General features: G+C 74.0%; 76 protein-coding genes and 1 pseudogene. 41 read left to right on the forward strand and 36 right to left on the reverse strand.

Translation table 11 applies throughout. The features are described 5' to 3' along the window. Nucleotides 1–177: 177 nt before the first annotated feature. Together ACFYUZ_RS28620 and ACFYUZ_RS28625 are read right to left on the reverse strand one after the other, a co-directional pair. Entirely contained in the window at nucleotides 178–1746 is a 1569-nt protein-coding gene (locus tag ACFYUZ_RS28620; protein ID WP_389313969.1) for an acyl-CoA synthetase, read from the reverse strand. Next, nucleotides 1743–2855 carry an NAD(P)H-dependent flavin oxidoreductase gene (locus ACFYUZ_RS28625; protein WP_389313970.1) on the reverse strand — a complete coding sequence of 371 codons (1113 nt, stop codon included), beginning with the start codon at nucleotides 2853–2855 and terminating at the stop codon, nucleotides 1743–1745. Before ACFYUZ_RS28625 ends, ACFYUZ_RS28620 begins: the two co-directional genes overlap by 4 nt. Nucleotides 2856–2972: 117 nt before the next feature. Between ACFYUZ_RS28625 and ACFYUZ_RS28630 the strand changes: the two genes are divergently transcribed. Then, nucleotides 2973–4763, forward strand: coding sequence for a serine hydrolase (locus ACFYUZ_RS28630; RefSeq protein WP_389313972.1), 1791 nt, complete (start codon nucleotides 2973–2975; stop codon nucleotides 4761–4763). Nucleotides 4764–5026: 263 nt separating this feature from the next. Beyond that, complete coding sequence (locus ACFYUZ_RS28635; protein WP_389313974.1) at nucleotides 5027–7018, forward strand: exo-alpha-sialidase; 1992 nt, start codon at nucleotides 5027–5029, stop codon at nucleotides 7016–7018. A gap of 134 nt (nucleotides 7019–7152) precedes the next feature. On the opposite strand, the gene ACFYUZ_RS28640 is transcribed toward ACFYUZ_RS28635, so the two are convergent. The 6 genes from ACFYUZ_RS28640 to ACFYUZ_RS28665 form a co-directional block, all read right to left on the reverse strand. Beyond that, complete coding sequence (locus ACFYUZ_RS28640) at nucleotides 7153–8061, reverse strand: LysR family transcriptional regulator (protein WP_389313976.1); 909 nt, start codon at nucleotides 8059–8061, stop codon at nucleotides 7153–7155. A 26-nt stretch (nucleotides 8062–8087) separates the two neighbouring features. Continuing rightward, on the reverse strand, nucleotides 8088–9287 hold the full coding sequence (locus tag ACFYUZ_RS28645) for a glycine C-acetyltransferase (RefSeq protein ID WP_389313978.1): 1200 nt from the start codon (nucleotides 9285–9287) through the stop codon (nucleotides 8088–8090). A 3-nt stretch (nucleotides 9288–9290) separates the two neighbouring features. Beyond that, complete coding sequence (gene tdh, locus ACFYUZ_RS28650; RefSeq protein WP_389313980.1) at nucleotides 9291–10325, reverse strand: L-threonine 3-dehydrogenase; 1035 nt, start codon at nucleotides 10323–10325, stop codon at nucleotides 9291–9293. 210 nt (nucleotides 10326–10535) lie between these two features. Next, on the reverse strand, nucleotides 10536–12131 hold the full coding sequence (locus ACFYUZ_RS28655; protein WP_389313982.1) for a phytoene desaturase family protein: 1596 nt from the start codon (nucleotides 12129–12131) through the stop codon (nucleotides 10536–10538). A 111-nt stretch (nucleotides 12132–12242) separates the two neighbouring features. Next, complete coding sequence (locus tag ACFYUZ_RS28660; RefSeq protein ID WP_389313984.1) at nucleotides 12243–14474, reverse strand: tetratricopeptide repeat protein; 2232 nt, start codon at nucleotides 14472–14474, stop codon at nucleotides 12243–12245. Continuing rightward, nucleotides 14456–15370, reverse strand: coding sequence for an oxygenase MpaB family protein (locus tag ACFYUZ_RS28665; RefSeq protein ID WP_389313986.1), 915 nt, complete (start codon nucleotides 15368–15370; stop codon nucleotides 14456–14458). Before ACFYUZ_RS28665 ends, ACFYUZ_RS28660 begins: the two co-directional genes overlap by 19 nt. A gap of 192 nt (nucleotides 15371–15562) precedes the next feature. On the opposite strand from ACFYUZ_RS28665, the gene ACFYUZ_RS28670 reads away from it, so the two are divergent. From ACFYUZ_RS28670 to ACFYUZ_RS28680, 3 genes are all read left to right on the forward strand, one after another. Further along, nucleotides 15563–16453, forward strand: a complete 891-nt coding sequence (locus tag ACFYUZ_RS28670) for a potassium channel family protein (RefSeq protein WP_389313988.1) — start codon at nucleotides 15563–15565, stop codon at nucleotides 16451–16453. A 53-nt stretch (nucleotides 16454–16506) separates the two neighbouring features. Then, on the forward strand, nucleotides 16507–17073 hold the full coding sequence (locus ACFYUZ_RS28675) for a YciI family protein (RefSeq protein WP_389313990.1): 567 nt from the start codon (nucleotides 16507–16509) through the stop codon (nucleotides 17071–17073). A 120-nt stretch (nucleotides 17074–17193) separates the two neighbouring features. Further along, entirely contained in the window at nucleotides 17194–17475 is a 282-nt protein-coding gene (locus ACFYUZ_RS28680) for a pyrimidine/purine nucleoside phosphorylase (protein WP_389313992.1), read from the forward strand. A 21-nt stretch (nucleotides 17476–17496) separates the two neighbouring features. Here ACFYUZ_RS28680 and ACFYUZ_RS28685 read toward each other — a convergent pair whose 3' ends face one another. From ACFYUZ_RS28685 to ACFYUZ_RS28700, 4 genes are all read right to left on the reverse strand, one after another. Then, complete coding sequence (locus tag ACFYUZ_RS28685) at nucleotides 17497–18465, reverse strand: hypothetical protein (RefSeq protein WP_389313994.1); 969 nt, start codon at nucleotides 18463–18465, stop codon at nucleotides 17497–17499. 122 nt (nucleotides 18466–18587) lie between these two features. Then, complete coding sequence (locus tag ACFYUZ_RS28690; protein ID WP_389314124.1) at nucleotides 18588–26240, reverse strand: DNRLRE domain-containing protein; 7653 nt, start codon at nucleotides 26238–26240, stop codon at nucleotides 18588–18590. Between the two features lie 1397 nt (nucleotides 26241–27637). After that, complete coding sequence (locus tag ACFYUZ_RS28695) at nucleotides 27638–28816, reverse strand: acyl-CoA dehydrogenase family protein (RefSeq protein ID WP_389313995.1); 1179 nt, start codon at nucleotides 28814–28816, stop codon at nucleotides 27638–27640. 164 nt (nucleotides 28817–28980) lie between these two features. Beyond that, nucleotides 28981–29181 (reverse strand): hypothetical protein, encoded by a 201-nt coding sequence (locus tag ACFYUZ_RS28700; protein WP_389313997.1) that lies wholly within the window; start codon nucleotides 29179–29181, stop codon nucleotides 28981–28983. A 159-nt stretch (nucleotides 29182–29340) separates the two neighbouring features. Here ACFYUZ_RS28700 and ACFYUZ_RS28705 point away from each other — a divergent pair, with 159 nt between their 5' ends. Both ACFYUZ_RS28705 and ACFYUZ_RS28710 read left to right on the forward strand, forming a co-directional pair. Beyond that, nucleotides 29341–30192 (forward strand): siderophore-interacting protein, encoded by an 852-nt coding sequence (locus ACFYUZ_RS28705; protein ID WP_389313999.1) that lies wholly within the window; start codon nucleotides 29341–29343, stop codon nucleotides 30190–30192. 27 nt (nucleotides 30193–30219) lie between these two features. After that, nucleotides 30220–30654, forward strand: coding sequence for a hypothetical protein (locus ACFYUZ_RS28710; protein ID WP_389314001.1), 435 nt, complete (start codon nucleotides 30220–30222; stop codon nucleotides 30652–30654). 24 nt (nucleotides 30655–30678) lie between these two features. Here ACFYUZ_RS28710 and ACFYUZ_RS28715 read toward each other — a convergent pair whose 3' ends face one another. Continuing rightward, complete coding sequence (locus ACFYUZ_RS28715; protein ID WP_389314003.1) at nucleotides 30679–33993, reverse strand: ATP-binding protein; 3315 nt, start codon at nucleotides 33991–33993, stop codon at nucleotides 30679–30681. Between the two features lie 234 nt (nucleotides 33994–34227). Here ACFYUZ_RS28715 and ACFYUZ_RS28720 point away from each other — a divergent pair, with 234 nt between their 5' ends. Further along, nucleotides 34228–36312: a SpoIIE family protein phosphatase gene (locus tag ACFYUZ_RS28720; RefSeq protein ID WP_389314005.1), complete on the forward strand. Its 2085-nt coding sequence runs from the start codon at nucleotides 34228–34230 to the stop codon at nucleotides 36310–36312. Between the two features lie 10 nt (nucleotides 36313–36322). Next, on the forward strand, nucleotides 36323–37351 hold the full coding sequence (locus tag ACFYUZ_RS28725) for a PHP domain-containing protein (RefSeq protein WP_389314007.1): 1029 nt from the start codon (nucleotides 36323–36325) through the stop codon (nucleotides 37349–37351). A 38-nt stretch (nucleotides 37352–37389) separates the two neighbouring features. Here ACFYUZ_RS28725 and ACFYUZ_RS28730 read toward each other — a convergent pair whose 3' ends face one another. Further along, nucleotides 37390–38787 (reverse strand): NADP-dependent succinic semialdehyde dehydrogenase, encoded by a 1398-nt coding sequence (locus tag ACFYUZ_RS28730; RefSeq protein ID WP_389314009.1) that lies wholly within the window; start codon nucleotides 38785–38787, stop codon nucleotides 37390–37392. Nucleotides 38788–38986: 199 nt separating this feature from the next. Between ACFYUZ_RS28730 and ACFYUZ_RS28735 the strand changes: the two genes are divergently transcribed. Beyond that, entirely contained in the window at nucleotides 38987–39475 is a 489-nt protein-coding gene (locus ACFYUZ_RS28735; protein ID WP_389314011.1) for a VOC family protein, read from the forward strand. A 203-nt stretch (nucleotides 39476–39678) separates the two neighbouring features. After that, the gene (locus ACFYUZ_RS28740; protein WP_389314013.1) at nucleotides 39679–40413 is read left to right on the forward strand and encodes an alpha/beta hydrolase; all 735 of its coding nucleotides are present in this window, start codon (nucleotides 39679–39681) and stop codon (nucleotides 40411–40413) included. Between the two features lie 66 nt (nucleotides 40414–40479). Here ACFYUZ_RS28740 and ACFYUZ_RS28745 read toward each other — a convergent pair whose 3' ends face one another. From ACFYUZ_RS28745 to ACFYUZ_RS28755, 3 genes are all read right to left on the reverse strand, one after another. Next, the gene (locus ACFYUZ_RS28745; RefSeq protein WP_389314015.1) at nucleotides 40480–40899 is read right to left on the reverse strand and encodes an SRPBCC family protein; all 420 of its coding nucleotides are present in this window, start codon (nucleotides 40897–40899) and stop codon (nucleotides 40480–40482) included. A 41-nt stretch (nucleotides 40900–40940) separates the two neighbouring features. After that, nucleotides 40941–41951: an aldo/keto reductase gene (locus ACFYUZ_RS28750; protein ID WP_389314017.1), complete on the reverse strand. Its 1011-nt coding sequence runs from the start codon at nucleotides 41949–41951 to the stop codon at nucleotides 40941–40943. Between the two features lie 212 nt (nucleotides 41952–42163). After that, on the reverse strand, nucleotides 42164–42850 hold the full coding sequence (locus ACFYUZ_RS28755; RefSeq protein WP_389314019.1) for a ThuA domain-containing protein: 687 nt from the start codon (nucleotides 42848–42850) through the stop codon (nucleotides 42164–42166). Nucleotides 42851–42962: 112 nt separating this feature from the next. Between ACFYUZ_RS28755 and ACFYUZ_RS28760 the strand changes: the two are divergent. Continuing rightward, nucleotides 42963–43217, forward strand: a pseudogene (locus ACFYUZ_RS28760) (DUF3626 domain-containing protein); the annotation flags it as partial. Nucleotides 43218–43498: 281 nt separating this feature from the next. Continuing rightward, a complete protein-coding gene (locus tag ACFYUZ_RS28765; RefSeq protein WP_389314021.1) occupies nucleotides 43499–44305 on the forward strand; it encodes a class II aldolase/adducin family protein in 807 nt (268 codons plus the stop codon). Here ACFYUZ_RS28765 and ACFYUZ_RS28770 read toward each other — a convergent pair. Beyond that, nucleotides 44269–44937: a TetR/AcrR family transcriptional regulator gene (locus ACFYUZ_RS28770; protein WP_389314023.1), complete on the reverse strand. Its 669-nt coding sequence runs from the start codon at nucleotides 44935–44937 to the stop codon at nucleotides 44269–44271. The two genes, ACFYUZ_RS28765 and ACFYUZ_RS28770, sit on opposite strands and share 37 nt — an antisense overlap. Nucleotides 44938–45037: 100 nt before the next feature. On the opposite strand from ACFYUZ_RS28770, the gene ACFYUZ_RS28775 reads away from it, so the two are divergent. Genes ACFYUZ_RS28775 through ACFYUZ_RS28785 form a run of 3 tightly spaced genes read left to right on the forward strand, consistent with a single transcriptional unit; the run spans nucleotide 45038 to nucleotide 49395 of the window. Then, nucleotides 45038–47680 carry an FHA domain-containing protein gene (locus ACFYUZ_RS28775; protein WP_389314025.1) on the forward strand — a complete coding sequence of 881 codons (2643 nt, stop codon included), beginning with the start codon at nucleotides 45038–45040 and terminating at the stop codon, nucleotides 47678–47680. Between the two features lie 33 nt (nucleotides 47681–47713). Beyond that, nucleotides 47714–48379, forward strand: a complete 666-nt coding sequence (locus ACFYUZ_RS28780; protein WP_389314027.1) for a hypothetical protein — start codon at nucleotides 47714–47716, stop codon at nucleotides 48377–48379. Further along, nucleotides 48379–49395: a serine/threonine-protein kinase gene (locus ACFYUZ_RS28785; protein ID WP_389314029.1), complete on the forward strand. Its 1017-nt coding sequence runs from the start codon at nucleotides 48379–48381 to the stop codon at nucleotides 49393–49395. The genes ACFYUZ_RS28780 and ACFYUZ_RS28785 overlap by 1 nt, the downstream gene beginning before the upstream one ends. A 78-nt stretch (nucleotides 49396–49473) precedes the next feature. Here ACFYUZ_RS28785 and ACFYUZ_RS28790 read toward each other — a convergent pair whose 3' ends face one another. Then, complete coding sequence (locus tag ACFYUZ_RS28790; RefSeq protein WP_389314031.1) at nucleotides 49474–50793, reverse strand: streptophobe family protein; 1320 nt, start codon at nucleotides 50791–50793, stop codon at nucleotides 49474–49476. 85 nt (nucleotides 50794–50878) lie between these two features. Here ACFYUZ_RS28790 and ACFYUZ_RS28795 point away from each other — a divergent pair, with 85 nt between their 5' ends. The 3 genes from ACFYUZ_RS28795 to ACFYUZ_RS28805 all read left to right on the forward strand — a co-directional run bounded on the left by ACFYUZ_RS28795 (nucleotide 50879) and on the right by ACFYUZ_RS28805 (nucleotide 54618). Continuing rightward, nucleotides 50879–52258 (forward strand): DUF6777 domain-containing protein, encoded by a 1380-nt coding sequence (locus ACFYUZ_RS28795; protein WP_389314033.1) that lies wholly within the window; start codon nucleotides 50879–50881, stop codon nucleotides 52256–52258. 313 nt (nucleotides 52259–52571) lie between these two features. Then, a complete protein-coding gene (locus tag ACFYUZ_RS28800) occupies nucleotides 52572–54041 on the forward strand; it encodes a PLP-dependent aminotransferase family protein (protein WP_389314035.1) in 1470 nt (489 codons plus the stop codon). A gap of 73 nt (nucleotides 54042–54114) precedes the next feature. After that, nucleotides 54115–54618, forward strand: coding sequence for an FBP domain-containing protein (locus tag ACFYUZ_RS28805; protein ID WP_389314037.1), 504 nt, complete (start codon nucleotides 54115–54117; stop codon nucleotides 54616–54618). Nucleotides 54619–54642: 24 nt separating this feature from the next. Here the strand turns inward: ACFYUZ_RS28805 and ACFYUZ_RS28810 are convergent, their stop codons facing one another. Beyond that, a complete protein-coding gene (locus tag ACFYUZ_RS28810; RefSeq protein WP_389314039.1) occupies nucleotides 54643–55824 on the reverse strand; it encodes an acyl-CoA dehydrogenase family protein in 1182 nt (393 codons plus the stop codon). Between the two features lie 161 nt (nucleotides 55825–55985). On the opposite strand from ACFYUZ_RS28810, the gene ACFYUZ_RS28815 reads away from it, so the two are divergent. Beyond that, nucleotides 55986–57194, forward strand: coding sequence for a CaiB/BaiF CoA transferase family protein (locus ACFYUZ_RS28815; protein WP_389314041.1), 1209 nt, complete (start codon nucleotides 55986–55988; stop codon nucleotides 57192–57194). Between the two features lie 65 nt (nucleotides 57195–57259). Next, on the forward strand, nucleotides 57260–57940 hold the full coding sequence (locus tag ACFYUZ_RS28820; protein ID WP_389314043.1) for a GntR family transcriptional regulator: 681 nt from the start codon (nucleotides 57260–57262) through the stop codon (nucleotides 57938–57940). A gap of 2 nt (nucleotides 57941–57942) precedes the next feature. On the opposite strand, the gene ACFYUZ_RS28825 is transcribed toward ACFYUZ_RS28820, so the two are convergent. Further along, nucleotides 57943–59334, reverse strand: a complete 1392-nt coding sequence (locus tag ACFYUZ_RS28825) for a hypothetical protein (protein ID WP_389314045.1) — start codon at nucleotides 59332–59334, stop codon at nucleotides 57943–57945. Nucleotides 59335–59505: 171 nt separating this feature from the next. Between ACFYUZ_RS28825 and ACFYUZ_RS28830 the strand changes: the two genes are divergently transcribed. From ACFYUZ_RS28830 to ACFYUZ_RS28860, 7 genes are all read left to right on the forward strand, one after another. Continuing rightward, entirely contained in the window at nucleotides 59506–59604 is a 99-nt protein-coding gene (locus ACFYUZ_RS28830) for a putative leader peptide (protein WP_389314047.1), read from the forward strand. A 177-nt stretch (nucleotides 59605–59781) separates the two neighbouring features. Continuing rightward, nucleotides 59782–60906, forward strand: a complete 1125-nt coding sequence (locus tag ACFYUZ_RS28835; protein ID WP_389314049.1) for an LLM class flavin-dependent oxidoreductase — start codon at nucleotides 59782–59784, stop codon at nucleotides 60904–60906. A 26-nt stretch (nucleotides 60907–60932) separates the two neighbouring features. Then, nucleotides 60933–61805 carry an ABC transporter permease gene (locus ACFYUZ_RS28840; protein ID WP_389314126.1) on the forward strand — a complete coding sequence of 291 codons (873 nt, stop codon included), beginning with the start codon at nucleotides 60933–60935 and terminating at the stop codon, nucleotides 61803–61805. A 44-nt stretch (nucleotides 61806–61849) separates the two neighbouring features. Continuing rightward, nucleotides 61850–62893, forward strand: a complete 1044-nt coding sequence (locus ACFYUZ_RS28845; RefSeq protein WP_389314051.1) for a glycine betaine ABC transporter substrate-binding protein — start codon at nucleotides 61850–61852, stop codon at nucleotides 62891–62893. After that, on the forward strand, nucleotides 62880–63656 hold the full coding sequence (locus ACFYUZ_RS28850) for an ABC transporter ATP-binding protein (protein WP_389314053.1): 777 nt from the start codon (nucleotides 62880–62882) through the stop codon (nucleotides 63654–63656). Before ACFYUZ_RS28845 ends, ACFYUZ_RS28850 begins: the two co-directional genes overlap by 14 nt. Before the next feature lie 67 nt (nucleotides 63657–63723). Then, entirely contained in the window at nucleotides 63724–64317 is a 594-nt protein-coding gene (locus ACFYUZ_RS28855; protein ID WP_389314055.1) for a TetR/AcrR family transcriptional regulator, read from the forward strand. A 124-nt stretch (nucleotides 64318–64441) separates the two neighbouring features. Next, nucleotides 64442–66511 carry a discoidin domain-containing protein gene (locus ACFYUZ_RS28860; protein ID WP_389314057.1) on the forward strand — a complete coding sequence of 690 codons (2070 nt, stop codon included), beginning with the start codon at nucleotides 64442–64444 and terminating at the stop codon, nucleotides 66509–66511. Between the two features lie 63 nt (nucleotides 66512–66574). Here ACFYUZ_RS28860 and ACFYUZ_RS28865 read toward each other — a convergent pair whose 3' ends face one another. Continuing rightward, a complete protein-coding gene (locus tag ACFYUZ_RS28865) occupies nucleotides 66575–68461 on the reverse strand; it encodes a glycoside hydrolase family 5 protein (protein ID WP_389314059.1) in 1887 nt (628 codons plus the stop codon). Nucleotides 68462–68505: 44 nt separating this feature from the next. Then, nucleotides 68506–69777 (reverse strand): YncE family protein, encoded by a 1272-nt coding sequence (locus ACFYUZ_RS28870; protein WP_389314061.1) that lies wholly within the window; start codon nucleotides 69775–69777, stop codon nucleotides 68506–68508. A gap of 187 nt (nucleotides 69778–69964) precedes the next feature. Here ACFYUZ_RS28870 and ACFYUZ_RS28875 point away from each other — a divergent pair, with 187 nt between their 5' ends. Continuing rightward, nucleotides 69965–70567 (forward strand): CBS domain-containing protein, encoded by a 603-nt coding sequence (locus ACFYUZ_RS28875; protein WP_389314063.1) that lies wholly within the window; start codon nucleotides 69965–69967, stop codon nucleotides 70565–70567. 145 nt (nucleotides 70568–70712) lie between these two features. On the opposite strand, the gene ACFYUZ_RS28880 is transcribed toward ACFYUZ_RS28875, so the two are convergent. The 3 genes from ACFYUZ_RS28880 to ACFYUZ_RS28890 form a co-directional block, all read right to left on the reverse strand. Then, nucleotides 70713–71012, reverse strand: a complete 300-nt coding sequence (locus ACFYUZ_RS28880; protein ID WP_389314065.1) for a dsRBD fold-containing protein — start codon at nucleotides 71010–71012, stop codon at nucleotides 70713–70715. A gap of 100 nt (nucleotides 71013–71112) precedes the next feature. Continuing rightward, a complete protein-coding gene (locus ACFYUZ_RS28885) occupies nucleotides 71113–71940 on the reverse strand; it encodes a maleylpyruvate isomerase family mycothiol-dependent enzyme (RefSeq protein WP_389314067.1) in 828 nt (275 codons plus the stop codon). A 337-nt stretch (nucleotides 71941–72277) separates the two neighbouring features. After that, complete coding sequence (locus tag ACFYUZ_RS28890) at nucleotides 72278–73228, reverse strand: NADP-dependent oxidoreductase (RefSeq protein WP_389314128.1); 951 nt, start codon at nucleotides 73226–73228, stop codon at nucleotides 72278–72280. A gap of 85 nt (nucleotides 73229–73313) precedes the next feature. On the opposite strand from ACFYUZ_RS28890, the gene ACFYUZ_RS28895 reads away from it, so the two are divergent. From ACFYUZ_RS28895 to ACFYUZ_RS28910, 4 genes are all read left to right on the forward strand, one after another. Next, on the forward strand, nucleotides 73314–74270 hold the full coding sequence (locus tag ACFYUZ_RS28895; RefSeq protein WP_389314069.1) for a GlxA family transcriptional regulator: 957 nt from the start codon (nucleotides 73314–73316) through the stop codon (nucleotides 74268–74270). A gap of 22 nt (nucleotides 74271–74292) precedes the next feature. Continuing rightward, nucleotides 74293–75222 (forward strand): LysR family transcriptional regulator, encoded by a 930-nt coding sequence (locus tag ACFYUZ_RS28900; protein WP_389314071.1) that lies wholly within the window; start codon nucleotides 74293–74295, stop codon nucleotides 75220–75222. Between the two features lie 55 nt (nucleotides 75223–75277). Then, nucleotides 75278–75640: a DUF952 domain-containing protein gene (locus ACFYUZ_RS28905; protein ID WP_389314073.1), complete on the forward strand. Its 363-nt coding sequence runs from the start codon at nucleotides 75278–75280 to the stop codon at nucleotides 75638–75640. Nucleotides 75641–76182: 542 nt separating this feature from the next. Next, a complete protein-coding gene (locus ACFYUZ_RS28910) occupies nucleotides 76183–77652 on the forward strand; it encodes a multicopper oxidase family protein (protein ID WP_389314075.1) in 1470 nt (489 codons plus the stop codon). 22 nt (nucleotides 77653–77674) lie between these two features. On the opposite strand, the gene ACFYUZ_RS28915 is transcribed toward ACFYUZ_RS28910, so the two are convergent. Beyond that, entirely contained in the window at nucleotides 77675–78160 is a 486-nt protein-coding gene (locus ACFYUZ_RS28915) for a VOC family protein (protein WP_389314077.1), read from the reverse strand. A gap of 279 nt (nucleotides 78161–78439) precedes the next feature. Between ACFYUZ_RS28915 and ACFYUZ_RS28920 the strand changes: the two genes are divergently transcribed. Next, on the forward strand, nucleotides 78440–79012 hold the full coding sequence (locus tag ACFYUZ_RS28920) for an antibiotic biosynthesis monooxygenase (protein ID WP_389314079.1): 573 nt from the start codon (nucleotides 78440–78442) through the stop codon (nucleotides 79010–79012). A gap of 3 nt (nucleotides 79013–79015) precedes the next feature. On the opposite strand, the gene ACFYUZ_RS28925 is transcribed toward ACFYUZ_RS28920, so the two are convergent. After that, entirely contained in the window at nucleotides 79016–79801 is a 786-nt protein-coding gene (locus ACFYUZ_RS28925; RefSeq protein ID WP_389314081.1) for an SAM-dependent methyltransferase, read from the reverse strand. Between the two features lie 64 nt (nucleotides 79802–79865). Then, nucleotides 79866–80846: a GlxA family transcriptional regulator gene (locus ACFYUZ_RS28930; RefSeq protein ID WP_389314083.1), complete on the reverse strand. Its 981-nt coding sequence runs from the start codon at nucleotides 80844–80846 to the stop codon at nucleotides 79866–79868. A 74-nt stretch (nucleotides 80847–80920) separates the two neighbouring features. On the opposite strand from ACFYUZ_RS28930, the gene ACFYUZ_RS28935 reads away from it, so the two are divergent. Then, a complete protein-coding gene (locus tag ACFYUZ_RS28935; protein ID WP_389314085.1) occupies nucleotides 80921–81730 on the forward strand; it encodes a dienelactone hydrolase family protein in 810 nt (269 codons plus the stop codon). Nucleotides 81731–81739: 9 nt separating this feature from the next. Here the strand turns inward: ACFYUZ_RS28935 and ACFYUZ_RS28940 are convergent, their stop codons facing one another. Beyond that, nucleotides 81740–82306, reverse strand: a complete 567-nt coding sequence (locus ACFYUZ_RS28940; protein ID WP_389314087.1) for a GNAT family N-acetyltransferase — start codon at nucleotides 82304–82306, stop codon at nucleotides 81740–81742. Nucleotides 82307–82502: 196 nt separating this feature from the next. Between ACFYUZ_RS28940 and htpX the strand changes: the two genes are divergently transcribed. Then, nucleotides 82503–83420 carry a zinc metalloprotease HtpX gene (htpX, locus tag ACFYUZ_RS28945; RefSeq protein ID WP_389314089.1) on the forward strand — a complete coding sequence of 306 codons (918 nt, stop codon included), beginning with the start codon at nucleotides 82503–82505 and terminating at the stop codon, nucleotides 83418–83420. A gap of 5 nt (nucleotides 83421–83425) precedes the next feature. Next, nucleotides 83426–84097, forward strand: a complete 672-nt coding sequence (locus tag ACFYUZ_RS28950; protein ID WP_389314091.1) for a hypothetical protein — start codon at nucleotides 83426–83428, stop codon at nucleotides 84095–84097. Between the two features lie 59 nt (nucleotides 84098–84156). Here the strand turns inward: ACFYUZ_RS28950 and ACFYUZ_RS28955 are convergent, their stop codons facing one another. From ACFYUZ_RS28955 to ACFYUZ_RS28980, 6 genes are all read right to left on the reverse strand, one after another. Then, the gene (locus ACFYUZ_RS28955; protein WP_389314093.1) at nucleotides 84157–85980 is read right to left on the reverse strand and encodes a PP2C family protein-serine/threonine phosphatase; all 1824 of its coding nucleotides are present in this window, start codon (nucleotides 85978–85980) and stop codon (nucleotides 84157–84159) included. A gap of 216 nt (nucleotides 85981–86196) precedes the next feature. Beyond that, entirely contained in the window at nucleotides 86197–86880 is a 684-nt protein-coding gene (locus tag ACFYUZ_RS28960) for a 4'-phosphopantetheinyl transferase (RefSeq protein WP_389314095.1), read from the reverse strand. Further along, nucleotides 86877–87731 (reverse strand): metallophosphoesterase family protein, encoded by an 855-nt coding sequence (locus ACFYUZ_RS28965; protein WP_389314097.1) that lies wholly within the window; start codon nucleotides 87729–87731, stop codon nucleotides 86877–86879. The genes ACFYUZ_RS28960 and ACFYUZ_RS28965 overlap by 4 nt, the downstream gene beginning before the upstream one ends. A gap of 74 nt (nucleotides 87732–87805) precedes the next feature. After that, entirely contained in the window at nucleotides 87806–89281 is a 1476-nt protein-coding gene (locus ACFYUZ_RS28970; RefSeq protein WP_389314099.1) for a lanthionine synthetase C family protein, read from the reverse strand. Then, nucleotides 89278–92541: a lantibiotic dehydratase gene (locus ACFYUZ_RS28975; RefSeq protein WP_389314101.1), complete on the reverse strand. Its 3264-nt coding sequence runs from the start codon at nucleotides 92539–92541 to the stop codon at nucleotides 89278–89280. Before ACFYUZ_RS28975 ends, ACFYUZ_RS28970 begins: the two co-directional genes overlap by 4 nt. Before the next feature lie 115 nt (nucleotides 92542–92656). Beyond that, nucleotides 92657–92803: a hypothetical protein gene (locus tag ACFYUZ_RS28980; RefSeq protein ID WP_389314103.1), complete on the reverse strand. Its 147-nt coding sequence runs from the start codon at nucleotides 92801–92803 to the stop codon at nucleotides 92657–92659. A gap of 286 nt (nucleotides 92804–93089) precedes the next feature. On the opposite strand from ACFYUZ_RS28980, the gene ACFYUZ_RS28985 reads away from it, so the two are divergent. From ACFYUZ_RS28985 to ACFYUZ_RS29000, 4 genes are all read left to right on the forward strand, one after another. Next, nucleotides 93090–94982, forward strand: a complete 1893-nt coding sequence (locus tag ACFYUZ_RS28985) for an HAD-IIIC family phosphatase (RefSeq protein ID WP_389314105.1) — start codon at nucleotides 93090–93092, stop codon at nucleotides 94980–94982. Further along, nucleotides 94979–95221: an acyl carrier protein gene (locus tag ACFYUZ_RS28990; RefSeq protein ID WP_389314107.1), complete on the forward strand. Its 243-nt coding sequence runs from the start codon at nucleotides 94979–94981 to the stop codon at nucleotides 95219–95221. The genes ACFYUZ_RS28985 and ACFYUZ_RS28990 overlap by 4 nt, the downstream gene beginning before the upstream one ends. Next, a complete protein-coding gene (locus ACFYUZ_RS28995) occupies nucleotides 95218–96081 on the forward strand; it encodes a thioesterase II family protein (RefSeq protein WP_389314109.1) in 864 nt (287 codons plus the stop codon). Before ACFYUZ_RS28990 ends, ACFYUZ_RS28995 begins: the two co-directional genes overlap by 4 nt. Before the next feature lie 83 nt (nucleotides 96082–96164). Continuing rightward, nucleotides 96165–98734: beta-ketoacyl synthase N-terminal-like domain-containing protein (locus ACFYUZ_RS29000; protein WP_389314111.1), on the forward strand; the 2570-nt coding region annotated here is incomplete at its 3' end.

Below are 98734 nucleotides of genomic sequence, written 5' to 3' on the forward strand. Positions count from 1 at the left end.
GGGGCCCGGGCGGCGTCGGCCCCGGGGGCGGGCGGGGCCGGGGGGGGGGGGGCCGGGGGGGGGGGCGGGGGGGGGGCGGGGGGGGGGGGGCCGGCCCCCGCGCGCCGGCCCCGACCGGCAGGACACTTCCTGGACAGGACACTTCCTGGACAGGGCACTCCCTAGAACGGGCACCCCCTAGAGCGGGCGCTCCCGGCCCTCCCAGTACGGGTCGCGGAGGCGCCGCTTGTACAGCTTGCCGTTCGGGTCGCGGGGCATGGCCGCGACGAAGTCGACCGACTTCGGGCGCTTGAAGCCGGCGAGGCGGTCACCGCAGTGGGCCAGGATCTCGGCGGCGAGGGCGGGTCCCGGCTCGTATCCCTCGGCCGCCTCGACGACCGCCTTGACCTCCTCGCCCCAGTCGGCGTGCGGGATCCCGAAGGCGGCGGCGTCCGCGACGGCGGGGTGGGCGAGCAGCGCCGCCTCGATCTCGGCGGGGTAGATGTTGACCCCGCCGGAGATGATCATGTCGATCTTGCGGTCGCGGAGGAAGAGGTAGCCGTCCTCGTCGAGGACGCCGAGGTCGCCGACGGTGAAGAAGTCGCCGATGCGGTTCTTCGCGGTCTTCTCCTCGTCCTTGTGGTACCGGAAGCCACCGGTGTTCATCTTGAGGTAGACGGTGCCGAGTTCGCCGGGCGGCAGCCGCTTGCCGTCGTCGTCGAAGACGGCGAGTTCGCTGATGGGCCAGGCCCGGCCGACGGTCCCCGGCTTCTTGAGCCACTCCTCGGCGGTGGCGAAGGCGCCGCCGCCCTCGCTGGCCGCGTAGTACTCCTCGACGCACCGGCCCCACCACTCGATCATCGCCCGCTTGACGTGCTCGGGGCAGGGCGCGGCACCGTGGATGGCGTGGCGCATGGAGGAGACGTCGTACCGCTCCCGCACCTCGGAGGGGAGGGCGAGCAGGCGGTGGAACTGGGTGGGGACCATGTGGGTGTGGGTGCACGCGTACCGGTCGACGAGCCGGAGCATCTCCTCCGGTGCCCACCGGTCCATGAGGACGAGCGGGTGGCCGATGTGCAGGGCGGCGGCCGCGAACTGGAGCACGGCGGTGTGGTAGAGCGGCGAGCAGACGAGGTGGACGTTGCCGTCGGCGGGCCGGATGCCGAAGATGCCGAGGAAGCCGCCGAGGTGGGTCTCCTCGGGGAGCTTGCCGGGGAGCGGGCGGCGGATGCCCCGGGGCCGGCCGGTGGTGCCGGAGGTGTAGTTCATGACCCAGCCGAGCGTGCGGTCGGCGGGCGCGGATCCGTCCTGCCCTTCGAGCAGTTCGGCGTACGGGCGGAAGCCGGGGACGGTGCCGACGGCGTACCGGTGGGTGGGCGGGAGCCCGGCCTCGTCGGCGGCGAGGGTGACCGCTTCGGCGAAGCGCTCGTGCGCCACCAGGACCTTGGCGCCGGAGTCGGCGACGATCCAGGCGATCTCGGGGCCGACGAAGTGGTGGTTGACGGGGACGAGGTAGAAGCCGGCCTGGGTGGCGGCGAGGTGGGCGGTGAAGAACTCGGGGCCGTTGGGCAGGACGACGGCGAACGCGTCGCCGCGTTCGAGCCCGGCGGCGCGCAGGCCGTGGACCAGCCGGTTGGCCTCGGCGTGCAGCCGGCCGGCGCTCCACTCCTCGCCGTCCGGTGCGACGAGGACGGTGCGGCCGGGGTCGGCGGCGGCCTGGGCCCAGAATCCGGTGGGGGGCTGGGTTCCGGTGGGACCGTTGCTCATCGGGCGCTCCGTCCGGCGATGCGGTTGATGCGGTCGACGGCCTTCTCGAAGCCGCGGGTGAGGTCGTCGACGACCTGCTGGACGCTGCGCTCGGAGTTCATCCGGCCGACGACCTGTCCGACGGGGGTGCCGAGGAGCGGCTCGACCTCGTACTTCTGGATGCGGGAGACGGCCTCGGCGACCAGGAGTCCCTGGAGGGGCATGGGCAGCGGGCCGGGCCCCGCCGGGTCGTCCCAGGCGTCGGTCCACTCGGTGCGGAGCTGGCGGGCGGGCTTGCCGGTCAGGGCGCGGGAGCGGACCGTGTCGCCGGAGCCGGCGGCGAGCAGTTTGTCGGTGAGGGCGCGGGAGTGCAGCTCGGCCTCGGTGGTGGTGAGCCAGATCGAGCCGAGCCAGACGCCCTGGGCGCCGAGGGCGAGCCCTGCGGCGATCTGCTCGCCGCTGCCGATGCCGCCGGCGGCGAGCACGGGCAGCGGGGAGACGGCGTCGACGACCTCGGGGGTGAGGACCATGGAGGCGATCTCGCCGGTGTGGCCGCCCGCCTCGTATCCCTGGGCGACGACGACGTCGATGCCGGCGTCGGCGTGGTGGCGGGCGTGGCGGGCGCTGCCGGCGAGGGCGGCGACGAGGACGCCGTGGTCGTGGGCGCGGGCGACGACGTCGGGCGGCGGTGAGCCGAGGGCGTTGGCGAGGAGCTTGATCGGGTAGTCGAAGGCCACGTCGAGCTGGTTGCGGGCGACCTGCTCCATCCAGCCGGTGATCCGCCAGCCGGAGGCCTCGCCCTCGGCCAGTTCGGGGACGCCGTGCTTGGCGAGGGTGGCGCGGACGAAGGCCCGGTGCTCCTCGGGGATCATGGCCTCGATCTCGGCCTCGGTGACGCCTTCGACCGCCTTCTTCGCGGGCATCACGACGTCGAGGCCGTAGGGCAGGCCGTCGGTGTGCTCCTGCATCCAGTCGAGGTCGCGGGCGAGGTCGTCGGGCGCGGTGTAGCGGACCGCGCCGAGGACGCCGAACCCGCCGGCTCTGGTGAGTGCGGCGGCCACCGCGGGGAAGGGCGTGAAGCCGAAGATGGCGTGCTCGATCCCCAGTGTGCGACTCAGCTCCGTCTTCATGGGCGGCAGGATGCCGCAGCGGCGCGGCGGAGGGAAGACATTTTCTGATGCAGCGTCAGATTCTTTGCGGGCGGCACGTCGGCGTTTCGCCGCCGCCCCGTGTGGGAGAGGGTGGGCATGACGGACGGTGTGAAGCGAGACGGAGGGCCGAGCCGCCGCGCGTTCGGCGGCGGGGTGCTGGCCCTCGGAGGTGCGCTGGTGATCGGTGCGGTGCCGGGGGCGGCGGCCTCTCCGGAGCGGGGGGCGGGGGTCCCGTACGGGGCCGTGCGCGGGTCCGCGCGGCGGACCACGCTGCGGCGCGGCTCCGCGGAGCGCGCCGGGCTGCTCGCGCCGCACCTGGACGGGCTGGTCGCGGACGCCGAGCGCTTCCTCGCGCCCTCCCCCACGCACCCCTGGTACGCGGGCGCCGTCCTGCTCGCCGGGCGGGGCGGGACCGTCGCCCTGCACCGGGCGATCGGCTCGGCCGTGCGGTACGCGGCGTACGACGAGAAGACCGACACGGGGATCGAGCTGCCGCCGGAGCGGCGCGTCCCCATGACCGAGGACACCGTCTTCGACCTGGCGTCGGTCTCCAAGCTGTTCACCTCGATCCTGGCGGTGCAGCAGATCGAGCGCGGGACGCTGGCACTGGAGGAGGAGGTCGCCGCCTACCTGCCGGAGTTCGGCGGCGGCGGGAAGCAGGACGTCACCGTGCGGCAGCTGCTCACCCACACCTCCGGGTTCCGGTCCTGGATCCCGCTCTACCGGGAGCCGACGCGGGAGGGGAAGCTGCGTCTGCTGTGGGCCGAGTCGCCGGTGAACCCGCCGGGCTCCACGTACCTCTACTCGGATCTGAACCTGGTCTCGCTCCAGCTGATCCTGGAGGAGATCACCGGCCGCGGTCTGGACGCCCTGCTCCACGACGAGATCACCGCTCCACTGGGGATGCACCGCACTCGTTTCAATCCGCCGCTCTCCTGGCGGCCGGGGATCGCCGCCACCGAGGACGCCCGCCCGCCCTGGTCCGGCCTCGACCGGGGCATGGTGTGGGGCGAGGTCCACGACGAGAACGCCCACTCCCTCGGCGGCGTCGCGGGCCACGCCGGCGTCTTCTCCCGCGCCTGGGACCTCGCGATCCTCGCCCGCACCCTGCTCAACGGCGGCGCGTACGGCCGGGCCCGCATCCTCTCCCCCGCGTCGGTGGAACTGATGTTCACCGACTTCAACACCGCCTTCCCCGGCCACGAGCACGGGCTCGGCTTCGAGCTCCACCAGCACTGGTACATGGGCGCCATGGCCACCCCGCGCACGGCCGGGCACACCGGCTTCACCGGCACCAGCCTCGTCCTCGACCCGACGACCGACGCGTTCCTGATCGTGCTCGGGAACTCCGTGCACCCGGTGCGCTCCTGGCGCTCCGGCTCCGCGCCGCGCGTCGCCGCGGCGGACCGGCTGGCCCGCGCCGTCCCCGTCCGCCCTGCCCGGGGCCGCGCCTCGTGGTTCTCCGGCATGGAGAGCGCCACGACGGCCACCCTGACGCTGCCTCGGGTGACCGGCGCCGCGCGCCTGGAGTGCGCGCTGTGGTGGGACACCGAACCGGGCGCCGACCCGGTCGCCCTGGAGGCCTCGGCCGACGGCGGCGCGACCTGGCGGCCGGTGCCCTTCACCACCGACGGACGCGACGAGCACCCGACGGGCACGGCCGGCGGCTGGTCCGGCCGCGTCTGGCACACCGTGTCCGCGCCGCTGCCCGGGGCGAACGCCCTGCTGCGCTGGCGGTACACCACCGACCAGCGGTACGTGGGACGGGGAGCGTACGTGGACGGGCTGCGGCTGCTCGACGAGGCGGGACTGCCGCTGTTCGACGAGGCGCGGCCGGCCGACGGGGCACGGATCGAGGCGAACGGCTGGACCCGGTCCGCCGATTGAGGCCGAGTTGACGAACCGTCGGGACGGACCGGGGAGCGGGCTGCGCACACGTGATCACATGAGGTAGCGTCACCGCCGGGAGATCTCACCGGGGGGGATGGGACGAACGCAGAGGCGGGCGTCTGTCGCGTCGCCCGTTCGCGGTGCTTCCACTGCGCGGGGGGCGCCGCAACCGGCCCGCTGACGGACGCGGCACAACCGCTTCCCGGCCCAGCCGCCCCATCGTCCGTCGCCTCCGCCTTCGCCTGAAGAGGTACTCCTTCATGCTGCCCCTGTCCGAGCGCCGTCCACCGGGCGCTCGCCGCTTCGCGCTGTCCGCATGGTTCTGCGCGCTCTCCCTCGCCGTCCTGGCCGCGGTCGTGCTCGCGGTCACGCCGCAGGCGCCCGCCGCCGCGTCGACGACGGCCGCGTCCGCCGCGCCGGAGGTCGCGACGCAGGTGTCCACCACGCCGTTCAAGGCGCGGGAGGACTACTACTGCACCCGCATCCCCGCCGTCGTCACCGGCAGGACGGGTGTCCTCCTCGCCTTCGCCGAGGGCCGCACCCGGCTGACGACGACCGGCTGCCACGACGTCGGAGACAACGACATCGTGCTCAAGAGGTCCCTCGACGGAGGCGCGACCTGGCAGCCCCTCCAGATCGTCGTCGGCGGCTCCGACGAGCTCGCCCACGGCAACCCGGCGCCGGTCGTGGACGCGGTCACCGGCCGGATCACGCTCCTGTACTCCAGCAGCGACTGGAACCACGACGCGGCCAAGCCCAGCCGCACGGGGTACCCGCGCTCGGTCCACGCCGTCCACAGCATGGACGGCGGCGCGACCTGGTCGGCGAGCGTGCCGCAGCCGCAGCTCAAGGCCGCCGGCTGGGGCTGGGTCTCCACCGGCCCCGGCCACGGCATCCAGCTGAGCCGCGGACAGCACCACGGCCGGCTGGTCGTCCCCGGCGACCACACGGCCGGCGGCGACACGACCGCCGGCGGCCAGCTGTACGTCAGCGACGACGGCGGCCTCACCTGGTCCCTCGGCGCCACCTCCGAGGCGAGCAAGACGGGTGCGTACCCGGGGGAGCCGACGGTCGCCGAGACCGTCGACGGCAGCCTCTACGTCAACGCCCGCAACTCCGCGCCCACGCACTGCCTGACCAACGAGCACCGGCTCGAGACCGTCAGCACCGACGGCGGCGCCTCCTTCGCGGCCCCCTTCACCCAGGTGGCCGACCTGGACACCTCGCCGGTGTTCGGCTCGCTGCTGCGGCTGCACGCCGTGGACCAGGACGGGAAGCCCGACCGGCTGCTGTACTCGGGTGCCTCGCGCCTCGGCGCGAGCGCGCTGGAGGACCGGCGCGAGCTGGCCGTCCGCTCCTCGTACGACGAGGGGAAGACCTGGCAGACCGTCGGCACCCTGGTCTCGGCGGCCCGCACCGGCTACTCCGACCTGACGTCGCTGCCGAACGGCTCCGTCGGCATCCTGTACGAGACGGCCGGCAACATCCCGCACGGCAACGTCGTCTTCGCCGCCTTCACCGAGAACGCCATGAAGGCCTCCGAGACCGAGCTGCGCCGTCCGCGCACCTCCGACACGCGCGTCAAGGCCCCCGGCGAGGCCGGCAACCACGCCGTCGTCCACGGCGGGGCGCAGCTCGGAACGCGTCTCGACGGCGTCGCCATGGAGTTCGACGGCGTGGACGACCACCTGCGCCTCGTCTGCTCGCCGTCCCTGCGGGTCGAGGACAAGGACTTCACCGTCACGGCCTGGTTCAGGCACAACGCCACGACCGGCACGCTGCCGATCGTCTGGGCGTACGGCATGACGGGCCGGCACTTCTCGGTCCGGGCCGAACCCGGCGGCGGTGTGCTGCGCGGCACCGTCGGCACGGACATCGGCACCACCGAGGTGACGCTCCCGTCCTCGTACAACGACAACCAGTGGCACCACGTCGTGTTCACGCGCCAGGGCCTCACCCTCCGCCTCGCGGTGGACGGGGGCACCGCGGCCACCGCGACCGTGCCGGCGGGGACCTCGGCGAGCGACCGGAACCTCACCCCGGCCGGGGAGTTCAACATCCACATCGGCGCCCGGCCCGACTTCCCCAACCAGCCGCCCGGTGTGGCGCAGCTCTTCCGCGGCACCCTGGACGACGTGCGGCTCTTCAACACCGCACTGACCGACGCCGAAGCGGCCGACGTGAAGAACGGCTCCCTCGCCGTGAGGAACGGCGAGGAGAAGCTGCGGCTCGGCTTCTCCACCGTCTGGTAGCCGGACGACGGCCTCCGTGTCGCCGGCCCGGACTTCGCCGTCCCTGACGGAGACCGTGGTTTCCACGGCCCCCGTCTGGTGGGGCCAGCGGGCGCTCCGCCGGTACGCCTCCGGCCTTCGGCGGACGGGGCCCGTCAGGCGCCGTTCTCGGACGCCGTGCGCAGGGCGGTCAGGACGGGGCTGATCAGGGGGTGGTCCTCCGCGCCGCGCCGGACGGCGGCGAAGACCCTGCGGGTCGGGGCGACGCCCTCGATCGGGCGGACCGCCACACCCGTGAGTTCCATCCCGCGCAGGGCCGACCGCGGCACGAGCGCCACGCCGGCGGACGCCGACGCGAGGGCGACGACGGCGCGGAAGTCGTCGGAAGAGTGCTCCGGGTTCAGCGTGAACCCGGCGTACTCGCAGGCCAGGACGGTCACGTCATGGCAGGGGTTCCCCTCGGACTGGCCTATCCAGGTGTCCTTGGCGAGGTCGGCGAGCGCGACCCGTTCGCCGGCCGCCAGGGGGTGGCCGGGCGGCAGGACCGCGTCGAACGGCTCGGCGTAGAGCGGGACGCGGGTGAGCCGGTCGTCGTCCTCTCCCGGCGCGCCCCGGTACTCGACCGCGACGGCCACGTCCACCTGCCGGTCCAGGACCATGAGCAGGCTCTCGTCGCCCTCCGCGTCCCGGACCCGGACCCGGATGCCGGGCGCGGTGCGGGCGAGGGAGGTGATGGCCGGGGCCACCACGAGCCCGATGCCGGTGGCGAACGCCGCGACCGTGACCGTACCGGCGTCGCCGGAGCCGTAGGCGGCGAGCTCGGCCTCGGCGCGCTCCAACTGGGCGAGCACGGCGTTGGCGTGGCCGAGCAGGATCTCGCCGGCCGGGGTGAGACGGGCGCCGCGCGCGCTGCGGTCCACCAGACGGTGGCCGGTCTCCTGCTCCAGCGCGGCGAGCTGCTGGGAGACGGCGGAGGGGGTGAGATAGAGCGCGGCGGCCGCCGCCGTGACCGTGCGGTGGTCGGCCACCGCACGGAGGATGTGCAACCGCCGCGCTTCGATCATGCCCCTAGTGTCTCAGCCCGCGGACACTAGTCGCGCAGGGCTGCGCGGGCGTCGACGAAGGCGTCGACGGCCCGGTTCACGTCCTCCGTCGAGTGGGCGGCGGAGAGCTGGACGCGGATGCGGGCCTGGCCCTGCGGCACGACGGGGTACGAGAAGCCGATCACGTACACGCCGCGCTCCAGGAGCAGCTCGGCCATCCGGCCGGCCTCGGCCGCGTCGCCGATCATGACGGGGGCGATGGCGTGGTCGCCGGGGAGGATGTCGAAGCCCTCCTCGGTCATGCGGGAGCGGAACAGCGCCGTGTTGGCGGCGAGGCGCTCGCGCAGGTCGCCGGCGGACTCCAGGAGGTCGATGACCTTCAGGGAGGCGGCGGCGATGACCGGGGCGAGGGTGTTCGAGAAGAGGTACGGGCGGGAGCGCTGGCGCAGCAGGGCGACGATCTCGGCGCGGGCGGCGACGTAACCGCCGGAGGCGCCGCCGAGGGCCTTGCCGAGGGTGCCGGTGATGATGTCGACGCGGTCCATGACGCCGTGCAGCTCGGGGGTGCCGCGGCCGCCGGGGCCGACGAAGCCGACCGCGTGCGAGTCGTCGACCATCACCATGGCGTCGTAGCGCTCGGCCAGGTCGCAGATCTCGTCGAGCGGGGCGACGTAGCCGTCCATGGAGAAGACGCCGTCGGTGACGATCAGCTTGCGCCGGGCGCCGCCCTCCGTGGCCTCCTTGAGCTGCTGCTCCAGGTCGGCCATGTCGCGGTTGGCGTAGCGGAAGCGGCGGGCCTTGGAGAGGCGGATGCCGTCGATGATCGAGGCGTGGTTGAGGGCGTCGGAGATGACCGCGTCCTCGGCGCCGAGGAGGGTCTCGAAGACGCCGCCGTTGGCGTCGAAGCAGGAGGAGTAGAGGATCGTGTCCTCCTGGCCGAGGAAGGAGGACAGGCGCGCCTCCAGCTCCTTGTGGACCTCCTGCGTGCCGCAGATGAAGCGGACGGACGCCATGCCGTAGCCCCAGCGGTCCAGGGCCTCGTGGGCGGCGGCGATGATCTCGGGGTTGTCGGCGAGGCCCAGGTAGTTGTTGGCGCAGAAGTTGAGCACCTCGCCGGGGCGGCCGCCCGCGGTGACCTCGACGGTCGCGGACTGGGGGGTGCCGATGACCCGCTCGGGCTTGTGCAGTCCGGCCTGCTCGATCTCTTCGAGGGTGGCGCGGACGGAGTCGCGTACGGAATCGAACATGGGTCAGGCTCCCGTGGTCCAGTCGAGGATGATCTTGCCGCTCTTGCCGGAGGCCGCGTCGTCGAAGGCGGCCTCGAAGTCGGTGTGGTCGTAGCGGCCGGTGATGACCGGGCTCAGGTCCAGGCCGCCCTCCAGGAGCACCGACATCGCGTACCAGGTCTCGAACATCTCGCGGCCGTAGATGCCCTTGATCGTGATCATGGAGGTGACGATCTTCGCCCAGTCGACGGCGAAGTCCTCGGCGGGCAGGCCGAGCATGGCGATCTTGCCGCCGTGGGTCATGTTGGCGATCATGTCGCGCATCGCGTGCGGGTTGCCGGACATCTCCAGGCCGACGTCGAAGCCCTCCTTGAGCCCGAGGGTGCGCTGGCCGTCGGCGATGGTCTGCTCGGCGACGTTGAGGGCGAGCGAGACGCCCGTCTTGCGCGCCAGGGCGAGGCGCTCCTCGCTGACGTCGGTGATGACGACGTTGCGGGCGCCGGCGTGCTTGGCGACGGCCGCGGCCATGATGCCGATGGGGCCCGCGCCGGTGACGAGGACGTCCTCGCCGACGAGCGGGAAGGACAGGGCGGTGTGCACGGCGTTGCCGAAGGGGTCGAAGATCGCCGCGACGTCGAGGTCGACGGGGGTCCGGTGCACCCACACGTTGGAGGCGGGCAGCGCCACGTACTCGGCGAAGGCGCCGTCCCGGCCGACGCCGAGGCCGACGGTGGCGCGGCAGAGGTGGCGGCGGCCGGCCAGACAGTTGCGGCACTTGCCGCAGACGAGGTGGCCCTCGCCGCTGACCAGGTCGCCGACGTTGATGTCGGCGACGTCACGGCCGACGGAGACGACCTCGCCGACGAACTCGTGGCCGATCGTCAGCGGCGTGTCGATCGTCTTCTGCGCCCAGCCGTCCCAGGAGCGGATGTGCAGGTCGGTCCCGCAGATACCGGTCCGCTTGACCTTGATGAGGACGTCCCCCGGGCCCGTCTCCGGCTCGGGCACGTCCGTGAGCCAGAGTCCCGGCTCCGCCTTCAGCTTGACCAGCGCCTTCAATGCAACGGCTCCCGACGTGCGTGTCCTGTGATGTGGGGGTGCGGGCACGACTGTGCGCCCAAGATCCCTGGAAGAGAATCTTCCGTACGCGAGGCCCGCGGTCCATCGAGGATTTCTTAAGCGCGCTCGCAGATCAGCTTCACACCCCGGACGGGGAGAGGGCGACGTCAGCGGGGCCGAACGGAGACGCGCCCCGCTGACGTCGGAGCGCTACCGGCCCAGGGCCGCCATCGCCGCGTTGTGGCCGGGGATGCCGCTGACTCCCCCGCCGCGGATCGCTCCCGCCCCGCACAGCAGGAGGTTGGCGTGGTGGGTCTCGACGCCCCAGCGGCCGGTGCCCTCCTCCCCGTACGGGAAGGAGAGGTCGCGGTGGAAGATGTGGCCGCCGGGCAGCCGCAGTTCGCGTTCGAGGTCCAGCGGCGTCTTCGCCTCGATGCAGGGGCGGCCCTCGGCGTCGAGGGCGAGGCAGTCGGCGATCGGCTCGTCCAGGTGGGCGTCGAGCTGGGCGAGGGTCGCCGCCAGGAGCTTCGCGCGCGTGCCCTCGTTGTCGGCGGCGAACAGCCGGGCGGGGGCGTGCAGGCCGAACAGGGTGAGCGTCTGGTGGCCCGTGGCGGCCAGCTCCGGGCCGAGGATCGTCGGGTCGGTGAGGGAGTGGCAGTAGATCTCGGACGGCGGGGCGGAGGGCAGGCGCCCGGCGGCGGCCTCGGCGTGGGCGGTCGCCAGCTGCCCGTACCCCTCGGCGATGTGGAAGGTGCCGGCGAAGGCCTCGCGCGGGTCGACGGAGCGGTCGCGGAGCCTCGGCAGCCGGGTCAGCAGCATGTTGACCTTGAGCTGGGCGCCCTCCGGGGCGGGCGGGGGCGCCTCGCCGAGCAGGACGGCCAGCTCCTGCGGGGAGGCGTTGACGAGGACCCGGCCGGCCTCGACGGTGCCCTCGCCGTCGGCGGTGCGGTAGGTGACCGCGGCGCGGTGGCCGTCGGTCTCGATCCGGGTGGCCTCGTGGCCGGTGAGGATGCGGGCCCCGGCGGCGCGGGCGGCGTCGACGAGGGCGTCGGTGAGGGCGCCCATGCCGCCGACGGGCACGTCCCAGTCGCCGGTTCCGCCGCCGATGACGTGGTACAGGAAGCAGCGGTTCTGCAGCAGGGTGGGGTCGTGCGCGTCGGCGAAGGTGCCGATGAGGGCGTCGGTGAGCACCACGCCCCGGACGAGGTCGTCGGCGAAGGTCTTCTCGACGGTGACGCCGAGGGGTTCCTCGAAGAGCATCCGCCAGGTGTCGGCGTCGTCCACGCGGGCGCGCAGCTCGGCGCGGGTGGGGAGGGGCTCGGTGAGGCTGGGGAAGATCCGGCGGGCGGCCTCGCCGGTGCGGGCGTAGAAGGCCTCCCAGGCCTCGTACGCGTGGTCGGATCCGGTGAGCGCGGCGAAGGAGGCGCGGGTGCGGTCGGGTCCGCCGCCGACGAGGAGGCCGCCGTCGCCCTTGGGGGTGTACGAGGAGACGGACCGCTTCCGCACCGCGAACCGCAGCCCGAGCTCCCGCACGATCTTCTCCGGGAGGAGCGAGACGAGGTACGAGTAGCGGGAGAGCCGGGCGTCGACCCCGGCGAAGGGCCGCGTCGACACGGCCGCCCCGCCGGTGGAGCCGAGCCGCTCCAGGACGAGGACGGAGCGCCCGGCACGGGCCAGATAGGCGGCGGCGACGAGCCCGTTGTGCCCGCCTCCGACGACGACGGCGTCGTACTGGGGGTCCCCCCCTGCTCGCGCGGAGCCGAGGGCTCGGGGGAGGGCGGGGGCCGGGGCGTCGCGGTCGGTCATGGCTCATGCTCACACGGGCCCGCGCGCCGGGGGAAGACCGTCGTCGTGCGCCGTGATCACGGCCCGGGGGAGCCCGCGCCGGCCGGGCGGGCGTGCGGCGTCCGAGGGTCGTCACGCCTCCGGCGGGGTGGCCGCCCTCAGGAGGAGGGCGGCCGCTTCGGCGTCGCGCCCGAGGCGCTCCAGGCAGAGGGCCTCGCCGTCGAGGGCGGCGAGGGTGTCGGGGTGGGCGGGCCCCAGGAGCCGGGTGCGGGCGGCGGCGATCGCCCGGTGGCACTCCAGCGCCTCCTCCCAGCGGTCGAGCCGCCCGAGGGCGACGGCCGTCTCCCAGCGGCTGGTGAGCGTGTCCGGATGGTCGGCGCCGAGGACCCGCACGCGATCGGCGTGCACGGCCTCGGATGCGGCGAGCGCCTCCGTCCAGCGTCCGAGCCGGCCGAGGTTGACGGCGAGGGCCTGGCGGGCGCGCAGCGTCTCCGGACCGTCGGGGCCCTGGGCGCGGGTGCGGGCGGCGACGAGGTCGCGGCAGAGGTCGAGGGCGTCCGCGGCCTGCCCGAGGCGTCCGAGGCAGACGCCGGTCTCGTAGCGGGCCGCGAGGGTGTCCGGGTGGTCGGGGCCGAGGGCGGCGGCGCGCGCGGCGGCGACCGCGCGGTACTGGACGAGCGCCTCCTGCCCGCGGCCGAGCCGGGTGAGGGTGTACGCCACCTCGTGGCGGGTCACGAGGGTGTCGGGGTGCGTCTCGCCGAGCAGCCGGGCCCGGGCCTCGGCGACCTCGTGGGCCGTGCGGTACGACTCCTCCAGGCGGCCGAGGCGCCCCAGGGTGAACGCCATGTTGTGGCGACAGCGCAGGGTGTCGGGGTGGTCGGGGCCGACGGTGCGCTCGCGGGCGGCGAGCACCTCGGCGTACGCCTCGTACGCCTCGGGGTGCCGTCCGAGGCGGCCCAGGGCGTAGGCCCGCTCCTGCCGCGCCGCCAGGGTGTCGGGGTGGTCGTCGCCGAGGACGCGGGCGCGGGCCTCGGCGACCTCGCCGAAGACCCGCAGGGCGTCGGCGGGGCGGTCGAGCCGGGCGAGGGCGAAGCCGACCTCGTAGCGGCTGGTCAGGGTGTCGGGGTGGTCCTCGCCGAGGGCCCGCGCGCGGTCCCGGGCGACGGACCGGTGCACGGACTCGGCCTCGTCCCAGCGGCCGAGCCTGCCGAGGCCCATCCCGGCCCGGAAGCGGCCGGCGAGCACCGCGACCAGCTCGGCGGAGGGCGCGGGGGCGGGCCTCGGCGTGCCGCCGGGCGCCGCCGTGGTCCACTCGGTGGTGAGGACGGCCGCCGCGGGGTCGTGGGCGGCGGGGCGCGCCCCGGCGACGGCCGCCGGGCGGTGGCCGCCGGTCATCGCCCGGGCCCACGCGGGCGCGGGAGCCGCCTCCTCGGCCGGCGGTACGGGCATGGGCACGGTCACCGGCAGGGCGGGGAGCGCGGGCGCCTCGGCCGGCGACGGGAACGGGGCCGGGGTGAAGCGGCCCGAGACGATCCGGCGGCGCAGGTCGCCCGCGTCGGCCGGCCTCTCCTCGGGGACCTTGGCGAGCAGGTCGACGACGATCCGGTCGAAGTAGTCGGGCAGCTCGGCGCGGCGGGCGCGCGGCGGGCTCGGCACCGTGTCCCGGTGGCCGATGAGGATGGCCCAGGAGTCGCCGAGGTCGAAGGGCGGGGCGCCGGTGGCCAGCTCGTACAGCACGCACCCCAGCGAGTAGAGGTCGCTGCGGTGGTCGATCTCGCCTCCGCCGATCTGCTCCGGGGACATGTAGTGCGGTGTCCCCATCGCGATGCCGGTCCCGGTGAGCTTGGAGGTGAAGCCCATGTCGGCGCCGAGCCGCGCTATCCCGAAGTCGCAGATCTTCACCGTGCCGTCCCGCAGCCGCATGATGTTCGCGGGCTTCAGGTCGCGGTGCACGATCCCCATCCGGTGCGTGTACGCGAGGGCGTCGGCGACCTGGTCGGCGATCTCGACGACGTCCTCCACGGGCAGCGGGTGCTGGTCGTTGGAGACGAGGAGCTGGCTGAGGTTGCGCCCCTCCAGGAGCTCCATGACGAGGAACAGCACGCCGTCGTACTCGCCGAAGTCGTGCACGACGGTGATGCCCCGGTGCTGGAGCGCCGCCGCCACCCGGGCCTCGCGGCGGAAGCGCTCGCGCACCACGGTGAGGACCTGGGGGTCCTGCTGCGGTCCGAGCGGTTTGAGGCACTTGACGGCGACGCCGCGCCCGAGCGCCTCGTCGGTGGCGCGCCACACCTCGCCCATGCCTCCGCGACCGATGACCTCGTGCAGGCGGTACCGGCCCTGGATCAGTCTGGAGTCCCCCATCGCGTGCTGCCGCCCCCGTCGATTCCGTACTGCCTCCTCGGCTCCTCCAGTATGGCCGCCTGGTCGGACGGTGAATACGGGGCGGGGTACGCGTACGGATCGGGCCGGGTCTCCGGACCGAGCCGGTCCACGGCGCGCAGGATGTGCCGGGGCGGCAGCCGCCAGCGCAGGCGGGCGGGGACGCGGCGCAGCAGGTCGGCGGTGGTGACGAGCCGGCGGGTGACGGTCGCCGGCGGCGGGGCGGGGCGGCCGTAGAGCGCGTGGGCGTAGAGGGGCAGGGTGTCGTACGCGAGTGCGGTCACGCGCCGCCAGATCACCTCGCGCGCCGGGACCAGGGCGGGTTTCACCGGCGGGCGGCGGAGGAAGTCCTCGACGGTCCGGGCGTCCGGTCCGGCGGCCAGCGCGGGGCGCACCGCCTCGAAGTAGGCGGCGAGTTCGGCGGTGGACGCGGGGACGGTGTCGGGGTCGAGGCCGACGAGCCGGGCCGAGGTGCGGTGCTCGTCGACGTACCGGTCGGCCGCGGCGTCGGTGAGCGGGATCCCGGAGCGGCGCGCGACCGAGAGGTACGAGTCGGTCTCGGCGCAGTGGACCCAGAGCAGCAGCTCGGGGTCGTCGACGCCGAGCAACCGGTGGATCCGCCGGACGCGGGCGCCGGCCGCCTCGGCGGCTTCGGTGGTCCCGTAGCTGAGGGTCCCGACGAAGTTCGCGGTCCGCATCAGCCGGCCCCAGGGGTCCTCCCGGAAACCGCTGTTGATCATGACGCCGCGGACGGCGACGGGGTGCAGCGCCTGGAGCCACAGGGCCCTGACCCCGGCGATCCACATCACCGGGTCGCTGTGCAGCTGCCAGGTCACGGAACGGGGCCCGAAGAGCCCGGGGTCGGCGTCCTGCCTCATGGCGCTCAGGCTACGCACGGAACGTGCTCCTCGGAACCGGTCGGGACGAGCCCTCTTCCACGGCGCGTGCCCGGTGTCCGCCCCTCGGCTCCCTCCCCGTGCGGGCCGCCGCCCGGCCGCGCATCCTCGAAGCATGACCGGCAAGCTTGTCGAACCGCCCGCGCGGACGGGCGCGGGACGGACGGTACCGGGATGACGTGGCTGTCCGTCCTCGCGGGAGCGGTGCTGATCCTGTTCGTCCTGCGGGACGTGTTCCACACGATCTGGCACCCCACCCGGCACGGCGGTCCGAGCAGACTGCTGATGCGGGGCGTCTGGCGGCTCTCGGCCCATCACAAGCAGCGGTTGCGGCCGGTCGGTCTGGCGGGGCCGGTGGGCATGATGGCGGTCGTCGCCGCCTGGGCCCTCGTCGTCTCCGTCGGCTGGGCGCTCGTCTACTGGCCCTCCATGCCGGACGACTTCTCGTACGCCCCGGGGCTCACGCCCGCCGACCACGCGGGCCCCGTCGACGCGATGTACGTCTCGCTGGTCACCCTGGCCACCCTCGGGCTCGGTGACATCGCGCCGACCTCGGAATGGCTGCGGATCCTCGCCCCGCTGGAGGCCCTGGTGGGCTTCGCCCTGCTGTCGGCGACCGTCGCCTGGGTCCTCGGCATCTACCCGGCCCTCGCCCGCCGCAGGGCTCTCGCGCTGCGCCTGTCCCACCTGGGCCGCAGCCGCCTCACCACCGAGGCCCTCGACTCCGCCGGGGGCGCCGCGCTCCTGGACGGCCTCGCCTCGGCGCTCTCCACCGTCACGGTCGACTTCCTGCAGTACGCCGAGTCGTACTACTTCTACGACGGGGAGGAGAACATCTCCCTGGCCGGCCGGCTCGGCCACGCCGTCGGCCTGGTGGACTGGGCCGAGCGGGCCCGCCATCCGGACGTCCGGCTCTCCGCGTCGGTCCTGCGCACGGCGCTCGACGACCTGGCCACCGTCCTCGACGAACGCTTCCTGCGCACCGGCGGGTCCTCCGACGAGGTCTTCAGGGCGTACGCGGCGGACCACGGACGCTCCTGGGACGGTGGGGACGAGGGGCCGTGACGAGGGCCATATCCGCTCGACATGATCGTCCCGGGCACCACATCCTGTGCCGCATGGAATACCTCTGCTACCACCGCGACCGGTCCGGGTCCATGCCCCTGCGGCAGGCCCTCCTCGAAGCGCACTGGGCGTACATGGACGGCTTCGCGGAGCAGCTCATCGCGCGCGGTCCGACCTTCGACGCGACGGGCGAGAAGTGCACCGGGAGCGTGCACGTCGTCGACCTGCCCGACGCCGCCGCGGCCCGGGCGTTCGCCTTCGACGAGCCCAACTACCAGGCCGGGGTGTACCGGGACGTCCTGCTCCGGCGATGGCGCAACACGCTGGGGCGGACGATGTGGGAATTCCCCGGAGGGCGCGAGGGCGGCAACCGCTACCTGGTCCTGGGCCTCGGGGAGGGCGAGCCCGTCGACCTCACCCCTCCGCCCGCTCCGGCGGACCGGGACGACCTGATCGCCTACGGCCCCCTGCTGGCCGACGACGGCACCACCTGGGTGGGCACGGCGGCCCTGGTCCGCGCCCCGGACGCGGCGACGGCCGCGGCCGTCCTGCGGACCCCCGAGCGGTACGCCGACGTCGAGGTCCACGACTGGGCCTTCGGCGGGCGCCCGGCGACCTGACCATCCAGCACGTGAGACCGGCCGAGGCCGTCGCGCCGTCCCCGCTAGGGTGCCCCTGCCCGGGGCCGGTACGCGACGGCCCGGCCACCCCTCCCGCCCGTCTCCCCCCGAGGACGCCCCATGTTTACGGTCAACGAGTACTTCGACGGCTCGGTCAAGTCGATCGCGTTCACCCAGGAGGAGGGCCCGGCGACCATCGGCGTCATGGCCCCGGGCGAGTACGAGTTCGGCACCGCCGCCCCGGAGGTCATGCACGTGGTCAGCGGCGCCCTGACGGTCAGGCTGCCCGGCGCCGACGCGTGGAGGACCTTCGCCGCCGGGGACCGCTTCGAGGTCCCCGGGGACAGCAGGTTCCAGCTGACGGTCGCGGTGGAGACCGCCTACCTCTGCGAGTACCGCTGAGCGACGGGGGCGCCCGGCGGGTCAGAACAGCGAGTTGTCGCCCCGCAGCCGGCGTCGCAGGAACGTGGCGAAGGTCTGGTCCTCCAGGCAGGTGAGGGCCGAGCCGTCCGGCTCGACGTAGGCGACGCGCCACGCCTCGGGGTCGCCCTTGGCGGTGAGCCAGCCGAACGCCCGGCCCCCGACCTCTCCCCACTGCAGGAACAGCCCGTCCTCGTCCAGCCGGCGCAGTCCCGGGGTCCCCGGGCGGGCCTGGGCGGGGAAGACCCGCACGCCGGCGACGACGCCGCCGGGGAACTCCCGCATGACCGCCAGGTAGTCCTGCGGGAGCGCGCCGAACGCCTCTCCCGCCCGGCCGAGGAGTTCCTCCGCGTGGCTCCGGACGCCCGGAACGCCGATGCTCCGCACGCGGGTGACGATCTCCTCCACCGCGCCGATGTCACGGTTCGCCAGCGCCATGGCCGTCGCGCGCTTGTCGTCGGCGACCTTCCAGAAGGTGCCCGACTCGTATTCCTGGTACGTCTCGAAGGCGGGCGTCCCCTCGGAACGTCCCGTGACGGCCCGCGCGACGAACTCCGAGGCCGAGAAGGGGAGGTCGAGCCAGAACTGGAAGTCGGTGTCCGTGAGGACGGTCGTCCAGTCCGCGGTGTCGGCGGCGGTGGTGTCCCACAGCAGCACGCCGTCATTGGTGGTGCGCCCCCAGGGCACCATGCCGTGGGGCCTCGGGTACAGCGGCAGCCAGAGCTCCTGCTCCCGGCTCTCCAGGGCCTCCCGCATGTCCGCGAGGCGCAGCGCGGTGTCCCTCGTGAAGTCCTCCAGGGAGCGCACGGGGACTTCGGACCCGCCGAGCAGCACGGAGGCCGCGATCACTCCCTGCGGCAGTGCCCGGACCAGCAGCTCGAAGTCCTCGGGGACGACCTGGCCGTACCCCTCTCCCTCCGGCCGCGCCGGGGCGTCGAGACCCAGCAGCCGGACGACGTCGAGATGATTCATGTGTTCCTTCCTTGACGGCATCGGCGGTGGGGCGGGCGGCCGTTCGGCCGCTCGCCCCACCGCCTCTTCTGCGCCGGATCAGTCCCTCGTGGGACTCACGGCTTCAGGGGCTCCGAGGCCCGTCAGTCGTGGACTCCGGACGCTATCAGTCGTGAGAACGAGCCCGACGAACTCGATACGTACATGTGCACGCCGATCGGGTTCACATAGCCGGGGACGTAGACCGGAATGGACTGGTAGTAGACCTTCTCGCCCAGCTTGAGACGCCTTTCGATCTCGTACTCGACGGTCCGCATGCCCTCCTTCTGGTTCTGGTACATGGTCGTCGGGACGATGTTCTCCCGGTAGTGGCTGCCGCCGAACTCACGGGCGATGAGGTGGGCCCGGTTCCAGTCGTCGGCCTCGTCCTGGAGGTCCCAGCCACGCGGGTTCTGCGGACCCGTGTTGTCGAGGCCGGCCGGCTGGGCGGGGTCCAGGCAGGCGAAGCCGCCGGTGGCCCGGCCCTGCGTGTCCACCGGGGTGTTCCACACCATGCTCGGCCCGGAGGAGTTCTGGCACTTCCGGCTCTCCTCCGCGGCGCCGTCGATCGCCTTGCGCTGGGGGGAGTTGTCCTCGTCGGACGAGGTCGCCAGGCGCGAGAAGATGCGGACCAGCAGGGACACCGCTTCCCCGGTGTGGAAGCCCTGCGGGCCGCTGCCGCCACCACCGGGCGGCGTGGGAGCCGCTCCCGGCGAGGGCGACGGCGTGGGCGCCGTGCTGGTCCCGCTGGACGCGCTGGACGAGGTCGCCTCGTCCGCCGTCGGCATCATCTGGCTGAGCGCCGTCGCCGCGTCCGACAGGTTCTTCTGACCCTCCGGCGTGGCCGCGTACAGGGCCGTGACCAGAGCCGCGCCCGCCCACCAGAGGGCCGGGATCGCGAAGGCGAGGTGGCCGTCCAGCTCGACGAAGCTGGTCGGGTTGCCGCCGGCGAACGAGTAGCGGTTGCCGGTGAACGGGTCCGCGCCCAGGTTCATGTCGGCCAGGGCGCCGTTGTACATGTCCCGGGTCGTGAAGCGGTTGAGGCCCGGGCTGTAGTCGCGGAAGCCCATGTCGTACGTGCCCGACTGGGCGTCCCAGCGCTTCGCGTTGAAGCGGTAGGGGTTGTACTCCTGCTTCGTCGGGTCCGCGGCGTCCGGCTTGTCGATGCCCGTGAACTCCGACCGGTCGTCGGAGCCGTAGGCGGTGTAGCCGTACGTCGCCTTGGTGTCGCCGTTCTTGTCGGTCAGCGTCTCGACGTCACTGTGCGAGTTGTAGCCGTAGAAGCCGTCCTCGCCGGTGCCGTCGGTGTTGTGCTTGACCTGGGACAGCCGCTCGCCCCACGGGCTGTACTGGTAGGACTTGGTGAGCTGGCCGGCGACCTCTTCGCTCAGCACCTCGCTGGACAGGCCGAGGTAGTTGAAGTCGGTCTTCTTGCCGTCGGCCGTCTTCGAGGAGGTCCGGTCGAGCGGGTCGAAGGTGTACGTCGTCGACTTCATCGCGCCGGTGCCGTCCCGCTTCTGGGACTCCACGACGTGGTCGAAGCCGTCGTACACGTTCCGTTCGATGACCTGGCCGCCCGAGGTGACGGACTCCTGCCGGCCGAACGGGTCGTAGTTGTAGGTGGCCGCCGAGCCTCCGGTGGTGGCCCGGAGCAGGCGGTTGCGGTCGTACTCGTAGGAGGTGGTGACGTTCCCGACCGTCTGCGAGATGACGTTGGCGTTGTCGTCGTGGACGTACTTCTCGGTGCCCGCGCCGGTGCCGGTCTTGACGGACTCGGTGAGCCGGCCCGCCGGGTCGTAGGTGTGGTCGGTGGTCGAGTCGAGGTACGCCGCGTGGTCGTCGGCGTTCATCTTCTTCGCGACGTCCTGCGCCTTGTTGCCGTTGAGGTCGTAGGCGTAGGTGTGCGAGGAGACGAGCGTCCCGGAGCCCTTCTTCTCCGTGGTCGACCTCAGGTCACCGCCGAGGAGGTAGGTGTAGTCGACGGTGTTGCCGTTGGCCTTGGTCTCCTTGAGCCGCTGGCCGCGGTCGGTGAAGGTGAACGAGGTGACCTTGGGCGACGGGTCCGTGGCGGACTTGCCGACCGAGATCGACTTGACCAGCTCGCGCAGGTCGTAGGTGTACTTGGAGAACTGGTCGGGGTGCGTGACCGTGTCGGCCTGACCGTTGGCGTCGTAGGTGTACGACGTGACCTTCTTCTCCTGGCCCGCGAGGGCCTCGGTCACCTTCTGGACCTTGTTCAGGCCGGTGTAGGCGATCGTGTAGGCGTCGATCTCGGCGCCGGAGGAGGAGTCGTCGATCGACGTCACGTTGCCGTTGACGTCGTAGCCGTAGGTGAAGGTCCGCTTCTCGGTGTCCGTCTCGCCGGACGTGTCGCGGACCAGCTTGACCGCGTCGGCGACCACGATGCCCGAGGTGCCCTGGTCCAGCTTGAGCTTGGCGTCGTTGCCCTGCTTCAGGCTGTAGGAGCCCAGCGTCACCCACGTGCCGGTGCCGGCCGTCTGGTCCTTGGTGACCGACGGGTGGGTCGTCGTGCCCTGCGACAGCGTGTACTTCGCCGCCGTGGCCGCGCCCGTGACCCGCGGGTACTTCACGTACGCGGTGTACGTCCCGTCCTTCGGGACGTTGAGCGTCCAGGCGAAGGCGTCGGTGCCGGTCCCGGCCGCGTGGGTGCGGTGGCCGTAGCCCTGCTGACCGGTGAGGTCACCGGTCGCCCAGGTGCCGGTGGCGGAGGTGTGCTGGGTGTCGGAGTCGTCGACGAGCACGACCGACTTGCCGACCGGCACGCCGTCGTCCGACTTCGACTTCAGCTTGCCGTCGGGGTAGTACGTCTGCGTCATGGTGCGGTCCGAGGAACCGCCCGCCGACGTGAGCGTACGGGCCTTCTGCAGCCCGAGCTCGGTGTAGTCGTACGTCGTGGTGATGTCCCACGGGTCGGTGGACTTCCTCGTCCAGCCGTTGTCGAAGTACTCCATGACGGTGTCGTTGCGCACCGTCTGGCCGTGCGACGGCGGCAGCGACTGCCGCTCGACCCGGCCCACCGCGTCGTACACGGTCTGCGTGTAGACGTTCGGGTCGTTGTTCTGGGGGTCGTTCGGGTCGTAGGGCTGGTACTGCTTGACCGGACGGTTCAGCGCGTCGTACTCGGTGCGCGAGGTGAAGTCGTCCGCGGTGGCCGTCGCCGTGCCCTTCGGCGTGATCACCTTGGTGGTGTTGCCGGCCTGGTCGTACTCGTACCTGGTGACGCGGAACGTGGTCGCGTCGTACGGGACCTTGGCCTCGGTCCGCTTGCCCCGCTCGTCGTAGGTGTAGGTCGTGGTGCTGTTCCCGGGGTCCGTGGACGTGAGGACCAGGGAGTCCTTGTCGTAGGTGCGCGAACTGACCTTGCCCGCCGGGTCCTTGGAGCTGACGAGCCGGTGGTTCAGGTCGTACGCCATCGTGGACGTGTAGTCCGTGGCGTCCGGGGTGGCGTTCTTCTTCGGGTCGACGACCTTGACGGCGTTGCCGACGTCGTCGAACTCGTAGGAGATCTTGTCACCGGCGGCGTTGACCGCCGAGGTGAGCTGGTAGATCTCGTCGTAGTGGTTGGTGGTGACGTAGTCGGTGGCGTCCGACGTCGTCAGCGAACCCTTCGGCTCGGTGACGGTCCTGAGGTTGCCGACCTTGTCGTAGGTGTAGGACGTCTTCCGCTCGGGGGACGTCGGCGTGTCCTTCGGGGCCGTGGCCGAGACGAGCTGGTCCGCGGCGTCGTACACCGCCGTCGAGACGGCCCCGTTCGGCGCCGTCGACGTGGTGACGTTGTCGTTGGCGTCGAAGACCGGTGCGGGGGTGGTGATGAACACGCCCGCGTTCTGGTCCTTCGGGACCACGCTCTCCTTCGGACGTCCGAAGGTGTCGTAGGCCTGCGTGGTCTTCTTGCCGAGCGCGTCGGTGATCTCGGTGACCTGGCCGCGCGCGTCGTAGACGAAGGACGTCGTCTTGCCCAGGGCGTCGGTGATCTTCGCCGGGTAACCCGTGGGACCGAACTCGCTCGTCGTCGACGGGTTGCCGTTCGGGTCGGTGGCCTTGGTGAGCTGGCCGTAGGGGTCGTACTCGTACGAGGTGGTGTAGTCACCCGCCGTGGGAGTGGCGACGCCCTTGGGGTCGGTGACCGTCTTCAGGTTGCCGAAGGAGTCGTACCCGAACTGCCACTTGCGGCCCTCCGGAGAGGTCTTGGTGGCCAGGTCGGCCGAGAAGCCGTCCAGACGGGTCGTGTACGTGTACCGGGCCGAGTTCGCCGGGTAGGTGCCGGGGGCGCAGTCGCCCGGGGGCGGAACGCCGGACCTGTTGTTCTCCGCGTCGCGCTTCCAGAGCGGGTAGCCCGTCCTCTGGTCGTAGCAGTAGGCGGTCTTGGCCCCGTTGGCCTCCTCCACGTACGTGACGTTGTTGTCCGCGTCCCAGCTCATCTTCGTGGTCTGGGACTTGGCGTTCGTCGTCCGGACCGAGCGGCCGAAGTCGTCCGACACGTAGTCGGTGGAGTGCGACTCCGCGTCGGTCACCCTGGTGTCGACGAACTTGGGGTTCCCGGCGTCGACCGCGTAGCCGAAGGTGGTGAGGCCCTGCAGACGCTCGGTGATCGTCTTGGTCCACCAGTGGTACTTCGGGTCGTCACCGGCCTGCGGCGAGAAGTACGTCATGGCGGTGGCGTTGCCACGCGGGTCGGTGACCTTGACCAGCTTGACGTTCTTGTTGCCCTGGGTGGCGTCGTACTCGAAGCCGAAGACCTTCGGCTGGCTGGAGCCGGCACCGTCGGTGATCTTGGTGAGCAGGCCCTTGTCGGAGTACTCGAAGGTGAACGTGCGGCCCGAGATCTCGGTCATCGACTTGATGTGGTCGATGATCTTCGGGTTGTTGCCGTCCGCCTTGGAGTAGTACTCGATCGTCAGCGACTGCCGGCCGGTCGGGTCGGTGACGTACTTGAGGAACTTGGTCGGCTTGTTGTTCGACTTCCGCTCTTCGTACGTGTACGTCTGGACGTTGCCGTTCTTCTCGACCAGCGAGGTCAGGTAGCCGTCGCAGCCGAACACGAACCGCGTGCCGTCGGGCCGGGTCATCGTCCAGGCGTCCGGGACCGGGTCCTTCAGCGGGGTGCAGTCCAGACCGGGCTTGGCCGTCAGCTTGTAGTGGACGCCGGCCGGCGCCTTCCACGAGCTCGTGGCCGAGTCCCAGCGGAAGACGTGCGTGGTGCCGTCGCCGTCAGGAAGACGGACCTCCGTCGGGTTCGGCTTGGGGTGGAACTCCAGCGGCGCGCCCAGGCGGATCGGGCCGGAGGCCTGGAAGGACCAGCCGTAGCCGGAGACCGTGTCCGAGGTGTCCTGGCTGTTGTACGCGAAGCGGGCGAAGGTGGTGACACCGCGGCCCGGGTTGGTGAAGGCGTTGTACTGCCAGACGCTGTTGCCGGACGCCAGGTTGTTCATGATCGTCGAACCGGCGCCGGTGTTCTTGCCCGTGTAGGAGTAGAACTTCTCCATGCCGAGCTGGTTGGAGGTGGGGTCCTCCACCGCCACGTTCTGGCTCAGGCCCGGGATGCCGGCGGTGCCCGAGGTCCAGGTCCCGGCCGTCTTGTTGTAGACGTCCCAGGTCAGCACGTAGTCGGTGCGCTTGTTGCCGTTGGCCGAGTTGATCGGCGTCTTCACCTGCGCCTGCAGGCCGACCGAGCCGCCGGGGGCGACGTTGGCCGGCAGCACGGTCTGGACCTGGTTGCCGCCGGTGGTCACGTCCGTGCCGTCCGGCAGGGTCCACCGGTAGGTCAGGACGTGGTCGGCCGTGGTCCAGGTGGAGGCGGTGGTGTTGGTCAGCGTGAAGTCGACCGTGTAGTCGGAGTTCGGCGTCATCCGGGCCGGGGTCTGCGGCGCGTAGTACGTCGAGTCCGTGGTGGAGTCGATGTAGGTGACCACGATCCGGGGCGCCAGCCTGGGCTCGGTGCCCTCGGAGGACAGGAACAGGGTCCGCTCCTGGGCGGCGGCCTCGTCGGCCATCTTCAGCACGACGCCCTTCTGGGAGGCCGGGCTGCTCACCCAGGACTGCGCGAGGGAGGTGACGTTCCAGTCGTGCCGGGCGGGGTCGTTGGTCATCGCCCCGGTGTCCGCGGTCACGGCCCCGAAGTCGCCGCCCGCGGTCGTCCAGTTCGTCGCCGCGTCGGCCCTGGCCCAGGTGGCGGTGGCCTCGTCGAAGTCCCGCGTCAGCGGCCGCAGCTCGTACAGCGCGCCGGGGGTGTCCTGGGCGGTCTGGGTGGACCACAGCCGCACGTTGGCGTCCAGCACCCGGGCGGTGGCGGGGATGTTCAGGGCCGGGAACTTCAGCAGCGCGCGGGTGTCGCCGTAGGTGGCGGAGTTGTTGCCCACGGACAGCCAGTTCTTCGGCCCGGCGTCGTCGAGGGTGTCGTGCGCCGTCGTCGTCCGGACCGAGGACAGCGTGGTGTCCTGGGTCGCGGCGTACACCCTCGTCGTCCGCCCGGCCTTGGGCAGCCGCACCAGCTGGGTCGGGGCGGCGACGACCTGCCCGTCCTTCGTCTTGACCGCGACCATGTAGTAGTAGGCGCGGCCGAACGGGTCGGCGTCGTCCGCCTTCGTCGGTGTGGCGGAGGTGTCGGTGAACGACGTGGTGCCCGGCGCGACCGGGGCCACCAGGGTGGCGGACGAGGGGGTGAAGGTCTGGCTGACCGAGCGGTGGACCTGGTACTCGACCAGGTCGTCGCCGGTGCCGATCGGGTCCTTGTCCTGGTAGGCGGACCAGGACAGCTCCGCGCCGGTGTCGTGGATCGTGGTCGGGGCCGCCAGGTCGACGCCCTGCCGGCCGAAGGTCAGCACCAGCCGCGGGTAGTTGGCGGTCTCGCCGCCGTAGCCGAACTCGCTGCCCTCGTAGCGCGGACCGCCCTTGGGACCGGTCGCGGACTCGTCCCCCGCCTTGATCACGAAACCGTTGTTCGTGTAGGTGCCGTCGATCCACTGCTGGACCGTCTTGGTGACCGGGAAGGAGTGCCAGGCGTTCAGTTCGCCGGGCTGCTTGGTGACCACCCCGCCCTTGGTGAACCGCACCGCGTCCGCGATCACCGAGGTGCTGGTGGAGGCCGGACCGTCACCCAGGACGATCTTGCCGAGGGTGCCCGCCTTGAACGGATGCGACCCCAGGGTCTTCCACACCCCGGCCGTGCCGGCCTGCTGATTGACGGTGTAGGCCTTGCTGCCGCCGTCGTAGGTCACCGTGAACGGCGCGTTGGTGGCCCGGTCGGAGGCCGGAATGTTGTGCGTCTCGACCTGGTAGACGCCGTCCTCGGGCAGACTCGGCTGCCAGGTGTAGCTGTCCCCGGCGACCGAGTCCTTGTTGTACATGTACGTCTGGTTCACCGCGTACTGCGTGTACGCCGTGTTCCCCGACGCCGGCCACGCGCCGACCGCCGCGGTACGCCCGGCCTCGCCGTTGTCCACGACCACGGCGGTGCCGGACAGCTCACCGGTGAGCGCGCCGGCGTTGTTCCAGGTCGCCCCCGACTCGGTCCACGCCTGGGTGGCCCGGTGCGCCTCCAGCTGCACCTCGGTGTCACCCGTGGTGTGTGTCTGGTCGAAATACAGCCGCAGATCGGCGGAATCCAGCTTGGTGCCGGCCGGGATGCCGGAGACCGGGAAGCGGATCAGCGCCCGCGAGGCACCGGTGGAGGTGTTGCCCACCGACAGGCGCCAGTTGTCGTCGTAGTTCGTCGCCGGACCGTCCGAGGAGATCATCACGTCCTGCGCCGTGGTCGGCGTCGGCGCGATCGAGAGCGTCGGATCGATGGTCACCGGATAGCGCCGCTCGGGCGCGGCCAGCCACGACGCGTCCGGCGTGACCGTCAGCTCCCAGCCCTTGCCCGCCCGGGTCAGCTTCTGGGAGACATTCCCGCTGTAGGCCGTGCCGTACGCGGACGAGGTGTTCTCGCTCGCGTCGGTCATGAACGCGGCGGGGATGACCAGGACCGGATCCGCGCCCTCACCGAAGAAGGAGACCGAGCCGTCCTTGTTCGCCTCCGGCCTCAGACCCCCGGAGTCCAGGGTGAAGGTGAAGGACACCGGACCGGACGGCTTCGCGTCCAGAACGATGTTCTCCTTCACCCGCCCCGGACCCACCACGTACGACAGATCCGCACCCGCCACCGCGTCCTGGTAGGTGACCGTGTCGCCCTCGGCGACCGGCGCGAGCCTGCCCGCCCCCTTCAGCCCGAGCGTCACCGCATGCCCGGCACCGGCCTCGAACCGCAGCAGCCGCCCCGCCTCCGCACCGAACCAGCTGCGCGCCGCGTTCGTCGTGTTGGCGAAGACGAAACCCTGGGCGTCGGAGGGAACGACCCTGGGGTCGATGTCCTTCCAGGACTTCCCGGCCCGGTAGCCGGTCGGCGTCGCCGACACCTCGGCCTGCACCCGCCCGTCGGACAGCTGCCAGTAGCGGGCGTTCGCCGTCCGCCTCCCGGTCAGCTCCGCGACCCGCTTCGGCTTCGGCGCCGCCTGGCCCCTGGGCAGCTTCTCCCGGCTCGGCAGCACCGCAGCGCCACCGGTCGACGGCGCCTTGGGCCCGTCCGACGCGTCACCGTCCGAGAACCAACCCGAGAAAATATCGGCGATACCCTCGCCGCCGCCGGTTGAAACCGGCGCCGCATAAGCGGCTTGTGGAAGCATGGTTCCGGCCATTGCCGAAACCACAAGGCAGGCTATCGCCCGCCCGTATTTCACTTTCACGCCATCCCCTTCATCGGCGCCCCTCCCGCACGGGGCGGGACAGGCGCACCGACACGCCGGCGCGGGCATTCCGTCGCCGGTCATGACGGTTCCGACCTCGATCGGAGCGCCTCAGGGCATGCCGAATCAGACCGCTTTCCGCGCAGGGGAAAGCGGCCTCGCCGGAGGCGCGCCGATCATGACGGGGGGATTCTTCAACATGAAGTTGATGCCACGTCAACCGCTCACGCATTCAGGGCATTTCACTGCCCCGACAGACGGGAAAAGGCTGGCCGAAAGGGCTATCTCAGAGTCCGGCGCACAGTCGAGGACAAACGCGGCGCCGAGGCGGAGCCGGCGGGTGGAGCCGGCGGGTGGAGCCGGCGGGCGGTGGACAGACCCTTGGGCGAGATCCGCTTGCGGCACACGACCTAGCGGCGGACGCGGGGCATGCCCAGGCCGATCCAGGAGATGATCTCGCGCTGGATCTCGTTGTTGCCGCCGCCGAAGGTGAAGATGACGGCGGAGCGGTAGCCGCGTTCGAGCTCGCCGTGGAGGACGGCGCCCGCCGAGCCCTCCTTGAGGGCGCCCGCGGCGCCGACGACCTCCATGAGGGCGGCGTAGGCGTCGCGGCGGGCCTCGGAGCCGTAGACCTTGACGGCGGAGGCGTCCTGGGGAGTGAGGGTGCCGTGCTGGACGGCGTTCACCATCTGCCAGTTGAGGAGCTTCATCGCGTCGAGGCGGGCGTGGGTGCGGGCCAGGGTGCGCCGGACCCACGGCAGGTCGACGACGCGGCGGCCGTCGGAGAGCGGGGTGTCGGCGGCCCAGCGCCGGACGTCGTGGAGGGCGCGGATCGCCATGGTGCCGTGGGCGGCGAGGGTGACGCGCTCGTGGTTGAGCTGGTTGGTGATGAGCCGCCAGCCCTTGTTCTCCTCGCCGACGCGGCGGGAGACCGGGACGCGGACGTCGTCGTAGTAGCTCGCCGTGGTGTCGTGCGAGGCGAGGGTGTTGATGATCGTGCAGGAGTATCCGGGGTCGCTCGTCGGCACGAGGAGCATGGTGATGCCCTTGTGCGGCGGGGCGTCGGGGTCCGTGCGGACGGCGAGCCAGACCCAGTCGGCGGTGTCGCCGTTCGTCGTCCAGATCTTCTGGCCGTTGACGACGTACGTGTCGCCCTCCCGCACCGCGCGGGTCTTCAGGGCGGCCAGGTCGGTGCCCGCGTCGGGCTCGCTGTAGCCGATGGCGAAGTCGATCTCGCCGGAGAGGATGCGGGGCAGGAAGTACGCCTTCTGCTCGTCCGTGCCGTAGCGCATGATCGTCGGGCCGACGGTGTTCAGCGCCATCAGCGGCAGCGGTACGCCGGCCTGCGCGGCCTCGTCGAAGAAGACGAACTGTTCCATGGGGGTCAGGCCCCGCCCGCCGTACTCGGTGGGCCAGCCCACCCCGAGCCAGCCGTCGGAGCCGAGGCGCCGCACGGTCTCGCGGTAGAAGCGCTTCTGGGCCGCCGGGTCCGCGTAGCGGGTGTGGACGTCGTCCGGGACCAGCTCGGCGAAGTACGCCCGCAGCTCGGCGCGCAGGCTGTTCTGTGCGGGCGTGTGGGCGAGGTGCATGGCGTCCTCCCGTGGCGGCGTCCGCGGCGTCCCCGTGCGGTGCGACGCGCGACGGCGGACACGGTAGAACGTGTTCCATAAATGCGGAAGCCCCGGGACGCCCGGAACGCCCCGAGGCCCCGGCTCGGTGCGACCGATCCGGGGCCCGCGGGAGGGGGTGCGTCCTAGGGCAGGAGCTCGTCCATGCAGGCGCGGCCCTTCTCGGCCATGCGGCGTTCCGCCCAGGCGAGGTTCTTCGGGTTCACGTCGCGGCCGGAGGCAAGGACCACGTCCTCCGGTGTGTATTCGCCCTCCGACCCGGTGTGCAGCAGCCGGTCGGGCGTCGGGAAGTCCCCCTGGGACGTCTTGTCGGGCTCAGCGTTCATGCCGCCTCCTACGTGTTCGTCCGGCACTCGCCATTCTCGTGTCCGGTCCCCGTGCGCGCATCCGGGGCCGCGGTCGTCCCGTGTCGACGGGCTGTCGACGGCGTGTCGACCGGCCCGGGGAGGGTGGGGGCCCAGCCCGCCGCTCCCGAGGAGTCGTCGATGACCCGGAACCCTTCCCTGCCCCTGCACCGCCTGCGGGTGACCGCCGTCCGCCCGGTGACCCCGCGCATGCGCCGCGTCACCCTCCGCGCGCCGAGCCTCGACGGCTTCGCCCTCGCGGGCCCCGACCAGCAGGTGAAGCTGTTCTTCCCGCGCCCCGGCCAGGCCGAGCCGGTGCTGCCGGCGCCCGAGCCCGACGGCGACGTCATGCGCTGGTACGGGGCCTACGCGGCGCTTCCGGAGGAAGAACGCCCGTGGATGCGGAGCTACACCCTGCGGGCGCACGATCCGGCGGCCGGAACCGTCGACGTCGACTTCTTCCTCCACGGGGAGGGCGAGGACGTGGGCCCCGCGACCCGCTGGGCGCGGTCCGCGCGTCCCGGGGACACGCTGGGCATGTTCGGGCCGTCGGCGGCGTTCGCCGTCCCCGTCGACCCGGGCGCGGGCGACTGGACGCTCCTGTACGCCGACGCCTGCGCGCTCCCCGCGCTCGCCACGGTCGTCGCCGCACTGCCACCGGGCCACCGGGCCCTGGCGTACGTCCAGGTGCCCGACGCGGCCGAGGAGCAGCCGCTGCCCACGGCGGGCGACCTGACCGTGCGCCGTCTGCGCGACGGCGACTCGCCGGTCGAGGCCGTGCGGGCGGACGGCCTGCCGACCGGTCGGCCGTACGCCTGGCTGGCGGGCGAGGCCTCGGCGGTGCGCGGGCTGCGGCGGCACCTCGTCGAGGAGCGGGGCGTCGACCGGCGCTCGGTCCACTTCACCGGGCACTGGCGCCGCCGCCTCGCCCAGGACGACGCGCCGACCCCGGAGGACCTGGCCGAGGCCCGTGAACGCCTGTCACAGCACTAGGTTCCGTCGCCGGTAGGGTTCGCGGCCATGGGAGCGAGCAGATGGTCGTACTTCACGCCTTACCGGCAGAGCGAGCAGGACGCACTGGACGATCTTCGCGAGGAGGTCTTCGCCCGCGGTGCCGCGTACTACCGGGAGGCGGGCGTCGGGACCCTGGCGGCGCTGGTGGCGAGCGGCCTGCTGGAGGAGGAGCCGGCGCACTCGGTGCTGGACGTCGAGCGCGTGGTCCGCTGCGAGGAGGACATGGAGGAGCCCGGCGACGTGAGGGTGGTCGAGGCCGCGGAAGCCGTCGAGCTGTTCGGGACGGCGCGGCCCGTGCGGGAGGTCGTCGAGCAGGCCCTGAAGCGGGCCGGTGACGGCTGGTTCCCGCCGTTCGACCGCGGTTCCGGCTGCTGCACCGTCGTCCACGACGCCGAGGGGCGCCCGGCGGAGCTGTGCTTCTGGGGTCTCACCGGCGACTGACCCGGCCCCGTCGTCCGGGCCGGGTCACCGCGTGCCGGATCCCCGGCCGGGCTCCTCCCCGTCCCGGACCAGGGCCGCGGCCGTCCTGAGGGAGAGGCCGGCGCCCTCCTCGTGGCCCCGGCCGTACGCCTCCGGGGGCAGGGCCGCGCGGAGCACCGCCTCGGCGCGGGCCCGGATCGCGGCCTCGGTCTCCGAGGTGAAGGGGCGGAAGCCGCCGCCCGTGTCGGAGCCGGCGTGGGCGTCGTACGCGCCGAGGAGCCGGATCCCCGTCTCGGCGTCGCCCGGCGCGCCCCGGCCGGCACGGGCCCAGGCGGCGGTCCCGAACTGGGCGACGACGAGGTGCGGGGCGACCAGGTGGGCGAGGGTCTCGATGTCCACGACGGCCCGTGCGAGGCGTGCCAGGGCCCGGTCGTAGGCGCCGTCGAGGCAGTCGAGCCATGCCCACGTGCCGCCGACCAGACCCCAGAAGAGCGCCGGGGTGACGTCCCCGAACTCCTCCTCCAGGAGGGAGAGCTGCGCACGGGCGAGGGCGGTGCGCCCGGTGTTGCCGTAGTGCTGGGCGAGCAGCAGCCTGCCGCTTCCGGCGGCCTCGGCGCCCCACTGCCCGGCCTCGTCGGCGGCCTCGGCCAGGAGCCGCTCGGCCGCCGCGTCCCCCTCCGGGCTGATCCGGAGCCGTACGGCAGCGAGGCGGGCGGTGAAGACGGGCACCTGGGAGCGCGCTCCGACGCGGGCGGCGGCCTCGGTGGCCCGCTCGAAGTCGGCCGCCGCCTCGGCCGGCCGGCCCTCCCGCTCGTAGGCCTCGCCCCGGGCGGCGAGGGACTCCGCGATCCCCCAGGAGTCCCCGGCCGCCTCGAAGAGGGCGAGCGCCTCGGCGGCGTCGGAGCCCCGGCCGACGAGCTTGGCCCGCATGAGGAGGGCGAAGCCGAGGTCCCAGCCGGTGCCGTGGCCGCGGCAGGCGTCGACGATCAGGGTCAGGGTCTCGTCGAGGCCGGTGAGCTCTCCGGTCATGAGCCGGGCGAAGTACCACATCGTGCCCGGCTGTCGGCAGGTCTGCGGGAGTCCGGGGCGGTACGCGGCGACCAGGGCGGCGAGCCGGGCGCGGGTCTCGGGCCGCTCCAGGGCGGTGGCGCCCTCGCCGCCCTCGGTCGCGAGGGCGTAGAGCCGGCCGCCGCGCCGGGCCTCCCACAGCCGCTCGCCGGTCCACGGCGGCGGCACGTCCACGCACCGGCCTTCCAGCGGCTCGGCGGGGCGGACGGGCTCCCGGAAGGGGTCGGGGCCGAGGCGGGCGGCCTCCGCGGCCCAGGCGCGGGCGTCGGCCTGGTGGTTGCGGAGCTGCCAGAACCAGCTGAGGGCGTGGACCAGACAGAGCAGTTCCTGCTCGTCGCCGAGCGCGACGGCCGTCCGGAGGGCGCCGCGCAGGTTGTCGTGCTCCCGCTCGAAGCGGGCGATGGCGTCGACCTGGCCGGCACCGCGCACCTCCGGTTCGGTCCGTCGGGCGAGTTCGCGGTAGTACGTGAGGTGCCGCCGCTCCGTCGCCGCCCGCTCCCCCGCCTCGTCGAGCCGCTCCCCGGCGTACTCGGCCACGGTCTCCAGGAGCCGGAACCGCATCCCCCCGCCGTCGGGCGCCGCCACCACCAGCGACTTGTCCACCAGGGCGCCGAGCACGTCCAGGACGGCGGCGGGCGCGGGGGCCTCGTCCGCGCAGACGGTCTCCGCCGCCGTCAGGTCGCACCCGCCCGTGAAGACCGCGAGCCGCCGCAGCACCGCCCGCTCGGCCCCGTCGAGGAGCTCCCACGACCAGTCCACCACCGCCCGCAGGGTCTGCTGACGCGGCAGCACCGTCCGCGCGCCCGACGTCAGCAGCCGGAACCGGTCGTCGAGCCGGTCCGCGATCTGGCGCAGGGACAGCATCCGCAGCCGCGCAGCCGCCAGTTCGATCGCCAGCGGCAGACCGTCGAGCCGGCGGCAGATCTCCTCCGCCGCCTCCGGGTCCTCCGCCACCCGGAACCCCGGCCGCGCGGCCGCGCCCCGCTCCCCGAGGAGCCGCAGCGCCATGGCCACGGGCAGCGGGCCCAGCGGCCGCACCTCCTCCCCCGGCACTCCCAGGGGCTCGCGGCTCGTCGCGAGGACCGTCACGCCCGGGCAGCGGGTGAGGAGCGCCTGCGCGAGCTCCGCCACCTCGGCGACGACGTGCTCGCAGTTGTCGAGGACCAGCAGCATCCGGCGCCCGGCGCAGTGCTCGACGAGGGCGGCGAACCGGTCCTTCGGGTCGGCCTGGACAACGGCCGGGGTCTGCCAGAGCTGGGTCTCGCGGGCCCCGAGCGCGGTGAGGACGGCGGCGGCGACCGTGGACTCCCCTCGTACGGAGGCGAGTTCGGCGAGGTGGACGGGGCCCTCGTACGTCCCGGCCGCCTCCAGGGCGAGCCGCGTCTTGCCCACGCCGCCCGGCCCGGTGAGGGTGACGAGCCGCCGCCCGCCCCAGGCGGCGGCGAGCGAGTCCAGTTCGTCGGTCCGGCCGATGAACGAGGTCAGGCGGGCGGGAAGGGCGCCGGCCGGCGCGGACGGAGCGGGTGGCGGGGGCGGCACGGGCCCGTCCTCCGCGAGGAGTTCGGCGTGCAGGGAGCGCAGTTCCGGTCCCGGGTCCGTGCCGAGCCGGTCCGCGAGGGCCGTGCGGACCTCCTCGTACGCGGCGAGGGCCTCGGCGGGTCGTCCGGCCGCGCGCAGGGCGCGGATCCGCAGGGCCTGGAGGGGTTCGTCGAGCGGCTGACCGGCGGCGAGCGCGGCGAGGGGCGCGAGCACGTCGCCGGCCCGCCCGAGGGCGAGGTCGGCGGCGAGCCGGTCGCGGCGCGCCTGCGCGTGCCGCTGCTCGACCCGTACGACCAGGGGGTCGGCGTCCCGGCCGGGCAGGTCCGCGAGGGCGGGGCCGCGCCAGAGGCGCAGGGCCTCGTCGAGGAGCGTGGCCGCCCGGTCCGCGTGGCCGGCGGCGAGCGCGGCGGCGCCTTCGGCGGCGAGCCGTTCGAAGCGGTGCAGGTCGACGGCGTCCGGGTCGGCGGCCAGCCGGTAGCCGCCGGGGTCCGAGACGACGGCCTCGCGGCCGAGGGCACGGCGCAGGCGGCCGACGAGGGCCTGGAGCGCCGCCGTGCGGTCCCGGTCGCCGGGCGGGTCGCCGTCGGCCCACACCTGGTCGATCAGCGCGCCGGGGCCCGTCGCCCGCCCGCCGGCCGCGGCGAGCGCGGTGAGGAGGGCCCGGAGCCTGGCACCGCTCAGGACCGCCTCCGTCCCGTCGTCGGTGCGGAAGGCCTGGCACGGACCGAGAACACGGTAGGGCGGCGGCTGCACCGGCCCATTCTGCCCCGGCGCGGGCGGAGGGACCCCGTCGCCCTCTCGACCGGCCCGGGCCGGTCGGTCCAGTCGGGCCGGTCGGGCCGGTCGGTCGGGCCGGTCGATCTGCTCGGTCCGGTCCGCCCGGCCCGCCGGGTCCGGCCCTGTCCGGTCCGTTTCGTCGCGGCGAACTCGCGCCACGCCGTGTCGCCGCCATGGCGTCCGCGGGGTGCGGGTTCGACAATGGGGAGGATGACCGATGACGACCGGCGTACGCGCAGTGGCGAGATCGGGCCCGCCGAGTGGCTCGCCATGAACCGGACCGGCAGCTTCGACTGGGATCTCGACAGGGGCACCATCGATGTCGACAAGTCCGGGCTGCTGATCTTCGGCGTGGCCCCGGACGCCTTCGACGGACGACCGGGGTCGATCGTGACGCGCCTGGCGCCCGACGAGCAGGTCAAGCTGGAGGACGTCGTACGGCAGGCCGTACGCGGCGGCGCGGTCTCGTACACCGCGCACTTCCCCATCCCGCAGGCCGACGGGTCACCCCACTGGACGCACGTGCAGGCGAGGATCCTGCGCTCGCCGGACGGCCGTGCCCGGCGGATCGTCGGCATCGTGCGGGACACGACCGCCGAGGTCGCGCACTTCGCCTTCGTGCAGGAGCTGGAGAAGCGGCGCGAGGTCCAGACGAACATCGTCGAGCGGACGACGAACGCCTTGTCGCGCGCGGTGACCGTGGACGACGTGACCGCCGCCCTGACCGGCCCCGGCGGCCTCGCCCGGCTCGGCGCGGACGGCCTCGCCCTCGGCCTCGTCGAGAACGGCTCGCTCAACATCATCGCGCTCAGCGGGGAGTCCCTCGACGTCCTCAACGACTTCCGCGGCCGTCGCCTCGACCGGAAACTGCCGCTGGCCGAGGCGGTGCTGAGCGGGCGGCCCCGGTTCGTCTCCTCGTTCCCTTCGCTGGGACGGGACTTCCCCGAGCTCGCCCCCTACCTGCCGCACCTGGAGTTCCGGGCCGCCTGCTACCTCCCGCTGGTGGCGCAGGCGCGTTCGCTCGGCGGCATGGCCCTCTTCTACCGGGGCCGCACCTCCTTCAACGCCGACGAGCGCAACCTCGCGCTGGGACTCGCGGCGATCGTCGCCCAGTCGCTCCAGCGGGCGATCCTCTTCGACGAGGAGCGGGAGTTGGCCACCGGTCTCCAGGCGACGATGCTGCCGCGCCGGATCCCGCAGTTCACCGGCGGCGACATCGCCGTCCGCTACCACGCGGCGTGGAGCGGGCGGCAGGTCGGCGGCGACTGGTACGACGTGATCCCGCTGCCGCGCGGCCGGGTCGGGATCGTTGTCGGCGACGTCCAGGGCCACGACACGCACGCCGCCGCCATCATGGGCCAGTTGCGGATCGCCCTGCGCGCGTACGCCGGAGAGGGGCACGCCCCGTCGACCGTCCTCGCCCGGGCCTCCCGGTTCCTGGCCGAGCTGGACACCAACCGCTTCGCGACCTGCACGTACGCGCAGGTGGACCTGGCGAGCGGCGCCCTGCGCGCCGTACGGGCCGGGCACCTGGGCCCGTTGATCCGGCACACCGACGGCCGGGTCGGGCAGCCGAAGCTGCGGGGCGGGCTCCCGCTGGGTCTCGCGACCGTGTTCGGCGACGAGGAGTTCCCCGAGACCCGGCTCGACCTCGTGCCCGGCGAGACGCTGGTGCTCTGCACGGACGGGCTCGTCGAACAGCCCGGCTCGGACATCGAGTCCGGTCTCGCCGCGCTCTCGGGCGCGATCGCCAGCGGTCCGCCGCAGGCGGAGGCGCTCGCCGACCACCTCTCCGAGCGCCTCTGGGAGCGGTGGGGCTCGGGCGACGACGTGGCGCTCCTCGTGCTGCGGCGCAGCCCGGACCCGGGCACGCCCCGGGCGCCGCGCATCCACCAGTACATCCACCAGGCCGACCCGCAGGGCCTCTCGGACGCGCGGGCGGCCGTCGGGCAGGCGCTCCGCGACTGGGGCATGCCGGAACTCGCCGACGACGCCGAGCTGTTGACGGGCGAACTGCTCGTGAACGTCCTGCTGCACACCGAGGGCGGAGCGGTGCTGACGCTGGAGGTGCTGCCCGAGCCGGTGCGGCGGGTGCGGCTCTCGGTGCAGGACCGGTCGAGCGCCTGGCCCCGGCGGCGGACCCCCGGCGAGGCCGCCACCTCGGGCCGGGGGCTGCTCCTGCTGGACGCGCTGGCCTCCCGGTGGGGCGTGGAGCCGCGCGGCGAGGGCAAGGCGGTGTGGTGCGAGATCGGGCCCGCGCCGGTGGCCGTCGAATCCGCCCCCGGCGGTGGGTGAGGAGGCCGCCGTGGACCCCGTCGCCGCGCTGGACCGCATCGCGTTCCTGCTGGAGCGCGCCCAGGCGCCGGGCTACCGGGCGCGCGCCTTCCGGACCGCCGCCACGGCCGTCGCGGCCCTGCCGGAGGGCGAGGCGGCCCGGCGGGCCGCCGCCGGCACCCTGGAGTCGCTGAAGGGCGTCGGGCCGAAGACGGCGGCGGTGGTGCGCGAGGCCCTGGAGGGCCGGGTGCCGGAGTATCTGGCGCGCCTGGAGGAGGAGTCGGAAGCCTCAGCGGGTCCGGCGGAGGGGGACGGCCGCGCGGGTGAGGCGCTGCGGGCGGCCCTGCGCGGTGACTGCCATCTGCACTCGGACTGGTCCGACGGCGGCGCCGGCATCGAGGTCATGGGACGGACGGCGGCGGCGATCGGACACGAGTGGGCGGTCCTCACCGACCACTCGCCGCGCCTCACGGTGGCGCGGGGGCTGTCGCCCGAGCGCCTGCGGCGGCAACTGGACGTGGTGGCGCGGCTCAACGAGGAGTGGGCGCCGTTCCGCCTCCTCACCGGGATCGAGTGCGACATCCTGGACGACGGTTCGCTCGACCAGGAACCGGAGCTGCTCGACCGGCTCGACCTGGTCGTCGGCTCGGTCCATTCGAAGCTCCGGATGGACGCCCGGTCGATGACCCGCCGCCTCGAACGTGCCGTGCGGGACCCGCTGATGGACGTGCTCGGTCACTGCACGGGGCGCCTGGTGGCGGGCGGGCGGCTGCGGCCCGAGTCCGAGTTCGACGCGGAGCGCGTCTTCGCCGCCTGTGCCGAGTCGGGCACGGCGGTGGAGGTCAACAGCCGCCCGGAGCGCCTCGATCCGCCGCGCCTGCTGCTGCGGACGGCGGTCGCGGCGGGCACGTACTTCGCCGTCGACACGGACGCCCACGCGCCCGGACAGCTGGAGTGGCAGATCCTGGGCTGCGCGCGGGCCGAGGAGTGCGGGGTCCCGCCGGAGCGGGTGATCAACACCTGGCCGGCGGAGCGCCTGTTGGAGTGGGCGCGGGGCTGAGGCGCCGGCGGGCCGGAGGGGGCCGGCTCCCCCGGGCGTCAGGCGCGCTGCCAGACCGTGGTCGCGTTGCAGAACTCGCGGATGCCGTGGCCGGAGAGTTCCCGTCCGTACCCCGAGCGCTTGACCCCTCCGAAGGGGAGCGCCGGGTGCGAGGCCGTCATGCCGTTGACGAAGACGCCGCCCGCCTCCAGGTCGCGGACGAAGAACGCGACGTCCTCCTGGGAGCGCGTCCAGACGTTGGAACTGAGGCCGAACGGGGAGTCGTTGGCGACGGCCACGGCCTCCTCGACGTCACGGACCGGGTAGACCGTGGCGACCGGGCCGAAGGCCTCCTCGTGGTGGATCCGCATCTCCGGTGTGATGCCGGTGAGGACGGTGGGCCGGTAGTACCAGCCGTTCCGGAGCGCCGGCTCCTCCGGGCGCTGTCCGCCGCAGAGGACGGTGGCGCCCCGCTCGACGGCGTCGTCGACGAGCGCCTCCAGGTCGGCCCGGCCCTGCTCGGTGGCGAGGGGGCCGACGTCGGTGGACTCGTCGAGGGGGTCGCCGACGGTGAGGGCGTTCATGGCGGCGGTGAAGCGCTCCGAGAAGTCGTCGTACACGTCGTGGTGGACGATGAACCGTTTGGCGGCGATGCAGGACTGTCCGTTGTTCTGCACGCGCGCGGTGACGGCGGTCTTCACGGCTCCGACGATGTCGGCGGAGGGCATGACGATGTACGGGTCGCTGCCGCCGAGCTCCAGGACGGTCTTCTTCACCTCGCCGCCCGCGATGGCGGCGACGGACCGGCCGGCCGGTTCGCTGCCGGTGAGGGTGGCGGCCACCACCCGGGGGTCCCGGAGGACGCCCTCGACCTCGCGGGAGCCGATGAGGAGGGTCTGGAAGCAGCCGTCGGGATATCCGGCGCGGCGGAAGAGGTCGCCCAGGTAGAGCGCGGTCCTCGGCACGTTGGAGGCGTGTTTGAGCAGGCCGGTGTTGCCCGCCATGAGCGCGGGCGCGGCGAAGCGGATCACCTGCCAGAGCGGGAAGTTCCACGGCATGACGGCGAGGATCGGGCCGAGGGGCCGGTAGTGGACCCGGGCCACGTCGGCGCCCGAGTCCTGGACGTCGCTCTCGGCCGGGTGCTCGTCGGCGAGCAGCTCCTCCGCGTGCTTGGCGTACCAGCGCATGGCCTTCGCGCACTTGGCGGCCTCCGCGCGGGCGGCGGCGATCGGCTTGCCCATCTCGGTGGTCATGGTGCGGGCGATGTCCTCGGTGTCCTCGTCGAGGAGGGTCGCGGCGGCGCGCATGAGCCGGGAGCGTTCGGCGAAGGGGGTCGTACGGTACTGGCGGTACGCCTCGTGCGCGGCGGAGATGCGCCGCTCGACCTCCTCGGGCCCGTGGGCCTCGTAGGTGCGCAGCGTCTCACCCGTCGCGGGGTTCACGGTGGCGATGCCCATGACGTGCCTCCTCCTGCCATCGACCCCCGTCCGTAACCTTCCCCTCCCCGGGCGTCGGCGCAACAGGGGCGGGGCGGTGGGGTGACCCGCCGCCCGACCGGGCGGAGCGGGACCGGCTCCAGGGATGCGCAATCCGGAGTATTCGGGAGGATGGGCACAGAAGCATCCACACGGAGCTCACGAACGAGAGGCATTCGTCATGGCTGTTTCCAGCACTCCGATCGGGCTCACCCGGGGCGCGCACGTCGGGATCTCGGTCTCGGACCTGGATGTGGCGATCGATTTCTACCAGGCCCTGACGGGGCGGCCGCCCGTCGCCCAGGGGGCCATGCACAGTGTGCCCTTCGGCAAGTCGCAGGGGCTGTCCGACGCGAATCTGCGGTACGCCACGATCAACATCGACGGCCTCGGCATCGACCTGATCGAGTTCCAGGACCCGGTGGGCTGGCGGACGAACGGAGCGGCGAACCGGCCCGGATCCATGCACCTGTGCTTCAAGGTCGACGACTTCGACGCCGTGTACAAGCGCATGAAGGAGGCCGGCTACGACTTCCTCGGCGACGACTACACGTTCCTCGCGGGCGAGGTCACCCCGGACGCGGCCCTCGGTACCAGGGTGGCCTATTTCAACGACCCCGACGGGACCAACCTGGAGATCATCGAGCCCAAGGGCGGGTTCGCCAACTAGCCGGTCCGAAGGACGGGCCCCGGGACCGGGAAACCCGTTGGCGGCCCGCGGCGGCCGCTGCTACCTTCCTGGAGGCCGTGCGAGAGAACGAGGAGGTGGTACCCGTGAACGCAGTATCGACATGGGTGCTCTCCTCCGGGTCCACGGTCGGGCGATAGGTCGTCCGGGAGCGCCGTTCCAGAGCCCTCCCGAAAGGCACGACCATGCGATTCACCTCCGAGCGACGCCTCGACGACGGCGTCCTCGAACGCGAATTCACCCTCGGCGAGATCCCCGGCCTCCTGTGGACGCCCCCTTCCGCGTCCGCGCCGGCGCCGCTGATCCTGCTGGGCCACCCTCCGCTCGGACTGCGCACGATGTACCCGCGACTGGTGGACCGGGCCCGGAGCGCCGCGGCGGACGGCTTCGCCGCGGCCACCATCGAGCTCCCCGGCAGCGGCGACCGGCCCCGTCGGGCCGCCGCCGAGCAGGCCCGCGCCGACATGCGCCGGGCCGTGGAAGCCGGCGAGCCGGTCGGCGACGAGATCATCGACGCCCTCGTCCTCCCGCTCGTCGACAGAGCGGTCCCGGAATGGCAGACCGCCCTGGACGCCCTTCTGGCGCTGCCCGAGATCGGCGGCCCGGTCGGGTACTCGGGAGGGATCATCTCCGTCGGCGTCCGCCTCGCGGTGGTCGAGCCGCGCGTGGTGGCCGCCGGACTCTTCGCCGGGAGCTTCGTGCCCCGCGCGACCCTCGAGGAGGCCCGCCGGGTCACCGTTCCGCTGCACGTCCTGCTGCAGTGGGACGACGAGGGGAACGACCGGCAGGCGTCCCTGGACCTGTTCGACGCCTTCGGCTCCGCGGAGAAGACCCTCCACGCCACCATGGGCGGGCACACCGGCGTCCCCCGGTTCGCGGGGGACGCCGCGGCCCGGTTCTTCGCCCGGCACCTGAAGTGAGGCCGGGCCGCCGGGCCGGCCGCGCGCGTCGCGCGTGCCCGGCCCGGCGGCCCGCTGCGGGTGACGTCAGGCGGAGAGGGTCCGGTGGAGGGCGTCGAGGCCGTCGGCGTAGATGCCGGTGAAGAGGTCGACGACGTCCTGCTCGGTGGCGCCTTCGGGGGCGAAGCGGCCGGACCACTGGACCTCGGCGAGGTCGTCGCGGCCGGGGACGGGGTGGACCCGGAGGGTGGAGAGGTAGCCGGTGACGGGGAACGGCGCCTGGAGGATGGCGTAGCTGTAGTGGCGCTCGGCCTCGTTGAAGTCGACGAGGCGCTCGACGATGACGTCGCCGTCGGGGTTGGTCAGACGGCGGACCCGGCCGCCTTCGAGCGCGGTGCTCTCGGGGATGTAGGGAAGCCAGTCCGGGAGGGCGTCGAAGCCGCCGATGAGGTTCCAGACCCGCTGGGGGGAGGCGGGAACGACGCGGGAGACGGACGTGGAAGCCATGGTGGTGCTCCTGCTGCGGTGGGGGGGTGCGGGGGCGGGGGTCAGGCGTTGTTCGGGAGCGGGGCGGCCGGGCTGACCAGTCCGGCGGCGCGCAGGTCGGTCCAGAACGCGGCCGGGACGGTCTCGTTCAGGGCGGCGGTGTCCTCGGCGATGCGGCCGGGGCGGGTGGCGCCGGGGATGACGGCGGCGGACGCCGGGTGGGCGAGGGAGAACTGCAGCGCGGCGGCCTTGATGCTCACGTCGTGCTTCTCGGCCAGCGCCTTCAGCTTCCCGACGCGCTCGATGATCTCGGCCGGGGCCTGCTGGTACTCGAAGTGGGTGCCGCCGGCGAGGATGCCGGAGCTGTAGGGGCCGCCGACGACCATGTCGACGCCCTGCTCCTGGGCCATGGGCAGCAGGCGGGTCAGGGCGTGCTGGTGGTCGAGGAGGGTGTAGCGGCCGGCGAGGAGGAAGCCGTCGGGCTTCGGCTCGTCGAGGGCGAGGGTCAGCTCGATGGGCTCGGTCTTGTTGACGCCCAGGCCCCAGGCCTTGATGACGCCCTCGTCGCGCAGCCGGGACAGGACGCGGAAGGCGCCGGTGCGGGCCTCCTCGAACTTGCCCAGCCAGGCGTCGCCGTGGAAGTCCTGGGCGATGTCGTGGACCCAGACGATGTCGAGGCGGTCGGTGTTCAGGCGCTCGAGGCTGCCCTCGATGGAGCGTTCGGTGGCCTCGGCGGTCCACTCGTGGACGATCCTGTTGGGGTTGCCGTGCTCGAACAGGCCGCCCTTCTCGCCGAAGTCGGGCACGTCCGTCTCGTGCTCGTCGAGGATGACGCGGCCGACCTTGGTCGACAGGACGTACTCGTCGCGGGGCTTGCCGGCGAGGACCTCGCCGAGCCGCTCCTCGGCCAGGCCGGCGCCGTAGAAGGGGGCGGTGTCGTAGAAGCGGATGCCGTGGTCCCAGGCGGCCTCGACGGTGGCGCGGGCCTCCGCGTCGGGGATGGCCCGGAACATGTTGCCGAGCGGGGCGGTGCCGAAGCCGAGACGGCCGGGAAGGATGGCCTTGAGCGACATGGGGAGTGCCTTTGCGAGATGTGGGGGGCGGGGGACGGGCCGGTGGGACGGGTCCCGTCGATGAGCGCCGCATATACATGCAAGCGCGCCTTACACGTGAAGACAATACTTGCACACGCCTACTAATGCAAGAAGGGTGCCCTCCGGTCCCCCCTCCGCGACCCACAGGTCCCCGCCGACCCCGGGCGGCACGGGGCGGCGGCGCGTCACGTCTAGGGGGCCACCGGGGCGCGGTCGGCCGTCAGCCAGGCCAGGGCTCCCCCGAGGTGGGCCCGGAAGACGGGGTCGCCGTAGGCCTCCGGCGCGTGCCCCAGGGCGGTGAAGAAGACGCGCCCCCGGTCGATCTCCCGGCACCAGGCCAGCGGGTGGTCGGCGCCGTGGGTGCCGCCCCGGTAGGCGGTCTCGTCCGCCCGGGCCAGGATCCGCACGGAACGTCCGGAAGTCCGGGGGTTCGAGGTGAAGTTGTACCACTCGTCCGTCCAGTCCCAGCGCTCCGGAAGCGGGCCGGTCGCCGGGTGTTCCCGGTCGTCGACGAGCACCGCGCCCGGCTGGATCTCCGGGTGTCCGTCGAAGCGGGTGCCGAGCAGTTCGCCGTAGAAGGGCCAGTCGGGTTCGGCGTTGGCGGCCGCGTGGACGGCGAGGAGGGAGCCGCCGCCCCGGAGGTACGCCTCGAAGGCGGTACGCCCCTGGGACGTGAGGACGTTCCCCGTCGTGGAGAGGAGGACGACGACCGCGCACTCCGCCAGCCGCTCCGGGGCGAAGGCCTCCGGGTCCTCGGTGACCTCGGCCGCCCGGCCGAGGCCGGCCGCCAGCTCGACGAGGGCGACGGCGCCTGCGGGGATCGAGTCGTGGCGGTATCCCGCCGTGCGGGTGTAGACGAGGACGTCGGCGGTGGTCACGCGAAGGGCTCCAGGGCAGGTACGGGAGGGGTGTCCGACAGGGAGGGGGAAAGCGCTTTCCCCCTTCCCGTGACCGTAGTCATCGAAAACCGCGGGCCGCAACCCCTCCCGCTCCCGGTTCGCCACCGGCACCAGCAACGGCGGCCTCACCGCCCGCCCCGGCGGGGACCGGCGGCGCCGGGAGAGCCGCATCTTCGGCGGGGCGTACGACACGGCCCCGGCGGAGACGCGTCCGGTCTACGGCGCGCTCGACTTCCGCCGCCGCCCCTTCGGCGCCGCGCCCCGCTTCGGCTCCGCCCATCTGCGGCTCACGGCGTCCGCCGCGGAGCGCGCGGGCTTCTGCCACCCCGACGGCCGGCTCGACCCGCGGATCGCGCAGGAGGCGGCGGGGTCGGGTCGGTACGACCCGCGGGACGTGAAGAGGGTCTGGCGCTGCCTGGCCCGCTTCGGAGCCCCGACGAGCCGAACGGGGCCCGGTCCGGACCCGCACGCCGAGTTCCCGGGCCGCACGCCGGGACGGCGCCCGGTCCGGCCACCGGCTGAGCCGTACGCCACACCGGATCCCGATGCATTGGCGTATCGGATACATCTCTGTATCTTTTGGCGCGCCGTGCACCACCCACGCGTCCCGCTCACCGAGGAGTCGCCATGAGCACCGTGCCGCCCGCGATCGCCGCCGCCGTCGGACCCCTGCCCGAGGGGGCCGTCGTCCCGCTGCCGCCCGCCTTCGAGTCCGTCGAGGAGGAGCGCACGTACCGCAAGGAACAGCTCGCCGCCGGCTTCCGGATCTTCGGGAGGTTCGGCTTCTCCGAGGGCGTCGCCGGACACATCACGGTCCGCGACCCGGGCGACCCGAACGCCTTCTGGGTCAACCCCTTCGGCATGAGCTTCACCCAGATCAAGGCCTCGGACCTGATCCTGGTCGACCACGAGGGGAACGTCCTCGAAGGGCGCCGGCCCGTGAACCGGGCCGCGTTCGTCATCCACTCCCGGGTCCACGCCGCCCGTCCCGACGCGATCGCCGCCGCGCACTCGCACTCCCTGCACGGCAAGGCCTTCTCCAGCCTCGGCATCCCGCTCGACCCGATCACCCAGGACGCCTGCGCGTTCTTCGAGGACCACGGGATCTACGACGACTACCGGGGCGTCGTGAACGAGACCGAGGAGGGCGAGCGGGTCGCCAAGGCCCTCGGCGGCCACAAGGCGGTCATCCTCAAGAACCACGGGCTGCTCACCGTCGGCCACTCCGTCGCCGAGGCCGTGTGGTGGTTCGTCACCATGGAGCGCTCCTGTCAGGCGCAGCTCCTCGCGATGGCGGCGGGCACCCCGCAGCTCATCGACCGCGAGACGGCCCTCCTCACCCGGGGGCAGATCGGCGGGCACCTGGCCGGATGGTTCCAGGCGCGCCCCCTGTGGGATCAGATCACCGCGTCCGACCCCGACCTCTTCGACTGACTCCCGGGCCGGTCGGAGGGAGCGGGGAGCTCCCGCGTCGTCGCCTCCAGGAGCGGGACGAGGAACTGCCGTTCCAGGGTGCCGGGCGGCAGCTCGGCCGGCTCCACGTAGCTCTGCGCGAGAGCGCCCTCGCGCAGGGCGATGAGAAGGCGGGCGAACCGGTCGGCGGTCACGGTCAGTTCGCGTCCGGCGCGGCGCAGCACGAGGGTGAGGCCGCGGGCGATCTCGGCCCGCAGCCGCTCGTCGTGGCGCGCGAGCACCCAGGCGGCCTGGGGGTCGCGGATGGCGTGCAGGGTGAACTCGGTGGTGACGAGGTACCACTCCCGCTCGTCCGGTTCGACGCGGGCGGCGAGCTCCGCGAGCCGGGGCAGGGTGTACTCCTCGGGCGCCAGCGCGTCGATGGACTCGGCGAGGCGCCGTACGGTCCGCTCGCTGTGCTCGTCGAAGAGGGCGAGGAAGAGCTCTTCCTTGCTCGCGAAGTTCGAGTAGTACGCGCCCCGCGTGTAACCGGCGCGCTCGCAGATCTGCTCGATCGTCGTGGCGTGGAAGCCGTGCTCGGCGAAGGTCTCCAGTGCTGCCTTCAGGAGCGCCGCGCGGGTGCGGGGCCGCCGCCTGGTGACACCTTTCGGCACGGGTGCGTCCTCCTCGGTCGGGCCGCTCGCGCGGCGGACGCCCACCTTACCGGCGCCTCCTTCCCGGGCGGCGATCAGCGGCGGCGGATAAAATTCACGCATGGCAGAGCGGCCCGCCGTGCCCCCCGCACCCGATCTGATCCTCGAGATCGACGGGGACGCGACGCTCATGAACCCGAGGCGCGTCTATCGCATCGGGCGCGACCCCACCAGCGACATCGTGCTCGCGGACGCCCGGGCGTCCTGGCACCACGCGGTGCTCAGCGCCGTGGGCGGCCACTGGACCCTGGCGGACGAGGGCAGTACGAACGGCACGTTCGCGGACGGCCTGCGGGTCGCCCGGACGCGGGAGGTCGGTCCCGGGACGGTCGTGCGGTTCGGGCATCCGGCCGACGGACCGCGCGCGGTGCTCTCGACCGGCGCCCCGGCCCGGCCGGCGGGGTCCCGTGACGTGTCGGCGTCCCCGCCCCCGCCCCCGCCGGAGGACGTGCGGGAGGGCCCGCCGGAGGACGTGCGGGAGGCCGCGCCGCCGCCGGAAGCCGTACGGGAGAGCCCGCCCGAGGACGCACGGGAGGCCGCGCCGCCGCCACCTCCCGAGGACGTGCGGGAGGCCGCTCCGCCGCCGGCGCCCGGGGTCGTGCCGGAGCACCGGCCCGGGGCCCCGTCCGCGCCGGTGGCCGCCCCCGAGCCCGTGCACCGGCCCGAGAGCCTCCGGCCGCCCTCCGTCTCGCATCCCGCCATGACCGGCACCTTCCGGCAGCCGACGTCCGTGCGGCCGCTGCCGGCCCACAGCATCCGGATCGGGCGCGCCCCCGACAACGACGTGGTCGTCTCCGACCTGGTCGTCTCCCGGCGGCACGCCGAGCTCCGCTCCCACCCCGACGGCACCTACTGGATCCACGACCTCGGCAGCCACAACGGCACCTTCCTCAACGGCGCCCCCGTCGTGGACGCCCGCGTGACGGCCGAGGACATCGTCGGCATCGGCCGGAGCGCGTTCTGTCTGATCGGCGGGCAGCTCGTCGAGTTCACCGACACCGGCGAGGTCTCGCTCGACGTCCGGTCGCTCGCGGTGACCGTCGACCACGGGCGCCGCACGCTCCTCGACGAGGTGTCGTTCCCGGTGGGCGAGAAGTGCCTGCTCGCGGTCGTCGGGCCGTCCGGGGCCGGCAAGTCGACGCTCCTGGGCGCGCTCACCGGTCAGCGCCCGGCCGACCGGGGCACGGTGCTCTACGACGGCCGTGACCTCTACCGGGACTACGCCGAGCTGCGCCAGCGCATCGGGCTCGTCCCGCAGGACGACATCCTGCACCTCCAGCTCACCGTCCGCCGGGCCCTCGGGTACGCCGCCGAACTGCGCTTCCCCGAGGACACCGTGGCGGCCGAACGGCAGGCCCGGGTCGACGAGGTGATCCGGGAGCTCGGGCTCGTGGAGCGCGCGGACCAGCCGATCCACAGCCTCTCCGGCGGCCAGCGCAAGCGGGTGAGCGTCGCCCTCGAACTGCTCACCAAGCCCTCCCTGCTCTTCCTGGACGAGCCGACCTCCGGGCTCGACCCGGGCATGGACCGCTCCGTGATGCACATGCTGCGCGGGCTCGCGGACGACGGGCGCACGGTCGTCGTGGTCACGCACAGCGTGCTCAGCCTCGACGTGTGCGACCGGCTGCTCGTGCTCGCGCCGGGCGGCCGGGTCGCGTACTACGGGCCGCCCGGCGACACGCTCGGCTTCTTCGGTTTCGAGCAGTGGCCGGAGGCCTTCGAGGCCTTCGAGAACGACCGGGACCGCGACTGGGCCGGGCAGTACCGGGCCTCCCGCTTCCACCGCCGGTACATCGCGGACGCGACGGCCGGCCCCGACGTGCCCGTGCCCGGCGCCCCGGCCTCCGCGGGCGGGGCCGCGGCCGGGGAGCCCGCTCCCCCGCCGAAGGCGCAGAGCTGGGGCTCCCAGCTGCGGACGCTCGTGCGCCGGTACGCGGCGGCGCTCTCCGCCGACCGGACCTTCCTCGCCATCATGATCGCGCTGCCGTTCGTGATGGGCGCGATGGCCCGGGCGCTGTCCGAGGGCAGCCTCAACCCCGAGTCGACGCTGAACGTGCTGCTCATCCTCTGCGTGGGCGGTGTCCTCACGGGCTCGGCGAACGCCGTGCGCGAGCTGGTCAAGGAGCGCTCGATCTACCGGCGCGAGAGAGCCGTCGGCCTGTCCCGCTCCGCCTATCTCGCCTCGAAGGTGGTGGTCCTCGGACTGATCACGGTCGTGCAGGCGGTGGTCCTGACGCTGGTCGCGCTGATCGGCGTACCGCTGAACGTGCCCGGCGGCAAGGGCGTCCTGATGCCGCCCCTGGTGGAGATCACCCTCGCCGTCGCGCTGCTCGCCTTCACGGCGATGATGCTCGGCCTGCTGGTCTCGGCGCTGGTCCGCAAGGAGGAGGTGACGATGCCGCTGCTCGTCCTCATCGCGATCGTGCAGGTGGTCTTCTGCGGGGCGCTCCTGAAGGTGCGCGGCACGCCCGTCCTGGAGCAGCTGGCCTGGCTCGTGCCCTCGCGATGGGCGTTCGCGGCGATGGGTGCGACGATCGACATCGGGAAGATCGCGCCGAGCGAGAAGACCGCCGATCCGCTGATGCGGCACACCGCGGAGGCGTGGCTGTTCGACATGGGCGTCCTGGTGGTGCTCTGTCTCGTCCTGGGGCTGCTCGTGGCGCGGCTGCTGCGCCGTCACGAGCCGGTCGTGATGCGGAGGTAGGCCGGTGGGCTTCCCCGCGGTGGAGGTGAGGCCGTGAGCGTCCCCGTGTCCGAGTACGACGTGCCGGACTTCCGGCCCACCCATGTGGTGCCGCGCTCCGGGCTCTCCACCTGGGAGGCGCCCGACCCGGCGCTGCCCACGGCGCCCCTCGACGCCTTCCTTCCGGTACGGCTCGTGGAGCGGACCGGCGACTGGGGGCGGGTGCTGTGCTCCAACGGCTGGACCGCGTGGGTCGACGCGCGCCTCCTCGTGAGCGTGCCCGACGACCCTCCGGCCGCGGGCGGGCCCCTCGCCAGGACCGCCGATCCCCGGCCGCTCATCGCACGCGCCGAGGACGCGCTGGGCCGCTACCGGCGGGCGGCGGAGGAGCTGGGCGCGGGCCGGCTCGACGGCGAGGGCTTCCGGCTGCGGACCCGCGGCCTGCGGGTCGGCATGGTCGTCGACGGCGAGTCGGTGTGGCTGTACGACGCGGAGCACGAGCGCTGGGTGTACTGCGACGGCGTCGGGCTCAGCACGTACGCGGCTTCGGCGGCGCCGTCGGCCGCCCCGTCGGGGGAACCCGACGGGGAACGGGCGGGCACCGCGCCCCCGGCGCACGAGCCGACCCAGGTGGTGCTGCGCGGCGACCCCGCCGTCGCCGCCGGGCCGCCCCCCACCCAGGTGGTGGAGCGGCCCCCGGAACCGGACGGTGAGGGCTGATGGCCGGCGGGGCGCACGGGGACCCGGAGATCCCGGCGGGCCGGCCCTCGGGGCTCGTCGGCAAGGAGATCGCGGGCTACCGGGTGGAGGGCGAGATCGGGCGCGGCGGCATGGCGGTCGTGTACCGGGCACGGGACCTGCGCCTCGACCGGACGGTGGCGCTGAAGCTGCTCGCCCCGGAGCTGGCCCGCAACGACACCTTCCGCAAGCGCTTCGCGCACGAGTCGCGGGTCGCCGCCTCGATCGACCACCCGCACATCGTGCCCGTCTTCGAGGCGGGCGAGACGGAGGGCGTGCTGTACATCGCCATGCGGTACGTGGCGGGGCAGGACCTGGTGGCCCTGCTCGACCGCGAGGGGCCGCTGCCGCCGGTGAAGGCGGGCCGGATCGCGGTGCAGGTGGCCTCGGCCCTGGACGCGGCGCACGCGCACGACCTGGTGCACCGGGACGTGAAGCCCGGCAACATCCTGGTCGCCGAGGGCACCGACGGCGACCACCCGGAGCACGTCTACCTGACCGACTTCGGACTGACGAAGAAGTCGCTGTCCCTCACGGGCTTCACGACGGTGGGCGAGTTCGTCGGGACGCTGGACTACGTGGCGCCCGAGCAGATCTCCGGCAAGCCGGTGGACGGCCGGTGCGACGTCTACAGCCTGGCGTGCGTGGTCTTCGAGACCCTCGTGGGGGCGCCGCCGTTCCGCCGCGACACCGACTGGGCGGTGCTGTGGGCGCAGCAGTACGATCCGCCGCCCCCGCTCTCCGAGGTGCGGGCGGGGCTGCCCGCGGCGGCGGACGCGGTCTTCGCCAAGGCGCTGGCGAAGACCCCCGAGGAGCGGTACGGGACGTGCCTGGAGTTCGTGGCCGCCCTGCGCGCCGTCCTGACCGACGTGCCCGCCGCCGACGGCCCGGTGGTGCCCCGGGGGCCCCGCCCCCTCGGCGCGCCCCCCGCCCCGCCCGCCTGGGCGCGCCCGGTCTTCCGCGAACTGGACCCGGGCGGGGTGCGCGCCTCCTGGTGAGGACGGTGTCGGTGGGCGTTCCCGAGCGCCGGTGCCGTCTGTCGGGTGATCACCGGGGCGTCGTCCCGTGCGCCCTGGCTACGTGTCCTGGCCGACCTCGCCCCTGCGGTGGACGCGGGAGGCGAGGAGGCCTCCGAGGAAGCCGAAGACCAGGCCCCAGAGGAGTCCGAAGCCGGCCGTCTTCCAGACGTCCGGGCGCAGGACGACCTCGCCGCCGAGCGAGGCGAGGTCGCCGATGCCGAGGACCGAGAGCCCGAAGTGGGCCTCGACCAGGGTGACCGGTGCGGCGACCAGCATGGTGAGCGCGAAGGCGACGCCCAGGTGCAGGGCGTGCTGCCAGAGCGTGGTCCGGGCCGGGGAGCGGACGGCCGCCACGAAGGCGGCGGCCAGCACCAGGACGGCGGCGATGGGCAGCAGCCACCACGCGCGCGCGTCCTGTGCGGCGAGGGAGGAGAGGTCGACGGTCGAGAGGTCGGGGCTGTCGCCGCCGCCCCGCAGGACGGCGTCGAGGACCTGCGGCATGGGCAGGCCGAAGGGACCTTCCGCCTTTCCCTGCCAGGAGCCGCCGATGCCCACCCCGAGCGCGAGCCAGGTGACGTTGGGCAGGCCCAGGAGGAGGACGGCGAAGGTCTCCGCGGCGTGGCCCTTGGTGGCCGCGACGACGATCCCGATGACCAGTCCCACGACGACGTACGCGAGGAGCAGCAGGAGCATCGCGAAGGCCGCGGGCCTGACGGGTTCCTGATAGCGGACGAGCCGGGGCGGCAGCGGGGTCCTGCGGGAGACGAGGAGGGCGATGGCGAGCACGCCGAGGATCCACAGGAGCCCGTAGAAGAGCGTGGTCCCGACGTCGGTGCGGAAGCCGACGGTGGGGTTCACGGCGTCCAGGAGGTCGCCGAAGAGGTCCATGAGGGGGTCCTGGGCGTTGCCGCCGCCGAGGGTGAGGGGGAAGTCGTGGCGGGCGAGGGCCGAGATCCCCGCGAGGGCGACCAGCCAGAGCACGACGACGCCCGCCGCGCGGAGCAGGAGTTCACGGGCGCTGGTCACCGCGTGGTGGCGCAGGGGGCGCAGGAAGCAGAAACCGGTGACCAGTGCGCCCACCAGGGTGACGGTGAGCGGCATGGCGGTCAGTTCGGCCTGGGTGCCGGCGAGGGCGCCCGCGTCGCCGGAGAGTTCGACCTTGCCGCCCGAGGCCATGACGACGACCGCGGCGAGGACGGCGGTGAAGCCGCCGGGGAGGTCGGCGGCGCCGGCGGCCCACAGGCCGAGCCCGGCGACGACGGCCATCGCGGCGAACCCGGCGACCACGGCGGCCAGGGCCTGGAGGACGGCGCGGGCGTAGAGCCCGGCCGGGGGCGCGGACGACCGCGCGGAGGTGGGGAGCCGACTGCTCGTCACCCTGCCCACGCTAGTACCGGGGCCGGGGGTCCGCTTGCGGACGGAAGGGCTTCCGCTTGCGGAGGGGCACCGGTCGGCGCACACAATGGGCGCGGAACGGAAGAAAGGGAAAAAAGTGACTTCCCACCCGCCGTCCGGCCCTCCGTCGGTTCCTCCCGCAGGTCCCCCTTCGGGCCCCCTCTCGGGCCCGAGCACACGCCCGGGAAGCGCCGGTCCCCCTCCGCCGCCCGTACCGCCCCACGACGGCCCGGGCGGCGGAGGGGGCGGCGGCGGGTCCTCGGGCGGCGACGGGGCGGGAAGCGGCGGAGGAGGGCCGTCGGGCGGCGGTTCGTCCCGTGCCGGAGGCTCGGGGGGCGGCGGTCCCTGGTGGCGCTCCGTCCCGAAGGTCGCCTCGGTCACGGCCGCGCTCGTGGCGGCCGCGGCACTCGCGGTAGTCCTCACCAACCGCCCCGGCGACAAGGGCGACACGGCGGGGTCCGGCGGCGGGGAGGTATTCCTGCAGAACGCCGCCGCGACCGGCCCGGACCCGTTCACCAAGTCGACGGCCCGCACCGACGGCGGTTCCGTCCCGCCGGCCTCGCTGCCGCCCCGTACCGCCTCGGCCGTGCCCCAGATGTCGGGGGCGACGCCCGGCCTCTACGGCGGGACGCGGTCGGTGGCCAGTTGCGACGTCGAGCAGCAGGTCCGCTACCTCTCCGCCGAACCCGCGAAGAACGCCGCCTTCGCCTCGGTCGTCGGCGTCCCGGCGAACGGCGTGCCGGCGTACCTCCGCTCCCTGACCCCGCTCCAGCTCCGGGTCGACACCCGGGTGACCAACCACGGCTTCCGGAACGGCGCCGCCACCGCCTACCAGTCGGTGCTCCAGGCCGGCACGGCGGTCATGGTCGACGGTCACGGCGTGCCCCGGGTCCGCTGCGCCTGCGGCAATCCGCTGACCGGGCCCGTGGCGCAGAAGGCGCCGCGCACGACCGGCACCCCCTGGCAGGGGTACAACCCCCAGCAGGTCGTCGTGGTGGCGCCCTCGGTGACGGTCGTGAACGTCTTCGTGGTGTACGACCCCCAGGACGACGACTGGTTCGCGCGGAAGCACGGCGACACCGGCAAGCACGACAAGCCGACGCCGCCGCCTCCCCCGGTCTCCCCGTCGGCGTCCCCGTCGACCTCCCTGTCCAGTTCGTCGCCGTCGGCCTCCCCGCTGTCACCGGTGCCCTGCGTGACGGTGACGGGCGCGGAGATCCCGGCGCCGGTCGACGGGGTCACGCCGTCGCCGTGCCCCTCGACGCTCTCTCCCCCGGCGTCGTCGCCCTCCTCGCCGCCGCCACCGCCGTCCGACTCCTCCTCCTCCGGTCCGAGCGAATCGACGCCGTCGACGGAGTCGTCGAGCCCGGAGTCACCGCCGGCCTCCGACAGTTCGGCCGGCCTCACGAGCGAGCCCCCGTCGGGCGGCACACCGAGCACGACGTAGGACCTCCACGCCGTGGTGGGCAGCCCTTCCGCCAGGGCCGCCCCGTGTGCCCACCCGTCCCGCCCTGCGGGACGCTCGGCCACACGGCGGGGATACGGGGCGGGGTGCCCCGCACCGCGGCGGCGGGGCGCCGGCGGCGGAGCCAGGCTGCGAGTCGCAGGGGGCGGGCCGCCCGCTCCTCCGCGCGCCGCTGCCACATCCGCTCGTCCCGGTCGGTGAAGTGTCCGGACATCCGTCGTCTCCTTCCAGGCCACTGGAAGGGAGTCTGTAACCTTATTGGCCCCGGCAGCAGAGCCAATGAGGAGTGATTGGCATGGCAGCGGCACGCGTGGTCCACACTGCGGACCGAACCCTGACGGGCCGCCAGCTCGCGTCGCTCCTCACCGCGCCCCCGGAGGGCCGGTTCGGGTACCGGGAGCTCGCGCGGGCCGTGCGGGAGGCGCTGCTCGACGGCCGGGTGGCGCTGCGCCTGCGGCTGCCGGCCGAGCGCGAGCTCGCCGCGGTGCTCATGGTGAGCCGGACCACCGTGACGGGGGCGTACGACCTGCTGCGGGAGAGCGGTTACGCGCACAGCCGGCGCGGCGCCGGGACGTGGACCGCGCTGCCGGACGGGCAGGCGCCCACCGTCCTCGGGGCCTTCCAGGACGACGCCGGCGCGACCATCGACCTCGCCCTCGCCGCGCCGCCCGCCCCGGAGGCCGAGCTGTCCGCCGCGCTGGCCGAGGCCGCCGCCGAGCTGCCCCGCTACTCCGGGTCGCAGGGCTACCACCCGTACGGGCTGCCCGCGCTGCGCGCCGCGATCGCCGAGCGCTACACGGCCCGGGGCCTGCCGACCCTCCCGGACCAGATCCTCGTCACCACGGGCGCCCAGCAGGCCGTCTCGCTGGTCCTCGCGCTGCTCGGCCGGGCCGGTGACCGGGTGCTCGCCGAGAACCCCTCGTACGCCAACGCCCTCGACGCGATGCGGGGGCGGATGCTCCGCGTCACGCCGGTGCCGGTGACCGAGGCCGGGTGGGACACCGGGCTCGTCGACGCGGCGCTCCGGCAGACCGCGCCGCGCCTGGCCTATCTGATCCCGGACTTCCACAACCCGACCGGCCGGCTCATGCCGGCGGAGCAGCGCCGGGAGATCGCGCGGTCCGCGCGGGCCACCGGGACCTGGCTGGTGGTCGACGAGACGCTGACGGACATGGCCCTGGACGTGCCCGCGCCGCCGCCGTTCGCGGCGGCGGCCGGTGGGGGCGACGGCGAGCAGATCGTCTCCGTCGGCTCGCTCAGCAAGAGCTGCTGGGGCGGGCTGCGGGTCGGCTGGGTGCGGGCCGCGTCCCGCGTCGTGACCGAGCTGGCCCGGGTGCGGATCACGGCCGACCTGTCCGGTTCCGTGCTGGACCAGCTGGTGGCCGTCGCCCTGATGGGCCGTCTCGACGTGATCCTGCCGCGGCGCCTCGACGGGCTGCGGCTGCGCCGGGCCGCGCTGGCCGAGGCGCTGGCCCGCCACGTGCCGGAGTGGCGGTGGGCGGTGCCGCCGGGCGGGATGTGCCTCTGGATCGACCTGGGCCGGCCGGTCGCGTCCTCCCTCGCGTCCCGGGCCCTGCGGCACGGGGTGCGGGTGGAGGGCGGGGCCCGGTTCGGGGTGGATCCGGGGACGCACGAGCACCGGCTGCGGATCCCGTTCACCCTGCCCGTGGACGTGTACGAGCCGGCTGCGGAGCGGCTCGCGGCGGCCCTGGACGGGGCCCCGGGGCGCTTCGCCGATCCGGCGCTGCCGGACTGGGTGGCCTGAGGGCCGGGCGGGCCGCGTACCGGGGCTCCATATTCGGATGCCCGCCCCGGGCGATCCGTGTACGGTCCACCGAGTGGAACCACTGACCGACAAACAGATCCGCGCGTCCTTCGTGAACTGCACCAAGGGCGAGGCGGCGCGACTCAAGCTCCCCCTCGACTTCGCCGAACTCCCCTGGGAGGAACTGGACTTCCTCGGCTGGGTCGACCCGGGCGCGCCCCTGCGGGCGCACCTGGTCGTGCCCCGCGAGGACGGGCCGCTCGGCGTGACCCTGCGGGTCCCCGCCACCGGCCGGACCAGCGCCGTGAAGTCGAGCATGTGCCAGGTCTGTCTGACCGCGCACGCGTCCTCGGGCGTCACGCTCCTGGTGGCACCCCTGGCCGGCAGCCGCGGCCGCGAGGGGAACACGGTCGGCATCTACCTCTGCGCCGACCTCGCCTGCTCCCTCTACGTCCGGGGCCGGCGGCAGCCGAAGCTGCGCCACCGGCGCCACGAGGAGTCCCTCACCCTCGACGAGCAGGTCGCCCGTCTGACGGGCAACCTGGACGCGTTCCTGGACCGGGTGACGGCGGGCTGAGGGCCGGGACGGCGTCCCGGTGGCTCAGCGGAAGGCCTGCTCGCCGGTGAGCGCCTTGCCGATGACCAGGGAGTGGACCTCGCTCGTGCCCTCGTAGGTGAGCACCGACTCCAGGTTGTTGGCGTGGCGCAGCACCGGGTATTCGAGGGTGATGCCGTTGGCGCCCAGGATCGTGCGGCACTCGCGGGCGATCGCGATCGCCTCGCGGACGTTGTTCAGCTTGCCCACGCTGACCTGCTCGGGGGTGAGCGCGCCCGCGTCCTTGAGGCGGCCGAGGTGGAGGGCGAGGAGCATGCCCTTGCCGAGCTCGACCGACATGTCGGCGAGCTTCTGCTGCGTCAGCTGGTAGGAGGCGAGGGAGCGGGCGAAGACCACCCGGTCCTTGGCGTAGGAGATCGCCGTCTCCAGGCAGTCGCGGGCGGCGCCGAGCGCGCCGAAGACGATGCCGAAGCGGGCCTCGTTGAGGCAGCCGAGCGGGCCGGAGAGGCCGCGGGCCTCCGGCAGCACGGCGTCGGCGGGCAGCCGCACGTCCTCGAAGACGAGTTCGCTGGTGACGCTCGCGCGCAGCGAGAGCTTCATCTTGATCTCGGGGGCGCTGAAGCCGGGGGTGCCGGCCGGGACGAGGAAGCCGCGGACGCCGTCCTCGGTGCGCGCCCAGACGACGGCGACGTCGGCCACCGAGCCGTTGGTGATCCACATCTTGGTGCCGTTCAGCACCCAGTCGGAGCCGTCCCGCTTGGCGTTGGTCCGCATGGCGCCGGGGTCGGAGCCGGCGTCCGGCTCGGTGAGCCCGAAGCAGCCGATGTACTCGCCGGCCGCCATCTTCGGCAGCCAGCGCTGCTTCTGCTCCTCGGAGCCGTGCTTCCAGATCGCGTACATGGCGAGGGAGCCCTGTACGGAGACGAGGGAGCGCAGTCCGGAGTCGACGGCCTCCAGCTCCAGGCAGGCGAGGCCGTACGCGACGGAGTTGGTGCCCGCGCAGCCGTAGCCCTCCAGGTGCATGCCGAGCACGCCGATGCCGCCGAGGGTGCGGGCGAGCTCGCGGGCGGGGATCTCGCCCTTCTCGAACCAGCCGGCGACGTGCGGTCGCAGCTCGCGGTCGACCACGGCGCGGACGGTGTTCCGGATCTCCCGCTCCTCGTCGGTCAGGAGTCCGTCGACGGCGAGCAGGTCGAAGGGGTGGACGGGGGTGGACGGCGACTTCACGGACGGCCTCCTGGCGACTGTGGCAACGCGGTGGCAACTCGGCGAGCCGAAGCGTATCCACAGATCGGATATTGGATCCAGTATTGAAAATCCGACACCGGGACCCTACGGTCCGATTGGATCCAATCTCCGGTATCCCCAGCGGGAGCGAGGAAAGCTGAATGCGCGCAGACCAGCAGCACACACCGGGGACGCCACCGGAAACCGGCGCCCTGTCCGGGATCGTCGTCGCCGACTTCGGCCGGGTGCTCGCCGGGCCGTACATGACGATGCTCCTCGCCGACCTGGGCGCGGACGTGATCAAGATCGAGCGGCCGGGCTCGGGCGACGACACGCGCGCGTGGGGCCCGCCGTTCGCCGCGGGAGAGGCCACGTACTTCCTCGGCGTCAACCGGAACAAGCGTTCCGTGTCGCTCGACCTCACGGACCCCGAGGACCTGGCCGCGGCGCGCGCGATCGTGGACCGGGCGGACGTCCTCGTCGAGAACTTCCGCCCCGGCACGATGGAGAAGCTCGGCCTCGGGTACGAGCAGCTGCGCGCGGGCAACCCGGGCCTCGTCTACTGCTCGGTGACCGGTTTCGGCACCGCCGGGGGCGCCCGCCTGCCGGGTTACGACCTGCTCGTCCAGGCCATGGGCGGCCTCATGAGCGTGACGGGAGAGCCGGACGGCCGGGGCACGAAGGCCGGGGTCGCCCTGGTCGACGTCATCACCGGCCTCCACGCGGGCCTCGGCGTGCTCGCCGCCCTGCGCCACCGGGAACGCACCGGCGAGGGCCAGCGGGTCGAGGTCTCCCTGCTCGGCTCCCTCCTCTCGGCGCTCACCAACCAGGCCGCCGCCCACCTCGGTGCCGGGGTCGTGCCGCGCGCGATGGGCAACAGGCACCCGAGCATCGCCCCGTACGAGGTCTTCGAGGCGCGGGACCGGCCGCTGGTCCTCGCCGTGGGCAACGACCGGCAGTTCGGGGCGCTGTGCGAGCGGCTCGGCCTGCCGGAGCTCGCCGGGGACCCCCGTTTCGCGACGAACACGGTCCGGGTCGCCCACCGGGAGGAGCTGGTCGACGCCCTGGCCGGCCCGCTCGGAACCCGTACCGCCGACGCCTGGTTCGAGGAGCTCACCGCGGCCGGCGTGCCCTGCGGGCCGATCAACGACCTGGCGGCCGCCTTCGACCTCGCCGACCGGCTCGGGCTCGCACCACGGGTCCCCGAGTCCGCCGCCGGCCCCGGCCAGGTCGCCCACCCGATCCGGCTGGACGCCACTCCGCCCTCCTACCGCACCGCTCCCCCTCGCCTGGGCGAGCACACGGACGACGTGCTGTCGGAGCTGGGGCGGGTCGTCCACGGGGCGTCGGCGGCGGGCGGCGGCGCGTAGGAAGATGGTCGCCGCCGGTGGCGTGGTCCACCGGCGGCGACGTGAGGGAACGGAGGTCACAGGCGATGAGCAGCGCGGTGCAGAAGCGGCGGCCGCAGACCGCCCAGCAGTTCGTCCTGGAGGAGCTGCGGCGCGCCATCACCACCGGGGAGCTCAGGCCCGGCGGCCCGATCCGCCAAGAGGCCCTGGCGACGCGGTTCGAGGTGAGCCGGGTGCCGCTCCGGGAGGCCCTGAAGGCCCTGGAGGCGGAGGGCCTGGTGGTCCATCACGTCCACCGCGGCTACTTCGTCGCGGAGCTCTCCCTCGACGACCTGGAGGAGATCTACCGCATCCGCGAGCTCCTGGAGACCGAGGCGGTCCGCATGGCCGTCCGGCGGATGCCGGACGGCACGGTCGCCACGCTCGAACGGATCCAGCGGGAGGTGGAACGGGCCGCCGACGAAGGGGACGTGGCCGCGATGGCGACCGCGAACCGGCTCTTCCACTTCACCCTGATCGAGGCCTCCGGGATGCCGCGCCTCGTCCGCCTCGTCGCGACCCTGTGGGACGCCACCGACGCGTACCGCTCGCTGTACTACACCGAGTCGCCGCACCGGAAGCAGGCCGTGCGGGAGCACCGGGCGGTGATCTCCGCGCTCCGCCACGGCGACGAGGAGAGCGCCGTCCGCCGGCTCGACGAGCACCGGGCCCACGCGGTGGCCGCGCTGCGCGAGGTCCTCGGCGCGAGAGCCCCGGCAGGGGACTGACCTCACCCGGACGCGGTCCGCCCGGCGCCCGCGCGCCGGACCGCTCCCGTCACGACGAGGACGGCGGCCACGACGGCCAGGCCCCAGGGAGCGCTGTCGGCCGCGTACAGCGGGTCCGTGAACATGCCGGCGGCCACGAGTCCCAGGAACGCCCCCGACGCGAGGAACCCGGTGCCGCCCGGCATGGCGTCCGCGGTCCGCCAGTTCCTGCGCGGGATCCACAGACGCAGCAGCTCCGCGGTCACGGCGAGGGACACCAGGCGGGTCGCGACGGCGCACCACAGGGGCGTCGCGTCCGTCTCGCCCGCGCCCAGCATCGCGGTCACGCCGAAGAAGGCGACCGGCACGAGCCAGCCGAGGCTCGCCCGGACGCCGGGCGCGGGCCGGGCATCGGCCGTGGCACCCGACGCGGACCCGGACTCCGGCTCCGCCTCCGGTGCGCGCGGGGCCGGGATCACCGGCGGCGCGGCCGGCACCGGACGCAGGGCGCGGGAACGTGCCCGGCGGTCACGGAACCCGAGATCGCCGTAGAGGTCGACGTGGGCGGCCAGTTCGGCCCGGAGCACGAGGAGCCGCTCCGCCATCTCGTCGAACCCGGCCCTGCGGAGCGCGGCCTCGTCCGCCGCCTCGCGCTCGGCGCGGGCCAGCGTCGCCAGGCGCTCCGCGTGGAGCTGTTCGGCTTCGGCGCGGGCGGCCTCGGCGGTCTTCGGGACTTCGGCGAGGTCGGCCTGGAGGCGTCCCCGTTCGTTCTCGATGATCTCCTCGATGCGGTGCCGCTCGTCCGGGGGCAGTTCCTTCGGCGCGCGGGCCTCCGCACGGGCGACGGCGGCTCGCCGCCACTCCATCAGGGGCCTGCCCCGGTGCTCGCCGATGCCGTTGACGTGGACCTTGCGGCCCTGGGTGCGGTGGATGTAGAGGACGTCCCCGCCGCGGCCGTCGGGGGCCTTGCCCCAGCTGACCCGCTTGAAGTCGGCGGCCGTCCTGATGCCCTGTGCCGCGAGGTCGCGGGCGAGTCCGCTGCCGATGCCGTTCACCTCGCTCGCCGTCAGGCGCGTCCCGCGGAGCGAGCGTTCGATCGATTCGCGCCGCAGCACGGCGAGCGCCCGGCGTTCGCGCTCGGCACGCTTCCCGTCGAGGCCGTTCAGCTGGGCGGTGAGGGACCGCTCGCTCCTGGCCCGCTTCTCGTGGATGCGTTGCAGGGCCTTCCCGTGCCGCGCCTGGGCGCGGATCCGGGCCCCGGCCTCCCGGTTCAGCCGCCGACCGTCCGCGAGCTCGAACGGGCGTCGTGCGGCCAGGAGCCGGCGCTGGGCCCCGACCGACTCGACGAGGCGTCGTCGTTCGGCACGTGTCTCGGCCGGACCGGTGGCCTGGAGGGGCGTGGTGCTGTCGATCACAGGTGGCTCTTCGGGGGCTCGTGAGAACAGGGGGCCTCATTATCGCCAACCATCCGTCACCGGCCCCGAGGCCGTGCACGGGTGGGAGCCGCATTCCGAGGAGCGAGACGGTGGCGTCCGCATCACGGACGCGACTTGTGGGCCGGCACTCGCCGCGGCAAGGATGCCCGCATGACTCCCGCCCTCGTCTCCCGCCGCCACGTGGATCTTCTGCGTGTCGCGGGGATGCTGTGTCGGTCCGAGTCGTGTCGCCGCGCGGCCTGTCGCTGAGCCCCTTTCCGGCGTTCCGCACCTCCTCACACCGTCGGCCGTCGTCCTCCGACGCCGACCGTCCCCGTCGACACCCCTCACGGCCCTGAAGCCACGGGCCTCCCTTCACGCTCCGCGCGCCTGACGTGGTGCCGCGCGCACCCGTCCCGGCCCCGCTCTTCCCCGAGGTACGTCCGCATGTCCTCTTCCCGTACTCCCGTCCTGCACTGGTTCCTGCCCACCGGCGGCGACGGCCGCGACCCCGGCGGGGTCACCGCCGTCCAGGGCCGTTCCGCCGCCGCGACCCGCCGCGGCGCCGGCCTCGACTACCTGGCGCAGGTGGCCCGCGCGGCCGAACAGGCCGGTTTCGCCCGGCTGCTGACGCCCGTGGGACTCGGCTGTGCGGATCCCTGGGTGCTGACCTCCGCCGTCGCCGCGGTGACCGAGCGGATCGGTTTCCTCGTCGCGTTCCGCGCGGGGCTCGCCCAGCCGACGCTGGTCGCGCAGCAGGCGGACACGTTCCGGCGGCTCTTCGGCGAGCGCATCGCCCTGAACGTGGTCACCGGCGGCGACCCGGTCGAGCAGAAGGCGTACGGCGACCACCTCCCGAAGGACGAGCGGTACGTCAGGACCGGTGAACTCATGCGCGTCGTGCGTGGGTTGCTCGACGGTTCGGATGTCACTCTGAACGGACGTCACGTGCGGGTGGAGGAGGCCCGGCTGACCGCTCCCGCCGTCGGGACGCCCGTCCCCCTCTACTTCGGCGGCGCCTCCCCGGAGGCCGAGGACGTCGCGGCACGCCACGCCGAGGTGCAGCTGCTGTGGGGCGAGCCTCCGGCCGCCGTCGCCGAACGCGTCGCCCGGGTACGGGCCAAGGCGGCGCGGGAGGGCCGCACCCTGCGCTTCGGCATCCGTCTCCACGTCATCACCCGGGACACCTCGGCCGAGGCCTGGCAGGAGGCCGACCGCATCCTCGCCGGCTTCGACCCCGAGGCGGTCCGCGCCTCGCAGGAACGGTTCGCCCGTATGGACTCCACCGGCCAGGCCCGGATGACCGCGCTGCACGGCGGCTCCGCCGGCAGCCTGACCGTCGCGCCCAATCTGTGGGCGGGCATCGGACTCGTCCGCGAGGGGGCCGGGACGGCGCTCGTCGGCTCGCACGACGAGGTCGCGCTGCGGCTCTTCGAGTACGGGCAGGCCGGCATCGACGAGTTCGTCCTCTCCGGCTACCCGCACCTCGAAGAGGCCTACCGCGTCGGCGAGGAGGTGGCGCCCCGGCTGCGGGCGCTCACCGGGGCGGCCGCCGCGAAGGCGGCGGCGTGACCGTCCTCGGCACCACGAACGCCACCGTGACCGGCGCCGAGGACGACGCCGAAGACGCGGCAGGCAGGACCGTCCCCGCCTCCGCGCGCCCGGCCCGCCGTGCCAGGACCGGAGTGGCCGCCCTGCGCTGGGCCGCGCTGCGGCTCCTCGCCCTCGTGGTGCTCCTCGCCGCCTGGCAGGCCGTGGTCTCCGCCGGCGTCTGGCCCCGGGTCCTCGTCCCTTCCCCGGGCGACGTGTGGCAGGCCTTCGTACGGGCGTCGACCGTGCACGACGGGGTGCGCGGCATCAGCGACCACCTGCTCGTCGAGCATCTGGCCGTCTCCCTGCGCCGGATCGCCATCGGCACGGGTTACGCGGCGCTCGTCGGCATCCCCCTGGGGCTGCTGATCGGCGTGGTGAAGCCGGTCGCCGTGGTCCTGGAGCCGGCCGTCACGTTCCTGCGCACGCTGCCCCCACTGGCGTACCTCTCCCTGCTGGTCATCTGGTTCGGCATCGACGAGTCCCCGAAGATCTGGCTGCTGCTCATCGCGGCGCTTCCGCCCGTCGCGGCGGCCACCGCGGCCGCCGTACGGGGCGTCCCGGCCGACCTGGTGGAGGCGGGGCGGGCCCTGGGCGCGGGCCCGGCGGCACTGCTGTTGTCGATCCGGCTGCCCGCCGCGCTGCCGGAGATCCTCACCGGCGTGCGGATCGCCGTCGGCATCGCGTACACCTCGGTCGTCGCCGCCGAGACCATCAACGGCGTCCCCGGCATCGGCGGCATGATCCGTGACGCCCAGCGCTACAACCAGACCGACCTCGTCATCGCCGGGATCATCGCGATCGGCCTCTCCGGCATCGCCCTCGACGCGCTGTTCAGGGGCCTGGAACGGGCCGCCGTCCCGTGGCGCGGCCGCGCCTGACACCCCCCGACAAAACCACCTGCTCCCTCTCCGAAGGAACCGTCATGCCCTCGTCCCGTCGCGGTGCCGTCCTCGCCGCCTCCGCCACCGCCCTGCTGCTCGCCCTGTCCACCACCGCCTGCGGCACGGGCGCCGACGCCGCCGAGGGGAAGGACGGGAAGGTCCGGGTGCGCATCGCGTACCAGGCGATCCCCAACGCCGATCTGGTGGTGAAGAACCAGAAGCTCCTGGAGAAGGCCCTGCCGGACGCCGAGGTGTCCTGGGTGAAGTTCGACTCGGGCGGCGACGTCAACACCGCCGTGATCGCCGGGTCCGTGGACCTCGGGCTTCTCGGTTCGAGCCCGGTGACCAAGGGTCTGTCGGCGCCGCTGCACATCCCGTACAAGGTGCTGTGGATCCACGATCTGATCGGCGACAACGAGGCCCTGGTCGCCAGGAAGGACATCGCGTCCGTCGCCGCCCTCAAGGGCCGGAAGATCGCCACGCCCTTCGGGTCGACCTCCCACTACTCACTGCTCGTGGCGCTGGAGTCGGCCGGTCTGAAGGCCTCCGACGTGACGCTCGTCGACCTGCAGCCGCAGGACGCGCTCGCGGCCTGGCAGCGCGGCGACATCGACGCCGCCTATGTGTGGACGCCGAGCCTGACCGAGCTGAAGAAGGACGGGAAGGTGCTCGTCACCAGCCGTACGATCGCGGAGCGGGGCAGGCCGACGGCCGACCTGGGGGTCGTCACCGACGCGTTCGCGGCCAAGCACCCGGAGATCGTCGACGCCTGGCTGAAGGCGGAGGACCAGGCGGTGAAGCTGGCCGAGAGCGACCCCGCGAAGGCGGCCGGCTCCATCGGCGCCGAGCTCGGCCTCGCCCCCGACGAGGCCCGGAAGCAGCTCGCCGAGCTGGTCCTGCTCACCGCGGAGGAGCAGCAGGGCGCCCAGTACCTCGGCAGGCCGGGGGCGCCGGGGGCGCTCGCCGCGAACCTGCGCGACGCCGCCGTCTTCCTCAAGGGCCAGAAGGCCATCGACGCCGTGCCGGAGCAGGCCGAGTTCGCGAAGGCCCTCGCGCTGAAGGAGCTCGCCCGTGTCGTCCGCTGACACCGCCGTGCGCCTCGCCGACATCGAACTCTCGGACGTCGGCGTCCGGTACGGGACGGTCAAGGCGCCCGTCGTCGCGGTCGCCGGTGTCTCGCTGGCCGTGGAGCCCGGCGAGTTCGTGGTCCTGGTCGGCCCCTCGGGCTGCGGCAAGACGACGCTGCTCCGCCTGGTGGCGGGCTTCGAGCGGCCCGCCACCGGAGCCGTGGAGGTCCGCAGGAAGGTCGGCGTCGTCTTCCAGCAGCCGCGTCTCTTCCCGTGGCGGACGGTGGGCGGGAACCTCGCCTTCGCCCTGGCCCGGCACGGGGCCGCCCGTGCCGGTCGGGCGGCCCGGATCGAGGAGCTGCTCTCCCTGGTGGGCCTCTCCGGCATGGGGGGCCGGCGGACCTGGGAGCTGTCGGGCGGGCAGCAGCAGCGGGTCGCGATCGCGCGGGCGCTGGCGGTGGAGCCCCAGATCCTGCTGATGGACGAGCCGTTCGCCGCGCTCGACGCGCTGACCCGCGAGCGCCTCCAGGAGGAGGTGCGCACGCTCGCGGCCACGACCGGCACGACGGTCCTCTTCGTCACGCACTCCGCCGAGGAGGCCGTCCTCCTCGGCTCCCGGGTCCTGGTGATGGCGGCCGGCCCCGGGCGGGTGGTCGCCGAGGTGCCGGTGCCCCTCCCCCGCGACCCGGGCACGGATGTCGCCTCGCTGCGCGGCGACCCCGCGTTCGCCGCCCTGCGGGCGGAGCTGGCGGCGACGACGCGGAGCTCGGCGGCGGCCTGACGGGCTCGCGTCCGGCGCGTGGTGCGGGAGCTGCGGTTACCCTGTGCGCCGGACGCGAGGAGGAACCATGGCGCGGATGCCGTCGGCCGAACGACGCAGACAGCTGGTCGAGGCGGCGATCAGGGCGATGACCAGGGACGGTGTCGCCAAGACCACCACCCGGTCGATCTGCGCCGAGGCGGGGGTCTCGCTGAGCGTCTTCCACTACTGCTTCGACTCCAAGCAGGCGCTCCTCGAAGCCGCGATCGAGACGATCACCGGCAATTACGTGGCGCGCGTGATGTCGGCGGTCGAGCCGGGTGCGACGCTGCGCGAGACCGTCCGGGGCGCTCTGCAGACGTACTGGGACCACGTCACGGCCCACCCGGGCGAGCACATGCTGACGTACGACCTCACCCAGTACGCCCTGCGGGAGCCCGGCTTCGAGCACCTGGCGCGCGCCCAGTACGAGCAGTACGTGGCGTCGGCGGCGGCGCTCGTCGAGCAGGTGCGCGGGGTGCGGGGGCTGGAGCCCCGGGTGCCGGTGGAGGTGATCGCGCGGTATCTGGCGGCGGCGATCGACGGGCTCACCCTGCAGTTCCTGGTCCTCGGCGACGAACGGGCCGCCGCCGACCACCTGGACCTGACGGCCGATCAACTCGTGGGCCTGATCGAGGGTTGATTCCCCGCGCGGGACCGGGGAATTCATCAACAGGTCATTTGACCCGGACTCTTGACTCGTACCTCCGGTAACGCGATCCTCGGGGCGCCCGGTACACCCCCACCGTCCGGAGGCATCGCAGAACATGACTCGACCCTTCTCGCGCGAGGCCGGCGGCAGATCCGCCCTCCTGGCGCTGCTCCTCGCCCTCGCCGCGGTGCTGTTCGGCTCCGCTCCGGTCCCCGCCGCCGCCGGCGGCACGTGGTGGGAAGCCACGTCCCGGCCCGCGCCCGACTCGCAGATCAACGTCACCGGTGAGCCGTTCAAGGGAACGGACGCCCAGGGGAGGGTGCGCGGATTCGTCGACGCGCACAACCACCTGATGTCCAACGAGGGCTTCGGCGGCCGGATGATCTGCGGGGCGACGTTCTCGCAGGCGGGTGTCGCCGACGCCCTCAAGGACTGTCCCGAGCACTACCCGGACGGCTCGGGGGCGCTCTTCGAGCACCTCACGGGCGGTGACAACGGGAAGCACGACCCGGTCGGCTGGCCCACGTTCAAGGACTGGCCCGCCCACGACTCGCTGAGCCACCAGCAGAACTACTACGCCTGGGTCGAGCGCGCCTGGCGCGGCGGGCAGCGGGTCCTCGTCAACGACCTGGTGACCAACGGGCTGATCTGCTCGCTCCTGCCCCGGGACCGCACCTGCGACGAGATGACCGCGATCCGTCTGGAGGCCCGCAGGACGTACGAGCTGCAGGACTACGTCGACGGGATGTACGGCGGGCCCGGCAAGGGCTGGTTCCGGATCGTCACCAGCGCCGACCAGGCCCGCTCGGTGATCCAGCAGGGCAAGCTCGCCGTCGTCCTCGGCGTGGAGACCTCGGAGCCCTTCGGCTGCAAGCAGATCCTCGACATCGCCCAGTGCGGTCAGGCGGACATCGACAAGGGCCTCGACGAGCTGTACGCGCTCGGCGTGCGCAGCATGTTCCTCTGCCACAAGTTCGACAACGCGCTCTGCGGCGTCCGCTTCGACAGCGGGACGACGGGTGTGGCGGTGAACATCGGCCAGTTCCTGTCCACGGGCACGTTCTGGGCCACCGAGAAGTGCGCGGGTCCCCAGCACGACAACCCGATCGGTCTCGCCGCAGCGCCGGCCGCGATGGCCGAGAAGCTGCCGGCCGGGGTGGCCGTCCCCTCGTACGCCTCCGACGCCAAGTGCAACACCCGGGGTCTCACGCGGCTCGGGGAGTACGCCCTGAAGGGCATGATCCAGCGCGGCATGATGCTGGAGCTCGACCACATGAGCGTCAAGGCCGCCGGGCGGGCGCTCGACATCCTGGAGGCCGAGGAGTACCCCGGCGTCGTCTCCAGCCACAGCTGGATGGACCTGGACTGGACCGAGCGGCTCTACCGCCTCGGCGGTTTCGCCGCCTCGTACATGCACAGCGCCACGGGCTTCGTCGGTGAGGCGGGCCAGAAGGCGGACCTGCGGAAGAAGTACGGGGTCGGGTTCGGCTACGGCACGGACATGAACGGGGTCGGCGGCTGGCCGGGCCCGGTCGGGGCGGACGCGCCGAACGCGGTGAAGTACCCCTTCCGCAGCTTCGACGGCGGCTCGGTCCTCGACCGTCAGGTCACCGGTGAGCGCACCTGGGACCTCAACACCGACGGTGCCGCGCACAACGGTCTCGTGCCGGACTGGATCGAGCAGATCCGGCTCACCCCCGGCGGTCAGGGCGTCGTGGACGACCTGTCGCGGGGAGCGGAGTCGTACCTGACCACCTGGAAGCGGACCGAGGACCACGAGCCGGGCGTGAACCTCGCGGCCGGGCGGCCGGTGTCGGCCAGCACCACCCAGTGGTGGAACCCCTTCGTGGACTTCTCGCCGGGGCTCACGGTCGACGGCGACACGGGGACCCGCTGGGCCAGCGAGTGGTCGGACGACCAGTGGCTGAAGGTGGACCTGGGCTCGGTGCGCCGGGTCGGGCGGGTCACGCTCGACTGGGAGCGGGCCTACGCGCGCGCGTACCGGATCGAACTGTCGGAGGACGGCACGACCTGGCGGAACGCGTGGTCCACGGACGCGGGTGACGGCGGCTACGACACGGCGACGTTCGACTCGCAGCCGGCCCGCTACGTGCGCGTCCACGGGGTGAAGCGGGCCACGGACTGGGGCTACTCGCTCTACGAGGTGGCCGTCAACAGGTCCTGAGCGTACGGAGAGGGGGCCTGCCGGATCGGATCCGGCAGGCCCCCTCCCGCTCTGTCCGGCGCCCTACAGAGCGCGGCAGAGCAGGGCGTCGGGGGTCTTCCCCTTGGCCCAGGCGCCGGTGAAGGCGATCCCGGCCGCGTACTCTCCGGTGGCGCACTGTCCCTTGTGGTTCCCCTGGGCGAACTCGCCGCCGGGGTCCCCCGCGGGGCGGTTGTCGCCGCGGTCGAACCAGACCGTGCGGCCCGTCACCGGCAGGACGCGGGAGGCGGCGGCGCACAGGACGGCGGAGACGGCCTGGCCGCGGACGCTGTAGCCGGTCATGAACCGGTCGCGGGGGCACTGGAGCTTGGTGTAGCCGCCCGCCCAGTCGCCCTCCTTGACGTACCGTTCGTCGGTCACGACGGTGGAGCCGCCCGCCGGGTCGGCGAGCCGGGCGGCTCCGGCGTCCGTGCACAGGCCGCGTCCGTCGCGGTGGGCGAGGCCGACGAGCCGTTGCCCGTCGGGGCAGGTGCCCTTGCGGGCGCCGGGGTCCCAGTCGCCCCCGGCGCGGGTGCGGAGGGACTGCACCGCGTCGGCGTGGTCGAGGTTCAGCATGTCCCAGGTCTCGGCGGCCGGCACGGGTCCGGTGAGGGCGGGGGCGGTGACGAGCCGCCGCCAGTCGGCCGCGCGCCAGTCGTCGCCGTCGAGGATGCCGGAGCGGCGGCCCTCGGTGTCGTAGTCGAGGAGCTTCCACCGTCCGTGGCCGGTGAAGCCGACGAGCGGCCAGTAGGCGAAGTCGGTGTCGTTCGCGATCAGGTGGTCGACGAAGTCGCCGAACCAGGCACGGGCCTGGGGGTTCGTCTCGTCGGCGCCGATGCCGAACTCGCTGATCCACACGGGCGCGGTGTAGTGCCGGCCGGTGTCGGCGGCGACGAAGAAGGCCTGGCGGCGCAGGGTCGCGAAGAGTTCGTCGCGGGAGAGTTCCTGGTAGCGCCAGTCGTGGGTCTCGCCGGTGCCGGTGGCGCCGGTGTGGTTCGGGCCCGTGTAGCCGTAGAAGTGGGCCGAGTAGACGAGCTTGTCCGAGGCGACGAGGGTGTGGGAGAGGGTGCGGGCGGGCTCCAGGGTCGGCCGCCAGTGGAAGAACCCGTCGGCGGGGATGCCCTGCCAGTTGATGCCCTCGACGACGACGAGGAGGTCGGGGTTCGCCTCGGTGAGGATCCGGTCGCCGAGGCGCTGGGTGGCCGTCCACCAGTCGTGGGAGTCGCCCCGGCCCCAGTTGGCGTCGTCGGTGATCGTGCGCCGGACCTCGTTGTAGAGGTCGGCGCCGACGACCCGCTTGTCGCCCCGGTAGCGCCGGGCCATGAAGAGCCAGTCGTCCTCCCACCGCGCGGTGGTCTGGCTGGTGTTCCAGCGCTCGTTGCCGTCGAGGCCGCAGCACCAGCGGGAGGTGTTGGTGTGGTTGTTCAGGACGACGGCGAAGCCCTCGGCGGTGGTGGCGGCGATCACCGCGTCGAAGACCTGGAGCGGGGTCTTGCCGCGCAGCTGCGGGTTGGCGGCGACGGCGGCGTCGGGAACGGGCCGCTGGTCGTGGAGCATCTCGTTGGAGAACGGCAGGCGGACGCTGTTGATGCCGAGGGCGTGGAAGTCAGCGAGGATCGTCGCGACCGGCGCGCGGTCGAGGCCGAGGGGCATCTGGTCGGACTTCTCGCCGGCGTTGTGGTTGACGGGGTCGGCCTGGTCGCCCGAGCCGGTCCACGAGCCCTGTGCGCCGTGCCAGTTGGCGGACTTGAGCTTGAAGCGGTCGCCGTTCGCGTCGACGACGTAGCGGCCCTGGGTGCGGAGCGGGGGCTGCCAGCTGTCGGCGAGGGCGGGCCCCGCCGGGACGGGCGCGGTCGCGGAAGCGGGTGCCGCCGGGGTTCCGGCAGCCAGGAGGGCCGCGGCGAGCGCGGCCCCCAGGAGTGTTCTCTTCACGGTGTCCTTCGGGATGCGAGGGGGTGAGGGGGCTCGGCGGTTGCTCAGCCGGCGGTGGGGCCGGTCCAGTCGGCGGGGACGCGGGCGAGGCGTACGCGCTGGGGGTGGTCGCCGACGTCCACGCTCGCCACCCGCTGTCCGGTGGCGAAGTCGATCGCGGTGACCCGGTCGGCGCCGCTCTCGGAGACGACGCAGGACGTGCCGTCGCCGCTCACGGTCGCCCAGTAGGGCTTGGAGGCCGGGACGAGCGGGCCTTCCCGGAGGGTGTCGCGGTCGACCACGGTGGCGTAGTCGTCCATCGTCCCGGCGACGCAGAGCTTGTCGCCGTCGGGGCTGATCGAGAGGCCGTGGTGGCGCGAGTCGTTGACCCAGGTGGTGCGGTCGGGGTCGGTCGCCGGGTTGCCGGGGAGGTTCTTGAGGCGGGTGATGCGGTCGGCGTCGACGTCGTACTCCAGGAAGCCGTTGAAGAAGGAGACCTGGAAGTAGATCTTCTTCTCGTCCGGGGTGAAGACGAGCGGGCGGACGGCGTCGGAGAGGTCGCCGCGCCCGAAGGCGTCGAGGCGGTCGCGCATGTCGATGACGCGGACGGTCTCGAAGGTGCGGGCGTCGACGACGGTGATCTTCCGGTCCCCCTTGGTCCAGTCGAGCCAGGGGGCGTCGAGCGCGGTGGTGACCTCGCCGATCGACATGTTCCAGAGCAGGCCGTCGGAGGTGAAGACGTTCTCGTGGGGCTTGTCGCCGGTCTTGAAGGAGCCGACCTGGCGTCCGGTGGCGACGTCCAGGACGTGCACGGTGTTCGCGGTGGAGGCGGAGACCGCGACGCGGGTGCCGTCGGGCGAGAGGGCCATGTGGTCGGCGCGGTGACCCGCCACGGGGAAGCGCCAGTTGATCCGTCCGGTCCGCAGGTCGAGGGAGACGACGTCGGCGAAGCTGGGGCGGGAGACGACCATGGCGGTGCCGTCGGGGGTCGCGTACATGTCGTCGACGAACTGGTCGTGCCCCTCGCCCGGTCCGCTGCGGACGCCGAGGAAGAAGGCGAGCTTGACGGGGTTGAGGTAGATCTCGCGGAGGCGCTCCTCCTTGTCGGGGATCACGTTCACGCGGGCGACGCGACGGAAGTCGCCGTGGGAGGCGATGACGTCGGCGGTGCCGTCCCAGTTGTTGCCGACGAACATCACCTCCTTGAGCCCGGCGGGGGCGGCGGCCGGTCCCGGGACGGAGGCGGACCCGGCGCCCGCGGACGCGGCGACGAGGGTGAGGGAGGCCGCGAGGGCTCCGAGGAAGCGGCGGGTCCCGGACGTGCGGGGAGAGGGCATGGGGGGTCCTTCTTCCGTGGCGCGACGACGACTTACCGGAGGTAACCACGGCCGTGTCATGCTCACAAGCCCCTGTCGCACCCCGTTTCCCGCCGTGTTTCCGGCCACCCCTCGGACCCCCCTCGCACCAGGACGGGCCGCGGTGCGGGATCATGGAATCCGGAACGCAGAAGGGACGGAACGGACGATGAGGCACCGCAGTGTCGCGGACCTGATGACGCCCACCGCGGTCGCGGTGCAGCGCGGGACGTCGTTCAAGGAGATCGCGCGGCTCCTCGACGAGTACGGCATCACCGCGGTCCCGGTGGTCGACGAGGAGAACCGGCCGGTGGGCGTCGTCTCCGAGGCCGACCTGCTGCGGCGGCACACGGCCAAGGACGGCCCGAGCACGGCCGAGGCCATGATGTCGAGCCCGGCCGTGACGGCCCGGCCCTCCTGGACGGCGGTCGAGGCCGCCCGTCTGATGGAACGGCACCGGGTGAAGCGGCTCCCCGTCGTGGACGCGGACGGCCGGCTGATCGGGGTGCTCAGCCGCAGCGATCTGCTCCAGCTGTTCCTGCGGAGGGACCGCTCGATCCAGGAGGAGATCCGCGAGGACGTGATCGTCCGCATCCTGCACCTCTCCCCCTCGGCCGTGCACATCGACGTCGACGAGGGCCGGGTGACGCTCAGCGGCACCCTGGAACGCGCGAACCTCGGCCCGATCCTGGTCCGCCTGTGCGAGACGGTCGACGGGGTGGTGGAGGTCGTGGACCGGATGACGTGCGAAGGGGGCGAGGGCCCGGCCTAGGACGGGTGGGCGCTCCGGTCGGCCCCGGGTCCGTCGGACGCTCCGGGGCGGCGGGTTCTCCCCGGTGGCCGCGTCCCGGGCACGGGCGGGGAGCCCGGCGGGGCCGTTCCGGACCGCCGGGCTCCCGGTGCGGGTGGCGGCTCCGTCAGGAGACCGCCTCCGGCCAGCCGTACCCGGGGCCGGTGTGCTGCGGCACGGTGCCCGCCCCCACCGCCTCCATCTCCCGGTTGGCCTCCCGCATGAGCTTGCCCGCCAGGTCCTTCATCGCCCGGCTCGCGGCGAGTTCGTCGCCGATCGCCGGCACGTCCACGTCCGCCGGGTTGCACCGCGCGGAGCCGTGGCCCGTGAGGGTCGAGGTGCCGGTGGTCAGCCGGGCCTCGGCCTTCGTCCTGCCGCTGTCCTCGGTCAGTTCCAGGCCGACCGTCCATTCCAGCGTGCGGCTCATGGTCCGCCTCCTCGCATCGCCGGGCCGCGCGGAATCGAGGTGCGGCCCCTTCCGATACCTCCAGGATCCATCGGCCGGGACGGGAACGCGCGGGGACGGGTCAGGGCGCGCGGAAGAGGCGGGGGAAGCGGGGCGCCAGCCACGGCTTGCGGCCCCAGCCGAGGGCCCTGCCGCGCGCGATCACCGGCCAGGGGTCGACCCGTCCGAGGCCGAGGAGGAGGAAGGCGACCGGCTCCGTGAGGATCGTGCAGTCGGGACGGGCCGGTGGCTCGTGGCCGGTCCGGACCGCGCCGTCCGTGACGGTGACGCCGAAGCCCGGGCCTCCCCGGAGCCGTACGGCGAAGCTCGCGGTCAGGCCCGCGACGGCGGCCGGATCGGCGACCCGGGGCATCGCCTCGATCATGAACGGCAGGGTGAGCCCGACCCGGTGCGCGTCGAGCATGTGGGGCCGGCCCAGGGCCAGGGCGAGGTCGTAGCCGTGGCCGAGCATGTGGGTCAGCAGGTACGAGCCGAGGACGGCCGGGCCCATGGGGCCGAGCGGAGTGGAGAGCCGCTCGGCCGGGTCGCGCTCCTCGACGCCCGCGAGGAACGCGGCGGCCCGCTCCGTGATCATCTCGGCGAGCGGGCCGGGTGACCGCTCGCCGAATCCGGCGAGGGCGCGTTCGTTGGCCTCGGCCAGGCTGCCGGGGGTGCCGTCGCCGTAGGGGCGCTCGTACCCGGCGGCCAGGTCGGCCATGAGGGCGTTGGCCTGTGCCAGATGGGCGGCGGCCTCGCCGACCGTCCAGGTGGAGCGGGGGACGGGGAGCCGCGCGACGTCCCCGGCGCCGGCAGGCGCCTCGGCGCGCAGGACCGCCGCGATGTCGTCGGCGGTGCCCCGTATCGCCTCGGCCAGCCCCTCGGGGAGCACCCCGTCCGTCCGTCGCGCCATGGCTCCGCCCCTCCCCGGCTCCGGCGGCTCCCCGTGGAGCACCGGTAGGTCAGGGACCGTACCAGCGAGTAGGCCTTTCGGCACCGGTCGCGCCGGGAAGGTCCCCGCCCTCGGCCGCGGCGGCCACGAGGTCCTGGAGCCGGGGGCAGCCCGCGAGGTCGTCACGGGAGCAGCCGGCGCGCATGCGACCAGGCCGAGGCAGACCTGCGCCTCCGCCACCCGGCGCCGGAGCTCCACCCGGCGCCGGAGCTCCACCCGGTGGGCTTCGAGCCGCTGCCGGCGGACCGCCGGCTCCCCCTGGTCACGGCGTCCGGCGCACGGGTCCGCCGGGTCGGGCTCAGGCTCCGGCCGACGGGGCGTCGACGGTGAGGACGAGCTTGCCGGTGGTGCGGCCGGTCTCGCCGAGCGCGTGGGCCTTGGCGGCCTCGGCGAGGGGGAAGACGGCCTCGACGTGGGGGCGGAGGGCACCGGAGGCCACGAGGGCGGCGACGGCGTTCATCCCGGCGTGGTCGGCCTCGACGAGGAGGGTCTCCACGCGGACGCCCCGCGCGGACGCCCTGGCCGGCTCGTCGGGGTCGGTGGGCGGGAGGAGGGAGACGAGCGTGCCGCCGGGGCGCAGGACGTCGAGGGAGCGGGTGCGGGTGTCGCCGGACATCGGATCGAGGACCATGTCGACGTCGCGGACGACCTCGGCGAAGTCGGTGGTGCGGTAGTCGACGACCTCGTCCGCGCCCAGGGAGCGGACGAACTCGTGCTTCGGGGCACTCGCGGTGCCGATGACGTACGCGCCCAGGGACTTGGCGATCTGGACGGCGAGGTGGCCGACGCCTCCGGCGGCCGCGTGGATCAGGACCCGCCCGCCGGCGCCGATCCGGGCGGTGTCGACGATCGCCTGGTACGCGGTGAGGGCGGCGAGCGGCAGGGCGCCGGCCTGCACGTGGTCGATCTCGGCGGGCTTGTGGGCGAAGGCGCGGGCGGGTCCGGTCGCGTACTCGGCGTGGGAGCCCACTCCGTACGGGTACGGCAGCATGCCGAAGACCTCGTCGCCGGGCTTGAACACGGTCACGCCGAAGCCGACGGCCGCCACGACCCCGGAGACGTCCCAGCCGAGGACGAGGGGGAGGCGGTCGAGGAAGAGGGCGCCGGCGCGGTGCTTCCAGTCGGTCGGGTTGACGCCGGCCGCGCGGACGGCGACGAGGATCTGGCCGGGGCCGGGCACGGGCCGCGGGATCACGACCTCCTTGAGGACCTCGGCGGTTCCGTGGGCGTCCTGGCTGATGGCGCGCATGGTGGGATTCGTCATGCGCTCCAGCCTCGTCGCCGGCTCCGCCGCGTACCATGGCACGATTGCCATCTTTCGAAGGGATCCTGCCATGGGTGACCGTCATCGTGTCGTCGTCCTCGCCCTGGACGGGGTCTACCCCTTCGAGCTGGGCATCCCCAGCCGCGTGTTCGACGCGGCGGCCGAGCACTACGAGGTCCTGACCTGCTCGGTGGACGGCCTGCCCGTCCGCACCAACTCCGACTTCTCCGTGACGGTCGCGCACGGGCCCGAGGTGCTCCGCACGGCCGACACCGTGATCCTTCCGCCCTTCGACATGGCCCTCCTCTCCCGCGAACTCCCCGCCGGGGTCGCCGGGGCGCTGGCGTCCGTGCCCGCCGGGGCGCGCCTCGTGTCCATCTGCACGGGCGCGTTCGTCCTGGCCGCCGCCGGGCTGCTGGACGGCCGCCCCGCCACGACGCACTGGGCGCTCGCCGCCGTCTTCCGCCAGTGGTTCCCGCAGGTGGCGCTCGACCCCGACGTGCTGTTCGTCGACGACGGCGACGTGCTGACCTCGGCGGGCGCCGCGTCCGGCGTGGACGTCTGCCTGCACCTCGTGCGGAAGGACCACGGCACCGCCGTCGCCAACCACGTGGCGCGTGTGTGCGTCGTACCGCCCTGGCGGGACGGCGGGCAGGCCCAGTACATCGAGCAGCCCGTGCCGGAGGCCACCGCGAACGGGACCTCGGCGACCCGGCAGTGGGCGCTGGAGAACCTGCACGAGCCGCTCACGCTCAGCGAGCTCGCCGGCCACGCCCGGATGAGCCTGCGGACCTTCGCCCGCCGGTTCGACGAGGAGGTCGGCATGAGCCCCGGCCGCTGGCTGATCCAGCAACGGGTGGCCCGGGCCCGGCAGTTGCTGGAGACCACGGACCTCGCCGTGGACGACGTCGCGAGCCAGGCGGGCTTCACCACCGGCACCTCGCTGCGCCAGCACCTCCACGCGGCGATCGGCGTCTCCCCTCTCGCGTACCGGCGCACGTTCCGGGGAGAAGCCGCCCTCCCATAGCCCGGCCGATAGGCTGGGGCGGGTGAGACATAGGGATTCCGATGGTGCGGTGCAGCCGGTGGCCGATCTGAACCTGCTGCGGACGTTCCTCGCCGTCCACCGCTCCGGTTCGTTCACCGCGGCCGCGGGACTGCTCAGCCTGTCGCAGCCGACGGTGACCACCCAGATCCGCGCCCTGGAGCGGCAGACGGGGCGCGAGCTCTTCGAGCGGCTGCCGCGCGGTGTCGCCCCGACCGCCGTCGCCGACGACCTCGCCGCCCGGGTCGCCGGGCCCCTCGACGCGCTGGCCGCGGTGGCCGGGCACGAGGCCGCGTCCCACGAGCGGACCGCTCCCGTCCATCTGGCGGGCCCCGCCGAGCTGCTCTGTGCGCGCGTCCTGCCCGCCCTCGCCCCGCTGGCGGCCGAAGGCGTACGGCTGAGGGTGAGCCCGGGTCTGACCGAGCCGCTCCTCGACGAGCTGCGCGCGGGCCGGCACGACCTGGTGATCGCCACCTTCCGGCCGCGCGGGCGGGCGCTGACCGCCGTGCCGCTCACCGACGAGGAGTTCGTCCTCGTCGCGGCCCCCGTGTGGGCCGACCGCGTCAAGGAGCGACTGGCCCTGGAGGGGCCGGCGGCGCTGTACCCCGTCCCCCTGGTCGCGTACGCCGAGGACCTGCCCATAGCCCGCCGCTACTGGCGCCATGTCTTCGGGGCGCGGCTGTCCCGCCCCGCCGCCGTGACCGTGCCCGATCTCCGCGGGGTGCTCGCCGCCGTCGTGGCCGGAGCGGGCTTCAGCGTCCTGCCGCGCTACCTCTGCCACGCCGAACTGGCCTCCGGCGCCCTGGTGTCCCTGCACGAGCCGGAGGACCCGCCCATCAACACCGGCTATCTCGTCCAGCGCCCGGGCCGCCCCGACAACCCCGACGTGACCCGGGTCCGGGACCTGCTGATCGAGGCCGGGCCCGCCTGGTGACCTCCGGCGTCCCCGGCCCCGCGGAGGGCGCGGAACGCCCTGCTATAACCGGAGCATGATCTACCACGTGGTGACGCCCGCCGAATGGTCCGCCCGGCCGGAGGAGCCGTACGCCCCCGCCTCCCTCGCGGAGGAGGGTTTCGTCCACTGCTCCCCCGACGAGCCGACCACGCTCGCCGTCGTCGACGCCTTCTTCGGCAGCGCCTCCGGACCCCTCCTGGTGCTCCTCCTCGACGAGAGCCGGCTCACCGCCAGGACGGAGTGGGAGGCCGCCGCGCCGACCCCGCCGCCCGGCGTCCCCGAGGGGACCCTCTTCCCGCACGTGTTCGGGCCGATCGACCGCGGCGCCGTCGACGAGGTCCTGGAGGTCACCCGGGACGCGGACGGCCGGGCGACGGGCCTGGCGAAGACCGGCTGACCGGGGCCCCTCGGCCCTCCTCGCGAGGCCGAGCACGGCGACCCTCCTCGCGAGGCCGAGCACGGCACGGCGACGCCGGCCGGCCGTGCCGGTCTCCCGGGGACCCCGGCGCGCCTTCGAGCGCGTGCGGTCCCTCGCCGTCGTCCTGCCGGGCGCGATCGTCGGCGTCGACCTGGTGCCGGGCGTCCGCCCGCCCTGGTGCACCGCGGACCGTCTGCCTGCTGCCCGTGGCCCGCCTCGCGTTCCTCACCCGCGGCTGCGCCCCGCGCACCGCGTCCCCCCGTCGGGCCCTCCTCGTCCCCCGGCGCGCCTCCCGTCTTCCCCGCACGGAGTACCTGGCCCGGCGCGGGGGCGAACGGCCCTCGCCCCAGCCGTCACGCCGCCCGGGCCGACCAGGGGCGGCGCGCGGCGGGCCGTGCCGGCGCCGTCGCCGTGTGCGGTTCTCCCCGCTCTCGGTTAGACCTGGATCACAGGGTGTCGGCCGGCCCGCCGGAAGCCCCTCGTCCGGCGTCATGTGCCGCCCACCTCCCGGGAGGAAGCCGATGATCACCCGTCGCAGCGTGCTCGGCGGGGCCCTCGCCGCCGCAGGCCTGCCGTTCTTCGCCCCCGGCACCTCCGCCGGGGGCGAGGCGCACGCGGCGGAGGCCCTGCCGCCGGCCGGCCCGCGCCGTGCGCCCGCCCCCGTGCCGCCCGCCTTCGGCACGGCCATGCCGGTCCCGCCCGTGCTGCGCCCCCTCTCCTCGACGGGCGACGCGGACGTCTACGAGCTGACCATCCGCAAGGCCACCGCCGAGATCCTCCCCGGCGTCGCCACCGACGTCCTGACCTACGACGGGCACTTCCCCGGCCCCGTCATCCACGCCCGCTCCGGGCGGCGGGTCCTCGTCCGCCACCACAACGGCCTCCACATGCCCGTCACCGTCCACCTGCACGGCGGAAGCGTCCCGCCCAGCCACGACGGCAACCCGATGGACGTCTTCGCCCCCGGCACCGCGCGGACGTACGTGTACACCAACCGGCAGCCCCACGCCTCGCTCTGGTTCCACGACCACGCCCACCACATGGAGGCCGAGCACGTCTACCGCGGCCTGTCCGGCGGCTATCTGCTCACGGACGACCTCGAACAGAGCCTTCCGCTGCCCAAGGGCCGGTACGACGTGCCCGTCACGATCCGCGACGCCCGCTTCGACGAGCGCGGCCAGCTGGCGTACACGATGAGCGACCGGCAGCGCACCACCCTCCTCGTCAACGGCAAGCCCACCCCGTACTTCCAGGTCGCGGCCCGCAAGTACCGGTTCCGGCTGCTCAACGGCTCCAACCTGCGGCTCTTCGCGCTGAGTCTGTCCGACGGCACCCCGCTCACCCAGATCGGCTCGGACGGCGGGCTGCTCGAACGCCCCGTCGCCGTGCCCGTCCTCACGCTCTCGCCCGGGGAACGCGCCGACGTGGTCGTCGACTTCTCCCGCCACCCCGTCGGCACCCGGCTGGTCCTCGCCAACACCGGCCCCGGCCGGCCCGAGCAGACCGGCAAGGTGCTCCGCTTCGACGTCGTGCGTACCGCCGACGACCCCAGCCGCGTCCCCGAGGTCCTGCGGACGCTGCCGCCCGCCGCCGCTCTGCCCAAGGCCGCCGTCACCCGCCACATCGAGCTCGGCATGGACGAGGACGGGCGCCCCGACCCCCGGGGGTTCATCAACGGGCGGATGTTCGACCCCGATCGCGTCGACACCACCGTGGCGTTCGGGTCCTCCGAGATCTGGAACGTCACCAACACCAACAAGCGCGCCCCGCACAACTTCCACGTGCACCTGGTGCAGTTCCGGGTCCTCGAACGCGGCGGGCGGCCCGCGGGCCCGACCGAGGCGGGCCTGAAGGACACGGTGCGGGTCATGCCGGGCGAGACGGTGAAGCTGCACATGACGTTCGACGGCTTCCGCGGCGACTACGTGTACCACTGCCACATGCTCGACCACTCGGCCATGGGCATGATGGCCACCTTCCGGGTCCGGTGAACCGGCGGGCGGCGCGGGCCCCTCAGGCGCCGTCCCGGGGGAACTCCATGGCCCGCACGGCCTCCCCTGCCCGCTTCTCCATCTCCTCCGGGGAGACGTCCTCGACGTGCGTGGACAGGTTCCAGCGGTGTCCGAAGGGGTCCTCGAACTGTCCGGTGCGGTCGCCGTAGAACTCGTTCTTCACCGGTGACAGCTCCGTGGCGCCCCGGGCGAGGGCCTCGGCGAAGACCGCGTCGACGTCCTCGACGTACACGTGCAGGGTGACGGGCGTGCCGCCCACCGTCCTCGGCGAGCGGAAGCCCATACTCGGGAACTCGTCCGCGAGCATGATGAGCGCGTTCCCGAGCTCCAGCTCGGCATGGCCGATCGTGCCGTCGGGCGCCGGCATCCTCATCCGCTCGGTCGCCCCGAGCACGGCGACGTAGAAGTCGATCGCCTCCGCGGCCCCGTCGACGCAGAGGTACGGCGTGACGCGCGGATATCCCTCGGGGATGGCCTTGACGGTCACGGGACTCCCGCCTTTCCGGACAGGGCGGTCACCGCCGACCGCCGCCTGCGACCACTGATATCCCGAACCCGTCGGTCCGCTCCGGCGCCGCGCGGCGGCCCGGCGCCGAATGCGCTGAAGGAGCGACCGCCCCTCCGCACCGCTCCCGGCGGCCCGGCGGCCCGGGGACCCGGTGGCCCGCCGGCCCGGCGGCCCGGCGGCCCGGCGGCCCGGCGGCCCGGCGGCCCGGCGGTTCCGCGTAGAGTGGGCACGGGCGCGGCATGATCATGAGGAGTACCCATGACCGTGGCCCACCTCGAGCACACCACCGTCCCCGCCGACACCGGCGAGGTGACCCTGCTGATAGCCCGCCGGGTGGAGCCCGGTCACGAGGCCTCCTTCGAGCTGTGGGCGAAGGGCATCCTCGACACGGCGGCCGGCTTCCCCGGCCACCTCGGCTACGGGCTCTTCCGCTCCTCCGGCGGCGACGCCCCCTGGTTCCTCGTCCACCGGTTCCGGGACGCGGAGGCCTGCCGGGCCTGGCAGGAGTCCCCCGAGCGGGCCGCCTGGTTCGCCGACTGCCAGGGCCACCACCACACCGAGATCGCCCGGCGCGAGCTCACCGGCATGGAGACCTGGTTCGCCAAGCCGGGATCGACCCGGCCCGCGCCGCCCCGGTGGAAGATGGCGGTCAGCGCGACCCTGGCGATCTACCCGATCTCCGTGTTCGGCAGCCTCTTCCTCGTCCCCCGCCTCACCGCGCTCCCCCTCCTGCTGAGCAGCGCGGTCGTCGCCTGCGTCTTCAACGTGCTGATGACCTACGTGGCGATGCCCGCCGTGAGCAGGCTCCTGCGCGGCTGGCTGACCCCGTGACCCCTACCGCTTGCGGCCGACGCCCGCGTACATGGCGACGTCGGGCGTCTCCGTCTCCGGCCGCCACGCGGAGCAGGACACCACGCCGGGCTCCAGCAGCTCCAGGCCGTCGAAGTAGCGGGCGATCGCCCCGGGGGCGCGCTGGGTGAGCTTCGGGGTGCCGTGCTCGTTCCAGAACGCCACCGCCGCGTCGACGTCCGGCATGTCGGGGTGGGTGACCGTGTGGGACAGCACGAGGTGGCTGCCGGGGGCGAGCGCGTCCATCAGGCGGCGGACGATGCCGTACGACTCCTCGTCGTCCTCGACGAAGATGACGACCCCGAGCAGCATCAGCGCGACCGGCTGCGTGAGGTCGAGGGTCTTCGCCGCGGCGGCGAGGATCGTGTCGACGTCCCGCAGGTCCGCGTCCAGGTAGTCGGTGCGGCCCTCGGGCGTGCCGACCAGCAGGGCGCGGGCGTGCGCGAGCACGAGCGGGTCGTTGTCGACGTACACGACCCGCGCGTCGGGGGCGACGCGCTGGGCGACCTCGTGCGTGTTGTCGGCGCTCGGCAGTCCCGTGCCGATGTCCAGGAACTGCCGGACGCCCTCCTGCTCGGCCAGGTGCCGCACCGCCCGCCCCAGGAACAGCCGGTCCGCCTTCGCGTACTCCCCGATCCCGGGGTGCAGCTCGCGGATCCGGTCGCCGGCCTCCCGGTCGACCGGGTAGTTGTCCTTGCCGCCGGTCCAGTAGTTCCATATCCGGGCGGTGTGCGGCCGGGAGGTGTCGATGCGCGATTCGATGTCGGTCACGTCGTCAACGTATCGCAGCGCTCCGGCAACTCCCTTTCCCGGATGCCTCCTTGACCTACGCTGTTCACGTCGTCGGCTGTCGGCGGGAGCGGAAGGCCGCGCGGTGGGCGCTCGGCGGATGGCCCGTGTGCCGGATGAAGAGGGCGGTGAAGGTGCCGGGGTCGCGGTAGCCGACGGAGGCGGCGATGGCGGCCACGGTGCGGTCGGTGGTCTCCAGGAGGTGGCGGGCGCGGCGGACGCGGGAGGACTGGAGGTGCGCGAGGGGGGTGCGGCCCGTCTCGGCGGCGAAGCGGCGCAGCAGGGTCCGGGTGCTGACGCCGAAGGCGGCGGCGAGGGACGCGAGGTCGTAGCGGGCGGCGAGGTGCTGGTCGAGGTGGCGCATGACCCGCTCGGAGAACCCGTGGCCGGGCTGCGGGAGGAGCCGGGCGTCCACGTAGGGGGTCTGCGAGGTGCGCGCGTCGTCGACGAGGGCGAGGCGGGCGGTGGCGCGGGCCACGCGGGGCCCGCCGTGCCGGCGGATCAGGTCCAGCGCGAAGTCGTACATGGCGCTGAAGGCGGCCGTGGTCGTCACCCCCGTGTCGGTGACGACGAGTTCCTCGGGCCGGACGTCGGCGGCCGGGCGGCGCCGGGCCAGCGCGTCCGCGTGGAGCCAGGAGGTCGTGGCGCGGCGCCCGTCGAGCAGCCCGGCGTCGGCCAGCAGGAACGCGCCGACGCAGAGGGAGACGACGGCGGTGCCCGCGGCGAAGTGCGCGCGGATCGCCGCGATCTCGGGCGCGAGGGCGCCGAGCCGCTCGTCGGGGTCGGCGTCGAGGAGCAGCTCGAAGCCCGGTACGACGAGGACGTCGGACTCACGCAGCGGACCGACGTCCAGCCGGGCGCCGCCGGAGGCGGTGACCCGGCGGCGCGGCGAGACGATCGACACCCGGTAGCCCGGCCCTGCGGGCCCCGCGACGTGGCCGGCCATCGTCAACAGGTCCGGCACGCCGAAGACTTCGGAGGCGAAGCAGCCCGGATAGGCCAGGACACCGACGCGCAGCGCACTCATGGTGGCGAGATTACCGGTGGACTTGGCGATCTCGCCCCTCACCCGGTGCCCGGGCGGCGGGCCACGCTGGGCCCATGACTCCTCCTGCCGACGATCCGATCGACGACTTCGACCACCGCCTCGTCGACGTGGACGGCGTGGTGAAGACGGTCCACACGGCGGGTACCGGGCCCGCCGTCGTCGTCCTGCCCGAGATGCCCGGCATCAGCCCCGACGTGCTGCGCCTCGCCCGCTGGGTGCGGGACGCCGGCTTCACCGTCCACGTGCCCTCCCTCTTCGGGACCGACGGCGCCTTCCCCACGCTCGAAGGGGGCATGGAGGTGGTGCGGCGGGCGTGCGTCAGCGCGGAGTTCCGGGCGTTCGCCGGAGGCGGTACGAGCCCGGTCACGGCGTGGCTGCGGGGGCTGGCGCGCCGGGCGCACGCCGAGTGCGGCGGCCCGGGCGTCGGCGCGATCGGCCTCTGCTTCACCGGCAACTTCGCCCTCACCATGGCCCTGGAGCCGGCCGTGATCGCACCCGTGGTCAACCACCCCTCCCTGCCCCTCGACGACCCCGGCGGGCTCGAACTCGACGAGGCGGACGCGCACGCGATCCGGGAGCGGGTGGCCCGCGACGGGCTGACCGTCCTCTCCTACCGCTTCGAGGGCGACCGCTGGTGCACGGGCCGCCGCTTCGCCGCGTACCGCGCGCTGCTCGGGGACGCCTTCGACGGCCGTGTCCTCCCGGACGGCGCGGCGAACCCCGCTCCCCCGCCGTTCTTCGCCGAGCAGGTCGGCACGCCGCACAGCGTCGTCACCGCCCACCTCGTCGACGAGGCCGGTCACCCCACCGTCCGGGCCCGGGACGAGATCCTGGCCTTCCTGAGCGACCGCCTGCTCACCTAGTCTTCCGGGTCAGGCCGGGCCGGGCAGGTCGAGCAGCATCACGTCGTGGAGGTCCGCGGCTCCGCCTCCCGGCCGTGTCTCGCCGACCTTGCGGTAGCCCCACGCCCGGTAGGCGGCCGTCGCCGCCCGGTTCGCCGGGTGGACGTTCAGCAGCACCCGCTCGGCACCGATCCCGTCGAGCAGCGCCGTGTGCAGGGCCCGTGCGACGCCCTGGCCGCGCCACGGCCCGCGCACCGCGATCTCCATGAGGCCGAAGGTGCGGCGCCCGTCCTCGCGCCGCGTCCCGGCGGGCACGGGCTCGGTGAGCTCGTCCCACCACACCGCGTCGGGCGGGAGCGGCCTGCCGTACGCCATGCCGACCGGCTCGCCCTCCTCGGCACGGGCCAGGGCGGCGCGGAAACCGTGGTCGCCGGCCTGGACGGGGAAGCGGCGGAAGGCGGCGGCGACGCCGTCCTCGGTCTCGTGGTACGGAGGGCCGGCGAAGGCCTCGGCGTAGACCAGCCTGAACGCGTCCTGGGCCCGCACCGCGGCCGGTCCGTCCATGGGCTCGATCGCGACGGCCCCTCGCCCTGTCATGTGGTCCCCCTCGAACGGTCACGCGTAGGCGTCCGCCGCGCACGCGCGGCCGCCGGAACCCCGGGATCGTACCCGGCGGCTCCCCCCGCCCCGCCCCCGTTCCGGCGCGCGCGGGAGCACACTGGCTGAAGGGGGCGGAAGGCCTGCCCCGGCCCGGGTCCGGCCGGTCCCGCCCCTGCTGGAAGAGGGTGCGCGGATGTCCGGAACCCGGTCCTCGTCCCGCTCGCGCTACGCCCCCGACCGGGGGCTCGCGACCCGCATGGCGACGACGATGTTCCTGATCGGCCTGCTGTACGTGGTCTTCGTCGGCGTCCTACTGGTGCTGCTGCGCGGCTCCTGGCCCGTCATCCTGCTGATCACGGGCGCGCTGTTCGTGGGGCAGTTCTGGTTCAGCGACCGGATCGCCGCGCTGGGGATGGGGGCCCACGAGGTGACCCGCGAGCAGGCGCCCGAGCTGCACGGCACCGTGGACCGGATCTGCGCGCTGGCCGACATGCCGAAGCCGAAGGTGGCGATCGCCGAGAGCGACGTGCCCAACGCGTTCGCCACCGGTCGCGGCGAGAGGACCGCGCTCGTCTGCGTCACGACCGGCCTGCTGCGGCGCCTGGAGCCGGAGGAGCTGGAGGGGGTCCTCGCGCACGAGATGTCGCACGTGGCGCACCGGGACGTCGCGGTCATGACCGTCGCGTCCTTCCTCGGGGTCCTCGCCGGGATGATGACGCGGGTCGCGCTCTACAGCGGTCTCGGCCGCAGCCGGGACAGCACGGCGGGCATCGCCCTGATCCTCGTCCCCGTGGTCAGCGCCGCCGTCTACGTCGTCAGCTTCCTGCTGACCAGGGTGCTGTCCCGCTACCGGGAGCTGGCCGCCGACCGTGCCGCCGCGCTCCTCACCGGCCGCCCCTCGGCACTGGCCTCCGCGCTGACCAAGGTGAGCGGCGAGATGGCCCGGATCCCGACGAAGGACCTGCGCAAGGCGGAGCCGTACAACGCCTTCTGGTTCGCCCCCGCCTTCTCCTCCGGGGAGAGCCTGAGCCGGCTGCTCTCCACCCACCCCACCCTGGAGCAGCGGCTCGAACAGCTCGCGCGGATCTCGGCGCGGCTCGGTGAGGCGTGAGGGCGGTGGGATTCCTCGACAGCATCCTCGGGCGCGATCGGCCGGTGCGGCCGGACCTGGACCGCCTCTTCGGGCTGCCGGCCGCCGCGCTCACCCTTCAGGCGGGCACGGGCTTCGTGCCGGCCGGCGCCGGATCGGTGTGCTTCGCGGCGGTGGAGGGCGGCGCGTTCGCGCGCCTGAAGGAGGAGGTAAGGGACCTCCTCGACGTCGAGGTGGCGGCCGCGCCCGACGAGGGCGGGGCGGAGGGCGCCGGGCCGGGCGCGTACCCCGTGACGTACGCCTCGGACGCGTACGGCTACACCTGGCTCACCGTCCGGCGTCCCGCCGAGGACCTGATCGCGCTGGTCAACGACCTGCACGCGGTCAACGCGCTCCTGGAGGAGGTCGGCTTCGGCCCGAACCTGCTCTGCTCGCTGACCGCCTTCCGTCTTCCGGGGACGGAGGACGGATCGGGGAAGGCCCCGGCCGGCCCCCGCCGGCCCCCGGACCTCGCGCTCGTGTACCTCTACAAGCGCGGCACGTTCTATCCCTTCGCGCCCCGCGCGGACCGTGCCGAGACCCGCGACAACGCCTTTGAGCTGCAGGTCAGAGGGCTGCTCGCGGGTGACCTCCCGATGGAGCCCGACATGGAGCGGTGGTTCCCGGTCTGGGGCGCTCCGGGGCTCGGCGGGCTCTGACGGGGGCGGGGGCTGCCGTCCCCGCCCCCGGAACCGGGAGCCGGCGCTCGCCTCGTCGTTCAGTCGAGACGGATGGCGAGCATGCAGGCGTCGTCCTCGTGGCCTGCCTGGTCGGGGTCGGCGAGGACGGCGTCGATCAGGTCCTGGGGCGACACGTCCGGCGAGCGGCCGACGAGGTCGGCGAGACGGTCGATGCCCTTGGTGACGTCCTCCCCCCTGCGCTCGACCATGCCGTCGGTGTAGAGCAGCAGGAGGTCGCCCGGGTTCAGGGGGGTCGTGGTGGTCTCGTACGCGTAGCCGGGCAGCGCTCCGAGCAGGGGGCCGCGTTTGCCCGTGTGGAGGGGGCGGGCGTGGCCGTCGCGGAGGAGGAGGGGCGCGGGGTGGCCGGCGTCGGCCCAGTGGAGGGTGCGGGCGTCGTCGAGGTGGCCTGCGATGGCGGTGGCGGTCTGCTCCGAGGGGTCGCTGCAGACCAGCTCGTTGAGCCAGGTCATCATCTCGCCGGCGGACGCTCCGGTCTGGGCGAGGCCGGCCAGGGCGTGGCGCTGCTGGGACATGCGGGCCACCGCGTCCAGACCGTGGCCGGCGGCGTCGCCGATGGCGACCAGGACCCGGCCGTCGGGCAGGAGGCGGCACTTGTACCAGTCGCCTCCGACGGCCGCGTCGGGCTCGGCCGGTCCGTACGAGGCCGCCACGGTCAGGCCGACCGCCGCCAGCGCCTCGGAGTGGGTCGGCAGCAGGGCCTCGCGCAGCGCGTCGGCCACCCGCCGCTCCGCCCGTGTCTGGCGCCGGAGCCGGTCGGACTCGCGCTCCGTCTCGGCGAGCCTGCGGCGGCTGCGGATCTGCGGGGTGAGGTCACGGGCCACGAGGTTCACCGCCCACGGCCGCCCGTCGGTGCCGACGACCGGCCGTCCGAGCAGGTCGAGCGTCCGCACCTCCCCGAGGACCAGGAAGCGGATGCGGGTCCAGGCGGGTTCTTCCCCGGCCAGGACGGAGGTGAGGAACTCGGCGAACGCGGTGAGGTCGTCGGGCAGCAGTGCGTCGCAGAGCTGCTCCAGCTGCCAGGGCATCCCGACGTCGGCGTGGAAGATCCGGCTCAGCCCCTCCGACCAGGTCACCTTCCCCGAGAGCAGGTCCCAGTTGCCCCAGCCGAGGGAGGCGAGGTACTGGGCGTCGATCGTCATGAGTTCGGTCTGGCTCTGCACGGGCCGCCAGGTCGCGAGGACCTGCTCGCCGCAGAGCGCCGCCGAGTAGAGGAGCGGGGCGCGGTGGAGGCGGCCCAGGCGCTGCTCGGTGTAGTCGACGACGCGGCCCTCCAGCGGGCCGCCGCCGGCGACGACGTCGGTGAGCGCCGCGAGGAGTCCGCTCGTGGCCGCTCCGGGCCGGGCTTCCAGGAACCGCTGTCCGACCTGGCGGTCGGGGGCCTCCAGCCACTCGGCGGAGCGGACGCGGTTGCCGGCGACGATGCGGAAGTCCCGTACCACCCCGGTCTCGTCGGGGACCGGTTCGAGGAGGACGGCGGAGGCGGGGATCGCGCCGAGGACGGAGCAGGTGCCGGTGGCGCCGGGGTCGTGGGTGCTGCAGAGGCAGCCCGTCCCGGTGTCGTTGCGCGCCGGCAGGGTGGGCCCGGGGACGAGCGTCCGGACGGAGGCGGTGACCTCGTCCCCGGGGGTGGGGGCGGCAGGCCGGTCCGCGTTGCGGCGGACGGAGGAGCGCAGGGCGGAGACCTCACCTCCGATGAGGTCCTTCAGCTCTTCGACGGTGTCGGGCAGCGGAAATCCCATGATCGCCTCCCGGGGGTCGGTGGCACGCCGCAGGGTCGGCGGTCCCGGCTCTGCCACCACCGACTCGTTCTCCCGGCCCTTGCCCGCTCGTCCCGGGAGCATGCGCGGAACCGGGCGGCGGGCGGCGGCGGGGCGGCGGCCCCCGGGCCGCCGTGTCGGCCGGGTTCCCGGTGGTCCGGGCGGTCCAGGCAGGTTCCGGGCGGTCCGCCCGGCTTCCGGACGGGCCGGCGGGGGAGGTCCTCGCTCGGGACCAGCCGTGCCCCGTGGCCTTCGCCGGGGCGACGTCGGGTCTGTCCCGGCCCTGTCCCCGCGGACGGCTCAGGCGACCGTGATCGCGGTGAGCAGGAGTCCCCGCTCGGCGAGCCAGCGCCCTTCGAGCCGGTCGGGCAGGGCGGCGGCGGGCGGGGCGAGGGGCAGGATGCGGGCCGTGAAGCCGCCGAGGCGGCTGCCTCCGTCGCCGTCCGTGCCTCCGTCCAGGGTGAAGGTGAGGGCCGCGTCCTCGAAGTCCAGGCGCTGACCGGTCCAGGGGTACCAGGACTTGTACACGGCCTCCTTGGCGCTGAACAGCAGCCGGTCCCAGCGGACCAGGGGCTCCGCCCGCGCCAGCTCGCCCAGGTGCCGCCGCTCGCCGGGCAGGGCGACGGCCGCGAGGACGCCGTCGGGCACGGGCTCGTTCGGCTCGGCGTCGATGCCGAGGGCGGTGACGGCGGGCGCGCGGGCGGCGACCGCCGCGCGGAAGCCCGCGCAGTGGGTGATGCTGCCGAGGGTGCCCCCGGGCCAGACCGGTGCGCCGTGCGGGCCGGGAAGCAGCGCCGCCGCGGGCGCGCCCAGGCCCGCCAGGGCCTGCCGGGCGCACCAGCGGCCGGTGGTGAACTCACGCCGCCGGCTGTCCACGGCCCTCGCGATCAGGGCGGCCTCCGCGGGGTGGAGGTCGCCGGGCTCGGCGACGTCCTCGAAGGCGTCCACGGCGACGACGCCCTCCGGCACCAGGCGTTCGATCACTCTCCCTCCCCGGGCTCCTCGGGCAGGATCCGGCGGAGGCCGACCTCCGGGTGGCGGGGCCGGCTCCACTCGCGCGGGTAGCCGACCGACACCTCCTCGAAGCGCACCCCGTCGTGCCAGGTGGTCCGGGGGACGTGCAGATGGCCGTAGACGACCGCGCGGGCCCGGAAGCGGAGGTGCCAGTCCGCGGTCCGTTCCGTGCCGCACCACTGCGCGAAGTCCGGGTGGCGCAGGATCCGGGTGGGTTCGCGGACGAGCGGGTAGTGGTTGACGAGCACCGTCGGCAGCTCCGGGTCGCAGGCCGCGAGGCGCTTCTCGGTCAGCGCGACGCGGGCCTCGCACCAGGCCTCGCGGCTGGGGTGGGGGTCGGGGTGGAGGAAGAACTCGTCGGTGCAGACGATGCCGTTCTCCTCGGCTCGGGCGAGGGACTCCTCCTTGGTGGTGACGCCGGGCACGCGGAACGAGTAGTCGTACAGCAGGAAGAGCGGCGCCACCGTGACCGGGCCGCCCGCACCGTGCCACACGGGGTACGGGTCCTCGGGCGTCAGGACGCCGAGGCGGCGGCACAGGGCGACCAGGTGCTCGTACCGCTCCTGGCCGCGCAGTTGGACCGGGTCCTCCTTCGTCGTCCACAGCTCGTGGTTGCCGGGGGTCCACACCACCCGCGCGAAGCGCTCGCTCAGCAGGGACAGGGTCCGTTCGATGTCCTCGGGCTGCTCGCCGACGTCTCCGGCGACGAGCAGCCAGTCCTCGTCCGTCGTGGGCCGCAGCGACTCCACGATCGCCCGGTTCTCCCGGTAGGCGACGTGCAGGTCGCTGATGGCCAGCAGGCGGCCCTTGCTCTCGGTCATGCCGTCGTTCCCGTCGTCGGTCGGTTCCGGTGCGGCCGGAGGGGCGTGGCCGGAAGGCGGTGTCCACGCGGTGGTCACGAGGTCAGGAAGACCGCGTCCCAGTCCGCGGGGAGCCCGTCCGCGGCGGTCCCGTCCGCGGCGGCGGCCGGGTCCCGCGGCCCTTCGGCGTGCGCCGCCTCCGCGTAGCCGAGGAGGGCCAGGGCCACGCCGGCGGCGCCGTCGACGAGGGACGGGCTCTCCAGGACGACAGTACCGCCGGGAGTCCGGACCAACTGACGGTATCCGAACGTGGATTCGGCGTCGTGGAGGGAGACCAGCGCGTCCGCCAGACGGTCGGCGCCGCGCCACAGCGCCGGCTCTCCGGTGCGTCCGGCGAGCCGGACGGCGGCGTGCAGGACGCCCGCGAGGCCGTGGCAGAAGCCCGGGTCGTCGCCGCCGAGTTCGGCGAGCGGCCGGGTGAGGAGCGCGGTCATCGCGTCGACGGCCCGGCGGGAGACGGCGGCGTCGCCGAGCTCCGTGCCCGCCAGGTGGAGCGCGCCGGCGATGCCGGCGGTGCCGTAGCACCACCCGGCCCGCGTCGTCGCGCCCCGGGCGGGCGGCGCGGCGCCGGTCTCCTCGTCGAAGGAGACCCGGCCGGGCCACGCGACCGCCCCGTGCCCGTCCTCGTACGCGTGACCGTCCAGCCAGTCGGTGATCCGCCGGAGCGCGTCGAGGGTGCCCGGGACGCCGTGGCCGGCCCGGTGGGCCAGCGACAGGAGGGCGAGCGGGCCGCAGACGCCGTGGGCGGCGCCCGCGTTGAAGTCGCCGCGCGGGTAGGCGGCCCGGTCGCGGGGCACCGCGTAGCGCTCGGGGGCGCACCACCAGCCGGGGACCTCGACGCCGTCGACCCGCCGCGGTTCGGTGAGCGCGACCAGCAGGGCGAGGACGTCCTCCAGGGCCTCCGCGGCCCGCTCGTCGTCCCGGACGGCCGCCGCGAGGAGCACCCTGCCCTGGCCGGTGAGGCCCGCGACGACGTCGTAGTCGAGGTACGACAGCCCGGCGTCCCGGCGCTCGCGCAGCGCGGCGGCCCGGTCCCGGGCGTGCCCGGCGAGCACGCCGGTGGCGCGTTCGAGCAGCCGGGCGTAGCCGCCGGTGGCCTCGGCGCCGAGCAGGGCGGGCAGCACGAGGTTCCCGACGGCCGCGGGTCCCTCGCGCGGGGCGAGCGCGGTGGCGGCGGCGAGGTGCGCGTGCGCGGCCGCGCGCCACGCGTCGTCGTGCCGCGCGCAGCGGTCGTGCAGCAGCGCGACGCCGGGATGCCCGAGCAGCACGGAGGCCGGCTGCCAGCCGGGCAGCATCAACTCCCCCGGCACCCCGGCGAACTCCTCCGCGGTGACCCGGGCGACCCGCTCGGGATCACGCGACCGCTCGGCGACGTCGACGGCGACGCGCAGCGCGGACCCGCGCGAACGTGCGCCGGGGGCGGGACCGGGTGCCGGGCCGCGGTCCGGGGCGGAGGCCGGGGCGGAGGCCGGGGCTTCGCCGTCCAGGCCGCCCTGGAGGGCGTGGGTCATCGGTGGTGCCTCTTCCTGCCGAGGGCGAGGGCCAGGCCTTCGCGGGCCGTCACGTGCGCGAGGACCTCCTCCTCGCGACGGGGCCCGATGAGCCGGTTGCAGTGCATGTGCGCGAGGCTCAGCGCGACCGGGGCCCTGCGGTACGGGGCGAGGGCGCCGCGCAGGGCCGTCAGCGTCCCGGCGCGGGCGGCGCGCGTCGGGGAATCACCGGCGTAGGCCGCGGAATCGGTGGTGCGCGTCGTGGAATCGGCGACGTGGGTCTCGGAGTCGGCGGCGCCGGAGAAGAGGGCGGCGACGGTCTCCTTCGTGGCGCGGGCGACCTCCGAGCGCCGGGCCAGGAAGCGGGGGTCGCCGAGCCAGTCGAGGGCCTCCTCCGGGCTGCCGAGCCCGGTGAGGAGGTCGAGGATGCCGAGCGCGGCCCTCGTGACCACCGGCAGCCCGCCGCTGCCGCCACCGGCCAGCTGCGCCAGCACGGCCGCGCTGTCCGCGTGGAAGACCCGTTCGGCGTGGCCGAGCGCCGCCGGACCCCCGTACCGCTCCGTCTCGGGGTCGTACGTGTCGAGCACCAGCCGGTCGGTCAGGCCGGCGTCCCGCAGCTCCTCCGCCCACTCCCGTACGGCCGGCAGCAGCACCGGCCACAGGGTCTCCGGCTCGCCCCGGAAGCGCAGGCGCAGATGCGGATCGGGGTCCGCGTAGCGGAGGAAGAACCAGCCGCCGGTCCCGGCGGCCCGCACCGCGTCCGAGTCGACGAGCCGGCTCACGTGCCGGGAGAGGACCTGGTCCTGGAGGCCGTCGGGGACGTACAGCTTGGCGTACAGCCACTCGCCGCCGGGCAGCACGCCGCGCCGCCCGGCGGGCGCCGGCGCGGCGGCGGGCCGCGCGGCCGGGGCGGCCGCGGCACGGGGCCGGCGGGCGAAGAGCGGGACGACCAGTTCGCAGGCGTGCGGGCCGTCGGGCCCGGCGAACCAGCCCGTGCCGTCCGGGCCGCCGTACCACTCGGTGACCACCAGGCCCTGCGGCCGCTTCACCTCGTCGTGCAGGACGAGCAGATGGCGCGGGTCGTCGAGGTCGACCGTGAGCCGGTTGTCCGCCCGGGCGAGCAGCACGTACCGGGGCACCCCGAGGCGCAGCCGCCACGCGGCGACGGCCTCGCGCCAGCCCGGCCCCGTGCCGTCGGCGCGGGCGGCGGCGTCCTCGCGCAGCGCGCTGTCCGGGAGCCAGCGGGCGGGCGCGAGCACGGCGCGGCCCAGCCGGACCCGGGGCAGGGCCGGGGCGGCGGCCCAGGAGCCCCAGTTCCAGGGGGCGCACCAGTCGTGGCCCTCGTAGCCGAGATCGAGCAGGAAGCGCGCCACGTACGGCAGATGACCGCTGCCGGGATTGAGCATCGAGTGCGACACCGGGCGCACCGTCCGGCCCGTCGGCGCGTGGACGACCCACATCCGGTCCAGGTCGGCGTGGACGGCGAGGTCCTCGGGGCGCAGGTCCGTGACGTCGCCGCGGGCGGCGGAGGCCGGGACGCCGAGCGGGATGCGGTACGGGAGCAACGGGGGGACGGTGGCGACGTTCGCGGAACGGGCGACGCGGGGCCGGTACGCGACGGTGGCGACCAGCTCGCCGGTCCGCGCCCGGGCCGGGTCCCCTGCCGGGTTCTCCTCCGGCCGACCCGGCCGATCCGGCTGCCCCTCCGCCCGCGCGACGATCGCGCCGAGCGCCGCGCCGCCGTCGGCCAGGACCGGCGCGAAGCGGCCGAAGGTGGCGCCGGCCCGTGGCGAACCGGGGTTCGCGCCCAGGACCAGGTGGAAGTCGCCGGCGAGCAGGGCCTCCCAGCTGTCGGCGGCGAGCTCGGCGCCCAGTTCGAGCGAGGCCGGCGCTCCGCGCTCCGGGGCGGTGCCGTCCGTGGGCCCGTCCTGCGCGCCCAGGGCGTCCAGCACCGTGTCGTCGAGCACGATCTCGGCGGTGCCGTCCCCGCCCCCGTCCGGGCTCCGCACGGCGGCCCGCAGCAGTTCGCCGAGGAGCTGGTCGCGGCGGCGGCCGTCCGCCGAGGGGGCCGTCGGCTCGGCCGGTGCGCCGTCCGCGCCGCTCCGGTAGGACTCGGGGAGGCCGAGGCCGCGTGCCTCGTCGAGGAGTTCGAGCAGCGGCACGGCGCGCTCGGTGCCGTACCGCTCCAGGAAGGCGAGGTGGTACGCGCGCAGGTGCGGCATGCCGGGGCGGGTGGCCGTGGTCCGCCAGAGGGCGGCGGCGGCCCGCTCGGCCTCCCGGCCGACCTCGGCCGGCAGGACGAGCCGCGCGTCGAACCGCAGGTCCGACTGGATCAGGTCGTCGGCCTCGCGCAGCGCCCGCATCCGGGCGGTGAGCTCGGCGAGCACCGGGCCGCGCCCGGCGGGCGGTGCCGCGTCCAGGGCGGCGAGTCCGGCGCGTATCCCGGCGAGGGCCCGGGGCAGCGGGTGGTCGACGCCCGCGAGCCGGTCGAGGACGTGGCCGAGCGGGTCCGTGTGGTCGGGCGGCGGCATCAGGTCGCTCAACAGGAATCCGCTGCCGACCAGTTGCTCCACCGTCCGCTCCACGGTCGCCGCCGGGGCCTGCGGGAAGCGCTCGGCGAGTCCGGCGACCAGCGCGGGCCAGGCGACCGGCTCGGCGGCCCGCTCCAGGACGTGGGCGACGACCGCGCCCGACCGCACGGAGTGCGCCAGCCGGCGCTTCCCACCGGGATCGTGGTGGTCGACGAGGACCACGCGGCCGTCGCGTACGGTGCGCAGCGGGTTGGCGGTCAGGGCGGCGCGCTCGCGCAGGCCGGGGGCCGTGACGACCTCGTCGGCGAGCAGGCCGTGCAGCCAGGCCGCGTCGGGCCGGCTCGCGCTCCGGTGCGCGGCACCCACCTCCCGCACGACGCCGGCACCGGTGCCGCTGGCGGTACCGGCGAGCGCGACGCCCGCGAAGTGGCCGAAGGGCGTGGCCCGGAAGGTCGTCCGGAGGCGGTACTTGGTCAGCGAGACGACCGTCCGTACGAGTCGCCTGCGCTTGACCGGGGCCCCGGTCCGCACCTTCTCGGCCTCGTCGGCCAGGCTCGGGCTGGCGAGCCGTACCGCCGCGAGGAAGACCGGGTCGGCCGCGAGCCGCACGACCTCGGCCCGCAGTGCCTCGTCGGAGGCGAGGCCGGCGGCGCCGGAAGCGGGGGGCGCGCCGGCGGCGGGGGGCACGGGGCGGGCGGCGGCGCGCAGCAGCACCGTCCCGGCGGCGTCGAAGATCTCGCTGTCCGTCACGTGTCCGTCCCCGGTCCGTTCTGTGCGTGCGTGCGTGGCAGTGGCATGGGTGCGCCGGGCGGCGCGGGCCCCGGAGGGCCGTGCCGCCCGGCGCCTGATCAGCCGGTGGGGCCGATCAGCAGTGCCAGGACGTGACCGGGCAGGAGAGACAGGTGCCGGTGCCCGTGAAGGACTTGGCCTCCGTCGCCGGGGCGTCCTGGACCACGACCTCCAGGTCGAGGTCGAGGTCGAACTCCAGCTCTGCGGTCAGTGCGGTCGCCATGTGTTCCTCCGAGGAATCGCGGTCGCTGCGACGGCCGGTTCGGCCGGCCGCCGATCACGCCGTGGTGCGGAGCAAGATCTAGGCGGGCCCGCCAAACCACGGCTTAAGAGGACCTAACCCCGCGCTGACGCCGCTCTTCCGGTGCCCCGGCCGCGCCGCCCCGCGCCCTGTGGCCTCGCGCCCCGCGCCGAGATCCGCAAGACCCGGCATAGACGGCTGCAAGGGCGGCTTTAGAACGCTCGCCAAGCATGGCCGACGTCGCACCCGACGCACGGGAGAGCTGGGAATGGTCGAGAAGACGGACGACGACACGCTGCGGTCGCTGCACGAGCGGGGCCGGGTGGCCGCCGAGTACCCGCGGGTACGGGCGCTGGTCGGCGCCGCCGACACCGCCGGGCGGCGCTGGGCGGGCAACCTGCTGGCCCGCGTCGGGCCGGACGCCGTGCTCGCCGAACACCCCGACACGCCGGTGGTGTCGGTGGCCTTCACCGGGCACAGCACCGTGTCCGGTCTCGTCGCGCCGGTCACCGCCGAGCTGGCCCGGCACGGACTGCTGCTGCGCCCGCACGTGTCCGACTTCGACGGTTACGTCTTCGACCTGTCGGACACCGGGAGCGAGCTGTACGCGGCGAAGTCCGACGCCGTCGTGTGCCTCCTGGACGCCTCCGTCGTCTTCGACGAGGTCCCGCTGCCCTGGCGGCCCGAGGACGTGGCCCGGGTCTTCGACGAGAAGCTGCGGCTGCTCGACGGGCTCGCCGGCACGTTCGGCCGTGCGGGCCGCGGCACGCTGGTCCTCAACACCCTTCCGCTGCCGCGCGAGTGGCCGGCGCAGCTGGTCGCGCTGCGCGACCGGGCGCGGCTCGGCGCGGTGTGGCGGGAGGCCAACGCGCGCCTGCTGCACCTGATGGACGGGCACCCCTCGCTGACCGTCCTGGACCTCGACCCGCTGCTCGGCGCGGCCCTGCCGCTGCGCGACGACCGGCTCGGCGTCTACACGCACACCGAGCTGTCGCCCGAGGCGCAGGCGGCGTACGCCGGTGAGCTGGCCGGCGTGCTCCGCGCGACCACCGGGCGGGCGAAGAAGGTCCTGGTCCTCGACCTGGACAACACGGTGTGGGGCGGGATCCTCGGCGACGACGGGGTCGAGGGCATCGAGGTCTCCGGTTCCTACCGCGGCGAGGCCTTCCGCAGGCTGCAGCGCACGGCGCGGCAGATCGCCTCCCAGGGCGTGCTGCTCGCCGCGGTCAGCAAGAACGACCTGGAGCCGGTGCGCGAGGTGCTGAGCTCGCACCCGGACATGACGCTGCGCGAGGACGACTTCGTCCGCGTGATCGCCAACTGGCGCCCCAAGCACGACAACCTGCGCGAGCTGGCCGCCGATCTGAACCTCGGCGTCGACGGCTTCGTGTTCGCCGACGACAGTCCGTACGAGTGCGGCCTCGTCACCCGCGAGCTGCCGGACGTCGCGGTGGTCGCGCTCGACGACGAACCGGCGCTGCACGTCGAGAAGCTGCTGCGGGACGGCTGGTTCACCGTACGGGACGTCACGGCCGATGACCTGAAGCGCCCCGAGCGGTACCGGGAGGAGCTGGACCGCAAGGACTTCCTGGACGGCTTCTCGTCCCTCGACGACTACCTGCGCGAGCTCGACGTCCAGGTGCGGTTCGCCGACGCCTCGCCCGCCGAACTGGCCCGGGTCTCCCAACTCACCCTGCGCACGAACCAGTTCAATCTGACCACCGAGCGGCTCCAGGAGGCCGAGGTGGCCGAGCGGGCGGCCGCGCCGGGCTCGCTCGTCCTGACCATCCGCTCCGGCGACCGGTTCGGCGACAACGGCCTCGTCGGCGCCGTCCTCGCCCACCGCGACGACGACGCCCTCGTCATCGACAACTTCCTGCTCAGCTGCCGGGTCTTCGCCCGAGGCATCGAGCAGGCCTGTCTGTCGGCACTGCTCGGCCACGCCCGTGAGCAGGGCCTGAGCACGGTACGGGCCGGCTACCGGCCGTCGGCCAAGAACGGCAAGGTCCGGGACTTCTACCCCGCCAACGGCTTCGCCCCGGCCGCCCCGGGCGGCGACCTCGACGGCTCGCCCGTCCTCTTCCGCCACGACCTGGCGGACATCACCGCGCCGCCGGAACACGTCCGGCTGACCCTGAGCCTGGGAGGGCTGCACCAGTGAAGAACCTCGACGACTTCCTCACCCTCGTGGAGAGCGAGGTCGGCCTGTCCCTCACGCCCGCGACGGTCGGCGCCGGATTCGACGAACTGCCCGGCTGGGACTCGCTCCACCTGCTGACGCTGCTGACCGCGATCGAGCGGGAGACCGGGCAGCGGGTGCCGATGACGCAGGTCCTGGAGTCGACCAGCCTCCACGACGTCTTCCTGCTCACGGCGGCGGCACGGACGGTGGAGACGTGACCGGCGCCTCCGTCGGGTCCGGTACGACCGTGCCGGCCCGCCGGGGCCCGGGCCCGGCCCAGGTCCCCGGCCGGGGCCCGGCCCGCTCGGCGTATCTGCTGCCCCGGCAGCCCGACCCGACGCGGGCGCCGCTGCGGCTGTTCTGCTTCCACCACGCGGGCGGCGCGGCCTCCTCGTTCTCCGGCTGGCAGGAGCGGCTGGGCGGCGCCGTCGCCGTCGTGCCGGTGCAGCTGCCCGGCCGTGAGCACCGGGTCAAGGAGCCCAGGCTGCGCGAGTTCGCGCGGCTCGTCGACGAGCTCGACGAGGCGCTCGACCCGCTGCTCGACGCTCCCCACGCCTTCTACGGGCACAGCATGGGCGGCATCGTCGCCCACGAGCTGACCCGGCGGCGGATCGAGCGCGGTCTCGTGCCGCCCCGGCAGCTCCTCGTGGGGGCCTGCCCGCCGCCGCACCGGCCGCACCTTGACGACGGCGTCCCGCCGCAGCGCCGCACCGACGAGGAGCTGACGGCGTGGATGGCCGGCCTCGGCGGACTGCCCGAGCTGGTGCGGCGCTACCCGGAGTGGCTCCGGCTCGCCGTCGCCGTGCTGCGCGACGACCTGAGCCTCGTGCACAGCCACGCCTCCGGCCCGGGCGCCACCGCGGCGCCCGACCCGCTGCCGGTCCCGATCCGGGCGCTCGCCGGGTCGAGCGACCCGCTGGTGACACCGCGGCTCGCCGCCGAGTGGGCCCGCCACACGACGGCCGACTTCCGGGTGTTCACCCTGGCCGGCGGGCACTTCTTCCACCGCACGGCGCCCGGCATCGTGCTCCGGCTCGTCGCCTCGCTGCTCGCCGCCGAGCACACCGCCCGGTCCTGAGGGCGCCGGCCCCGGGCCCCCCTTCTCCACCCCCCCCAGCTCGACCTGAACCCGCGCACACCGAAATTCGGAGACGGTAGACGATGACTGCTGCACCCCGCCCCGTCGTACTGTGGCCGGTCTCGGCGCCCGGACCGGCCTCGCTGCGAGTCCGCGCCGCCGCGGCCGCGGAACTGCTCGACGGCCTCCCCGGCCTGTCCCCGGCGTCGGCCGCGAGCGCGCTGGCGGCGGCCGACGAGGCCGCCGGCCACCGGGCCGTGGTCCTCGGCCGGGACCGCGACGAGCTGCTCACGGGGCTGCGGGCACTGGCGGACGACCGGATCGAGGACGCCGACGCGGAGGTGCGGCGGGGCCGGCCGCCGGAGGACGGGGCGGCGCCCGGCGCCGTCTTCGTCTATTCCGGGTTCGGCGCGCACTGGGACGGCATGGGCGTCGACCTGCTCGACGGCTCCGAGGCGTTCCGGAGCAGTCTCACCGCCTGCGCCGACGAGCTGCGCCCGCTGGTCGGCTGGGACCTGCTCGACGTCCTGCGGGGCACCGAGGGCGCGCCGAGGCTGGAGTCCGCGGCCGTCGTGATGCCGGCCCTGGTGGCCGTCATGATCGCACTGACCGAGGAGTGGCGCTCGCTGGGCGTCGAGCCGGTCGCGGTGGTCGGTCACAGCATCGGCGAGATGGCCGCCGCGCACGCGTGCGGGGCGCTGCCCCGGGCCGAGGCACTGCGGATCGCGGCGGTGTGGGGTGCGGCCCTCACCGACGAACTCGCGGGTGGCCACGGCATCGTGGCGGTGCTGCTGCCCGCCGAGGAGCTGCGGGAGCGTCTGGCGCCGTGGGGCGACCGGCTGGGTCTCGCCGCCGTCAACGGTCCCGGCTCGGTGACCGTCTCGGGCGAGGAGGAGGCGCTCGGCGAGCTGGAGGCGGCGCTGGCCGCCGAGGGCGTGCGCACCCGCCGGATCCGGTCCGACGTGCCGGTCCACGTGGCGCAGGTGGACGCGATCACGGACCGGCTGCTCGCGGAGCTGCGGACGGTACGGCCCGCCGCGTCCCGGATCCCCTTCTACTCCTCCGCGCTCGGCGCCGCGGTGGACACGACGGAGCTCGACGGGCCTTACTGGGCGGGTCAGTTGCGCCGTCCGGTGCAGTTCGAGTCGGCGGTACGCGCGCTGCTCGCGGACGGTCACGGCGTGTTCCTGGAGACCGCGCCGCATCCCGTGCTCAAGATGGCCGTCGAGGAGACGGTCGAGGACACCGGTCTCGCGGCGGACGTCGTGGTGGCCGGGTCGCTGGTGCGCGACCGCGACGGGCGGCAGGCCCTGTCGGCGGCGTTCGCCGACCTGTGGACGCACGGCCTGCCCGTCGACCTGACCCGGGCGGCGGCCCTTCAGCAGGCCCAGGACCCGGGCGGCCAGGAGCCGGGCGGGGAGGACCGGGGCGGGGAGGACCGGGGCGGCAAGGGCCAGGCCGTGGGTGAGCCCGTGCGTCTGGAGCTGCCTCCGTACGACACCGCCGCGGACGCCGCCGAGGCGGCCCGCTCCGTCACCGGGCTCCGCGCCGAACTGGACGCGTCGACCGAGGACGAGCGCCGTCGGCGCCTCCTGGAGGTCGTACGGGAGCAGACCGCGCACGCGCTGGGGGCCGGCCGGGGCGCCGCGATCGGCGCGCCCGGCGACACGTTCCGCGACCTCGGCCTGGAGTCCTCGGCCGCGGTCGTGATGCGCAACCGTCTGGCCCGGGCGCTCGGGCTGCGGCTGCCCGTGGCCGTCGCCTTCGACCACCCCACGCCCGGCGCGCTCGCCGCGCATCTGCACGCGCTGCTGTACGAGACGCCCGTGGTGCCCGGGATCACGTCCCGCCGCGCGGACGTCGACCCCGGGGAGCCGATCGCGATCGTCGGCATGGCCTGCCGCTACCCGGGCGGGGTGTCCTCGCCCGAGGACCTGTGGAAGCTGGTCAGTGACGGCGTCGACGCCATCGGCCCGTTCCCCGAGGACCGGGACTGGGACGAGGACCTGTACGACCCCGACCCGGAGGCCGTCGGCAAGTCGACGACGGCACGGGGCGGATTCCTCTACGACGCGGGCGAGTTCGACGCCGGCTTCTTCGGCATCAGCCCGCGCGAGGCGACGGGCATGGACCCGCAGCAGCGGCTGCTCCTGGAGACGGCCTGGGAGACGTTCGAACGGGCCGGAATCGACCCGACGACCCTGCGCGGCAGCGACACCGGCGTCTTCGCCGGCACGTACGGCCTGGAGTACGGCCCGCGGCTCGCGGACGCCGCCGAGGGCGGCGTCGACGGTTACCTCCTGACGGGCCAGTTCGGCAGCGTCGCCTCCGGTCGCATCGCCTACACCCTGGGCCTCGAAGGCCCGGCGATCACGGTGGACACGGCCTGCTCGTCGTCGCTGGTGGCGCTGCACCTCGCGGTGCGGTCGCTGCGGCAGGGCGAGTGCTCGCTCGCGCTGGCCGGCGGCGCCGCGGTCATGGCGAGCCCCGGCATGTTCGTGGAGTTCAGCCGTCAGCGCGGACTGTCCCCGGACGGCCGCTGCAAGGCCTTCTCGGACACGGCCGACGGCACCGGCTGGAGCGAGGGCGTCGGCCTGCTGCTCGTCGAGCGGCTCTCCGACGCCGTCCGCAACGGCCACCCGGTCCTCGCCGT

It is taken from the genome of Streptomyces sp. NPDC004266, from assembly GCF_042874095.1.
GTDB lineage: Bacteria > Actinomycetota > Actinomycetes > Streptomycetales > Streptomycetaceae > Streptomyces.

Bases quoted from the DNA above. Each gene is read 5' to 3' on its own strand.
- ACFYUZ_RS28970 (WP_389314099.1), bottom strand. From the start codon at position 89,281: ATGACCCACGCCCTCCAGGGCGGCCTGGACGGCGAAGCCCCGGCCTCC.
- ACFYUZ_RS28665 (WP_389313986.1), bottom strand. From the start codon at position 15,370: ATGAGGCAGGACGCCGACCCCGGGCTCTTCGGGCCCCGTTCCGTGACC.
- ACFYUZ_RS28895 (WP_389314069.1), top strand. From the start codon at position 73,314: ATGGGTGACCGTCATCGTGTCGTCGTCCTCGCCCTGGACGGGGTCTAC.
- ACFYUZ_RS28785 (WP_389314029.1), top strand. From the start codon at position 48,379: ATGGCCGGCGGGGCGCACGGGGACCCGGAGATCCCGGCGGGCCGGCCC.
- ACFYUZ_RS28940 (WP_389314087.1), bottom strand. From the start codon at position 82,306: ATGACAGGGCGAGGGGCCGTCGCGATCGAGCCCATGGACGGACCGGCC.
- ACFYUZ_RS28905 (WP_389314073.1), top strand. From the start codon at position 75,278: ATGATCTACCACGTGGTGACGCCCGCCGAATGGTCCGCCCGGCCGGAG.
- ACFYUZ_RS28660 (WP_389313984.1), bottom strand. From the start codon at position 14,474: ATGGGGGACTCCAGACTGATCCAGGGCCGGTACCGCCTGCACGAGGTC.
- ACFYUZ_RS28795 (WP_389314033.1), top strand. From the start codon at position 50,879: ATGGGCGCGGAACGGAAGAAAGGGAAAAAAGTGACTTCCCACCCGCCG.
- ACFYUZ_RS28680 (WP_389313992.1), top strand. From the start codon at position 17,194: ATGTTTACGGTCAACGAGTACTTCGACGGCTCGGTCAAGTCGATCGCG.
- ACFYUZ_RS28820 (WP_389314043.1), top strand. From the start codon at position 57,260: ATGAGCAGCGCGGTGCAGAAGCGGCGGCCGCAGACCGCCCAGCAGTTC.
- ACFYUZ_RS28965 (WP_389314097.1), bottom strand. From the start codon at position 87,731: ATGACCGAGAGCAAGGGCCGCCTGCTGGCCATCAGCGACCTGCACGTC.
- ACFYUZ_RS28645 (WP_389313978.1), bottom strand. From the start codon at position 9,287: ATGTTCGATTCCGTACGCGACTCCGTCCGCGCCACCCTCGAAGAGATC.
- ACFYUZ_RS28890 (WP_389314128.1), bottom strand. From the start codon at position 73,228: ATGCGCGCCATCAGCCAGGACGCCCACGGAACCGCCGAGGTCCTCAAG.
- ACFYUZ_RS28635 (WP_389313974.1), top strand. From the start codon at position 5,027: ATGCTGCCCCTGTCCGAGCGCCGTCCACCGGGCGCTCGCCGCTTCGCG.
- ACFYUZ_RS28830 (WP_389314047.1), top strand. From the start codon at position 59,506: ATGACTCCCGCCCTCGTCTCCCGCCGCCACGTGGATCTTCTGCGTGTC.
- ACFYUZ_RS28735 (WP_389314011.1), top strand. From the start codon at position 38,987: ATGGCTGTTTCCAGCACTCCGATCGGGCTCACCCGGGGCGCGCACGTC.
- ACFYUZ_RS28625 (WP_389313970.1), bottom strand. From the start codon at position 2,855: ATGAAGACGGAGCTGAGTCGCACACTGGGGATCGAGCACGCCATCTTC.
- ACFYUZ_RS28765 (WP_389314021.1), top strand. From the start codon at position 43,499: ATGAGCACCGTGCCGCCCGCGATCGCCGCCGCCGTCGGACCCCTGCCC.
- ACFYUZ_RS28620 (WP_389313969.1), bottom strand. From the start codon at position 1,746: ATGAGCAACGGTCCCACCGGAACCCAGCCCCCCACCGGATTCTGGGCC.
- ACFYUZ_RS28640 (WP_389313976.1), bottom strand. From the start codon at position 8,061: ATGATCGAAGCGCGGCGGTTGCACATCCTCCGTGCGGTGGCCGACCAC.
- ACFYUZ_RS28630 (WP_389313972.1), top strand. From the start codon at position 2,973: ATGACGGACGGTGTGAAGCGAGACGGAGGGCCGAGCCGCCGCGCGTTC.
- ACFYUZ_RS28745 (WP_389314015.1), bottom strand. From the start codon at position 40,899: ATGGCTTCCACGTCCGTCTCCCGCGTCGTTCCCGCCTCCCCCCAGCGG.
- ACFYUZ_RS28920 (WP_389314079.1), top strand. From the start codon at position 78,440: ATGACCGTGGCCCACCTCGAGCACACCACCGTCCCCGCCGACACCGGC.
- ACFYUZ_RS28700 (WP_389313997.1), bottom strand. From the start codon at position 29,181: ATGAACGCTGAGCCCGACAAGACGTCCCAGGGGGACTTCCCGACGCCC.
- ACFYUZ_RS28870 (WP_389314061.1), bottom strand. From the start codon at position 69,777: ATGCCCTCTCCCCGCACGTCCGGGACCCGCCGCTTCCTCGGAGCCCTC.
- ACFYUZ_RS28835 (WP_389314049.1), top strand. From the start codon at position 59,782: ATGTCCTCTTCCCGTACTCCCGTCCTGCACTGGTTCCTGCCCACCGGC.
- ACFYUZ_RS28775 (WP_389314025.1), top strand. From the start codon at position 45,038: ATGGCAGAGCGGCCCGCCGTGCCCCCCGCACCCGATCTGATCCTCGAG.
- ACFYUZ_RS28935 (WP_389314085.1), top strand. From the start codon at position 80,921: ATGACTCCTCCTGCCGACGATCCGATCGACGACTTCGACCACCGCCTC.
- ACFYUZ_RS28875 (WP_389314063.1), top strand. From the start codon at position 69,965: ATGAGGCACCGCAGTGTCGCGGACCTGATGACGCCCACCGCGGTCGCG.
- ACFYUZ_RS28860 (WP_389314057.1), top strand. From the start codon at position 64,442: ATGACTCGACCCTTCTCGCGCGAGGCCGGCGGCAGATCCGCCCTCCTG.
- ACFYUZ_RS28740 (WP_389314013.1), top strand. From the start codon at position 39,679: ATGCGATTCACCTCCGAGCGACGCCTCGACGACGGCGTCCTCGAACGC.
- ACFYUZ_RS28845 (WP_389314051.1), top strand. From the start codon at position 61,850: ATGCCCTCGTCCCGTCGCGGTGCCGTCCTCGCCGCCTCCGCCACCGCC.
- htpX (WP_389314089.1), top strand. From the start codon at position 82,503: ATGTCCGGAACCCGGTCCTCGTCCCGCTCGCGCTACGCCCCCGACCGG.
- ACFYUZ_RS28955 (WP_389314093.1), bottom strand. From the start codon at position 85,980: ATGCTCCCGGGACGAGCGGGCAAGGGCCGGGAGAACGAGTCGGTGGTG.
- ACFYUZ_RS28710 (WP_389314001.1), top strand. From the start codon at position 30,220: ATGGGAGCGAGCAGATGGTCGTACTTCACGCCTTACCGGCAGAGCGAG.
- ACFYUZ_RS28730 (WP_389314009.1), bottom strand. From the start codon at position 38,787: ATGGGCATCGCCACCGTGAACCCCGCGACGGGTGAGACGCTGCGCACC.
- ACFYUZ_RS28690 (WP_389314124.1), bottom strand. From the start codon at position 26,240: ATGATCTCCTCGGACGGTCCGGCGACGAACTACGACGACAACTGGCGC.
- ACFYUZ_RS28675 (WP_389313990.1), top strand. From the start codon at position 16,507: ATGGAATACCTCTGCTACCACCGCGACCGGTCCGGGTCCATGCCCCTG.
- ACFYUZ_RS28855 (WP_389314055.1), top strand. From the start codon at position 63,724: ATGGCGCGGATGCCGTCGGCCGAACGACGCAGACAGCTGGTCGAGGCG.
- ACFYUZ_RS28695 (WP_389313995.1), bottom strand. From the start codon at position 28,816: ATGCACCTCGCCCACACGCCCGCACAGAACAGCCTGCGCGCCGAGCTG.
- ACFYUZ_RS28880 (WP_389314065.1), bottom strand. From the start codon at position 71,012: ATGAGCCGCACGCTGGAATGGACGGTCGGCCTGGAACTGACCGAGGAC.
- ACFYUZ_RS28980 (WP_389314103.1), bottom strand. From the start codon at position 92,803: ATGGCGACCGCACTGACCGCAGAGCTGGAGTTCGACCTCGACCTCGAC.
- ACFYUZ_RS28655 (WP_389313982.1), bottom strand. From the start codon at position 12,131: ATGACCGACCGCGACGCCCCGGCCCCCGCCCTCCCCCGAGCCCTCGGC.
- ACFYUZ_RS28750 (WP_389314017.1), bottom strand. From the start codon at position 41,951: ATGTCGCTCAAGGCCATCCTTCCCGGCCGTCTCGGCTTCGGCACCGCC.
- ACFYUZ_RS28800 (WP_389314035.1), top strand. From the start codon at position 52,572: ATGGCAGCGGCACGCGTGGTCCACACTGCGGACCGAACCCTGACGGGC.
- ACFYUZ_RS28705 (WP_389313999.1), top strand. From the start codon at position 29,341: ATGACCCGGAACCCTTCCCTGCCCCTGCACCGCCTGCGGGTGACCGCC.
- ACFYUZ_RS28885 (WP_389314067.1), bottom strand. From the start codon at position 71,940: ATGGCGCGACGGACGGACGGGGTGCTCCCCGAGGGGCTGGCCGAGGCG.
- ACFYUZ_RS28685 (WP_389313994.1), bottom strand. From the start codon at position 18,465: ATGAATCATCTCGACGTCGTCCGGCTGCTGGGTCTCGACGCCCCGGCG.
- ACFYUZ_RS28985 (WP_389314105.1), top strand. From the start codon at position 93,090: ATGGTCGAGAAGACGGACGACGACACGCTGCGGTCGCTGCACGAGCGG.
- ACFYUZ_RS28930 (WP_389314083.1), bottom strand. From the start codon at position 80,846: ATGAGTGCGCTGCGCGTCGGTGTCCTGGCCTATCCGGGCTGCTTCGCC.
- ACFYUZ_RS28910 (WP_389314075.1), top strand. From the start codon at position 76,183: ATGATCACCCGTCGCAGCGTGCTCGGCGGGGCCCTCGCCGCCGCAGGC.
- ACFYUZ_RS28720 (WP_389314005.1), top strand. From the start codon at position 34,228: ATGACCGATGACGACCGGCGTACGCGCAGTGGCGAGATCGGGCCCGCC.
- ACFYUZ_RS28815 (WP_389314041.1), top strand. From the start codon at position 55,986: ATGCGCGCAGACCAGCAGCACACACCGGGGACGCCACCGGAAACCGGC.
- ACFYUZ_RS28670 (WP_389313988.1), top strand. From the start codon at position 15,563: ATGACGTGGCTGTCCGTCCTCGCGGGAGCGGTGCTGATCCTGTTCGTC.